The sequence below is a fragment of the Agrobacterium sp. a22-2 genome, from assembly GCF_012276985.1.
Classification (GTDB): domain Bacteria; phylum Pseudomonadota; class Alphaproteobacteria; order Rhizobiales; family Rhizobiaceae; genus Allorhizobium.
In genome coordinates this window covers 1-115343 of the sequence record NZ_JAAXMM010000008.1, presented here as the reverse complement: position 1 = coordinate 115343, position 115343 = coordinate 1, and the positions used below count along the sequence as shown (strand labels likewise).

The 115343-nt window shown below is 59.9% G+C and carries 99 protein-coding genes, 2 tRNA genes and 7 pseudogenes (1 of these 108 running past the window's edge); 47 read left to right on the top strand and 61 right to left on the bottom strand.

The features are described 5' to 3' along the window. The 4 genes from HFC70_RS14030 to HFC70_RS14015 all read right to left on the bottom strand — a co-directional run. On the bottom strand, positions 1–334 hold the 5' portion of the coding sequence (locus HFC70_RS14030) for a TetR/AcrR family transcriptional regulator (protein ID WP_168473884.1). Its footprint begins 290 nt before the window's first position; the window shows 334 of its 624 coding nt (coding positions 1–334); its start codon is at positions 332–334; its stop codon lies beyond the left edge, outside the window. Positions 335–386: 52 nt separating this feature from the next. Further along, complete coding sequence (locus tag HFC70_RS14025) at positions 387–956, bottom strand: sugar O-acetyltransferase (RefSeq protein WP_168473883.1); 570 nt, start codon at positions 954–956, stop codon at positions 387–389. A gap of 3 nt (positions 957–959) precedes the next feature. Further along, entirely contained in the window at positions 960–1658 is a 699-nt protein-coding gene (locus tag HFC70_RS14020) for a type 1 glutamine amidotransferase (protein WP_168473882.1), read from the bottom strand. A 128-nt stretch (positions 1659–1786) separates the two neighbouring features. Next, the gene (locus tag HFC70_RS14015) at positions 1787–2233 is read right to left on the bottom strand and encodes a DoxX family protein (RefSeq protein WP_168473881.1); all 447 of its coding nucleotides are present in this window, start codon (positions 2231–2233) and stop codon (positions 1787–1789) included. A gap of 132 nt (positions 2234–2365) precedes the next feature. Between HFC70_RS14015 and HFC70_RS14010 the strand changes: the two genes are divergently transcribed. After that, positions 2366–2671: a SelT/SelW/SelH family protein gene (locus tag HFC70_RS14010; RefSeq protein ID WP_168473880.1), complete on the top strand. Its 306-nt coding sequence runs from the start codon at positions 2366–2368 to the stop codon at positions 2669–2671. A 49-nt stretch (positions 2672–2720) separates the two neighbouring features. Here the strand turns inward: HFC70_RS14010 and HFC70_RS14005 are convergent, their stop codons facing one another. After that, positions 2721–3137: a BA14K family protein gene (locus HFC70_RS14005; RefSeq protein ID WP_168473879.1), complete on the bottom strand. Its 417-nt coding sequence runs from the start codon at positions 3135–3137 to the stop codon at positions 2721–2723. A gap of 461 nt (positions 3138–3598) precedes the next feature. Between HFC70_RS14005 and HFC70_RS14000 the strand changes: the two genes are divergently transcribed. Then, positions 3599–3685 (top strand) — tRNA-Leu (locus HFC70_RS14000). Positions 3686–3838: 153 nt separating this feature from the next. Here HFC70_RS14000 and HFC70_RS13995 read toward each other — a convergent pair. The 9 genes from HFC70_RS13995 to HFC70_RS13955 are packed head-to-tail and all read right to left on the bottom strand — an operon-like array spanning position 3839 to position 11580. Further along, complete coding sequence (locus tag HFC70_RS13995; protein WP_246735787.1) at positions 3839–4675, bottom strand: Pnap_2097 family protein; 837 nt, start codon at positions 4673–4675, stop codon at positions 3839–3841. Positions 4676–4719: 44 nt separating this feature from the next. After that, positions 4720–5994 (bottom strand): MSMEG_0569 family flavin-dependent oxidoreductase, encoded by a 1275-nt coding sequence (locus tag HFC70_RS13990; protein ID WP_168473878.1) that lies wholly within the window; start codon positions 5992–5994, stop codon positions 4720–4722. 10 nt (positions 5995–6004) lie between these two features. Further along, the gene (locus tag HFC70_RS13985) at positions 6005–6292 is read right to left on the bottom strand and encodes an MSMEG_0570 family nitrogen starvation response protein (RefSeq protein WP_168473877.1); all 288 of its coding nucleotides are present in this window, start codon (positions 6290–6292) and stop codon (positions 6005–6007) included. Further along, the gene (locus HFC70_RS13980; RefSeq protein ID WP_168473876.1) at positions 6285–7439 is read right to left on the bottom strand and encodes an MSMEG_0565 family glycosyltransferase; all 1155 of its coding nucleotides are present in this window, start codon (positions 7437–7439) and stop codon (positions 6285–6287) included. Before HFC70_RS13980 ends, HFC70_RS13985 begins: the two co-directional genes overlap by 8 nt. Next, positions 7436–8404 (bottom strand): sll0787 family AIR synthase-like protein, encoded by a 969-nt coding sequence (locus tag HFC70_RS13975; RefSeq protein ID WP_168473875.1) that lies wholly within the window; start codon positions 8402–8404, stop codon positions 7436–7438. Before HFC70_RS13975 ends, HFC70_RS13980 begins: the two co-directional genes overlap by 4 nt. A 2-nt stretch (positions 8405–8406) precedes the next feature. Beyond that, positions 8407–8949 carry an MSMEG_0567/Sll0786 family nitrogen starvation N-acetyltransferase gene (locus tag HFC70_RS13970; protein ID WP_168473874.1) on the bottom strand — a complete coding sequence of 181 codons (543 nt, stop codon included), beginning with the start codon at positions 8947–8949 and terminating at the stop codon, positions 8407–8409. Next, a complete protein-coding gene (locus tag HFC70_RS13965; RefSeq protein ID WP_210259269.1) occupies positions 8946–10064 on the bottom strand; it encodes an MSMEG_0568 family radical SAM protein in 1119 nt (372 codons plus the stop codon). Before HFC70_RS13965 ends, HFC70_RS13970 begins: the two co-directional genes overlap by 4 nt. Further along, positions 10000–11037 carry a Nit6803 family nitrilase gene (locus HFC70_RS13960; RefSeq protein ID WP_168473873.1) on the bottom strand — a complete coding sequence of 346 codons (1038 nt, stop codon included), beginning with the start codon at positions 11035–11037 and terminating at the stop codon, positions 10000–10002. The genes HFC70_RS13965 and HFC70_RS13960 overlap by 65 nt, the downstream gene beginning before the upstream one ends. A 60-nt stretch (positions 11038–11097) precedes the next feature. Continuing rightward, on the bottom strand, positions 11098–11580 hold the full coding sequence (locus HFC70_RS13955; protein ID WP_168473872.1) for an MSMEG_0572/Sll0783 family nitrogen starvation response protein: 483 nt from the start codon (positions 11578–11580) through the stop codon (positions 11098–11100). 411 nt (positions 11581–11991) lie between these two features. Here HFC70_RS13955 and HFC70_RS13950 point away from each other — a divergent pair, with 411 nt between their 5' ends. The 3 genes and pseudogenes from HFC70_RS13950 to HFC70_RS13940 all read left to right on the top strand — a co-directional run. After that, entirely contained in the window at positions 11992–13395 is a 1404-nt protein-coding gene (locus tag HFC70_RS13950) for a PLP-dependent aminotransferase family protein (protein WP_168473871.1), read from the top strand. Between the two features lie 97 nt (positions 13396–13492). After that, entirely contained in the window at positions 13493–13873 is a 381-nt protein-coding gene (locus HFC70_RS13945; RefSeq protein ID WP_168473870.1) for a DUF983 domain-containing protein, read from the top strand. Positions 13874–14186: 313 nt separating this feature from the next. Then, a pseudogene (locus HFC70_RS13940) lies at positions 14187–14423 on the top strand (IS6 family transposase); the annotation flags it as partial. Positions 14424–14760: 337 nt separating this feature from the next. Here HFC70_RS13940 and HFC70_RS13935 read toward each other — a convergent pair. Genes HFC70_RS13935 through HFC70_RS13910 form a run of 6 tightly spaced genes read right to left on the bottom strand, consistent with a single transcriptional unit; the run spans position 14761 to position 20930 of the window. Further along, the gene (locus tag HFC70_RS13935; RefSeq protein ID WP_168473869.1) at positions 14761–15927 is read right to left on the bottom strand and encodes a Gfo/Idh/MocA family protein; all 1167 of its coding nucleotides are present in this window, start codon (positions 15925–15927) and stop codon (positions 14761–14763) included. Then, complete coding sequence (locus HFC70_RS13930) at positions 15928–16782, bottom strand: sugar phosphate isomerase/epimerase (RefSeq protein WP_168473868.1); 855 nt, start codon at positions 16780–16782, stop codon at positions 15928–15930. Continuing rightward, positions 16727–17839, bottom strand: coding sequence for an ABC transporter ATP-binding protein (locus tag HFC70_RS13925; protein WP_168473867.1), 1113 nt, complete (start codon positions 17837–17839; stop codon positions 16727–16729). The genes HFC70_RS13930 and HFC70_RS13925 overlap by 56 nt, the downstream gene beginning before the upstream one ends. A 2-nt stretch (positions 17840–17841) precedes the next feature. Beyond that, entirely contained in the window at positions 17842–18732 is an 891-nt protein-coding gene (locus tag HFC70_RS13920; protein WP_210259276.1) for a carbohydrate ABC transporter permease, read from the bottom strand. A gap of 23 nt (positions 18733–18755) precedes the next feature. Beyond that, positions 18756–19673: a carbohydrate ABC transporter permease gene (locus HFC70_RS13915; RefSeq protein WP_168473866.1), complete on the bottom strand. Its 918-nt coding sequence runs from the start codon at positions 19671–19673 to the stop codon at positions 18756–18758. Positions 19674–19697: 24 nt separating this feature from the next. Continuing rightward, positions 19698–20930, bottom strand: coding sequence for an ABC transporter substrate-binding protein (locus tag HFC70_RS13910; protein WP_168473865.1), 1233 nt, complete (start codon positions 20928–20930; stop codon positions 19698–19700). Positions 20931–21130: 200 nt separating this feature from the next. Between HFC70_RS13910 and HFC70_RS13905 the strand changes: the two genes are divergently transcribed. The 3 genes and pseudogenes from HFC70_RS13905 to HFC70_RS27280 all read left to right on the top strand — a co-directional run. Further along, the gene (locus HFC70_RS13905) at positions 21131–22210 is read left to right on the top strand and encodes a LacI family DNA-binding transcriptional regulator (RefSeq protein WP_168473864.1); all 1080 of its coding nucleotides are present in this window, start codon (positions 21131–21133) and stop codon (positions 22208–22210) included. Between the two features lie 212 nt (positions 22211–22422). Further along, positions 22423–22635, top strand: a pseudogene (locus HFC70_RS26990) (IS6 family transposase); the annotation flags it as partial. A gap of 64 nt (positions 22636–22699) precedes the next feature. Further along, positions 22700–22846 (top strand): annotated as a pseudogene (locus tag HFC70_RS27280) (DUF6471 domain-containing protein); the annotation flags it as partial. 168 nt (positions 22847–23014) lie between these two features. Here the strand turns inward: HFC70_RS27280 and HFC70_RS13900 are convergent. The 6 genes from HFC70_RS13900 to HFC70_RS13875 form a co-directional block, all read right to left on the bottom strand. Further along, a complete protein-coding gene (locus HFC70_RS13900; protein WP_168473863.1) occupies positions 23015–23251 on the bottom strand; it encodes a hypothetical protein in 237 nt (78 codons plus the stop codon). Between the two features lie 116 nt (positions 23252–23367). Beyond that, entirely contained in the window at positions 23368–24072 is a 705-nt protein-coding gene (locus HFC70_RS13895; protein ID WP_168473862.1) for a TfuA-like protein, read from the bottom strand. Next, positions 24069–25271, bottom strand: coding sequence for a YcaO-like family protein (locus tag HFC70_RS13890; RefSeq protein ID WP_168473861.1), 1203 nt, complete (start codon positions 25269–25271; stop codon positions 24069–24071). The genes HFC70_RS13895 and HFC70_RS13890 overlap by 4 nt, the downstream gene beginning before the upstream one ends. Then, positions 25261–25479, bottom strand: a complete 219-nt coding sequence (locus tag HFC70_RS13885; RefSeq protein WP_168473860.1) for a hypothetical protein — start codon at positions 25477–25479, stop codon at positions 25261–25263. Before HFC70_RS13885 ends, HFC70_RS13890 begins: the two co-directional genes overlap by 11 nt. Before the next feature lie 13 nt (positions 25480–25492). Further along, on the bottom strand, positions 25493–27316 hold the full coding sequence (locus HFC70_RS13880) for a hypothetical protein (protein WP_168473859.1): 1824 nt from the start codon (positions 27314–27316) through the stop codon (positions 25493–25495). A gap of 6 nt (positions 27317–27322) precedes the next feature. Then, complete coding sequence (locus tag HFC70_RS13875; protein ID WP_168474021.1) at positions 27323–27751, bottom strand: helix-turn-helix domain-containing protein; 429 nt, start codon at positions 27749–27751, stop codon at positions 27323–27325. Between the two features lie 405 nt (positions 27752–28156). On the opposite strand from HFC70_RS13875, the pseudogene HFC70_RS13870 reads away from it, so the two are divergent. After that, positions 28157–28630: pseudogene (locus tag HFC70_RS13870) on the top strand (sugar phosphate isomerase/epimerase family protein); the annotation flags it as partial. Between the two features lie 301 nt (positions 28631–28931). Here HFC70_RS13870 and HFC70_RS13865 read toward each other — a convergent pair. From HFC70_RS13865 to HFC70_RS13855, 3 genes are read right to left on the bottom strand one after another with little or no spacing between them, the layout of a single operon-like run. Then, positions 28932–29609, bottom strand: a complete 678-nt coding sequence (locus tag HFC70_RS13865) for a DUF1028 domain-containing protein (protein WP_168473858.1) — start codon at positions 29607–29609, stop codon at positions 28932–28934. A gap of 31 nt (positions 29610–29640) precedes the next feature. After that, complete coding sequence (locus HFC70_RS13860) at positions 29641–30054, bottom strand: RidA family protein (RefSeq protein WP_168473857.1); 414 nt, start codon at positions 30052–30054, stop codon at positions 29641–29643. Between the two features lie 54 nt (positions 30055–30108). Further along, positions 30109–31359: an NAD(P)/FAD-dependent oxidoreductase gene (locus HFC70_RS13855; RefSeq protein ID WP_168474020.1), complete on the bottom strand. Its 1251-nt coding sequence runs from the start codon at positions 31357–31359 to the stop codon at positions 30109–30111. Between the two features lie 277 nt (positions 31360–31636). On the opposite strand from HFC70_RS13855, the gene HFC70_RS13850 reads away from it, so the two are divergent. The 7 genes and pseudogenes from HFC70_RS13850 (at position 31637) to HFC70_RS13825 (ending at position 38761) form a co-directional block, all read left to right on the top strand. Further along, positions 31637–32584 carry a LysR family transcriptional regulator gene (locus HFC70_RS13850; protein WP_168473856.1) on the top strand — a complete coding sequence of 316 codons (948 nt, stop codon included), beginning with the start codon at positions 31637–31639 and terminating at the stop codon, positions 32582–32584. 190 nt (positions 32585–32774) lie between these two features. Further along, positions 32775–33404 (top strand): annotated as a pseudogene (locus HFC70_RS26985) (glycoside hydrolase family 3 N-terminal domain-containing protein); the annotation flags it as partial. Beyond that, positions 33396–34454 (top strand): M20/M25/M40 family metallo-hydrolase, encoded by a 1059-nt coding sequence (locus HFC70_RS26980; RefSeq protein ID WP_368669659.1) that lies wholly within the window; start codon positions 33396–33398, stop codon positions 34452–34454. The pseudogene HFC70_RS26985 and the gene HFC70_RS26980, both read left to right, overlap by 9 nt. Positions 34455–34518: 64 nt before the next feature. Further along, positions 34519–35589, top strand: a complete 1071-nt coding sequence (locus HFC70_RS13840) for an ABC transporter substrate-binding protein (protein ID WP_168473854.1) — start codon at positions 34519–34521, stop codon at positions 35587–35589. Between the two features lie 111 nt (positions 35590–35700). Beyond that, positions 35701–37437, top strand: a complete 1737-nt coding sequence (locus HFC70_RS13835) for an iron ABC transporter permease (RefSeq protein WP_168473853.1) — start codon at positions 35701–35703, stop codon at positions 37435–37437. A 49-nt stretch (positions 37438–37486) separates the two neighbouring features. After that, positions 37487–38545 carry an ABC transporter ATP-binding protein gene (locus HFC70_RS13830; RefSeq protein WP_246735785.1) on the top strand — a complete coding sequence of 353 codons (1059 nt, stop codon included), beginning with the start codon at positions 37487–37489 and terminating at the stop codon, positions 38543–38545. Between the two features lie 3 nt (positions 38546–38548). Continuing rightward, positions 38549–38761 carry a hypothetical protein gene (locus HFC70_RS13825; protein ID WP_168473851.1) on the top strand — a complete coding sequence of 71 codons (213 nt, stop codon included), beginning with the start codon at positions 38549–38551 and terminating at the stop codon, positions 38759–38761. On the opposite strand, the pseudogene HFC70_RS26975 reads toward HFC70_RS13825, so the two are convergent. After that, positions 38695–38877 (bottom strand): annotated as a pseudogene (locus HFC70_RS26975) (IS6 family transposase); the annotation flags it as partial. The gene HFC70_RS13825 and the pseudogene HFC70_RS26975 sit on opposite strands and share 67 nt — an antisense overlap. Before the next feature lie 326 nt (positions 38878–39203). On the opposite strand from HFC70_RS26975, the gene HFC70_RS13820 reads away from it, so the two are divergent. The 8 genes from HFC70_RS13820 to HFC70_RS13785 all read left to right on the top strand — a co-directional run bounded on the left by HFC70_RS13820 (position 39204) and on the right by HFC70_RS13785 (position 48710). Further along, complete coding sequence (locus HFC70_RS13820) at positions 39204–40850, top strand: ABC transporter ATP-binding protein (protein WP_168473850.1); 1647 nt, start codon at positions 39204–39206, stop codon at positions 40848–40850. A 280-nt stretch (positions 40851–41130) separates the two neighbouring features. Next, entirely contained in the window at positions 41131–41616 is a 486-nt protein-coding gene (locus HFC70_RS13815; protein WP_168473849.1) for a MarR family transcriptional regulator, read from the top strand. 23 nt (positions 41617–41639) lie between these two features. Next, entirely contained in the window at positions 41640–42338 is a 699-nt protein-coding gene (locus HFC70_RS13810) for an SDR family NAD(P)-dependent oxidoreductase (RefSeq protein WP_168473848.1), read from the top strand. A gap of 2 nt (positions 42339–42340) precedes the next feature. Beyond that, positions 42341–43672 (top strand): FAD-binding oxidoreductase, encoded by a 1332-nt coding sequence (locus HFC70_RS13805; RefSeq protein ID WP_168473847.1) that lies wholly within the window; start codon positions 42341–42343, stop codon positions 43670–43672. A gap of 85 nt (positions 43673–43757) precedes the next feature. Further along, the gene (locus HFC70_RS13800) at positions 43758–45434 is read left to right on the top strand and encodes a peptide ABC transporter substrate-binding protein (protein ID WP_168473846.1); all 1677 of its coding nucleotides are present in this window, start codon (positions 43758–43760) and stop codon (positions 45432–45434) included. 85 nt (positions 45435–45519) lie between these two features. After that, the gene (locus HFC70_RS13795; protein WP_168473845.1) at positions 45520–46470 is read left to right on the top strand and encodes an ABC transporter permease; all 951 of its coding nucleotides are present in this window, start codon (positions 45520–45522) and stop codon (positions 46468–46470) included. A 16-nt stretch (positions 46471–46486) separates the two neighbouring features. Then, on the top strand, positions 46487–47371 hold the full coding sequence (locus HFC70_RS13790; protein ID WP_168473844.1) for an ABC transporter permease: 885 nt from the start codon (positions 46487–46489) through the stop codon (positions 47369–47371). A gap of 16 nt (positions 47372–47387) precedes the next feature. Next, a complete protein-coding gene (locus tag HFC70_RS13785; RefSeq protein WP_168473843.1) occupies positions 47388–48710 on the top strand; it encodes an FAD-binding oxidoreductase in 1323 nt (440 codons plus the stop codon). A 101-nt stretch (positions 48711–48811) separates the two neighbouring features. On the opposite strand, the gene HFC70_RS13780 is transcribed toward HFC70_RS13785, so the two are convergent. The 5 genes from HFC70_RS13780 to HFC70_RS13760 form a co-directional block, all read right to left on the bottom strand. Next, on the bottom strand, positions 48812–50473 hold the full coding sequence (locus HFC70_RS13780; RefSeq protein WP_168473842.1) for a recombinase family protein: 1662 nt from the start codon (positions 50471–50473) through the stop codon (positions 48812–48814). Positions 50474–50788: 315 nt separating this feature from the next. Beyond that, positions 50789–51025, bottom strand: a complete 237-nt coding sequence (locus HFC70_RS13775) for a hypothetical protein (RefSeq protein ID WP_168473841.1) — start codon at positions 51023–51025, stop codon at positions 50789–50791. A 360-nt stretch (positions 51026–51385) separates the two neighbouring features. Beyond that, a complete protein-coding gene (locus HFC70_RS13770; protein ID WP_168473840.1) occupies positions 51386–55618 on the bottom strand; it encodes a hypothetical protein in 4233 nt (1410 codons plus the stop codon). Further along, the gene (locus HFC70_RS13765) at positions 55618–56751 is read right to left on the bottom strand and encodes an ATP-binding protein (RefSeq protein ID WP_168473839.1); all 1134 of its coding nucleotides are present in this window, start codon (positions 56749–56751) and stop codon (positions 55618–55620) included. The genes HFC70_RS13770 and HFC70_RS13765 overlap by 1 nt, the downstream gene beginning before the upstream one ends. Before the next feature lie 89 nt (positions 56752–56840). Further along, positions 56841–57479: a hypothetical protein gene (locus tag HFC70_RS13760; protein WP_168473838.1), complete on the bottom strand. Its 639-nt coding sequence runs from the start codon at positions 57477–57479 to the stop codon at positions 56841–56843. 175 nt (positions 57480–57654) lie between these two features. On the opposite strand from HFC70_RS13760, the gene HFC70_RS26970 reads away from it, so the two are divergent. Continuing rightward, a complete protein-coding gene (locus HFC70_RS26970) occupies positions 57655–57930 on the top strand; it encodes a transcriptional regulator (RefSeq protein WP_246735784.1) in 276 nt (91 codons plus the stop codon). Positions 57931–57937: 7 nt separating this feature from the next. Here the strand turns inward: HFC70_RS26970 and HFC70_RS13755 are convergent, their stop codons facing one another. The 10 genes from HFC70_RS13755 to HFC70_RS13710 form a co-directional block, all read right to left on the bottom strand. Beyond that, positions 57938–58621, bottom strand: coding sequence for a DUF3363 domain-containing protein (locus tag HFC70_RS13755; protein ID WP_246735783.1), 684 nt, complete (start codon positions 58619–58621; stop codon positions 57938–57940). Positions 58622–58969: 348 nt separating this feature from the next. After that, positions 58970–59887, bottom strand: coding sequence for a nucleotidyl transferase AbiEii/AbiGii toxin family protein (locus HFC70_RS13750; RefSeq protein WP_168473836.1), 918 nt, complete (start codon positions 59885–59887; stop codon positions 58970–58972). Continuing rightward, positions 59874–60728 carry a type IV toxin-antitoxin system AbiEi family antitoxin domain-containing protein gene (locus HFC70_RS13745; protein ID WP_168474019.1) on the bottom strand — a complete coding sequence of 285 codons (855 nt, stop codon included), beginning with the start codon at positions 60726–60728 and terminating at the stop codon, positions 59874–59876. Before HFC70_RS13745 ends, HFC70_RS13750 begins: the two co-directional genes overlap by 14 nt. A gap of 158 nt (positions 60729–60886) precedes the next feature. Then, positions 60887–61789, bottom strand: a complete 903-nt coding sequence (locus HFC70_RS13740) for an ArdC family protein (RefSeq protein ID WP_168473835.1) — start codon at positions 61787–61789, stop codon at positions 60887–60889. Between the two features lie 558 nt (positions 61790–62347). Further along, on the bottom strand, positions 62348–63859 hold the full coding sequence (locus HFC70_RS13735; RefSeq protein ID WP_168473834.1) for a metallophosphoesterase: 1512 nt from the start codon (positions 63857–63859) through the stop codon (positions 62348–62350). Then, a complete protein-coding gene (gene ugpQ, locus HFC70_RS13730) occupies positions 63859–64581 on the bottom strand; it encodes a glycerophosphodiester phosphodiesterase (RefSeq protein ID WP_168473833.1) in 723 nt (240 codons plus the stop codon). Before ugpQ ends, HFC70_RS13735 begins: the two co-directional genes overlap by 1 nt. Positions 64582–64594: 13 nt before the next feature. After that, entirely contained in the window at positions 64595–65704 is a 1110-nt protein-coding gene (locus HFC70_RS13725; RefSeq protein ID WP_168473832.1) for an ABC transporter ATP-binding protein, read from the bottom strand. Between the two features lie 5 nt (positions 65705–65709). After that, on the bottom strand, positions 65710–66774 hold the full coding sequence (locus HFC70_RS13720) for a carbohydrate ABC transporter permease (protein WP_168473831.1): 1065 nt from the start codon (positions 66772–66774) through the stop codon (positions 65710–65712). After that, entirely contained in the window at positions 66774–67685 is a 912-nt protein-coding gene (locus HFC70_RS13715; protein ID WP_168473830.1) for a carbohydrate ABC transporter permease, read from the bottom strand. Before HFC70_RS13715 ends, HFC70_RS13720 begins: the two co-directional genes overlap by 1 nt. 68 nt (positions 67686–67753) lie before the next feature. Next, on the bottom strand, positions 67754–69127 hold the full coding sequence (locus HFC70_RS13710; protein ID WP_168473829.1) for an ABC transporter substrate-binding protein: 1374 nt from the start codon (positions 69125–69127) through the stop codon (positions 67754–67756). Positions 69128–69223: 96 nt separating this feature from the next. On the opposite strand from HFC70_RS13710, the gene HFC70_RS13705 reads away from it, so the two are divergent. Together HFC70_RS13705 and HFC70_RS13700 are read left to right on the top strand one after the other, a co-directional pair. Beyond that, positions 69224–70366 (top strand): ROK family transcriptional regulator, encoded by a 1143-nt coding sequence (locus HFC70_RS13705; protein WP_168473828.1) that lies wholly within the window; start codon positions 69224–69226, stop codon positions 70364–70366. 391 nt (positions 70367–70757) lie between these two features. Beyond that, a complete protein-coding gene (locus HFC70_RS13700) occupies positions 70758–71087 on the top strand; it encodes a hypothetical protein (protein WP_168473827.1) in 330 nt (109 codons plus the stop codon). Between the two features lie 131 nt (positions 71088–71218). On the opposite strand, the gene HFC70_RS13695 is transcribed toward HFC70_RS13700, so the two are convergent. Next, positions 71219–71935 carry an IS6 family transposase gene (locus HFC70_RS13695; protein ID WP_168473826.1) on the bottom strand — a complete coding sequence of 239 codons (717 nt, stop codon included), beginning with the start codon at positions 71933–71935 and terminating at the stop codon, positions 71219–71221. Positions 71936–71987: 52 nt separating this feature from the next. On the opposite strand from HFC70_RS13695, the pseudogene HFC70_RS27275 reads away from it, so the two are divergent. Beyond that, positions 71988–72398 (top strand): annotated as a pseudogene (locus HFC70_RS27275) (GGDEF domain-containing protein); the annotation flags it as partial. A gap of 212 nt (positions 72399–72610) precedes the next feature. Further along, positions 72611–73576, top strand: a complete 966-nt coding sequence (locus HFC70_RS13685) for a magnesium and cobalt transport protein CorA (protein ID WP_168474018.1) — start codon at positions 72611–72613, stop codon at positions 73574–73576. A 65-nt stretch (positions 73577–73641) separates the two neighbouring features. On the opposite strand, the gene HFC70_RS13680 is transcribed toward HFC70_RS13685, so the two are convergent. The 3 genes from HFC70_RS13680 to pstS form a co-directional block, all read right to left on the bottom strand. Continuing rightward, positions 73642–74664, bottom strand: coding sequence for a DUF808 domain-containing protein (locus HFC70_RS13680; protein WP_168473824.1), 1023 nt, complete (start codon positions 74662–74664; stop codon positions 73642–73644). 225 nt (positions 74665–74889) lie between these two features. Then, positions 74890–76623, bottom strand: coding sequence for a Na/Pi cotransporter family protein (locus HFC70_RS13675; RefSeq protein ID WP_168473823.1), 1734 nt, complete (start codon positions 76621–76623; stop codon positions 74890–74892). A gap of 101 nt (positions 76624–76724) precedes the next feature. Further along, positions 76725–77813 carry a phosphate ABC transporter substrate-binding protein PstS gene (gene pstS / locus HFC70_RS13670; protein WP_168473822.1) on the bottom strand — a complete coding sequence of 363 codons (1089 nt, stop codon included), beginning with the start codon at positions 77811–77813 and terminating at the stop codon, positions 76725–76727. A gap of 305 nt (positions 77814–78118) precedes the next feature. On the opposite strand from pstS, the gene HFC70_RS13665 reads away from it, so the two are divergent. The 4 genes from HFC70_RS13665 to ppk2 all read left to right on the top strand — a co-directional run bounded on the left by HFC70_RS13665 (position 78119) and on the right by ppk2 (position 81894). Further along, positions 78119–78925 (top strand): 3-hydroxybutyrate dehydrogenase, encoded by an 807-nt coding sequence (locus tag HFC70_RS13665; RefSeq protein ID WP_168473821.1) that lies wholly within the window; start codon positions 78119–78121, stop codon positions 78923–78925. Between the two features lie 44 nt (positions 78926–78969). Next, positions 78970–79713, top strand: coding sequence for an acetoacetate decarboxylase (locus tag HFC70_RS13660; protein ID WP_168473820.1), 744 nt, complete (start codon positions 78970–78972; stop codon positions 79711–79713). Between the two features lie 30 nt (positions 79714–79743). Further along, positions 79744–80907: a patatin-like phospholipase family protein gene (locus HFC70_RS13655; RefSeq protein ID WP_168473819.1), complete on the top strand. Its 1164-nt coding sequence runs from the start codon at positions 79744–79746 to the stop codon at positions 80905–80907. A 69-nt stretch (positions 80908–80976) separates the two neighbouring features. Then, complete coding sequence (gene ppk2, locus HFC70_RS13650) at positions 80977–81894, top strand: polyphosphate kinase 2 (RefSeq protein WP_168473818.1); 918 nt, start codon at positions 80977–80979, stop codon at positions 81892–81894. Between the two features lie 128 nt (positions 81895–82022). On the opposite strand, the gene HFC70_RS13645 is transcribed toward ppk2, so the two are convergent. The 10 genes from HFC70_RS13645 to tssH form a co-directional block, all read right to left on the bottom strand. Next, entirely contained in the window at positions 82023–82739 is a 717-nt protein-coding gene (locus tag HFC70_RS13645; RefSeq protein WP_168473817.1) for an IS6 family transposase, read from the bottom strand. Positions 82740–82982: 243 nt separating this feature from the next. Continuing rightward, positions 82983–83366, bottom strand: a complete 384-nt coding sequence (locus HFC70_RS13640; RefSeq protein WP_168473816.1) for a hypothetical protein — start codon at positions 83364–83366, stop codon at positions 82983–82985. A gap of 193 nt (positions 83367–83559) precedes the next feature. Continuing rightward, positions 83560–84312, bottom strand: coding sequence for a GAD-like domain-containing protein (locus tag HFC70_RS13635; RefSeq protein ID WP_168473815.1), 753 nt, complete (start codon positions 84310–84312; stop codon positions 83560–83562). A 12-nt stretch (positions 84313–84324) separates the two neighbouring features. Continuing rightward, on the bottom strand, positions 84325–85818 hold the full coding sequence (locus HFC70_RS13630) for a PAAR-like domain-containing protein (RefSeq protein ID WP_168473814.1): 1494 nt from the start codon (positions 85816–85818) through the stop codon (positions 84325–84327). A gap of 121 nt (positions 85819–85939) precedes the next feature. Further along, on the bottom strand, positions 85940–87043 hold the full coding sequence (locus HFC70_RS13625) for a DUF2169 domain-containing protein (RefSeq protein WP_168473813.1): 1104 nt from the start codon (positions 87041–87043) through the stop codon (positions 85940–85942). A 12-nt stretch (positions 87044–87055) separates the two neighbouring features. Next, positions 87056–89320, bottom strand: coding sequence for a type VI secretion system tip protein TssI/VgrG (gene tssI, locus HFC70_RS13620; protein ID WP_168473812.1), 2265 nt, complete (start codon positions 89318–89320; stop codon positions 87056–87058). Positions 89321–89352: 32 nt separating this feature from the next. After that, entirely contained in the window at positions 89353–90276 is a 924-nt protein-coding gene (locus tag HFC70_RS13615; RefSeq protein WP_246735781.1) for a hypothetical protein, read from the bottom strand. Positions 90277–90280: 4 nt separating this feature from the next. Then, entirely contained in the window at positions 90281–91363 is a 1083-nt protein-coding gene (locus HFC70_RS13610) for a hypothetical protein (protein ID WP_210259268.1), read from the bottom strand. Positions 91364–91499: 136 nt separating this feature from the next. Next, positions 91500–91976: a type VI secretion system tube protein Hcp gene (locus HFC70_RS13605; protein ID WP_168473810.1), complete on the bottom strand. Its 477-nt coding sequence runs from the start codon at positions 91974–91976 to the stop codon at positions 91500–91502. 37 nt (positions 91977–92013) lie between these two features. Beyond that, entirely contained in the window at positions 92014–94791 is a 2778-nt protein-coding gene (gene tssH / locus HFC70_RS13600; RefSeq protein ID WP_168473809.1) for a type VI secretion system ATPase TssH, read from the bottom strand. A gap of 231 nt (positions 94792–95022) precedes the next feature. Between tssH and tssA the strand changes: the two genes are divergently transcribed. The 14 genes from tssA (at position 95023) to HFC70_RS13530 (ending at position 113830) form a co-directional block, all read left to right on the top strand. Next, entirely contained in the window at positions 95023–96090 is a 1068-nt protein-coding gene (gene tssA / locus HFC70_RS13595) for a type VI secretion system protein TssA (RefSeq protein WP_168473808.1), read from the top strand. 87 nt (positions 96091–96177) lie between these two features. Next, complete coding sequence (gene tssB / locus HFC70_RS13590; protein ID WP_168473807.1) at positions 96178–96702, top strand: type VI secretion system contractile sheath small subunit; 525 nt, start codon at positions 96178–96180, stop codon at positions 96700–96702. A gap of 113 nt (positions 96703–96815) precedes the next feature. Next, on the top strand, positions 96816–98297 hold the full coding sequence (gene tssC / locus HFC70_RS13585; protein WP_168473806.1) for a type VI secretion system contractile sheath large subunit: 1482 nt from the start codon (positions 96816–96818) through the stop codon (positions 98295–98297). A gap of 110 nt (positions 98298–98407) precedes the next feature. Beyond that, a complete protein-coding gene (tssC, locus tag HFC70_RS13580; protein ID WP_168474016.1) occupies positions 98408–99793 on the top strand; it encodes a type VI secretion system contractile sheath large subunit in 1386 nt (461 codons plus the stop codon). Beyond that, complete coding sequence (locus tag HFC70_RS13575; RefSeq protein ID WP_168473805.1) at positions 99790–100620, top strand: type VI secretion system accessory protein TagJ; 831 nt, start codon at positions 99790–99792, stop codon at positions 100618–100620. The genes tssC (HFC70_RS13580) and HFC70_RS13575 overlap by 4 nt, the downstream gene beginning before the upstream one ends. Beyond that, the gene (tssE, locus tag HFC70_RS13570) at positions 100613–101122 is read left to right on the top strand and encodes a type VI secretion system baseplate subunit TssE (protein ID WP_168473804.1); all 510 of its coding nucleotides are present in this window, start codon (positions 100613–100615) and stop codon (positions 101120–101122) included. The genes HFC70_RS13575 and tssE overlap by 8 nt, the downstream gene beginning before the upstream one ends. After that, complete coding sequence (gene tssF / locus HFC70_RS13565) at positions 101115–102902, top strand: type VI secretion system baseplate subunit TssF (RefSeq protein WP_168473803.1); 1788 nt, start codon at positions 101115–101117, stop codon at positions 102900–102902. The genes tssE and tssF overlap by 8 nt, the downstream gene beginning before the upstream one ends. Positions 102903–102920: 18 nt before the next feature. Beyond that, positions 102921–103937 (top strand): type VI secretion system baseplate subunit TssG, encoded by a 1017-nt coding sequence (gene tssG, locus HFC70_RS13560; RefSeq protein ID WP_168473802.1) that lies wholly within the window; start codon positions 102921–102923, stop codon positions 103935–103937. Further along, a complete protein-coding gene (locus tag HFC70_RS13555) occupies positions 103927–105123 on the top strand; it encodes an FHA domain-containing protein (RefSeq protein WP_168473801.1) in 1197 nt (398 codons plus the stop codon). Before tssG ends, HFC70_RS13555 begins: the two co-directional genes overlap by 11 nt. Continuing rightward, positions 105113–106453 carry a type VI secretion system baseplate subunit TssK gene (tssK, locus tag HFC70_RS13550; RefSeq protein WP_168473800.1) on the top strand — a complete coding sequence of 447 codons (1341 nt, stop codon included), beginning with the start codon at positions 105113–105115 and terminating at the stop codon, positions 106451–106453. Before HFC70_RS13555 ends, tssK begins: the two co-directional genes overlap by 11 nt. Next, positions 106450–107997 (top strand): type VI secretion system protein TssL, long form, encoded by a 1548-nt coding sequence (gene tssL, locus HFC70_RS13545; RefSeq protein ID WP_168473799.1) that lies wholly within the window; start codon positions 106450–106452, stop codon positions 107995–107997. The genes tssK and tssL overlap by 4 nt, the downstream gene beginning before the upstream one ends. Beyond that, on the top strand, positions 107994–111479 hold the full coding sequence (gene tssM / locus HFC70_RS13540; protein ID WP_168473798.1) for a type VI secretion system membrane subunit TssM: 3486 nt from the start codon (positions 107994–107996) through the stop codon (positions 111477–111479). The genes tssL and tssM overlap by 4 nt, the downstream gene beginning before the upstream one ends. Positions 111480–111489: 10 nt before the next feature. Further along, the gene (gene tagF, locus HFC70_RS13535) at positions 111490–112911 is read left to right on the top strand and encodes a type VI secretion system-associated protein TagF (RefSeq protein WP_168473797.1); all 1422 of its coding nucleotides are present in this window, start codon (positions 111490–111492) and stop codon (positions 112909–112911) included. Between the two features lies 1 nt (position 112912). Beyond that, positions 112913–113830, top strand: a complete 918-nt coding sequence (locus HFC70_RS13530) for a serine/threonine-protein kinase (RefSeq protein ID WP_368669647.1) — start codon at positions 112913–112915, stop codon at positions 113828–113830. On the opposite strand, the gene HFC70_RS13525 is transcribed toward HFC70_RS13530, so the two are convergent. Together HFC70_RS13525 and HFC70_RS13520 are read right to left on the bottom strand one after the other, a co-directional pair. Continuing rightward, complete coding sequence (locus HFC70_RS13525; protein WP_168473795.1) at positions 113827–114963, bottom strand: polysaccharide biosynthesis/export family protein; 1137 nt, start codon at positions 114961–114963, stop codon at positions 113827–113829. The genes HFC70_RS13530 and HFC70_RS13525 overlap by 4 nt on opposite strands. 253 nt (positions 114964–115216) lie before the next feature. Next, positions 115217–115293: transfer RNA gene (locus HFC70_RS13520), tRNA-Met, on the bottom strand. Between the last annotated feature and the right edge of the window lie 50 nt (positions 115294–115343).

Here is a 115343-nt window from a genome sequence, read left to right as displayed (position 1 = left end):
CACCATGAGAGGCCTCGGCGTAGAAGGAGACCATGATGCGCAGCCTGTCGCGGCCACAGGCCCCGCTTTCGAGTTGTTGCGTCAGCAGCGCGTCGCGTACCGTCTTGTAGCGATCGAAGGCCGCCAGGAAGATGGCGCGCTTGTCCTTGAAGGCCTTGTAGAGACTGCCCGATGTGAGCTGCATCGCCGCCTTCAGTTCGGCGATGGAGGCGGCCTGATAGCCGCGCAACGCAAAAACCTCGATGGCCCTGTCGAGAGCCTCATCGATGTCGAATTCGCGGGGGCGGCCGGGTCCGCGAACGGACGGATCGGCATCAAGGTGGTGTATGGTCATGCGCACCATATAGAGAACGATCGTTCCCTAATCAAGCGAAAATTTGACGTCCTCAATTCGAACGCCCCACAATCCGTGCCGGATTGCCCACCACCGTGGCGCCCTCCGGCACGTCGCGCGTCACAACCGACCCGGCTCCGACAATGGCGCCATCACCGATCGTCACACCGGCCAGAATGATGGCAGAGCCGCCGATCCAGACCTCCTTGCCGATCGTCACCGGCTTGGCGATTTCCAGGCCCGCCCGGCGAAGGGCGCGATCCTTGTGATGTTCGGCGCAGTAGATCTGCACACCGGGACCGAGCATGCTGTGATCCCCGATCGTCACCGGGGCCGAATCGAGAATGATGCAGCCGGCGTTGACGTAGACGGAAGCGCCCAGCCTGATGTTGAAACCATAGCCGCAATGAAACGGTGCCTCGAGGAACACGCCCTCGGCGAACTGCGCAAACAGGGCACGCAGCAGAGGCGCCGCGGCACCGCGCTCATCCGGTGGCATGGTATTGTGCTGATGCACCGCGTTGCGCGCGGCGGTACGTAGACCGTCCAGTTCCGGATCGAGGCAGGTATACCATTGGCCGGCCGCCATCTTCTGCCGTTCGGTCGGCTCCCTCGTGGCCATATGCTAGATCTGCCGGACCCAGGCGCGGGCAATGGCCAAGCCCGCCGCATCGGCAAGCGGCCCTTGGATGGCGGCCAGTTCCGGATGTTTCTCCTGCCAGCCGGGATGCTTACGCTCGGCATGGGCGGCAAATTGCCGGTTCCACTGCTCGATCACGCCGCGATGGGCTTCGAAGTGGAATTGTGTGCCATAGGCGGCCCGCCCGACGCGAAAGGCCTGGTTGGCTGTCGTGGCATTGTGCGCCAGCCGCACGGCCCCATTGGGCAGGGTGAAGGTGTCGTCGTGCCACTGAAAGGACAGGAAACCATCCTCGACGGCGGAGAGGACCGGGTCGCCGGCGCCCTCCTGCGTCAGGCCGATCACTTGCCAGCCGAATTCCGGCGCCTTGCCGATCAGGTTTTCGGCGCCATAGCCGCGCGCCAGGATCTGGCTTCCAAGGCAAATGCCGAGCACCGCCTTGTCGGCATCGCCGAAAGCGCGCATCAGCGCCGCCAGTTGCGGCAGATAGGGATGCTTGTCGTCGTCCCGAGCATTCTGCTCGCCGCCAAACACCACCAGGGCGTCGTGATCGTCCACGGCTTTCGGCAGCGGTTCGCCGGCAAAGGCGCGGATCACCTCGATATCGGCACCCGCTTCCGCCAGTGCCACGCCGACCTGGCCGTGATGGGTCATGTCCATGTTCTCGACGATTGCCACGCGCATGCCTGTGCCCCTGCCCCTCGCTCAAATCCTGACATGCAAATGACCACGATGCGGCGCAGCATTCAAGATGGCGCATCGCAGGATAAAGGCGGCGGACAAATATATCCGCCGCCTCATGATCTTCGGGATCAGAAGACTTTCTTCAGTCTGGCGTCCACGGATTGCGCATTGCCACCCCGGAACGCGAAGAACAGGAAGATAGCCGCCCAGAGGATCGACTTTTCCGCGCCGGCAAGGCCCTGCGCCTGAACCACGCCATGGAAATAGACCGTGACCAGCAGCACGATGGTCGCGGCGACAGCCGCAGGCCGGGTGAAAAGCCCGATGGCGACGAGAATACCGCCGAAGAATTCGGTGGCGGCCAGCAACGGCGACCAGAAGACGCCGGGATAGAAGCCCAGGCCCTCGACCATGCCGACGGTCCCCATCGGATTGAGGATCTTGCCATAGCCATGGGTGACGAGCAGGACGCCGGCGACGACGCGCAGAATGGTTTCAACGGTGACATAGCCGCCGCTATAAACCGGCGCGAGGGCTGGAACGATCAGTCGGTTGCGGTCGGGAGGATTGGACATCTGGTTTTCCTTCTGGTGAATTGACATGTGTCCCTGTCTGCGGATTGCCTCGCACGAACTCAAGCTGGACGGCGGTCAAAATATGAGTAAATCAGTTGACATTATCGTGACCGGCCCCCGTGGAGACGAACAATGAACGACAAACCCCGCATCACCATTCTCTACTGCACCCAGTGCAACTGGCTTTTGCGCGCCGGCTGGATGGCGCAGGAACTGCTGCAGACCTTCGGCGGCGATCTTGGCGAAGTGGCGCTGATACCCGGCACCGGCGGCAATTTCGAAATCCGCCTGAATGACGCGCTGATCTGGGAGCGCAAGCGCGACGGCGGCTTTCCGGGGCCAAAGGAGTTGAAGCAGCGGGTGCGCGACATCATTGACCCCGAGCGCGACCTCGGACACACCGACAGGGCGCAGTCGGAGACGGAAAGCCCCTCATGAAAAAAGGCGGGAACTTTCGTCCCCGCCCCACCTGTTGAACGACAGCGCCTCAATAATAGGGCGACCGGCAAGCCTTGTAGTAGCCGTCATAGGCCAGATACCGGTTTGTCTCAGGATTGTAGGACCGATATCGATCCAGGCACCAGCGCACATGCAGCGACCAATTGCGGGCCGGCGGCCGATAGACCGGTGGCGGATAGTAGATCGGCGGCGGCGGCGGCCGATAGATCGGCGGCGGGTAATAGATCGGTGGCGGCCGATAGATCGGACGCGGCGGCGGCGGGCGATAAACCGGGCGATCGTAGCAGCCATTTCGGTCGCAGACGACCCGCACATCGACAATGTCGGATGCAACGGACGGCGCAGACACCGAAGGCGCCACCGGCATGGCAGCGAGCACCGACTGCGGCAAGGCGCCGGTCAGGCTCATCACCGCGCCGATGAGAGCATTGCGGATCATAGACATTCACACTCTCCTCAAGAGATCCCGAAGCGATGTCCGGGATCATTACGGCTCGTTGTTCGATCTCTCCACGAGCGCTGAAAGCCCGTGGAACGACCAGCATTTCAACAGATCGGCCAGCAAGTCTCGCCCCTTGCCGTCCCAAGCAAAGATCCTATGACCAAACCTGTGTCCAGCCAATCACTTTGTCGAATGGGATCGTGTCTTTTCGGAGACATAAAGGGCCGCTCTATTTGCGGAAACTACCGGCGCTCAAGTGCTGGAACCAATGCTACTTGTGGCATGGGAGAACGACATGGCTCTTGGTGGCAACGAGCGCCTGAGGACTCGTTTGATGGCATCCCGTCTCCGGATGCCATCGCGCCCTTAACTGCAGCCTGATACAAGGTTTTTTCACGTTCGACACGAAAACTTCAAAAAGCCAGTTGACAGGAAAGGGCCACCCCCTTACATGCCTGACCGTCGCCCAGATGGCGGAATTGGTAGACGCGCCAGCTTCAGGTGCTGGTACTCGAAAGGGTGTGGAGGTTCGAGTCCTCTTCTGGGCACCAAATTCCCGTTTCAGACCATCCTAGATGGTCCAGAAGCAAACAGAAAGCCCGGTTTTCCGGGCTTTTTTGTTGTCTGAGATTCTGTTGAATCCGGAAAATTTCTGATCTGACAGGGCACCAGGCGCATCGCTGTGTTGCCCCGCGACCATCTTCCTAGCCAAAGAAAGCGCGAACCAGAACAGAGCCATCCGGCCGCTGAATGGCGCAACGGCTCGCCTGTTTCAGATCATCTGATCGATAGAAGCCAATGCAAAGGTTCTCACCCTGATTGATATTGCCGTAGAAAAGCACCGACATCGGCCGATCCAGCCTCTCCACTGCCGCCAGCCCCTCCCATTGACAGAAGGCACGGCCCATCAGGCCAACATATTCGGCAAAGTAGAGCAGTCCGGCGCCGTTGAACTCTTCAAACGGACAGGGCTGGAAAGACATGTCCCGTTCCGGGGGGCCTTCCGGCCCGCTCCATAGGCGTAAGGCTGCGATGTCTTCCGTCAGCAGGCTCTGCGCAGCAGGACCCTCAGCCCGGAAATGGCGGACCAGGGAGCGCCGGATGGACCGGTTGTCCTGCCCGGTGCGGGCCACGAAGACCGATTGAAGCACGACCGTCCCGATCTCGCAGCCATCGACCTGCAATGCATGGACGCTTTCCGTACGCGTATCGGAGACGCGGTAGAGGCTGGAACGGATCGTCAGGACCGCATTGGGGCGGCCCTGCGACAACCGGGCGTCGATCTTCAGAGCCGAAAAAGCTGCATAGGCTTCGCCACCGTCCGGGGTGCGGAAATCGGCGTCATCGAGGCCCAGCCGACCGGCCAGGAGAAGCCAGTGCCGATGCCCGAGCTCCTTCAGCAACCATGTGCGCGACAGGCCGAAGGGCGTCAGATGCGGCATGCCGAGCAAGATCTGCGGGCAAAGCGCAGCCTCGACGAGCGCCCGGGACCGGGCGCTGGACCTGCAAAGGGTGGGAAGATCGCCCGGCATCATGTTCATGATGGGTTTCCTTATCGCAAGAGAACGGCAACTCGGCCGCGGTTTCACCCGGCCATAACCCGGTTTGGAGCTGGCTGGTTTTCGCCAACGAAATCCGTGAGGTGACGGACCACATGCTCGGCATCCTTGCCGACGCTGAGGAAACGGCCGGAGCCCCAGGTCCACAGCCAGGGCAGGCCGAGAACATAGACGCCGGGGATGCCGGTCACGCCGCGACGCTGCACCGGATAGCCCGTGCCGTCGAAGATCGGCAGGCCGACGAAGGACCAGTCCGGCCGAAACCCGGTCGCCCAGACGACCGACGTGATGCCCTCTGCGACGAGATCGAGTTCGGTGATCTCCTGGTCCGGGGACCAGAGCGGCTGATACACGGAGCCTTCCGGCGCCGCGATGCCCTTCTCCGCGATATGGCGGTCGATCAAGGCGTTGATGCCGTTATAGACCCGGTCGGCCTCGTCCAGATTGGCTTTCAGGTTCGCAGCGAAGATCATGCGGCCGCCACTGACCGTCTCCATGCGGCCATAGAGCGCCATGCCTTCCAGCGCGAATTTACGGAGATCGATGTCGCGGCCGCCGTCGCGGCCGGTCAGGTAGTGGTTGGTATCGTGCCTTTTCTTGCCCATGCCGTCATGGGCGATGGTGATGTCGTACTGGCCGATATCGGCGAGCCAATCGACCACGTCGCGGCCGCGGTAGAAGCGGGCGCAGCGCGGCGCGTTGCCGGTCACCATATGCACCTTGCGGCCGGCCAGATGCAGGTCCTCGGCGATCTGGCAACCGGACTGGCCGGAGCCGACAACCATGACAGCGCCCTCCGGCAATTGGTCCGCATTGCGATAATCGGCGGTATGGACCTGGGTGATCGTTTCCGGCAGCCGTTCTGCGGCGCGCGGAACGGCCGGTTCGCTATAAAGGCTGGTGGCGATGATCACGGCATCCGCCGTCACCGCGCCGGCGGAACTTTCGACGCGAAAACCATCGCCGAGCCGTTCGACCGATGTCACGACGGTGTTTTCGAGGATCGGCGCATCCACTTTCTCGATAAACCGTCCGACATAGTCGAGGATCTCGTCCTTCACCATGAAGCCATGGGGGTCCGGCCCATCATAGGCATGGCCGGGCAATTGGCATTGCCAGTTGGGCGTGACCAGGCAAAACGCGTCCCAGCGCTGGTCGCGCCATTTGTGGGCGGCGGTCTTCGCCTCGAACACGACATGGGTGATGCCCTGGATCTGGAGATAATGGCTGGCCGAGAGCCCGGCCTGGCCTCCGCCAATGACAACAGCCTGATAGTGGCTCTTCAAGGTAAACGGGGTCATGGTTCGCTCCTTAAGCGAGGAAAGTCTTCATGAGGACGGTGGCGGCTTGGCGGTCGCGAAAGCCTGACGCGGCGGTCTCGATGCGGGCAAGCTGGCCGCGGGCGAGCGAGCAGGGAAATCCGTATTTGGCCTCCACCCGATCGCTGGCGATGGTGAACGCCTGTCGGCTGCGGTCGAGGAAATCGGCAAGCGGATAGCTCTGCCCCTCGGCGAAGAAATCCTTGATGATCAGTGAGGGCGAATAACATTCCTCGTCCCGGCCACCGGGCCAGGTCACGACAAAACGCATTTCAGGCATCGGCGGGCTCCCTGAGTTCAAGATAACTGGCGATATGGGCCTCGGCGGTCTTCTGCCAGCCGTGACGGGCGGCAACGGCAAGCCCTGCAGGCAGCAGCCGGCGACGGATCGGCTCGGCAAGCGACAGCATCATGGCCTCGGCGATCGAGGCCGGATTGCGCGGATCGCACCAGATGGCATCATCGGGCGAGAGATATTCGGTAAACGGCGCGATGGAGGAGACGACGGCCGGCACGCCGCTTGCCATGGCCTCCAGCACGACAAGGCCGAACCCTTCCTTCACCGAAGGAAAGACCAGCGCATCGGCCAGTCGAAACAGCGCCGGCATGTCCTCGTCCGCGACCGCGCCGATCAGGTGCACGGCACCGCGAAGAGCGGGCAATCCTTTGAGCACAGCGTGGAATTCGCTCTGGTAGACACCATGATCCAGCAGCGACACACCGCCGGCAATCACCAGTTGCGCATCCGGCCTGACCGCCTTGAGCTGGGCGAAGGCCTGGAGAATACCAAGCGTGTTCTTGCGGGCCTCTACGCCGCCGATACCGAGAAAGACAGGACCTGACGGCAGGTTGAGCCGTGTGCGCAAGCCAACGTCCCTCTCGTCCTGCCGAGGCGAAAAACGGGTCGTGTCGACGCCGTTTCCAACATTGACCGATGCCTTGCCCTCGGCAGCGAGCAGCGCTTGCCACATCGAACTGACGGTGAAGAAGCGGTCGGCACGGTCGATCGAGCGGTGTTGTAGGTTCATCAGGCGCGGATCGGAAAACTGGTCGATATGGTGGACGGTCCGGGCAAATCCGCGGATCAGCCCGCGCTCCTTCAAGGTCGCCAGGGCATTGCCGGAAATGCCGTCATGGGCATGGTAGAGGTCGAAACCCCGCGCTGACGGTCGTTCGAAATAGTCCACATAGTCGGCCACGCGCTGCTCCACCATTTCAGTCATGGGTACTGGCGCGGGAGCGACAGGCAAGCATGCGGTGCCGCATCGCGGCCGGCGAAAGAACCCCTGGCCGCTGGCGTCGGGTGCGTGCAAGACCACGTCGTGACCAAGCGCCACCAGGGTTTCGCTCAAATGCATGGCATGCACCACGCCGCCGCGGGGATTGGTCGAATGGGTCAGCATGGCAATGCGCAAGGGGCGGGTCATTCAGCGGCCTCCCTGGCGAGGCGCATCAGCGGCGTGGCCTGGTGGTCGCGGATCAGTTCGCGCTTCCCATCCGCGGTCACCGCGATTTGCGAGCCCGGCGTCACCGCACCGATGACGGCGGCCACAATGTCTCTCGTGGCAAAACGCTCCAGCACGACAGCGGCGTTTTCCTCCGGAACCGCAAGCAGATACCCGAAGCTTGGAAAGGTCGACAGCCAGCGCTCCATGGCCACGCCGTCGGGCAACGGAATGGCCTTGAGGTCGATCTCAATGCCGACGCCGGAGCATTCCGCCAGCATGATCGCGGTGCCGATGATGCCGCCCTGGCTGATATCCTTGGCGGCAAAGGCCAATCCGGCCTCGGCGATCTCGGGCAAGATGTCGAGGTCGGCGCGCAGCCGTTCCGGCGGGGCCGACGTGGCGGCTTCCCAATTGTTGAAGGGTTCGCGGTAGCGGCCGCGGTGATCGATGGCGGCGATCAACCGGTCGCCCGGCCTGGCGTCGAAACTGGTCAACAGACGCCTGGCCCGGCCGAGAATCGCGACCGAGAGCTGGCCGCGGTCGGTCCGGATATTGGTATGGCCGCCAACAATGGGAACGCCGAAGGTCTCGGCCGCCGCCCGCATGCCCTCAAAGACAGAGGCTGCCCCGTCCTCGCCGTTGGCCCAGACGGCATCGACCACGGCGATGGGGCGTCCACCCATGGCGACGACGTCCGAGATATTGACCATGACCCCGCACCAGCCGGCAAACCATGGGTCGGCAGCGACGAATTCGTTGATGAAGCCTTCGATGGCCAACAGCAGGAAACCGTCGCCATCCGGGATTGCCGCGCAATCATCGCCGACCGCGACAGCCTGACTGGAGAGCCCGAGCCGGGCGGCTACGGCGCCGATATCGGCCTTGGCTGATATGCCGGCGCTGGCCCTGAGCCTGTCGGCGATGGCGGCAAGATCGAAGGACATCCTCAGGCCGCCTTTTTCGGGAGCGCGACGAAGCCGGCCTCGGGTGTGATGCAGGGCGGGTAATGCGCAAGATCAGCCTGCATCCTCAGATGCGGCTTGCCGTAGATCTCGAACTCCTCGATCACATCCCAATGCAGCCGCCGGAACAGCAGGCCGTTCTGCACCTGGACGTTGGCAAGGAAGCGGTGGCAGCCCATGGCATGGGCGGAAGAGACCGCAAGCCGGATCAGGGTGGCGCCGAGAGCGCCGATCTTGCGGAAATCCTCGTGCACCGCCAGCCGCGACCCCCACCACACCCCGGGCTCCGCCTCGTGGATGCGCACGGTGCCGACCAGCTGGTCAGAGACCACGCCCAGCATCGACAGCGCGACGATCGGAATGGCATGATCGTCGATCGCATCGCGATCGTCGCCATCGAAGATTTTCTGCTCCTCGCAGAACACGGCGCGGCGAAGGGCATGAGCCTCCCGTCGCTCCCAGGCTGATGTGGCGAACTTGACCTGGTATTCGGCTGTCTTGAACGGGATGATCGGTTCGAAGATCATGCGGTCAGTCTCCTCTCATAGGTGGACAGTGCCGAGCAGGCGCCGCATTTGCCGCAGCCGGCCTTGATATCGACGGACCTCAGGCCGCTCTCGACCAGCATGCGCGACAGCGGCTCGAGGATCGAATGCATGAAGGCTGGCGATGGGGTGGGATGACTTTCCAGCGGCGTGCCGGAGATCGGCACGAAGGGCACCACGAATGGATAGACGCCTGTCACGACAAGCTTTTCGCAGATATCCAGAATGGCTTCGCGCGTATCGCCGAGACCGGCGAGGATATAGGTCGAGACCTGGCCCCGACCAAAAACCTTTACCGCTGCCTCGAAGGACCGCATGTATTTCTCCACTGGCACCTGCGCCTTGCCGGGCATGATACGGGCGCGGACGTCGGGTGTGACGACCTCCAGATGCATGCCGAGCGTGTCGATGCCGGCCTCCTTCATGCGCTCGAACCAGATATCGTCTTCCGGCGGCTCGCACTGGCCCTGGATCGGCAGGTCGACGGCGGCCTTGATGGAGCGGGCGCTTTCCGCCAGCACGGCGGCACCCCGGTCGTCGCCCTTGGGGGTACCTGTCGTCATGACCATGTGCTTGACGCCATCCAGCTCGACCGCGGCCTTGGCGACCTCGGCCAGTTGCGCGGGCGTCTTGTGGGCGATGGTCCGACCCGCCGCCAATGACTGGCCGATGGCACAGAACTGACAGGTCTTGGTGCGGCTTTGGTAGCGGATGCAGGTCTGCAGCACCGTGGTCGCCAGCACGTCGCGACCGTGCAGCACGGCGATCTGCGAATAGGGAACGCCCTCCGCCGTGGAGCGCTCGTAAAACCGCGGTCGCAGCGGAAAGGAGACTTCGCCCAGCACAGTGCCGTCGCGGCTGATGCGGCTCCGGCCGGTTTCGTCAGGCTTCTCGACGACATAGGGGCTCTCGAAGGCCGGTGCCGTATGCACCGGCACCATGACGGTCATGCCGTCGATGGTCAGCGCCTTGTGATCGGATGGGCCGGCGCCGCCGCGGCGGCTTTCAAGGCCCGCCTTGGGATCGACCAGCCTAGCCCCGAAGGACTGCAACTCGTTGATCAGCGTTTCGGTCGAGGGAAGGGTTCTCGTGTCCATCGGTGTCGATCCTTGTCTGGGTCCGTTCGGGAAGAGGAAGGGCGGCTGGGGTGACCATCGGGGCGGTCGGCCTGTCGTTGAGGACGAGATGCAGCAGTTCGGGGCGGGCATAGTGGCCGACCGAATCCATCATGCGCTTGCGCTTGACGATCAGGCTCATGTCGAGATCGGCAATCAGGATGCCCTCGCCCTCGGTGATCGGCGGGGCAAGATGTTTGCCCTCGGGCGAGATGATCGCCGTCATGCAGCCGCCGGTCAGCGCCTTCTGCAGGCCCTGGTCCGGCGTGATCGACTGGATCTGTTCGGGCGTCAGCCAGCCTGTGGAATTGATCACGAAGCAGCCGCTTTCGAGCGCGTGATGGCGGATCGTCACCTCCATCTGGTCGGCAAAGATGGGGCCGACCAGCGAGCCCGGAAACTGCGCGAGATGGATTTCCTCATGCTGGGCCATCAGCGCATAGCGGGCCAGCGGATTGTAATGCTCCCAGCAGGCCAGCGCACCGATGCGGCCGACGGCACTGTCGACGACCTTGAGGCCGGAGCCATCTCCCTGCCCCCAGATCATGCGCTCGTGGAAGGTCGGCGTGATCTTGCGCCGCTTGAGGATCAGCGTGCCATCGGCATCGAACAGCAGCTGAGTATTATAGATCGTGCCGTGGTCGCGCTCGTTGATGCCCAGCAACACGACGATGCCGTGTTCGCGGGCGGCGGCGGCGACCGCATTGGTGGCGGGCGACGGAACGGTGACCGCCTCCTCGTAGAGCCTGATATGTTCGCGCCCCGACAGGACCGGCGGCAGCACGAAGGAGAAATAGGGATACCATGGCACGAAGGTCTCGGGAAAGACGATCAGCTCTGCACCTTGGGATGCCGCCTCGCGGATCGTTTCCAGCACGCGGGCGATGGTCTTCTCGCGCGAGGTCAGGTCCGGCGCGATCTGGGCGGCGGCGGCCCGCACGATTTTCTTGTCCATGACACGGTCCTTTGGCTGAGGTGAAAAGGCGGCGGGGCGACACGCGCCCCGCCTGATGGGTCAGAGCGTCCAGGTGTCGAGGATGAAGGCGCCGTCGCGACGGTGGATCAGGATCAAATCGAGCACATCGAGCGGGCTGATCGGCTTGATGCCGGGGATCAGCGACGGCTCGCCATGGCCATACAACGCCTGCAGCGCGAACCGGCAGGCATAGACCTTGCCGCCCTCTTCCATGAAACCGGCGATCTGGTTGTTGAAGTTGAGATGTCCGGGGAAGGCTTCGTCGCCGAGTTTGGGGAAGCCGCGCTGTACACCGAGCGTCACGCCCGGACCATACAGCAGGACGGAGGTCTCAAAGCCCTTGCGCTTCAGCCGCTTGGCCTGCAGCAGGTTGACCAGGCCGATCGAGCCTTCGAAGGCCACGGTGTGGAAAGTAATGAGGGCTTTGTCGCCCTCCGCGGCCTGGACGTCTTCGAACACCTTCTCCTCATAGTCGACGAAGAAGTCACCCTTTTCATGGGCCGGTTTGGTCACTGCGGGCATGGATCGCTCCTCTGGTTGAACGTGAGCCTCTCGTGGGGCGCAGTTCAAAGATTGCAAAGCCCGTGCCAAATTGATTTTTGGCAATATCCGATCAAATAATAAGCAGATACATTCAATTATGCATTCAATATAGGGGTAATTTAGAAAGGCCTGTCGAATCCGAAGGCAAATGCCTGCCGAAATCTGCAGCGCTATGGCGCGATTTTGATGCGTTCAATCTGCGATCAATTTATGGGCTTCCGGGGTCCGAGGTATCGAACCTCCGCTTGACTTGGGCTGCTTTGGGCGGTTTTCGTTGAAGAAACGCATCGATTAGCTCGCCGGAGCCGGTCGCACGTCTTTCCTGATGACAGCGCGCAGCTGCGACAATATACAGTCAATGGAACAGTACAGAATCGCGCAGGGCATGATATGAAAGAATGGCTACCAGACCTGACCCGCAGCACCAGCCCGCGCTATATGGCGATCGCCGACCTGATCGAGATGGATCTGCGCAGCGGCGTCCTGGTTGTCGGCGACCGCCTGCCGCCGCAGCGGGATCTGGCAAAGCGCCTTAATATCGACTTTACCACCGTGGCGCGCGGCTATGTCGAGGCGCACAAGCGCGGCCTCGTCAGTTCCCATGTCGGGCGCGGCACCTTTGTGACGGGGGGCGCGGAGCGAGAGCGGCGCGGTTTCCAGCTGGACGCGGCGCCGGACCCGCGCCGAACCCTGGCGATCGATTTTTCCATGAATATGCCGCCGGAGCCCGACGACCCGGCCTTGCTGGCCCGCATGCAGGAGGGGCTCACAGCTGTTGCCACCAATCTGGTGTCGCTATTGCGCTACCAGGGGTTTGGCGGCTCGCCGATGGACAAGGATGCCGCCGCCGCCTGGCTCAGTCGTCGCGGCCTGGTGCCGTCCCAGGAGCGGATATTCGTGACACCTGGCGCCCACCCCGCCCTGCTGGCGATCCTCTCCAACCTGGCAAAGCCTGGCCAGACGGTGCTGTGCGAAAATATCACCTATCCCGGTATTCGCTCGATTGCCGCACAACTGCGCCTCAGCCTCTGCGGCCTGGCCATGGACCAACATGGCGTCATCCCGGACGCGTTGGCAGAAGCCTGCAAAAGCCGCTCGCCCAAGGCGATCTATCTCAACCCCACCCTGCAGAACCCCACGACGCTGACCGTGCCGGAAAAGCGGCGGGAGGAAATCTGCGCCGTGGCCCGCAAATATCACGTACCGATCGTCGAGGACGACGCCTATGGTTTCATCCCGGTCCATGCACCGCCGCCGCTGGCCACCATGGCGCCCGATCTGACCTGGCATATCGGCGGACTGGCCAAATGTATCGGTGCGGGCCTAAGGCTTGCCTATGTCGTTGCGCCGGATACCAAATCCGCCTGGCCCTTCGTCAGCGCCATGCGTGCCAACAATGTCATGGCCTCGCCGCTCAATGTGGCGCTGGCGACGCGCTGGATCGAGGATGGCACGGCCGACACCATCCTGCGCTTCATCCGGACCGAGGCGGCGGCGCGCCAGCAGATTGTCGCCGCCCTGCTGCCGGCCGGCAGTTACCGGGCCGATCCGATCAGCTTCAACATCTGGCTGCCGCTGACCAATGGCTGGACCCGGTCCACCTTCGGCAGCCATATGCGCAATTCCGGCATTGGTGTCGTCGCCAGCGATGCGTTTACCGTCGAGGGTACGCCCGACGAGGCCGTCCGGGTCTGCCTGGGTGGCTCCATCACCCGGGAAAAGCTGAAAGGTGCCCTGGAATTCATGGGCCACGCTCTGGAAGGCTCGCCGGAGATGGCCGGCTCGTTCTTCTAATCCTGCCGTTTCATCGGCAGGCCACATTGTCGCATATTATCTGCATTCAATATCTGATATTGATGCAATCAATATGAAACAAAGTGAGTGACTCACCATGGAAGACCAATTCCCGCCCCTTGCGCCGATGGAAACAGGCATTCGCGGACGCTGCCCGCGTTGCGGCCAGGGCCATATGTTCAATGGCTTCCTGACCCTCAAGCCCCGTTGCGAGATCTGTGACCTGGATTACGGCTTTGCCGACCCGGCGGATGGTCCGGCCTTCTTCGTCATGTGCTTTGCCTGCGTGCCGAGCATGCTGCTGGGCGTGTGGTTCGAGATCGTCTATGAACCGGCCTGGTGGGCTCATCTGCTGGTCACCATACCGTTCATGGCGCTCACCTGCATATTGCCGCTGCGCCCGCTGAAGGGTTGGCTGGTCGCAAGCCAGTTTTTCTACAAGGCCGAAGAGGGACGGCTGGTCAAAGCGGACGAGTGAGGATGAGCGCATTTTCTACGGGTGGTCGGCGCCTGAAATGCACGGCTTGTCGAGATCTGGAAGACCTGTTCCCTAGTAGACCGAAGATCAGGAAATTGATCCGGGCGGATGGCTGAAGCGGAACTCTCTCCCGCCATCCGCAATGTCGATTTAGATGCTGAGCCTAGCCACCGTCTCTTCGGGGCTCCGTTGCGAAAGATCCGTTGATGCCGGAAAGAGCGCTGGTGATTTTCAGCGAGACTTTTGATGAGCGATTTCGCTGCGCGGACCTTCGGTTCAAGTGGCGGCATTTCCAGGCCGAGGTGATCTTGTGGTGAAACAGCTGATCAAGCCGGTCAGAGGGTTCAAGACGTTGAAAACGGCCTATGCGACGATCAAAGGAGTCGAGGTCATGCGCGCTTTACGCAAGGGGCAGGCTGCAATTTTCAATCTAACCGGCGACATTCGTGGAGAGGCTCGCATGGTAGAACGCGCTTTCGGCATTGGGCCGAGCGCGGTCACCGAGGTGGTGGCCCGGCTCGCGCAGAATCTCGATGCCAAAACCGCGTGATTGAGGTGTAGGAAGGCCTCTTCAAGGCCAAGCGAAATGTTTGCAATGGAGCCCATTCAGGCACTGCTCGGCAAGCCCTATGACGGCCACAGGCTGGCAACCGTCATTCCCGCTATCGAGGCGCAGGTTAGCGCGACGCCTCCCGCATCATCGCCGCCGCCGGAGACATGGGCCACAACGCCCCGAAAACCCACCGCTTCAAGGTCTATACCCCCAGGCCAGAACCGCGGCGTGACCGAAGCGGTCAAGCGCCAGATGCGCAGACAAAAGAAGTTCTCGATCAAGTGTCGCCATTTATAGATTTCCCTGTCGATTCCGATAGATATGTGAAACGCGATCAACCACACAATGCCGGAGTCTCGGAAGATGGGATCGCCATGCCGAGCTTCGACACGATATGGATGCGCCGTCCATGGGTGGCGGCCTCCATGATCGCGGTCAGAACTTCCAGCACATGGAACGCAACCTCGCCCGAAGCGCGGTGGGGTCTGTCCGCCGCGATCGAAGTGGCGAGGTCGGCGAGGCCCAGACCGCGATAGTTGGCGAACAAGGGCTTCACATCGTCGGGGAAACCGGCCATGCCGGGATAGGGATAATTGGGCTCACCGTACGGCAGTGCAGATGTATCGATCTCCTCCCAGGGATCGCGTCCTACGCCAATCTCGATTTTGCCCGCGAAGAAATTGGGATCCGGGATCCGCAGGGAGGCTTCGGTTCCGTGTAGTTCGAGTGGCGGTAGGCTGTGCTTCCAGATATCCCAGCTATAGGAAAAACTGACCTGAGCTCCACATTCGAAATAGAGCATCCCCTGCACCGTCGTAAAGGTCTCGACCCTAATGGTCTCTCCCTGACGGGCCGCTCCGGGCGTGGTAATTGTCCGCTCCGCAAAGCCGATAAGGCCGCTTGCTTCCACGGCGGTAACGCCGCCCAGAAGTGCCGTCATCAGCGCGACGTAGTACGGTCCCATGTCCAAAACCGGCCCCCCGCCCGGCTTGAAGAAGAAATCCGGGCTGGGATGACGCGCCTCCATGCCATGGTTCATCATTGCCGAGGTCCCGATCAATGGTCGACCGATACGCCCCGAGACGATCAGTTCGCGCGCCGTCGATACCCCTGGTCCCAGAACTGTATCCGGCGCTGAACCTATCCGCACACCCGCCTCTGCCGCGGCGTCCAGAATGGCGCGCGCATCGGCAAGCGACGTTGCCAGCGGCTTTTCAAGATAGACATGCTTGCCGGCTGCGATTGCTTGCAGGGCAATGGGGGCGTGCGCTTCCGGGATCGTCAGATTGAGGATGGCATCGATGTCATCGCGCGTCATCATCGCCTGCACAGTCATTGAGTTGATGCCGTATTGCGCCGCCTTTGCAGCGGAAGCCTCTGGCCGGATGTCGGCGACACCGGCAATCTTGAACGACGGAAACAGCGGGGCATTGCGAAGATAGATATCGGAGATGCTGCCGCAGCCGACCACGCCGACGCGCATTGGAGCCAGATGTATCATTTACGCGATCTCCCCTGCGAGAATCCTGAGCTGGGCCATGGCCTTACTTGCAAAGCGGACGTAGTCCTTCGGCATATCGTGTTCGGCCACGGAAATGCTTGCGCCGGCCTCGATCGCCGCAGCCCAGAGCGCATCCCAGGGCAGGATGCCTTCACCGGGATCGGCCCAGCCCATCTCATCCTCGTTTTCGCCCGGGCGGGCCATATCCTTGAAATGGATACTGCATATGCGTCCGTGGTATCGTCTCATCCATTCGAACGGGTCCTGGCCGGAGCGCGCCAGCCAGGCGACATCCATTTGCCACTGCATTTCCTCACCCAGGATATGTTGGATGGCCGTGCTGCCGTCCTCCAGCCGAGCCATGTCCCAGTTGTGGTTGTGCCAGGCAAAGCCGAAGCCTTCCACCTCCACGCGTCTGCGCATGTCTTCCAGACGCGCCCCGATCGCCTTCCAACCGGCGACGTCCGTCGCACGGTTGGCGGGAGGCAGGAAAGGCACTATCATCGTTTCGATGCCGAGAATGCGGGCTGCCTTCATATGGCGCTCAAGCTCTGATTCCAGCGCCGAAAGCGCGAAGTGGCCCGTCGGAGCGGAGAGATTGTATTGATCGAGCAGCTCTCGCATTTGTGCCGGGTTTTCATAGAGGTCGCGATAGGTCTCGATCGCCCGGAAGCCGATTTCGGCCACACGACGAAGCTGCTCGGAAATTGGTGGAAACTCCCGCGCCGAAAAAATCTGGAAACAGAAAGGTTGTAGCATGGTCATCTGGAGGACTTCTTCCGATATGTATTTTTGAAGATTAAAGACGCAGACCGCTGGCGGTGTCGAAGAGATTGACCTTCGCGGCGGCGACACTCAAATGCAGGACGTCCCCCCGACCTCCCTCGAATTCGCCCGGCACCCGCAGCGCCAAGGCGTCTTCTCCGGTTCGTCCATGAACGATCGTTTCCGGCCCCATGGCCTCAACCAGTGTGACGGACATTGCCGGTCCGCCAAGGTCTTCAGGCACAGGTTGGATATGTTCCGGCCGTATCCCCAGGACGGCCGGACCTTGGCGAAAAGGTCCAGCCGGCTCATATCCCGTGAGGGGCACATCCACGGCCGCAGATCGGAAACAGGCGCCATCAGGGCCTATCTCGACCTTTCCGTCGATGAAATTCATACCCGGTGTGCCGATGAAGGATGCGATGAAGCGATTGGCCGGACGATGGTAGATTTCATGCGGCGTGCCGAGCTGCTGGATGATCCCGTCCTTCATGACGGCAACCCTGTCACCAAGTGTCATGGCCTCGATCTGATCATGGGTGACATAGATCATCGTGGAATCGAGATCCTGATGCAGGCGTTTCAACTCGACCCTGAGTTCGGAACGCAGCTTCGCATCGAGATTCGACAGCGGTTCGTCAAAGAGGAAGACCCCGGCTTTCTTGACCAATGCCCGGCCGATGGCGACGCGCTGTCGCTGGCCTCCAGACAATTCCGCGGGGCGCCGCTTCAAAAGTGGCTCCAGCTGCAAAATCCGGGCCGCTTCGGCAACGCGAGCACCGATTTCGGCTTTCGGCGTCGATGTCATCCGAAGGCCGAACGACATGTTCTGCTCGACCGTCATCCTCGGATAGAGCGCATAGGACTGGAACACCATGCCGATGCCTCTCTTCGAGGGTTCCGCATAGGTCACATCAACGTCGCCGATGCAGATCTGGCCTGAACGGATGTCGTTCAGCCCCGCGATCGCGTTCAGCAGTGTAGACTTGCCGCATCCCGACGGTCCGAGCAGAACCAGAAACTCACCGGTTCGGACATCGAGGTTCATCTCTTTCAGGATTTCCAGATCGCCATAGGCAATGGTCAGGTCGCGAACCGAGACGCTGGAGCGGGCTCCCAGGGGAGCGGAGGGGGTTGCTTCTATCATGATCAGCCTTTCACAGCCCCGGCGGTTACTCCGCGAACCAGGAGCTTGCCCGAGAGAAAATAGACAAGAAGGGGAACGAGGGCGGTGATGATGGTCGCGGCCATGTCGATATTGTAGTTGCGCTCGCCCTCGACCGTATTGACGATGTTGTTGAGCTGCAGGGTCATCGGCGCATACGAACTGCCACCGAAAATGAGCCCGAGTAGATAGTCGTTCCAGATGCCTGTCACCTGCAGCACCAGGGCTACCACGAGGATCGGCATCGACATGGGGAGCATGACGTAGACAAACATCTTCCAGAACCCGGCGCCGTCGACACGCGCCGCCTTGAAGAGCTCGGGGGGCATCCCGGCATAGAAATTGCGAAAGAGCATCGTTGTCAGGGGCAGCCCAAAGATCACATGGATGCCGATCAGACCGCCCAGCGAACCGAACAGGCCGAAATTGGCGAGTATGCGGGTCATTGGATAGACGAAGACCTGGTAGGGAATGAAGGCGCCGAGCACGAGGCCGCCGAACAGAAGATCGGCCCCGCGCGGCTTCCATGTCGAAATCGCATAACCGTTGATCGCCCCGAACAGGACGGAAATGATGACCGCCGGAACGGTGATCAGGACCGAATTGACGAAGCCGCCGCGAATTCCGTCGCAGACAAGGCCCGTGCAGGCCGACGACCACGCCGCGATCCAGGGTTGGAACGTCAGGTTGTGGGGCCACGCCAGGAGATTGCCGAGCCGGATTTCATCCATAGGCTTCAGGGAAGTCACCAGCATGACCCAAAAGGGCAGAAGGAAAAACAGCATGCTCGCGAAGGCGAAGATGTAAAGTCCAATGCGGCCCGAAGAAAAGAGCCGAGGCCTGCTGCGGGGGATTGGCTTGCGGTCGACCTGCATAGCCGAGGCTTGACGATCCATATTCAGTGACCTCCCGAATTCTTCGCCTTGCGCGCTTCGCAATACATCCAGGGTCCGACGATGGCGACGACGCTTACAAGGATGAGCGTGATGGAAGCGGAGGCGAGGCCGATGTTCTGGCGGGCAAAGAGGTTGTCCATTGCGAACTTAGCCGGGAGTTCTGTTGACATTCCCGGGCCGCCATTGGTCAGCGCGACCACGAGGTCGTAGGCCTTGACCACGGAGATGGCGAGCATGATGACGGAGACGGCGACCATTGGCCTGATCATCGGCAGCACGATCCGCAAATAAACCTGCCAGGTCGGTATGCCATCGACCCTTGTCGCCTTCCAGACATCTGCGTCCACGCCGCGCAGACCGGCCAGCAGGATGACGGATATCAGGCCGGTCGATTGCCACGCTCCGGCAATGATCATGACATAGATCGCGAGATCCGGTCGGGTCAGCCAGTTCAGCGTGAACGTTTCCCAGCCCCAACCCCTGACGGTCGACTGGATACCCAATGCCGGATTGAACATCCATTGCCAGGCGAGCCCGGTGACCACGAACGACATGGAATGGGGGTAGAGGTAGACGGTCCTCAGGAATCCTTCGCCGCGGATGCGGCTGTCCATCACCACGGCCAGAAGAAAGCCGAACACGAGACACCAGACTATGAACCCTGTGCCGAAAATCAAAAGATTTTCCACTGACACCGACCAGCGCGGCGTCGCTATCAACCGTCGATACTGGGACAATCCCACAAAATCGAACTGTGGAAAGCCTCGAGAGCTTGTAAAGGACAAGACCACGGTGAATATCAGCGTCCCGAAATAGGCCATCAACAAGATGGCCCACGCCGGAACAACGGCAATTTGCTCCATACGGATGCGGAACGGAGGACGGCTTGATGCGCGCCGTCCGGGCGTGGTGCTCTCCATCGTGAATCTCGCTCTCAGCCGAATTTATCGAGCGAGTTCAATTGCGGAGATTAGTTGCTCCGATAGATCGCCCGCAGTTGAAGTGGGGTTCGACCAAGCCTGCACCAGGGCGTCGGTGACAGCTCCCCATACATCGGGCGAGACAAGCTGCGCCGGCGCTGGCACCTGATTTTCGGGCAAAAGCACAGCTGGGAACATCTTCTGCGCACAGGCGTCAAGCTGGCTGACGTCAAAATCCTTAGCGATCGGAAGTCCGCCCTTGGCCTTGGCGAAATCCAACTGCACCTTGGGCTCAAGCAATGTCTTGACGAGCAGAGCCTGCCCCTCCTGATGATTGGCGTCCTCCACGAGGGGGAAAACGAACACGTCACTGCCGATCTGGTAGATCCGCTCGCCCGGGCCTGAGAAACAACCGACATCAATGCCCGGCTTCATTCCGGCATTGGTAATTTCCCCCTTGGCAAAATCACCGATGATTTGAAAACCGGCCTCTCCCTTGATGACCATGTTCGTTGCGATATTCCAGGCGCGGTTCTCTGCTCCTTCGTCGGTATAGGTCCGCAACTTGAGGAAATACTCTGCCACCTTCAGGAACTTCGGCGATGCCAACGCCGCCTGATAGTTGTCGCCCAGAACGTTCGTGTAGAGGTCCCTGCCCCCCGCCTGCATCAGCACGACCGAAAAGAGATGCCTGAGAAGCGCGGGATCGACCCCGAACGCCAGCGGCACGTAGCCAGCAGCTTTGACCTTATCCAGCGCGTCGAAGAATGACGGCCAGTCAGTCAAGGCATCGACATCGACACCGGCTGCCTTCATCACCGGCAGGGAGTAGAAAAAGACGTTCTGGACCTGCATTGACACCGGCAGTCCGTAATAATGACCGTCGCGCAGGACGGCTCGGGCGAGTACCGGCGTTAGAACCTTGTCGTAGCCAAACTCGTTGATCAGCGGCGTCACGTCCCGTAGCAGGTTTTGCTGCACCATCGAGTTCATTTCATTGCCGGCGGTGAACTGGCTGGCTGTCGGTGGATTGCCGCCTATGATCCGGTTGTAGGCAACCGCACGGGCATTTGCGCCCCCTGCAACGGCGCTGTCGATCCACTCGCCGCCTTGGGCGCGATAGGCTCCGGCCAGCACGCCAACGGCTCGGGACTCGCCGGGAGACGTCCACCAATGGGTCACCTCTGCGGCAGGATCGGCGACAGCTTGGGAAAATGACATCGATGTCATCGCGAGCACTAAAAGAGTTTTACGCATGGTTGTTCCCCTGTTTTTTTGAAGTTCCAGGATTCATCTCCGCTTTTGTGCGGCTTGTTATGACATCGATTTCATGCTTGAAATTACACCGTTTGGAATTTATTTCAAGGTTAAAGTTTTTCACTCAAGGGAAGTCCATCCGAAGCAGTTTAGTGAGTGGAATGCCGATATAATGAGTTGCGATACATAAGGTGCCTGCCATGAGCCGTTTACCCCGAATTGTCGATGTGGCCAGGCGCGCGGGCGTTTCGCCTTCCACAGTAAGCCGAGCACTTTCCAATCCGGAAAAAGTGGCGCCCGAAACGCTGGAGATCGTGGCACATGCGGTGGAGGCGGTCGGCTACACCATCAATGTAGCGGCCAGAAATCTTCGCCAGCAGCGCACTCAGGCGGTTTTCGTCCTCGTGCCGGATCTTTCGAGCCCGCTCTTTTCAGAAATCCTCGCCGGGGTCGCCTCGGTACTGACGGCAGCCGGCTACAGCATGTTTGTCGGGGACCAATCCGCCCACAACAGCCCGGGCGGCAAGATAGACCTGCTGAGCTATATGAACCGTAGCAGATGCGATGGCGTCATAGTGCTGGGAGGTGACAACATAGCAGTGCGGTTGCTTGATCGAGCCGATGTGGTGAACGTACCGCTGGTATGCGCCTTCGATTGGCCGCAATCGCTCCCATTTCCGCATATCAGTACAGACAACGCACAGGGTGGGCGCCTTGCCGTCGATCATCTCCATGATCTCGGTCATCGGAAGATCGGGCACATCAGAGGCAATGCCGCGAACTTCGCGGCGCGGCGGCGAGAGGAGGGCATGCGCCAGCGCATGCGCGAACTCGAATTGCCCATACGGGAAGACTGGTTCCTCAATGGGGACTTCCGCTTCGACGCTGGCGTTGGCGCCGCAGCCGTTTGGCTGGCGATGCCGGCCAGCGATCGGCCGACGGCAGTGTTCTGCTGTTCAGATGAGATCGCGATTGGGTTCATTGGCAGCCTGCAACGGGCGAAAATCGAGGTCCCGAAGGATGTTTCCATCATCGGATTTGATGGCATCAAGTTCGGAGCCCACCTGTCGGTTCCCTTGACGACCGTTGCGATTCCATTGCTTGATGTGGGCGTGTTCTCCGCGGAGACGCTTGTCAAAGCGATCCGGACAGCTGCCGCACGACCGCCGGCGGTGGAGCAGCCCTCCCGGCTTATCCTGCCCGTCCAATTGGTAGAGAGAGACAGCGTTCGCGTCCTACCAGTCGTCGAGACTGAGCCTGATCGGAAGAATGACGCCTGATACCGCGCCGTCCCCTTAGCCTGAGAGCGGCGGTGCAAAATTAGTCCACGGTAGCGGCGGAATGGTCCGGGCGCGGGCGGAGTAAAATCCGGCCACCTATTTCCTTCTGCAAAGAACGCAGGAGGGACAGGGGATCTACACTGTGGAATTATATCTGAAGGTTCGCCTGGCGGTCTCGGAAGGGATGACGCAGCGTCAGGCCGCGAAGACCGGCGGAGAATTCCCATCAATCGGCCCGGCGGCGAGAACGGATCATGAAGGGCTTCACGTCAGCCCGACGTCTCCAGTGCTTCGTTTCAATCCGTGACCCTGTCGCCAACCTTTTCCACATTCCGCGCCACGAGATCTCGTCAGACCATCACCGCGAACTGACAACCGAAGCCATGCAGATGCGGAACGAAATCGCACGCCTGCAAACCGCATAAGCGAAAGCCGCCCGCAACATTTCTGACCGGTGGCGATTAACTTGACGGTGCCCTTACCTATGCACCTCTTGTGGAAGGACTCGCGGCTATAGGCACCGACGAGAAGGAGACAAACATCAGGAACAAACTTGCCAAGGGGAAGTTTTCCGCGGCGTATTTTCTCCAGTGCCTTGAAGCGGTCGGCTCCCAGCAGATCTACCTTGGCAATTAGCCGCTTCTGGCAACAATGCGCGATGCGGTTGCCTGTGACCGTGGACACCCTAGCGAGCCCGAACCACCCAGGCCATGATATCCCTGACAGCGAACTTGGTCGCCACGGTCAGCCACGGCTCATCCCGATGCCGTGGCCAGAGCTACCCGCAGTGTCAATGATGGACAGTCAGCAATTGCCGGGTCGCGCCGAAGCGAGCCTTTTGATGTTTTCCATTGACAGACCACTGGAAAATTCTTCCTGCAATTCCGATGCGAGAATTTGACGAGCGGCATTAAGATGCGCTGCGGCAGCGTTTACCCCCTGCGATTCAGCGATGCCAATAGCATAACCGATCATGTTTATCAGCGCCAAAAGCTCTTGTTGGCGTTCGCTCGTCTGTAGGTCGATAATCGTATTTGCCATGAGCGTTCCTCGTGAGCTGCGTTGTAAAGCCATAGTCTCACAGGCGCAGGAAGGCTGCGCGTTGCAAAATCGTTGCACACGCGTGGCGCGATTCAGGCTCAGGTCTACATTGCCGGTTAGTTTTGACCTGGTGGATACATTTTCCGCCAAAGCGGCGTTGCATTGAAATTCCAGGCATGGTTTCGAGGCGCTTTCGGCGTTGGATCGTTCAGCGCCTCAACCAGTTCAAGAGCGTCCAGCCGCTTTTGGTCAACCCATTCCGTCTCAATAATTGCAGACAGAGTGGTCCAGTCCATGCCCGCTGCCTGCACAATCCGCTTCCAGCTTCGATCCTTGAAATATAACGAACGTGCGGCTCGAGCGATCTGCAGACAGTCTGAAACGGATAAAAGCCGGTCGTCGCGCGCCCTGCTCAAGGTGGAATCGACACTCACGATGGGCACTGTCAAGGCGAGATAATTCAGCTCGGCGGGGCCATGTAACAGCGCCACATCGGCGTCATCGACCCGCCGACCCGACATATAGTCTTCAAATATCCGACCAAGACCGATCATTCCGAAGGATGCACATTCCGCAGCACGCAGGGCCCCCATACTGGCCGCCCCATACACCGGGATATGGCTTGATAGGGCAAAGAGCAGTTCTTTGTGCCAAACCGGCGCCACATATTCAAACAGCCCATCGATCAGTCCGATGGCCGTTGCGCCGTCGGCGACGGCGCGCATAACATCTCCCTGACATGCAGGTGGTCTGATTTCTACATCGAAGCCGGCAAACCGGCATGCGTCCGGCAGGCTTGGACCAACAAAGGCGACCTTCACTGAAACACCTTATTCAGCGCACGATTTCCATAGCGCTGGCGGCGCTCGCCTTCAGGATTTTCGAGCTGGGGAACCAAAAGCTTGGCGACAAACACAGGTAGCCACTGCGGAGTGATGTCAACCGCGTAAATTTCCGTGATACCCTGGGCCTGCAGGCGGCCAAGAATGGCGCGGATCGCCTCGGCCGTGGATGTAACGTGCAGCATCGGCATATCGCCAAGCCCTCGAGATGGGCGCGCATCGAAGGCGGCCACGGTTTCGGGATGAAGAACCCGGTTGAACGTTTCCGGCATCAAATCATCTCGTGCACCGGAGATAAATGTCATGCGTGACTGCACTGCCTCGGTGACGGCCCTTGCCGCGGCCAAGACAGGAGAGGTGGCTGATCCAGCGCCAAGTGTAACATCGACATATCGCAAGGGCGGAGCGCGACAAGGTTCCTTCGGTCCCAGCAGTGCTGCCACGCAGGGTATGCCGAGATCACTGGTGATGTCGAAAAGCGCCACGTCCTGCCCGGCGTTTCGAATTCTGCTCAGAATTTCCTGCAGCTCACCATTGGGAATGCTCTCTGGCTCTATTCTGGAGCCATACCGCCTTGCCGCTGAGGTTACCTGCCAAAGGGTGAGGGCGTCACGTTCAACGCGTTCGAGCAATCCATGCAAGATGGCTTCTTCCAGCGTATTGCCTGACGCCAGACCATCGGACGATTGCCAATATCGAGGGGAGGCTACAGTTCGGTCGAGATGAACCGCCTCGAACGGAACCCATACGTTGCCGCCCGTCAAGAGATCGGACGCGCGAGCCCAGTCAATGGGCTCATCAAGTTCGACCGGATTGGCGGTTTGGCCCAACAGACAATCCAGCGTGGTGGCGGATTGTCCGGCCGATCGAAGGGATCTCAGGCTTTGGGTCGTTACATCACAAACGGGATTGGTCGCGACAGATCGCTCGATGGCCTCCATAACCGCCGATGCCCTGGCCGCCTCGTCATCAAGGCCCTTGCCTTGAGAGATGACGATTGCCTTTGCATTAGGGGTATAGGCACACCACACAGGGATTCCGATCCGATCCAGGTCGGTCTGTCGTGCTATCCGGGTAATGCCCAGTCGGGAAAGATAGGGCGAGACCCTGGCGAGGGTCTCGCGGGGTGGACACGCTCGGTGGAAACCAATGGCCAAGCGGGTCCCGTCAACCTTCATGATGGCTGGAGGCCACCGCCGCTGCAGACGAAACGGCGACTGCGAAGTCGATCCCCTTGACGACAGTCAATCCTTGCTCCCGCAATGATGCCGCCGCTGCAAGCTCACCCGACAAGGGTTCACTCAAGAGCACGATCGTTCCGGCTGTAAAATCTGCGAGCCAGAGCCCGGGTTCACCTGTCACGCCAATAATTGCAGCATTTGCCATGGATCTCTCCTTCTTAAAAACCGGCCCTTACGAGGCCCTCGCGATAAAGTTCAGTTTGCCAGTATTCTTTGTGCGGTATCATTCTCAACCATAGGTCAAGATCGAAGTTGGGATTGTCTTTCAGTACTCTTAGTCGACATGCCCGTGCTTTCACTGCCTCGCCCAGCATGCCCCAGCAGGCGGCCGCCAGGCGGCTTGCGGGTCGGCTATCGCGCATACGATCAATGTAGCTGAGAGCTTGTCGATATTCGCCGAGGAAATAGCTGGCTCCGGCCGCAGTCCAGAAATACGTGTCGGGCGGCATCGGATTGAGCGCGATGGCCGATGTGATTTTGGCGAGCGCTGCTGCCGGATTGCTTGCGTGAACCAGGCTGTCGGCATGACTGTAAAGAGCGTCGGCGTAATGGGGACTGATCGCTTCCGCCTCGCTGAGCGCGTTCAAGCTGTCATCGATTTTACCCAAGTAGAGTTGGCTGACGCCCAGCTCCTTGAATGCGCTGGCGCTCGGACCGTGTTGCCGGATCGCAGCCTGGGCAAGCCTTTCCGCATGAAGAAGCAACTCGTTGTCACCCCTGGCGGTGAGAAGCCATTCTATGCTCAATGTTCGTGACATGCCGGCAAGTGCCGCTGGAAAGCCTCGTTCGTCCTCAAGCGCCTGCTTGAAACATCGGCGGGCCTTTCGTATCGACGGCAGCGTCAGCGTGGAAAGGCCCTTCAGGCCCTCAAGATAAGCAAAATAAGCTTTGGGTCGATGATGGAAGTCACCGGCAAATTCGGCGCTTGCAGTAATTCTTTCGATGATCGAACGCTGAATCGCCATTGAGATCGCGGCACGCTGTTCAGCAATCGTCTGGGCATCAAGTTTGAAGCGCGTGGCCCACACAACTTCGTCGGCAGGCATGAAGATCAGTTGGACAAACAAGCAGTCCTCTGTTCGTTTGGTGTCCAGCGCGTATATCACGTTATATTTTTGAAGGATCGCTGCTTTGTCCTTGGACGCTTGAATCCGTTCGGCCGTGTATGGCGCGACGATCGAAACTGCCCGGCTCGCACAAAGGCTAATCGTCAGATCTTCGATCAGTGCATTGGCAACCGATCCTTCACGTCGCGCACTTTGCACCGTTTCCGGCGGCAACAATGCCAAGCGTAGGGGAGAGGGCTCGACAAGGCTGCCATCCTGGCCCTTCATGGGCTGCGGTTGCAGGGGGACAACATGGGCGCCGACGCGTCCAGCGGGCTTCTGCGAGCGCTTGGCATCCAATCGTGCCGTCAGGAGCGCCCTGACTTCTTCATCGGCCGGGTCGTGTTCCAAAAGCAGAACTGCGGCTCGTCTCAACTCGGCTCTCAATGCGCTCGCATCAAAAGATGCATGGTGCCGAATGAATTCCGATCGCAGATGTCCGGCCAATCTGTTGCGAACATCGCGAATCCAGCCATCCAGTGGCGTTGTCCCGTTGCCCATTGATGGCAGAAATTGCATGGCGACAGCGTCATTTGCCGCCCGAAGCCGATCCATCGGATCTACCAGGTCCACAAGGCTCAAGTCACAACGCACGGATGTGCGATTGATCGAAAGGGCCTGCCCGTTGGCCTCGATAAGCGAAGGAAGCGTTTGAGGTATGGCAAGGGCCAGACGGTGCAATGTGGACCGAAGGTTTGTATGGGCCGTCTCCCGGCTACCTTGCCAAAACAGGCTTGCCAGCTCTCGCCGTGAAATTGGTTGGCCCTTATCATAGAGATAAGCCAACAGAACGAGCGCGACCAAAGGGACCCTTAGGACCTGTCCGATATCGTCTTCAAGTCGACAGGTGCCAAATGTGGTGAGGGTAAAACCCATCGATCATTAAGGTGCCGTTTGTTGGGATTCACTGTCATGCATCGAGTCCGACGCATCGATACCCAACGACCGGATAAGGCTCAGCACAGTTTGTCGAACACGCTTGTCCTCAATAGCGGAAAAGGCAGCCGCAAGAGCAATGCCCTCCCTGGAGTTCATGAACTCGGTCAGGATACCTGGGCCGATATCGGAATCATTTGATATCGTACCGGGTCCACCTTCAAAGAAGAAGGGAATCGGTACGTTTAGGAGCTCGGCAATGTGTTGAAGACGACTGGCACCAACCCGATTGATACCCTTCTCATATTTCTGGACCTGCTGAAACGTCAGCCCCAGGCCGTCGCCAAGCTTTTCCTGGCTCATACGCAGCATAGTGCGACGCAGTCGGATACGCGAACCTACGTGAACATCGATTGCATTAGGAGTTTTCTTCATAAACGCTCCACCATTTTGCATCAGGCCCATATCATTGCTTGAATTCATCTTGACATGCAACCGCACTTTTTAGCCTTCCCGGTGGAAAAAAGTTCGATTCATTGAAAGAGCGATGACGAATAAATCTCATCCAGCCGAGATTTCACGACCTCAATCATGAGTCGTAATCACATAGAGATACAACACAACAGGAGGTCATGACGCCATCGTTCCAGGCCCCTGCATCGGGCTTGCTGCATCCGCAAAGCCGGGATTGGATTTTTCTGTCAACCCTTTCAAGGAGCGAGTGCCTGTGTCAAACACATAGTGCAATTCGAGCATCGCAGTTGCTGAGCGGTTCGAGGCGACGCATGCGTGGGCGCATCTCTAGCCCCGATCAACGATCTCGACTTTCGTTCCCGTATCATCGCCTTCGAGAACATCTTCACCACCGAGCCGGGCCAGTACCGGCAGACGCCGGCGGAACTCGCCGAAACGGTCAAGGCGGTCAACCACCCCAATGTCGTCGCCCTGATCGACTTCAGCCACGCCTATATCGAATCGACCTTCCGCGGCCTCAATTTCCGCGAACAGATCGCCGCCATGGCACCGGTCACCGGCCATCTGCACCTGCATGACAGCTTTGGCCGTCCGCAGGGCTTCTACAAGGGCCACCACCTGCAGGAAAACACCGCCATGGGCATTGGCGACCTGCACATGCCTCTCGGCTGGGGCGATATCGACTGGGAGGACATCTTCTCCGAGCTCGCTTTCCTGCCCGGCACGATGGCGATGATGGAAGTCGGCGCCCGCTACCGCCGCGAGCAGCCGGAAAGCCTCGAACGCGCTCGCAAGCTGATGGCGCTCAACGACCGCAAACAGGCCTTCGCTGCAGAGTAGCGCCGAGTATGGGACCATTGCATTGATCACGCGGCACAAGATTGCGGTGGGTGATCGCCGGTGCGTGCATCTCCGACGGACATGGGTAGGCTCTACGCCGAAGCTTCGAGTTTCAGCGAACTCTAGAGGCTCTCACTCCAGTACGGTCTCGACTAAGGGATGCAGGAAGCTGGTTCGGACTTCAGGCTAGGCCGACAGCGCATGGACGCGGCGCAGCATAGAAAGACTCACTCACCGTGGCGACGAGTGATCATGCTCTGAGTGCCGCAAGGACGGTCCAAGGCAATGATCTGGGCGCTTGCTATTCGTCGCCAGGCACACCGTAGGACGGCGCCGCCAAAGGATTGAGCGCACGCATGACATAATCGGCCGCCTGAGGTTTGTAGACATCCCATGCTCGGGCGACTGCCAGAACCGGGCAGTCCTCATCCAACCAGTCTATCCGAAGCTCCGCATAAGGCCAACTCTCACGATCCACGATCAGCAGACCAGCCGAATGGACGGGGCCTGCCTCGCCGCCGGCCTCCATGGCGGCGTGAAGTGCAGCGACAAGTCTGTCCCCCAGTGGCCCCTTGCCGGCCTCAAATGCTTTGACCATGGCTTGTGGTACGCCGTCGTTCGCCAAGAGGTTGCCACCTGCCACGCAGCCCTTGCCGGAAGCCGATGTCCAGATGCCAAGCGCCTTGGCGCCGGAATGGATAGATGTCTTGCCATTCGCATCGACGGCAAGAACTTGCCGGTAGTCCGGATATGCGTCGTGCTCCCGCGCGGCCGCGACGGCTTCATCCGCATTCGCGCCGGTCGCAAGCCGGTCAAGCACGAACGGGCCGAGTGCCGGGTTCGTCACGTTCTGCGTCGAGACGGCGCCGACGCCGGCGCGCGCCCAGGCGCAGCGGGCTGCGACCGCCGGGGAGGAGGAGGAGATTGCCACGCCGAACTGGCCGGTTTCGGCGCAGCGCGCCACGATGGAAAAGGTCATGCGGAAATCTCCTGTCTTGCGCCGGTTGCGATCAGTCCGGAATGACGGCGGTGGCGTCGATCTCGACCAGCCAGTCAGGGCGGGCGAGCGCAACGACGACGAGGCCGGTGCAGACCGGGTGTACGCCCTTGATGTACTCGCCCATGGTGCGATAGACCGCCTCGCGGTGGCGCACGTCGGTCAGATAGACGACGAGCTTGGTGACGTGCTCCATCCTGCCACCGCATTCCTCGACCAACTGGCGGATGTTCTGCATGACCTTGTGGGTCTGTTCGACCGGATCATGGCTGTCGATATTTTTGGCGGTTTCGAGATCCTGTGGGCACTGCCCGCGCAGGAAAATGGTGGCGCCGCGCGCAACGACCGCCTGGCAGAGATCGTTGTCGAGGTTCTGCTCGGGATAGGTGTCCTTGGTGTTGAACTTGCGGATGCGGGTATGGGCCATTCTTTTCTCCATCGGATCAGGCGTGTGGTGTGACATGGTGGCCGCGCGGGCTGCTTAGCCTTGCCGCGCGTAGGCCAGGTAGTTGTCCTGGATAAGGATGTGGTCGGCCACATGCTTGGCATCGTGCCAGACGCCCCAGATGAAGCTCGAGCCGCGGCCGGACAGCCAGGGAAGGCCGAGGAAGTAGATGCCCTTTTCCGGCGACACGCCACGCTGGTGTTTCGGTCGGCCCACCTCGTCGAAGGCGTTGACCTTGAGCCAGCTGTAGTCGAGGCTAAAGCCCGTCGCCCAGATGACCGTGGTTACGCCAGCCGCAGCCAGATCCAATTCACGCAACGGGTTGGTGACGCAGTCGACCTGCGGTCCAAGCACCCGTGCTTGCGGCTCCTCCGGCAGGTCGAGGCCGTTGCGCGCGACGAAAGCGTCGGCTTCATCCAGTAGCGACAGATAGTTCTGGTCGCCGCGGTCAAGGTTGCGGACGAGGTCGTCGTGAAATGAGAGCTTGCCATCCTTGTAGGCGCCGGTCATGCCGGCCAGCACCATTCCCTCAGCGGCGAGGCGGCGGAAATCGATGGTTTTGCCGCCGCACGCTCCACTGACGGCGATCGTTACATGCTCTGTTCCCGCTGCCTGCGCCTGGGCATCCCACTTGCCGAGCACGCCGAGCCACCAGACGAAATCGCGGCCACGATAGGCGCGCGGCGGTCGGTCGTGCGGGCCGACGGAAAGATAGACCTTTCGGCCCGCACGCATCAGTTCTTCGGCGATCTGCACGCCGGACGAACCCGCACCGACCACGAGCACCGCCCCGTCGGGCAGTTTTTGCGGATTGCGGTAGTCGCTGGAATGGATCTGGTTGAAACCGACGTGCTTTGGAAGGAGTGGCGGAATGCTCGGCTTCTGGAACGGCCCCGTTGCCGCGACCACGTTGAGCGCCTCGATCACGCCGGTGGATGTCTCGACGCGGAAGCCGGGGCGGCCTGCCAGCCGCTCGACGCTGGTGACATCGACGCCGCAGCGGACAGGGGCATCATGTTGCTTGGCATAGGCTTCAAAGTAGTCGGCCACCTGCTCCTTGGGAACGAAGGCGTCGGGATCGCCGGGGAAATCCATGTTGGGAAAACGGTCGTGCCAGGCCGGGCCGTTGGCGACCAGCGAATCCCAGCGCGCGGAGCGCCACCGCTCGGCAATGCGGCCCCGCTCAAGGACGAGGTGCTCCATGCCGTTTTTGCTGAGATGCTCGCTCATGGCGACACCGGCCTGGCCTGCCCCAACCACGAGCGTGTGGATCTTCTCGACTGACATCCATTCGTCCTTCTTCATGCCGTCGGAATCTGTTGATGCCGACACGTCTTTGTCCTCTGGTCTAGCGAAGGGCTTGGGTTCGGAAAATTACGATTTACTGCAGCACTGATTAGGATCGCCGAAAGCAGCCACGTTGCATTAGGAGGACACCCTGCCATTCCCAGGCGTTTACACTTTAGAAAATGACGATTACTAACTTCGTGGTTCAGGCCGGAAGGCCAGGTCCTGTCCGGACCCCGCACGTCCTTCGGCGTAACCGACTGCATCAGGTTCCCACATGCGCTTTACGCTTCGCCAGCTCGAGTATTTCATAGCAACTGCGGAGGCCGGCTCGATCACTCTGGCGTCAGAGCACATCCACGTTTCGCAACCGTCGATTTCGACAGCGATCTCGCAGCTCGAGATAGAGCTGAACACGCAGCTTTTCCTAAGACGGCACGCACAGGGCCTGTCGCTCACGCCCGCGGGACAGAAGCTTCTGGCACAGGCCAAGGCCGTGATCGAGCAGGTGCAGAACCTCTACACGGCCGCATCCGAGGCGACGGAACAGGTCCGCGGCACGCTGTCCCTCGGCTGCCTCCTGCCGTTCGCGCCGATGGTGCTTCCCGAGGTCAGCTACAGCTTCAAGGCGGCCTATCCCGGCGCCAATGTGCGGCCCACGGTGGCCGACCATAGCGTGCTCCTGGCGAAACTGGAGCGCGCGGAACTGGACGTCGCGCTGTCTTATGATCTTCTGGTACCGGAAGATTTCGAATTCACAGCACTCGCCGAATTGCCACCCTATGTCCAGGTGGCGGAGACCGACCCGCTGGCCGCCCGTTCGGAAGTGACGCTCGCCGAGCTTGCCGAGCACGAGTACATCCTGCTCGACCTGCCGCTGTCGAGGGATTATTTCCTCGGCCTGTTCGCCGCAGCCGGCGTCACCCCCAACATCGCCGCCCAGATCCAGCACCAGGAGGTGATCCGCACCATGGTCGGGAACCGCTATGGCTACACTCTGGCCAATGTCCGCCCGAAGAACAAGGCGGCCCTGGACGGGCGCCGCCTCGTCTCGCTGCGCCTGGCCGGCGATCACAAGCCCATGCGGATTGGCCTGATCCGGGTCGGCCAGCAGGTCGCGACCCGGCTAGTGCGCAGCTTCGAGGAACATTGCCGCCATCTGATTTCCGACAATTACGTGCCGGGCATGGACGCACCGGTGCTCAACCTGCGCCGCACGTCCTAGCTGTGGCTGACAGGCTCGCTTTTTTCTAAGCACCAGTTCCGAATATCGTATTTTGCTTTTTTGCGGGGGAATGACAGTGTGTGCGCCCATTGCCCAGCATCATCGCTGTGCCCGTTCTCGTGCCCCGGAGGTTCCCTTGTCCGACCAGACCGCATCCGCCGATCGACAGATCGATTCCATCGTGAGTTCGATGTCAAACGAGGAGAAGGTCGATCTTCTATCCGGCTTTGGAATGTGGAAGACGGCAGGCATTCCCGCCCATGGCATCAAGCCTGTTGTCATGACCGACGGCACCTATGGGGTGCGCTATTCGATCCCGCAGATCGATGGCGACGAGCGCGGCGGCATGGATATCGATGCCTTCCTGTCGGTGGTCAACCAGCGGGCCAGCGATGTCGCTGTCGCCTGGGGCGAGATGAAGCCGGCCACCTGCTTTCCCAATGGCTCGGCCATGGGCAACAGCTGGGACGAGGCGCTGATGCACCGTCTGGGCACGCTGCTGGGAAAGGAATGCCGCGCCATGGGCGTGCACCTCCTGCTCGGCCCGGGCATCAACATCAGGCGCACGCCGCTGGCGGGGCGGTCCTATGAATATTATTCCGAGGATCCGGTCGTCACCGGCAAGCTTTCGGCCGCGGTGATCGACGGCATCCAGAGCCAGGGCGTCGGCACCTCGCTCAAGCATTTCGCCTGCAACAATTCCGAGGTCGAACGCACCACGATGGACAGTCTGGTGGAGGAGCGCGCGCTGCGGGAGATCTATCTGAAGGGCTTCGAGATCGCCATCAAACAGTCCAAACCCTGGACGATCATGTCCTCGCTGCTGGCGCGGCTGGGTCCGGATGGGCCGGGCGGATTGATGTTGTCGGGCCATGTCGACGTCGTGCCGGCTGCCGGGCAGCAATGGACGGTACCGCCGTTCCAGCTGACCCGTCGCGACGGGCGCCTCTATGGACGCGGTACGACCGACATGAAGAGTTTCGTGGCCTGCATGATGGCGCTGGTCGAAAGGCTGGATCCCGAAGGTCTGACCGCTCCCCTCTGGCTCGCCATTTCCTATGACGAGGAAATCGGCTGCGTCGGTGTCCGGCCGATGATCGAGGACATGGCCGACCGCGGCATCCGCCCCGACCTGATCGTGGTGGGTGAGCCGACCTCGATGCAGCTGGGACTGGGCCACAAGGGCAAGATGGCCTTTCGTGTCACGGCGACAGGTGTGCCCCGCCATTCCGCCGAGGCGCCGCTGGCGCTCAATGCGCTCCATCTCGCCACCGATTTCATCGCCGGCCTGCGCCGGCTGCAGGAAGAGATAGAGGCCCGCGGCCCGCGCGAGCAGGGCTATTCCGTTCCCTATGCCACGGTGCATGTGGGCAAGCTTGTCGGCGGAACGGCCGTCAACCTGGTTCCCGACAAGGCCGAACTGCTGCTGGAATGCCGCGTCATGGCGGCCGACGATCCGCTGGGCCTGGCCGCGCGCATTCGCAATGTGGCCGCCACCGCTCTTGCACCCCACAAGGTTCGATTTGCCGAGGCGACGCTCGAGGTCGAGGATACGGGAAGCTATCCGGGGCTTGCCACCGAGGCGGACGATCCCTCCGTACAGGCGTTTGCGGACTGCCTGCCGGATGGCACTACCGAATGCCGTCTTAGCTTTGGCACGGAAGGCGGGCTGTTTGCACAGGCGCTGGAAGTGCCGGTGGTGGTGTGCGGACCGGGCGACATGCAGCAGGGCCATCGGCCCGACGAATTCATCGACCAGGGCCAGCTCATGATCTGCGACCGGGTGCTCCTGGATGCCGTGGATCGGTTCTGCCGTGGCAACGAAGAACCTGCTTCGCATGTCCCAAAGCAGATGCACGGAAAATTGTAATTTACCGAAGCTGCACCGACGGGAAAAGTGGAATGATAAATATCAAACAAACCCGGAGGGTAGAATGAACAACAGTTTCTCGCGCCGCAGCTTCATGAAGGCGACCACGGGCCTTGCCGCGGTCGCGCTCGCGGCTCCGACCATTCTCAAAGGCACGCGCGCATTCGCGGGCGAAACGCTCGTTGTCCGCGACATGGGCGGTGCGTTCTACGAGGGCTTCAAGGTCGCCTTCTACGACACCTTCGCCGCGGAAACGGGCGTTACCATCCAGACCAATACCAATGAGCCCGACCCGATCCCGCAATACAAGATGGCGGTCGATACCGACACCAAGCTGTTCGACGTCGCACTGATGACGCCGGAACATGTGCTGCGCATCCGCCAGCTCGGCGACAAGTACATGTTGCCGCTCAACATCGAGGTTCCGAACAAGGGCGATTTCGCTCCGAACACATTCGAGCCGGAATTTGCCGGCGTGGCGATCTTCGCACTGGCGATGGGCTATCGCAAGGACACGTTGAAGACTGTTCCCACCAGCTGGGCGGACTTCTGGAACACCGAAGCCTTCCAGGGCCGCCGCGGCCTGTGGCGCAGCCCGGTCACGACGCTGGAAATGGCTCTGCTCGCCGATGGCGTGCCGCTCGACAAGCTCTACCCGCTGGATGTCGACCGCGCCTTCAAGAGCCTGGACAAGATCAAGTCGCATATCAACATCTGGTGGACCTCGGGCGCCCATGCGACGCAGCTCTTGAAGGATGGCGAACTGGACATGATGTCGACCTGGTCGACCCGCGCCCAGGCCGCCATCAACGCCGGCGCGCCTGCGGGCATCGTCTGGAACGGCGGCCTGTTCAACATCGACGGCTGGACCATCGCCGGCAACACCGAAAAGGCCGATCTTGCCCGCAAGTTCATCGAATGGTGCCTGGATGCCAAGCGCCAGGCGGCCTATACTGATATTCTGGCGTGCGGCCCGACCAACATGAAGGCCTATGAGCATCTGAGCGCCGAGAAAGCGCTGCTTTTGCCGACGGCTCCGAACAACATCAAGGGCCTGACCGTGCTCAACGCCGCCTATTGGGCCGAGAACCAGGATGCCCTGACCCAGCGCTTCGAACAGTGGATCCTGAGCTGATCTTCGGCCGCCCGAGCTTTAGGATTCGCCTTCCGGCGCAGCCCCCTATCTGACAAAGGTGGCCCGGTTTCGTGACATGCGGAACGGGCCATTTCAATAAACGGGACCACCATGGTTGCACTTTCCGACAAAGACACCGTAGCACGCCAGCGCTTCCGGCCTGACAGCCTGTGGCTTTCCGCGCCGGGTCTCGCCTACATGGTGCTGCTTCTGATCTTTCCGGCCGGTGCCCTCATCTGGCAATCCTTCGTCGATCCGAAATCCGGCGCGTTCGATCTCAGCGTCTATGAACAGATGTTCTCGGCCGGGGTCTATGTGAAGGTTCTCGTCAACACATTTTCAATCGCCGCACAGGTCACCATCGTCTGTCTTCTGGTTGGCTATCCGATCGCGGTCTGGCTTGCCGGCATGGAGGAACGCCGCCGGCGCATGGCCATGTGGCTGGTGCTGCTGCCGTTCTGGGTCAGTCCCCTCCTGAAGAATTTCGCCTGGATCGTGCTTCTGGCCCGCAAGGGCATCGTCGCGCAGCTCCTGACGGGCATGGGCTTCGATACGGAACTCAACCTGCTCTACGGGCGCGGCGCCGTGATCTTCGGCATGGCCCATGCCATGCTGCCGATCGCCATATTGACCATGCTGCCGACCATGCTTGCCATCGACAGCCGCCTGATGCCGGCCGCCATGACCATGGGCGCAAGCCGCGCCCAGGCCTTCTGGCGCATCTTCACGCCGCTCTCCATGCCGGGCGTGGCCGCTGCCGGCCTGCTGGTCTTCGTCATGGGGCTCGGCTTCTTCATCACGCCGGCGCTGCTGGGCTCGCCCAATGAGACTGTCATTGGCCAGATGATGATCACCCAGGTGCAGAAACTGTTCAACCTGCGGCTTGCAGGCGCCCTGGCGGCCCTTCTGCTCGCCGTAACGCTGATCACTATCGCCCTCTATGACCGTCTCTTCGGAATGTCGGCCGTCTCGGGAAATGGCGCCGTTGCAAGGCGCGCAGGCGTCATCGACGCGATCGGCGGAGTGATCATCGAGATCGGCGCAGGGGTCAGTGATTTCATTGCCCGGCTCATTCCGGCGCGTCTTGGGCGCGGCGCCTTCACCGTCTTCGTCTGGCTGGTCATCGCCATGCTGATCGTGCCGGTGCTGGCTTTCCCGCCGATGGCCTTCTCGGGATCGAGCTTCCTCGAATTCCCGCCGAAAAGCTTCTCGCTGCGCTGGTTCCAGGCCTATCTGGGCGACGACCAGTGGATGGGGGCGACGACGCGCTCGGCGATCATCGCCATCGTGACGGGCGTCATCGCGACAATCATTTCCGGCATGGCCGCCTATGGTCTCGCCCGCTCGCAGCGCAAGGCCGGCGGACTGATCTTCCTGTCCTTCATGCTGCCCATGGTCGTGCCCAACATCGTGATCGGCGTTTCACTGTTCTACGTGATGGCCAAGATCGGGCTGATCGCGACCGATACGGGTATCGTGCTCGGCCACACGCTGTCGGCCATGCCTGTCGTCTTCGTCATTCTGCTGACGACGTTCCGCAGCGTCGACTGGCGGCTGCTGCAGGCGGCGGCAACGCTTGGCGCCAACCGCTGGCAGCAGATCCGCCTCATCCTTCTCCCGCTGGTCAAGGGCGGCGCGGTCGCGGCCTTCCTGTTCGGCCTGCTGCATTCCTTCGAGGAGCTTACCATCGCGCTTTTCGTCGGGGCCGGCGTCAAGCAGACACTGCCCAAGCAGATGTGGGACGATATCATCCTCAGCATTTCCCCGACCCTGGCCGCGGCCTCGGTCTTCATCGTGGCGGTGGTGACCGTGCTCTTCGTCATCGCCGAAAAGGCAAGGCCTCGCTGACATGCGTATGGCCGCCTCTCCCATCACGACCAAAGGAACCCCTTTCGACATGTCAGCCGCATCTGTCAACACGCCGGACATCAAGCTTCAGGTTCGCGGGCTCGCCAAGCTCTACGGCCACACCATCGCCCTCGACCACGTCGATCTCGATGTGCGCAAGGGGGAGTTGCTCACGCTGCTCGGCCCGTCGGGTTCCGGCAAGACCACTCTTCTGCAGCTCATTTGCGGCCTGCAGGAGCCGACGTCGGGCACTGTCGTCGTCGATGGCAAGGACCAGACCCATGCCGCGGTCAACAAGCGCGACATCGGCGTGGTCTTCCAGAACTACGCGCTGTTTCCGCATATGAGCGTGGCCGAGAATGTCGGCTTCGCGCTGAAGATGCGCAACCTGCCGAAGGCGGAGATCGGTGCGAAAGTGGCCAGGGCGCTGGAAACCGTCGGGCTCTCCCACGCAGCAGACCGCTCGCCCTCGCAACTGTCCGGCGGCCAGCAGCAGCGCGTGGCGCTGGCGCGCTGCCTGGTCTACGATCCCGCCATCATTCTGATGGACGAGCCGCTTGGCGCACTCGATGCCAAACTGCGCGAGGTGATGCAGATCGAAATCAAGCGCATTCACCGCGAGACGGGGGCCACGATCATCTTCGTGACCCATGACCAGCAGGAGGCGCTGGCGCTTTCCGACCGCATCTGCCTGATGAACGACGGTAAGATTGCGCAGCTCGGCACGCCGCGGCAGATGTATGAGGAGCCGGAAAACCTGTTCGCCGCTGATTTCATCGGCTTGTCCTCGATCCTGCGCGGCACGGTCAGGGGCGGCGCACTCGAAACCGCGATCGGCACGCTGCCGCTTGCGGGCGCTGTTGCCGCCGATGGCACCAAGGGTGCCGTCGTCGTGCGGCCGGAGGCGATCACCCTTGGCAAAGGTGTCTGCGAAGGCCTGGTGCGCGAAACCGTCTATGGCGGCTCCGAACTGCGGGTCATCATCGATGCCGGCGAGCAGGAGATCATCGCCCGCGCCCCGGCCCAGGCCGGTGACGTGGCGGTGGGGGCGACGGTCCGTTTCGGTTGGGCGCCTGAAGCCGCTCGTTTTCTCGTCGACAAGGACTAAGCCTTGACCATCACACGCTTCCTCTACGATTGCGATCCCGGCGCGGATGCTGCCCTCGCCATGCTTTTTCCGCTTGGCGGGCGCGATGCACTGGAGAGGCACCGTAAAGTTAACCGCCACCGGTCAAAAATGTTGCGCGCGGCTTTCGCTTATGCGGTTTGCAGGCGCGCGATTTCATTCCACATCTGCATGGCTTCGGTTGTCAGTTCGCGGTGATGGTCTGACGAGATCTCGTGGCGCGGAATGTGGAAAAGGTTGGCGACAGGGTCACGGATTGAAACGAAGCACTGGAGACGTCGGGCTGACGTGAAGCCCTTCATGATCCGTTCTCGTTGAAACCGGGAGAACCGCCGCTTACGCGGCGGCTCCGTCCTTGGTTTTCATAGGGCTTTGCAAACCGTGCAAAACTGCTGGGAGGATTACACGATATCCTCTCGAAGTCGTCTGGTGTGCCGCTTTTCGCCCCGTGCGGCGTAATCAGGAGGTGAGCTCACTCCAGGAACCCCAGAGTGGTCGCCCCATTTTTCCAATTGTGCGCCACTCGGTGCGCAAGGCCGGCGGCAGTCCGAAGACGACGAACGTTCTCGGTTGCCAGAGAGCGTACTCGGCATCATTCTTGCTTAACCGATTGTGACAACCATACGGCAAGGGGATCAGCATGGTGCAGACTGAAACTGTAAAAACAAAAGCCGAAGACGGCATCGCGTTGTCGGTTAGGGAGTTGACCGTCAGCCTGCCGAAGAACATGGAGCGGGCCCATGCGGTGAGCGACATCTCCTTTGATCTGTTGTCGGGCGAAATTCTCTGCATCATCGGCGAGTCCGGTTCGGGCAAGTCGGTGACGGCCAATGCCATCATGGGATTGCTCTCCTCGGCCATCACCGTCACCCACGGCAGCATTCTGTTCAAAGGCATGGACCTGATCCGGACCGACGAGAAGACACTGCGGACTTTGCGCGGTCGAGCCGTCTCGATCATCTTCCAGGATCCGCTGTCGGCGCTCAATCCGCTGATGACGATCGGCGACCAGATAGCCGAGGTGATGGAGGCGGATGGCGTCGGAACGTCAGAAAGCCGTGCCGCCAAGATCCTCGATCTTCTGAGCGAGGTCGGCCTGCCCGACCCCGCACTGCTGCAGCATCAATATCCCTTCCGGCTGTCCGGCGGCCAGCGGCAGCGCGTCATGATCGCCATGGCGCTGGCGCTCGATCCGGACGTGCTGATCGCCGATGAGCCGACGACGGCGCTTGATGTCACCACACAGGCGCAGATTCTGGACCTGATCCGCAAGATCCAGCGCCGCAAGAACATGAGCGTCATGTTCATCACCCATGATTTCGGCGTGGTCGCTGAGATCGCGGACCGCGTCATCGTCATGGAAAAAGGCCATCTCGTCGAGCAGGGGCCGGCTGAGGTGGTGCTCAACACGCCACAGCATCCCTATACGAAGCGCCTGATCGCCGCTGTGCCACGCATGACCGCGAAGGATCGCGAGGGAGCGGCCGATACGCCGGTCGTGCTGGAAGTTTCGAACCTCAGCAAGACTTACCAAACGTCGGGCGGGTTCTTTTCCAAGGGACGGACGGTCAAGGCGGTCAACGACGTCAGCTTCTCGATCCGCAAGGGTCGAACCCTCGGCGTCGTCGGGGAATCCGGCTCCGGCAAGTCTTCGCTCGGTCGTGTTCTCCTCAAGCTGATGGAGTCGGATGGCGGCAAGATCCTGTTCGACGGTCGTGATATCGCTCCCATGTCGAACGACGCCTTTCGCTCGATGCGTCCCTATATCCAGATGATTTTCCAGGATCCTTTTGCCTCGCTCAACCCGCGCCACACGATCGGTAAGGTGCTGACCGTCGGGCCGATGGCGCACGGCGTGTCCGCGTCGGAGGCCAAGGCGAAAGCGCTTCGAACCTTGAAACTCGTGGGCCTGGATGAAGGCGCCTATGACCGCTTTCCGCACGAATTCTCCGGCGGTCAGCGGCAGCGCATCGGCATCGCGCGGGCGCTGATGTTCGACCCAGTGCTGCTGGTGGCCGACGAGGCCGTATCGGCGCTCGACGTTTCGATCCAGGCGCAGATCCTCGAACTGCTGACGGCGATCCAGAAGGAAACCAAGGTGGCGATGATGTTCATCACCCATGACCTGCGCGTCGCCAGTCAGATCTGCGACGAGGTGGCCGTGATGTACAAGGGCGAGATCGTCGAATACGGGCCGCCCTCGCAGATCTTTCGCGCCCCGCGCCATGACTATACGCGCAAGCTGGTGTCCGCCATTCCCGGCGCCGAATGGGAACCTGCCGCCTGACGACAGGCATCCGGGTATTCTGCAAAGCCGCCCTGCTGCGAAACGGGGCGGCTTTTGTCGTTTCTGCGGCATATGCACAGGTTGGCTGCACAACGGATAGGCACGGGAATGCTGTGAATAAAATACCGGCGGCGGCCTCAAAAAAATAATTGCATTTATCCACTATCTGGCAAATCATGGTCCTCGCAAGACAGCCTGACCCTGCCGCCTCCCGTTCTTCAAATCCTGTTCTCGTGTCGAGAAAAGGCGCGCTATCCCTATATCCCAAGGAGCCTTCGCCGTGCCTGATCGAAAGAAATCTCCGCCCGTCTCGATCAGCGACATCGATCTCGATGTGCTGGAAGATACGCTGAGTTTCTATATCCGCACCGTCAATCTGGCCGTGTCGCGCGATCTGGATGAGCGGCTGGAGGGCTATGACGTGGCGCGCGGCACCGGAAAGATCACCACCCTGCTGATGGTCGACAGCCATCCGGGAATTCGGCCCTCCGTTATTGCCCAGCTCATCCTGAAGGACCGGTCGGCAACCGGCCGGCTGGTCGATCAGATGGAAGCGCACGGGCTTCTGACCCGCGAGACATCGGTCGACGACAATCGGGCGCAGGAACTCTACATCACGGCAAAGGGTGCTGCATTGGCCGAGCAGGTGCGCGCCATCGTGACCCAGCAATCCAAGGACTTTTTCCATTTTATTCCTGAAGACGAACAGGCCCTGCTGATGGATATCCTGCGCCGGGCCTATCGGCGGATCGCCGGCCTATCCTGAACAGTGAAACTGGAGACCATGCCATGACGGCAGGACGTGTAGCGTTGATTTCAGGGGCCAATCGCGGCATCGGCGCGGAAGTGGCGCGATCGCTTTCGGACCAGGGATGGTGCCTTTCGCTTGGCATGCGCAAGCCCGAATTGCCGGACTGGGCGGATGCCGACCGGGTCAGGCTCTTTGCCTATGATGCGGACGATACAAAGGCAGAAGCGGCCTGGGTGGCAGACGCCATGGCCTCCTTCGGCCGTATCGACGCCATTGTCGCCAATGCCGGCATCATGATCCCGAAAACGGTCATCGAGGCGGACGAGGAGGATTTCGAGGCAACGATGGCGGTCAATGTCAGGGCACCGCGTCGGCTTGCCAAGGCCGCCTGGGAGCCCCTCTCGGCCGGTGGCCGCGGCCGTGTCATTATTCTCGGTTCGCTGTCGGGCAAGCGGGTGAAGAGTGCCAGCGCCGGGCTTTATTCGCTGTCCAAGTTTGCCGCCGTCGCCCTTGCCCACGGCATCCGGCATGCCGGCTGGGATGCCGGGATCCGAGCCACGGCTGTCTGCCCGGGTTTTGTGGCAACCGACATGGCCCGCGGCCTGACCAACCGCCCCGAAGACCAGATGACCGACCCGCGCGATCTCGCGCGCATCATTGCCATGCTGCTCGACCTGCCGAACGAGGCGAGCGTCGCGGAATTTGCCATCAATTGCCAGCTTGAGGAGTCCTACTGATCATGCCCGGACCTTATGTCGTTCCCGTCCACGGGGACAGTGATTTGCCGAAGGAAGTGGATGTCGTCGTCATCGGCGGCGGCATCATCGGCACGTCGACAGCGCTTGAACTTGCCGAACGCGGCTTGCGGGTCGCCTTGTGCGAAAAGGGCGGCATCGGGCATGAGCAATCGAGCCGCAACTGGGGTTGGGTCCGGATTTCGCGCCGCGACCCCCGTGAGGTTCCGCTAATGGCGGAGGCACTGCGCATCTGGAACACGCTCGACAAGAGAACCGGGCGGGATCTCGGCTACACGCGCGCCGGCATCATGTTTACCTGCGCAACCGACAAGGAATATGCCGAGCACGAGCGCTGGAACCGCAATCTCGAGGGCTACCAGTTCGACTCGCGCATGCTGAGCGGTGGTGAATTCAAGGCGATGTTTCCAAACGCCAATCTCGACGTGAAGGGGGCGCTGTTTACCAGTGCGGACGGGCGGGCCGAGCCGCAGAAAGCAGCGCCGGCCATCGCGGAAGCCGCCCGCGAAAAAGGTGCGACTATCCTGACGGAATGCGCCGTGCGTGGCATAGAAACCTCCGGTGGTCGGATTTCGGGTGTCGTGACGGAGCGCGGATCCATCGCCTGCAGTGCCGTGGTTCTGGCCGGTGGCGCCTGGTCCAGCCTGTTTTCGGGAAATTTCGGCATCGACCTGCCACAGTTGAAGGTGATGAATTCGGTGCTGCGCACCAAGCCGCTTGTGGGCGGGCCGGAACAGGCCATCTGGTCGAATGGCTTTGCGGTGCGCAAGCGCCAGGATGGCGGCTATACGATTGCCTCCGGCCACGAGAATATCGTCGACATCGTGCCGAAATCCTTCCGCTATGCCCGGCACTTCCTGCCGGCGCTCGGTAAGGAATGGCGCTCGCTGAAGTTCCGGCTCGGCAGCCGCTTCTTCGACGAGGCGCGCATCCCGAACCGCTGGGCCATGGATGAGGCGAGCCCGTTCGAATATAATCGCGTGCTCGATCCAAAGCCCTCGGCAAAGCTGTCCGACCTGGCACTTGCCAATCTGAAAAAGGCGTTTCCCGTCTTCGAGAAGGCCGAGATCGCCCAGCGTTGGGCCGGTTATATCGACGTGACGCCGGATGCCGTGCCGGTCATATCGGCCATAGACGCCATCCCCGGCTTTCACATCGCCACCGGTTTTTCCGGCCATGGCTTCGGCATCGGCCCGGCGGCGGGTTGCCTGATGGCCGATATCGTCACCGGCAGACCGCCGATCGTCGACCCGAAGGATTTCCGATTTTCCCGCTTTTCCGACGGCTCGAAGATCGAGCTGATCAGTGGGTTCTAGTCTGCCCGAAACGAAGGCAGAGCGCATAAACGATAAGAAAAACAAAGTGGAACAGTGACTGAGCAACAGCAAAGGGAATAGACTGATGTCTGACAAATCCAGGAATGCAATTCTCAATCCGACACGACGCCAAGCCCTGACCATGATGGCCCTCGCCAGCGCCTCCGGTCTGGTCATGCCCAATCTGCTCGGCCGGGACCGGGCCTTTGCCGCAACGCCGCCGGCCAAACCGACCGGCCAGATGATCGTCGGCTTCTCGCAGGAGCCAACCGTCTTCAACCCGCATCTGCTGCATATCGAGGTGGACGAAGGGATCCATTTCAGCCTGTTCGATCCGCTCTTCGCCATCGACCCGGAAGGCAAGTTCACGCCGGCGCTCGCCATCGAAGTACCGACCGTGGAGAACGGCGGCATCTCGGCCGATGGCCTTGCCTGGAAGGTCAAGCTGCGCGACGACGTGAAATGGCATGACGGCACACCGTTTACCGCCGAAGACGTCAAGTTCACGCTTGAACTGATGGTCGACCCGGAGTTCCGCAGCTGGCGCAAGACGGGCCACGAACTGGTTCGCGAACTGACCGTGGTCTCGCCGACCGAGATCACCTGGAAGATGGAAAAGCCGTTTGCTCCCTATCCGTCTATCCTCGCCTCCACCTTTATCGTACCCAAGCATGTGCTGGGCGCGGAAAAGGACAAGAACATCGCACCGTTCAACAATGCGCCGATCGGCACAGGCCCGTTCAAATGGGTGGAACGCATCGCCGGCGACCACATCACGCTCGAAGCCAATACCGACTATTTCGGCGATGGCCCCTATCTGGAGCGGCTGATCTATAAGTATATTCCCGACCTGACTGTACTCTACACCCAGTTCAAAACCGGCGATATCGACGTTGCCGGCCTTCAATGGATCACGCCTGACCACTACGAGGAAGCCAAGGCGCTGGAGGGCAAGACCGTGCTCGTCGTGCCGGGGTCGACAGTCGAATCCGTGACCTTCAACATGGAGAAACCGCAGTTCAAGGAGCTTGCCGTCCGTCAGGCGCTCTATCATGCGATCGACAAGGCAACGATCATCGACGCGCTCTATTACGGCCTGCCGACGCCGACCGAAAGCTACATGCCGCAACAGTCCTTCTACGCCAATCCGGATCTGCCGAAACACGAATACGACCCGGAAAAGTCCAAGAAGATCCTCGACGAGGCCGGCTGGGTGCCGGGAAGCGATGGCATTCGCGCCAAGGACGGCGTCAAACTTTCTTTCTCCAATTCGACGACGGCCGGCAACCATATCCGCGAGCAGGTGCAGCAGTTCATGCAGCAATCGTTCAAGGATATCGGCGTGGAAATGACCATTTCCAACCTGCCGCCGGCCGTCATGTGGGGCGAATATTGGATGATGTCGAAGTTCGACAGCGTCGTCGTCGGCATTGACTTCCTGACCGGCGCCGACCCCGATACGTCCGACTACTTTAAATCGACGTCGATCGGCGCCAAGGGCGGGGCGGGGCAGAACACCTGGCAATACGCCAACCCCGAGGTCGATAAGCTGCTGGTTGACGGTGGCCAGGTCTTCGTGCCGGAGGAGCGCAAGAAGATCTATCTCAGGGTACAGGAGATCATGCGCTCCGATTTGCCGTTCCTGCCGATGTTCCAGTATTCTACGGTCCGCGGCTACAAAACCGGCGCCGAGGGCATCGCCTACAACGTCAATGTCCGCATCGACAGCTGGAACCCGGGAAGTTGGTACTGGGCATCCTGACGCTCCTTGCTGCCAGTCCCTTTCGTCATCTTGGAGAGGGGCTGGCAGCCTCACCTGACATTTCTACGGTCTGGAGAAAACTGCGATGCTGCGCTATATTCTGAGCCGCCTCTGGCAAAGCCTGATCCTGCTGTTCCTCGTGTCGATGATCGGGTTCGCGGTGCTGAACCTCGCGCCCGGCGGTCCGCTGTCGCAATATGCGCTGACACCGGGCATGACCCAGGAGGCACTGGACCGTATCGCCAAGCAGATGGGCCTCGACCGCCCGCTGCCGATCCAGTATCTCGATTGGCTATGGCACCTGCTGCAGGGCGACTGGGGCCGCTCCTATCGCGACAGCCAGCCGGTTCTCGGCATCATCACCGGACACCTGTTCGCAACACTGCTCCTGATGGGCTCGTCGACCGTCCTGTCGATCGCCGTCGGCACATGGCTCGGCATCAAGGCCGCCACGAAGCGCTACTCGATCTTCGACTATACGGCAACGGTCGGTGCCATGGTGGCATTGTCCATCCCGACCTTCTGGTTCGGCCTGGTGGCGATCTATCTCTTTTCTCTCCGGCTGAAATGGCTACCCGCCGGCAACATGTACACGATCGGCGATGGCTCGATCGGCGATTACGCCATTCACCTGATCATGCCGACGGTGGTTCTGGCCCTGGTCAACGTCGCCGTCTGGAGCCGCTACATGCGGACCGCGACGCTCGACGTCATCAACCAGGATTTTGTACGAACTGCAAAGGCCAAGGGGCTATCGGCGCGACGGGTGCTGATGAAACATGTGATCGGTAATGCACTGCTGCCGATGATCACGCTCGCCGGCCTGCAATTGCCGACCATCCTCGGCGGTGCGCTGGTCACCGAGACGGTCTTCACCTGGCCGGGAATGGGCCGGCTGTTTCTCGATAGCCTTGGCTACAACGACTACCCCGTCGTGATGGGCCTGTTGATGTTTTCGGCCATCCTCGTCCTGATCGGCAGTCTGATGACCGATCTACTTGTCGCCTTCGTCGACCCCCGCATCAGGCTGGGCTAGGATCAGGAGAACGAACATGTCCGCAATCGTTTCCACTTCCGTTTCCCAGAAAACCCATTGGTGGCAGAGCCGGACGTTCCGCCGTTTTGCCCGCCACCGGCTTGCCATGCTGGGCGTCGTCATGATCACCGTTCTGGCACTCACCTGCATCATCGGGCCTTTCCTTCTGCCCTTCGACGAGCTGTTTATCGACCTTCGCGCCCGTTTCGCCCCGCCGCTGACCGGCTATCACATCTTCGGCACGGATCCGCTCGGCCGCGACCTTGCCGCCCGGCTGTTCATGGCCGGCCGCATTTCGCTGCTGGTTGGCTTCTTCGCCATGCTGCTGTCGACGGCGATCGGCACGGTTATCGGCGTTTGTGCCGGATATTACGGCGGCCGTATCGGCGTGGCCCTGATGCGGTTCGTCGATGCCTTCCTGTCCTTCCCCAGCATCTTTCTCCTGCTGGCACTGGCCGCCTTCATCAAACCCAGCCCGTTCATGATCACGGTCATCATCGCGATCACAAGCTGGATGGAAATTGCCCGTATCGTCGAAGCCGAAGTGCGCTCGCTGCGCGAGCGCGATTTCGTGCTGGCGGCGCGCATGCTCGGACTGTCCAACAGCTGGATCATGTTCCGCGAACTGCTGCCCAACGTCATCGGGCCGATCATCGTCGCTGCCACCCTGACCGTGGCGAGGGCGATCCTGCTGGAAGCCTATGTGAGCTTCCTTGGCTATGGCATCCAGCCGCCGCTGCCGAGTTGGGGCAATATGCTGAACGGTGCCCAGCAATATCTCGACCGCGCGCCATGGCTGGCGATCGTGCCCGGTGTGGCCATCACGCTGGCGGTCACCAGTTTCAACTTCATCGGCGACGGCCTGCGCGATGCGCTTGACGCCCGCAGCGACCACAGTTGAACGGAGAAGCGAGGCGATGACACGGTTTTCCCCATTCGAAACCACCCTATGGTACGCGACAGCAAGTCCCGCTCCGGCAACGGTCGAACTGCAAGGCACGATCCAAGCCGATGTCTGCATTGTCGGCGGCGGCTATACCGGGCTGACGACAGCATTGGAGCTTGCCCGCGACGGGGTCAGTGTCGCGCTACTGGAAAAGGAGGAGATCGGCTTCGGCGGATCGGGCCGCAATGCCGGACACTGCACGCCGACCTTCACCCATTACAGCCTGCCGGAATTGCGCGGCATGCTGGGCGAGCCGTGGGCCGAGAGGCTGATCGCGCGCCAGACCCGTGCCAATGACCGGGTTGCCGGCATGATCGAGCGCTACCAGATCCAGTGCGAGTGGCAGCAGAACGGCTATGTCATGGGCGCGCCCTATCCCGGCATGATGAAGACGATCGAGGAGAAGGTCCGCACCTACAACGCTGTCGGCGCCCGCACCCGCACTATTGACCGCGACGAGGTGGCCGCGATCACCGGCAGCCCGCGCTTTCACGGCGGCTGGCTGCACGAAGAGGCCGGACATCTCAATCCGCTCGGCTATTCCCGCGGCCTTGCCCGCGCCGTGCTGCAGGAAGGCGGCAAGGTCCACACCGGCTCGCCCGTGACCGGTTGCGAACGGGAAGGGACCGGCTGGGGGATCAGCACACCCAAAGGCAAGGTCATCGCCGACAAGGTGATCTTTGCCACCGGCGCCTACACGGTGGGAGGCTGGCCAAAGCTGGACCGGACCTTCAAGATCCAGAAGGTTTTCGTGGCCGCGACAGAGCCCCTGTCGGCAGATGAGCGTCAATCGATCCTGCCGCGCAACACCACCATCCATGACGGCCGGGGCGATATCTACGTCTACAAGTACAATGCCGAAGGCCGTATCGTCGCCTCGATGTTCCCGATGGGGCGTCGAGGCCGTGACATGGGCTATACGCGCACCGTGATGAGCGATCGGCTGAAATGGCTGCACCCGCAGATCAAGCAGGAGATCCGCTGGGAGTATTTCTGGTTCGGCGAACTGGACATGCAGTATCGAACCGTGCCGCGTCTCTATGATCTGGCCCCCGGTGTCGTCGCGCTGACCGGCCTATCAGGCCGGGGCGTGCCGACCGGCAGCATGCTTGGCGGCATTTTATCGGAATGGGCGAAGGGTGTGCCGGACAAGGATCTATCGCTGAAACTGGAACCTTTGACGGCAGCGCCGTTCTACATGAACTATGGTCCGCAACTGACCCTGCGCTACTATCGCGTCTCCGACTGGATCAAAACGAAACTCGCCGGCGCTGCCTTGCCACCGCACGCCTGATCCACTGTCTCCCGAAAACAGGAGGGCTTGAAGACCTCATGGGCCGCGCCGGTGTGACTGAGGGACAGAAACGCAAAAAGCCCCGTGATGGGGCTTTGTCGTTATCGCAGGAATGGTTGGTTGCGGGGGCTCGCTTCAACGAATGGCATAAAAGGGCTGTTCTGCGGCCCTCCAGCTTCCGCATTGGCAAGGCCGAGAATACCAAACAGCTCGCCGCGTAGCTCCGCATGAACCTCGCCGCGCTTGGTGCCGGGGGTCAGGACAATCTCGCCGATCAACGAGCGCAGCGCCTCCGCCGCCTGCCTGCCACCGTCTGGATCGTTTAGCGCTTCCGTCAAGCGTTCTACCCGTAGCCGGTAGAGGTTAGCAACGTTCGGGTGAATGTCGGGAATGTCGTCCGGGGCCTTTGACAGCCGGGCGGTGATATCGGCCTTCTGCCGTTCAAGATCATCCATGCGCGCCTTCATCGACGGCTGGTACATGCCGTCCTCAATGGCGGATATGATCCCGGCGATGGCCTTTTCGACCTTTGCTAGGTTCTTCCGGTCGATTGCCGCCTGGGCGCGTCGGTCATGGTTCAGCCGGTTCATTTCCTCGGCATAGGCTTTCACCGCTTCGGCCACTGCCTGCGACGATACCAGCTTGTCCTTGATGCCGGAGAGAACCCGCGCCTCGATCTTCTCGCGGGTGATGGACCGGCCATTGTCGCAGGTGCCGCGCCTGTGATGGTTGAGGCAGGCATAGCGCCCCGGCGTGATGATGCCGAACTTTCCGCCGCAGCATCCGCAGGTGAGAACACCGGTCAGGAGAGACACGGGCCTCACGGTCAGATGCAGCCGCTTCATCCGCCCTTCGAGCGTATTGGCAGGGTTCGGCCCGAAGATCGCCGATATCTGCTTCTGTCGGTTTCGGACTGCTTGCCAGAGATCGTCTTCGATCATTCTCAGATGCGGAACTTCCGTTCTGATCCATTTGCTTTCCGGATTGGGGCGAGAGACGCGCTTGCCGGTGGATGGGTCCTTGATGAAGCGCTGACGGTTCCAGACAAGAACGCCGGTATAAAGCTCGTTGTTGAGAATGCCGGTGCCGCGCGAGACATGGCCGCGAATGCTGGTGTCTCCCCATGCCCGTCCAAGCGGACCGGGAATGCCTTCACTGTTGAGATCCGTCGCAATCGCCTTCGGGCTTTTGCCACTGGCGAACTCCCGAAAGATGCGGCGGATGATGTCGGCTTCCTCGGCAATGATCTCACGGTCGCCCCGGACCGGTTCGCCGTTACCGTCGAACTGTTTGAGGACACGGTATCCGTAGCAAAGCCCGCCGCCCGCCTTGCCCTTCTCCACCCTGCCCCGCAGGCCGCGATGGGTCTTCATCGCGAGGTCTTTGAGGAACAGCGCGTTCATTGTCCCCTTGAGGCCGACATGCAACTCGGAAATCTCTCCCTCGGCCAGGGTGACGATGGTAACGCCTGCAAACTTCAGGTGCTTGTAGAGTGTGGCGACATCGGCCTGATCGCGGCTGATGCGATCCAGTGCCTCGGCAATGACCACCGTGAACAGACCGCGCTGTGCATCTCGGACCACCTGCTGGATGCCATGACGAAGAATGGTGCTGGAACCCGAGATCGCCGCATCCTGATAGCTACCTGCCACCTCCCAACCTTCGCGCCGTGCATGTTCGTCGCAAAGGCGGAACTGGTCGACAATCGAGGCTTCCCGCTGGTTGTCGGATGAGTATCGGGCATAAAGGGCAACACGGGTCATCTGCATGTTTCCTTCTCTCACATCAGTTTCATGCATACGGCGGCTGCGTGGTCCCTGGTGGACATTGCGGGTGCTGCCTTCAGCGCCCGCACCCCGCCTTTCCTGCTTCGCGGCCAACCGCCGGGTCGAAGACGCTCGGTCAAGGCTGGCGCGGTACGCGCCACCGCAAAGCGGCTCGGGCCTTGAGGGAGTGGCTTCGACCTGGCCCACTCCCCGCAGACAAGCAAAGGAGGTCTCGCCTCGATCGGAATCGTACGCTCAAGCAACGCCCTGGCGCAAGGCGCTTCAGGCGATTTACCGACAGTGAAAGCGAGACTATTCCGCCTCGGGTTCGTCCCCAACCACACGGCTGTCACCATTGTCGTTGGCCGCCACCCGCGCTGCATGATCTGCCCTCGCCATCTGTCGCCCGATCAGCCGGGCAATGTCGATGACAACCTGGTCGAGGTGTGCGCCTGTGGCGCGGTCCGGTTCTTCGGCACCGCCGTCCGCGCTGCCGGCAGGGCGTGTATTGTCGTTCGCCGCCCCCTGCCCTTTCTCGTCACCGTCCATGTTCGGCCTGCCTTTCCCGGATGGAAAGGCCATGTAAGAACCAGAGACACGGCGAGGAAAAGCAGGAAATCACGGGCGATCGTAGGGTATCGCAACGCGTCGAAGGAACGGCGAAAATCTTCGCCTGCTATGTCTTCGCCCTCGGTGAATCTGCCAGACCAAGAAAGACGAACCGCCTGATTGGATTTCACAATAAGGCCAGCGTCGGATGTTCAACCACCTCTTGTAACTAGCCGCGGACTACCGCCGCCCATGATAGAAATTTAGTCACCATGGGTCACTTGGACACAAATGAAGAAAATCCGAGCCTACAGAATGTAGCCCAAAGCGGCCAGAAATTGGCCCGAGGACCGGAGTAGCTCAGTTGCCCTTTCCTGACCCCGCAGTTTCAGTAGATTTCTCTCCGCGTTTTCTTCGCGTTGATCCTGACCCGGGGCCTATTTTCGCTTGTTGATACCTTTTCGTCGCTGACAACCGGCCATATATTTCTTGGGCTGGCAGTCTCACTTCAGGATTGACGTCAAGAAGCATTCGCTCTCCGCGAACATAGGCTTTAAAGGCGGCATATAGCGGGGCGAATCTGTCGGCGAAGCCTGACTGATCAAACCACTCTATCAAACGTTCACCATAGCTGTGTGCCTCAGCAAAGCGTAGCAAGCGCAATTGGTCGTCTTGGAAATCCCAAATGCCGGATTCCAGATCGCCGGTCAGAGCAGCTTCAACATGGGCCAAGGCATCCCCAATGTTCTCTGCCGACAAGGCTATCGCGGCGTCAATGAAAGCAAGACCGACCGAAGGAAGGTCAGCGATCTGGTTGCGTGTCTCGCTGATCTCTGATGTTTTCCCCAAGAAGAGCTTGACCCAGATTAGATTTGCGTTGCACAGCAGCGGCTTACTCGGAAGCGCTTCCAATAGGGCACTCTCGGCGCGCAGGAGATCACCTTGCCAATCGAGGCAATAGTTGCCTAGTGCGATCAAGACATCCGCCATCAGCTCTCTTTGGTCTCCGGTGTGGACGTTCCTTGCCAGGACAAGCGCCAGCTCATAGGTGTCGACTGCCGCGTCCGATTGCCCAAGTTTCGAAAGCGACGAGGCCTTCCTGATTGTCGCCAGTAAGACCTGCTCAAGCAGCTCGGGGGCAGTCGCTTCACCGAAACAGCCTATGACGGCGTCATAACCCGCAATCTCTGCCGCGCGATCTCCGCTCTGGCCGAACGCGTAGGCTTTCTTGACCATCGCCCAGGCGACCTGCTGTAGCAGTTCGGGGGCACCCGCTTCTCCGAAACGGCCGATGACGGCGTCATAGCCCGCGATCTCTGCCGCGAGGTCTCCGCTCTGGCCCAACGCGTCAGCTTTCTTGAGCATCGCCCAGGCGACCTGCTGTAGCAGTTCGAGGGCACTCGCTTCACCGAAACGGCCGATGACGGCGTCATAACCCGCGATCTCTGCCGCGCGATCTCCGCTCTGGCCGAACGCGTAGGCTTTGTTGAGCATTGCCCAGGCGACCTGCTGTAGCAGTTCGAGGGCACTCGCTTCACCGAAACGGCCGATGACGGCGTCATAACCCGCGATCTCTGCCGCGAGGTCTCCGCTCTGGCCGAACGCATAGGCTCTGTTGAGCATCGCCCGGGCGACCTGCTTTAGCAGTTCGGGGGCGCTCGCTTCACCGAAACGGCCGATGACGGCGTCATAGCCCGCGATCTCTGCCCCATGGTCTCCGCTCTGGCCGAACGCATAGGCTCTGTTGAACATTGCCCGGGCGACATGCTTCAGCAGTTCGGGAGCACTCGCTTCACCGAAACGGCCGATGACGGCGTCATAGCCCGCGATCTCTGCCGTGCGGTCTCCGCTCTGGACGAACGCATAGGCTTTGTTGACCATCGCCCGGGCGACATGCTCAAGCAGCTCGGGGGCAGTCGCTTCTCCGAAACGAACGATGACGGCGTCATAGCCTGCGATCTCTGTCGTGCGATCTCCACTCTGGCCGAACGCATAGGCTTTGTTGACCATCGCCCGGGCGACCTGCCCAAGCAACTCGGGGGCAGTCGCTTCTCCGAAACGACCGATGATGGCGTCGTAGCCCGCAATCTCTGCCGCGCGATCTCCACTCTGCCTGAACGCGTCAGCTTTGTTGACCATCGCCCAGGCGACCTGCTCAAGCAACTCGGGGGCACTCGCTTCTCCGAATCGGCCGATGACGGCGTCATAGCCCGCGATCTCTGTCGCGCGGTCTCCGCTCTGGCCGAACGCATAGGCTTTGTTGACCATCGCCCAGGCGACCTGCTCAAGCAGCTCGGGGGCACTCGCTTCTCCGAAACGACCGATGACGGCGTCATAGCCCGCGATCTCTGCCGCCCGATCTCCGCTCTGGCTGAACGCATAGGCTTTGTTGACCATCGCCCAGGCGACTTGCTTTAGCAGCTTGGGGGTAGTCGCTTCTCCGAAACGACCGATGACGGCGTCATAGCCCGCGATCTCTGCCGCGCGATCTCCACTCTGGCCGAACGCGTCGGCTTTGTTGACCATCGCCCGGGCGACCTGCTCAAGCAGCTCGGGGGCACTCGCTTCTCCGAAACGACCGATGACGGCGTCATAGCCCGCAATCTCTGCCGCGCGATCTCCACTCTGGCCGAACGCGTCAGCTTTATTGACCATCGCCCAGGCGACCTGCTCAAGCAGCTCGGGGGCAGTCGCTTCACCGAAACGGCCGATGACGGCGTCATAGCCCGCGATTTCTGCCGCATGGTCTCCGCTTTGACCCAACGCGGCAGCTTTGTTGACCATCGCCCAGGCGAGCAGTTGTAGCAGTTCGGAGGCATACACGTCACCGAAGCGGCCAATAATGGCGTCATAGCCCGCGATTTCTGCCGCTCGATCTCCGCTTCGGCCGAAGACGACGGCTTTGTTGAACATCGCCCGGGCGACCTGCTTTAGCAGCTCGGGGGCATTCGCTTCTCCGAAACGGCCGATGACGGCGTGATAGCCCGCGATCTCTGCCGCGTGGTCTCCGATCTGGCCGAACGTATAGGCTTTGTTGACCATCGCCATTGCCATTGCCATTGCCACTTCCGTCGATCCGTCATCGTCGACAAGCTCAAGGACGTTCTGATAAAAAGAGATCGCTTGGTACAGTTCTCCGGCTAAGGCGGCGGCTTTAGCCTTTTCAAAGAGATCACGCGTTAATTCCTGGGTTTCGCTGATCTCAAATGCCTGATCCAAGTCTGATGTGCTTGCGAGGGCGTGATCCACGACTTCACGATGCCCTTGCTGTACCGTCCGAGGAACCGATACGGTGCTAGTGTTCATGGCTTGATGGAATGCGAAAGCATAGTCCTTGTGCCAACGGTTGGCATCACCGCATTCGACCGCATGCTGATTGATTGCGTGAAGATCCTGCGGAGAATAGAAATTGGTCAGGAATGCAACTAGCCAACGCATCTTTTGTTTGGTTCTACGAGTTCCGTGCCGCATCAGGTACCAGATGTTCAGGAACCGCTCGACAATCTGATGGCCAGAATAGGCGCCCGAAGTCTCGACACTGTCGATTAGGCCGTTCTTGCGAAGTTTGATCAAAATTGGCGAGAGCGTGGTCGAGGGAATTGTGGTGATCTTGGACAACTCGCTCGTGGTTACTGGATCCCAATTCAGGGCAATGGCATCGATCGCTGCACGCTGTTGGGCTGATTGGTATTCCTCGATCCGCGCCTTGTAGTAGGGTGTGACTTGATCGAGCAAGGTTTCGAGGTCTGCCATAGTCGCATCCGACTCCGCAGCCTCAAGCAGCCGATAGATCAGCGTCAAAACTCGTGGGTTACCTCCAGTCAGGATGTGGAGCGTCTTCAGGCGGGTAGGCTGTGTGTCGAGAATTTGTAGCACGTGATTTCCATAAGCGCCCCGCCTACGTGCGAGCGCCCGCATGCAGGTCTCTGTTTCAACGATGTTCAGAGGTTCGAGGTAGTGGGGCTCAAAAAACTCGTAGAAAGCCGCATCACGATTTCCACTTTCGCGCAGCGTTTGGGTGGCAGTGCCGATCACGATCGGCCCACCTCGCACTTGTAGACTGCTGCGCAGAGCCCAGCGGTCATGGTCTTTCAAGGCTTCAATGATTAGGTCGAGGTTGTCGACCAGAAGGACCGCCCTGCTGCCAAGGGCGGCCATCTCTTCGCTGAATTGTTCAGCCGCCCCCTCGTCCGTGTCCCAGCCTTGCGAGGCAATGTTGATATCAAGTCTTTCAGCGAGACTTTGCATCCCGTGCGCATCCGCCCACTCGGCTAGGGACTCACCGCAGTTTCGCCAAAAATCGCGAAGTGTCAGCACATTGTATTGTTCTTCGCGAAAACCCAGCGGGATGAAACGGTCTGCAAGGTCGCTGTTCTGATCAATCTCGATGGCAATGCGGCGAAGCAACGACGTCTTCCCCATCCCGCGCGGCCCGATGATGATCTGATGCAGATTGTCCGAAGGCGTGCCAATGCTCTTAAGTCTGCGGCAGATCAGGTCCAGCACACCGTGCCTTGCGGTGAAGTTAGCGGTGAAATCTGCATCACCTAGCCGGTACTGGTTGTAAAGGGACGGTTGGGGAGGAAAAGTCATTACGCTTCGTATTCCTTCCAATACCGCCGCACCAAACCCGACCTGAAACGATAACGGTCGTCAACCTTGCTTACCAAGCCGTCATTTACCAGGATTGCAATAATGTCCCGAAGTTCGCCTCTGCTCTTAGGTTCGGCATTCGTAGCGAGGCTGGCCAACAAGGTGTCGAAGGTTTCTCCGTCACTGTCTTGAGAGATACGCGAAAGGATTTCCGATGCTAAGCGGCTGTCTGATGCGGGCAGATTTTTGTCGATATGCTCCCGCCAAATAGCGAATTCCGATCTTCTGTTCGGTTGCAACAGCGTGGTGAAAGCATCGTCAAAATCCTGGCGGCCGGCAATCGCGTTGCCATTCGTTTGCGCGTATCCTGAGGGGCGGACCGCGTTTGCAACCAGTTTCAGATAGAATGGCGCAAGCCAACCGAGCTCTTGGAACAGATAGTCAAAGTCTTCGTCGGAAGCATCGAACTTGTGGGTGAGTGCTTCTTGAATCGCCCCGTCGCGCAAGAACGACCGGGCTTCTGCCGCGGTGAATGGGTCGAGAATGAACGTTTCGAGATCCACAAACGCGCCCTGAAGGCCATAGCGCCTTGCCACAGGATCAAGACCTATGGAACCAGTCAGGAGCCAGCGAACGTTCTTGTAGCGTCCTTGCATCGCGCGCATTTGGTAGGCAAATGCGTTTGCGTCTTTGGCGTTTTGTTCGGCCAAGTGAAGGAAAAAATATGCGACTTCATCGATGATGATCGCTGCGGGTCTGCCATCATCATCGAGTGCAGCTACCAGAGTTTCCGCGAATTCGATTGGATCGATCTTTCCCAGCACGTCGAGCGGATTATCGCCCCAATGGCCGTCCGTCAGATTCTTCAGGCGTTGAAGGAGATGCGTCTTGAAACGTTCCTTCGATGGCATTTGTGCTTCGATCCGCTTGCATAGGATCCTCGCGAAGCTGTCGGTCGTTCTGATTCCTTGTACATCGACTTCTACAGCGATCCAGCCCGCCGCCGTGAGATCGCCAGCTAGCCTATTGATGGTCCAAGTTTTTCCTATGCGTCGCGGCGCAGGCATCTGAACGTTGATGCCCGCAGTCAGCTTTCGTAACAGGGCGTCGCGCTGGGCTTTACGGTGATGCACGAATGTTGCCTTTATTCGCTTTGAGATTAATTAACTTTCACATTAATTCATTCCAAAATAAATTATGCTTGTCAAGTCACGCCATACTTTCACGCGCTACCGAGACTGACCAAGTCCGCCATCACAGCCCGGATTTGCGGCCACGGGAATTCATCGCAAGGATCTTCCTCGCCCATCGCAACGATGGCATGGAGTTTTGCCGTAGCTCCGGCGACAGATCTGACGGGTAGCGCAAACAGATCATTCAATCGTTCCACCCGCATCACAAACGCTTCTTCCTCCGCCTGCTTGGCGCGGCTGTATCCCACCCGCTCGTCCAGGGCATCCCAAGCTGCCTGCCCCTCAGCAAGAACCGCTTTCGCCTGTACCTTTGCCGCCGCATGCTCCGGCGCATCGCCAAATACGCGGTCGATTTCCGCTATTGTGAACGCCGCGACCACGCAATCCTGACCGGGCGCAGCAATGTCAACATGAGGAAACCCGACAGTCGCAATCAGTGCCGTCTCCAGCCGCTGCTGCCTTCGGCAGAACTTCTCGACCTTATCATGAGCCGCCTTCCACTCCTGCCACAACAGCAGCGTTGGATCACCACCTTCAGGCCGGTCATTTTCGAAATGAACCGCCGCATTCACATTCCCAACCTGCACTGCCAGCCACGCCGCCGACGTGGAAAGCAATCTCCGTCGCGTGACGACAGGCAAACTTCTGCTATTGTCGGAATCAGCCATGATCCGAGTTCCCTATAACTTGGTTTGTGGTCAGGCTGTATAAGGTGTCACAACCACCTCATACAGCCGCAGCTCCATTTGGAAGCGAACGGCAACAATCGAAAAGTGCCACCCGCAGTCCTTGAAAGCCATATTACCAGACAAGCGAAGCACGATCAAATTGAAATCATACGATATGAAAGCTATCACTGGAGTGCAGATGAGAGCGGCACGCGCATTGATTAGATGGAGCGCCGAAGACCTCGCAAGCGCTGCCAGCGTAGGGGTGGCCACAGTTAGGCGCGCGGAAGTGGAAGATGCCGTTCCTTCGACCACAGTTGCAAACCTTAACGCGATCCGAATAGCGCTTGAATCGGCCGGCATCGAGTTCATAGACGAGAGCAATGGCAAGGGCGTCGGCGTCCGATTGGCAAAGGCTTCTGCCCCGCAAGAGACCCACGACGCAGAATAGCGACCCGTCACAACCCCAGCCCGCGCTTCCTCGCAAAGCTCCAATCAACCCCACCACCGTCTCTCACCACGCCGCTGATATGTTGACCGACGCGCTGGTCGAGCGCCTGTTGCCACGGTACAAGCTGGAAGCCGATGCCGTCATCGAGCATGGCGAACCGCCCGCTGGCAAGATTGACGCCGCCCTTGAGTAATCCGCTGACATATTCACCGGCCTGGCTCGGCGCGTAGGACAGCCCCCGCTCCGCCGCCATCTGACGGCCAACGCGGTCGATCTCGGCTCGCTCCAGTCGCTGCAGCAGATCCTTGGGCGCCCGGATGCTGCCATTGTCGAGACGCACGGCCTGCCCTTGATCGACAAGGCTTTGGCGGCGGCGACCCATGGCTTCGCTGACCACCCGCGCCTTGACGACGACACGCCGCGAACGGAACCGGGTGCCGCTGCCATCGCGCGTCCAGCCTCCACCGTCTTTCGGAAAGGACGGTGCGAGCTTCGCACCACGGCCTCGGGCATTGAAGCGCCCACTCCCCTGACTCGGCGGCCCACCGATCCGGTTGGGGTTTCCGCCGGCCTTGCGCACGGCGAGCTTCACCTGTGTGATGAACGGTTTCGAGTGCAGGCTGGCGCCAGAGCCCCGGCTCTTCGGTCGGCCCGGTTTGATGCGGAAATTGTTGTCGTCACGGTCTGCCATATGGGCAGGTTCGACGCCCGTCCCCGGCCTGGCAAGCGGCATTTGGCCGTCATCGCAGGCGGGCGGAAAAAGACTTGCAGCCGGGTAGATTGGCGTAGCGCACCTCGCGGAAGGTGCGGCGTATCCATTTCAGGAAAATGAAACATCAGCGAAACTTAAAGTTCCTCGCACCTCGCGCAAATCGCCCTTTTCCGTTTTCCGTACCGGAAAACAATGTGCAGGCAATCACTTGGAGCAACGCGAGCGCGAACCCCCGGTTCGCTTTATCTTGCGGTCCTTCCCCTACCCCTGTTTACGCTCCCAATATCGCTGCTTTCCGGTGTTTAAAGCCGAGAGCGAGGGGGGTTTCTATGCGCGCCGTTCAAGGGAAGTTCGCAGCAATTCGACCAGGGCTGAACGTTGGTCCGGCTTGAGTTTGTCGAGATTGTACTGCCGCCAGCGGATGGCCGGAAGCTCTGCCACGTGACCAATCTTCAGCAAGGACCAGTCCGGTTCCCCGCGCTCGAAGCCGATCAGAAATTCCCGGTGGTGATCCGGCATGCCGCCGATTAGCACCTCGATCATTTCATGCTGGGTTTTGACCAGATCATCGATTGCGACAGTCGTCTCGGTCATGCCTTCGAAGCCATTGTTGTATTCGTTTGCGAGGTCCTTGACACGGCCCGATAGCACCTCGCCCATAGGGCGGTTGTGACTGAGTAGGTAAACGATGAACGCTTCGCGCAGATCATCACTCAGCCCTTCATGGGCAAGCAGACCTCGCACGTCGAAGAGGTCACGCGGATGCTGCCGGTCCAGCGCGGCAACCAGTTTGCCCGCAAAAAGGTCTTCGAAGGAAACGACACTGGTTTCGGCAAAGCCGAACGCATCTTCAACCGCCTCGGTGACGGAAATCATGGATGGCTCATGGACCACGCCGCGTAATACGGGCGAGACTTCGATCTTGACCTGCGTCCCGTCCGCAATCACGAGCAGGCGCAGAACTGCACCATCATGAATGTTTTCGGTGACGCGCGCGCCGGGCAGCTCCGCAAGAGCTGCGGACTTGATGCGCTTCATCGCGGCATCGATCCCAGCCAAAGCCTCCGGCCTGTCATGGACCGGCAGATACATCAGATCGATATAAACCGAGAGGCGCGGCATGTTGCGCACAAAGAGGTTGATCGCCGTTCCGCCCTTGAGCGCAAAACAGGCTTCGCGCGCCACAATGGGAAGAAGGCGCATAAGGAGCCGAACCTGGGCCTGGTACTGGTCACGAAACGGCATCAAGGTCCTCCGGCACGGTTATCAGATAGACCGGATCGAGCCTGCCTCCGGGGACAAGCATGCGTTTGCCCTTGCCCAGATCGATCGCATCCTTGTCCAGACGCTTGAGCCACGCATGACGGTGACGATCCGCGAAGAGGAAGAACAGGCGTTTCACCTTGACGCTGTCACAGTCCACCAGCAGCTTTTGCAGCCGCCTCGGGCTGAAATTTGCGGCACTCTGCATGATCATATCGGCTTGATGGAAACTCTCATGGCGCGGCAGTTCATCGAGCATTTCCAGATAAGCACGCTCGGGCTGCGAAAGGGTCAATGGCCAATCCCACTGCCCCCATGCGAGCGAGGTCAGACTGCCACCCTGAAAGCGGGTGAGATCGCGGCCTGTTCCGTCCGCGATATTCCAGGCAAGACTGCCAAGCCCCTGCGTGATCGGATCATTCCGGAAGAGGGTCGCGCTGTTGTGATAGACAAAACGCTGAGGAAGGTTCAGCTTGTCCAACCATGTCGGCGGCTTGTCCGGCCCATAGAGATGAACGGTCTTGGTCTCGTGCGAGAGGTAATGGGCAAAACCCTGAAGCTCCAGCGCGGTGCGCCCGCCGACATAGAGCGGCGTTCGCAAGAGCAGGGTCTGAAGCGATATGACGACTTGCTGCCAGCTCAGCGTGCCACGCGGACGTCTATAGACACTGCGCACCGGCTGTTCCAGCCAGCCGGCCTTGACGTAGTAGGCGCGCAGATTGCTGGCTATGCCGCGCGCTTCCAGCCAAGCGGCATCCACGACCAGCCCCTCAGGGAGGTCTTTCTCAAGCCGGTTTAAATGTGATGCGGATTGCTCAGCCATACTGAGCATATTAAACGGTTCTCAAACTACTTTCAAGTTTGACATAACCTCAACATACTCAACAAGGTTGAGTATTCTCACCGATATTCAAACCCCGTATCTCCAGCGCCCGCCTCTGGCGGGCGCGATTTTCCCGCCGGAACAAGGGGAACCGCCGCTCACGCGGCGGCTCCTTCCTTGGTGTCCGCAACGCTTTGCAGACCGTGCAGGAAATCGGCGGCGCGCTGCGCATGGGCGGCGGCGCTGAAGATTGCGCGCTTGTCTTCCTTCAGCACTTTGAGCCAGCCCTGAATATAAGCTGCGTGGTCCGCACCAGGCTCCGGCGTCAATTCCAGATCGGCGCACAGAAATGCTGCGCCAAGCTCGGCAACCAGTTCCTCGCGGGCATAACCTTCATCGCCCCAATTTTTGCGACCAAGCTCCCGGTCAAGGCGGTTCTTGTGTTTTGTCCAGTGGGTCAGTTCGTGCGCTAGCGTCGCATAGTAGGCCTCGGGCACGTGAAAGCTCTCGAAACAGGGCATCTGCACATGATCGCTCGCGCCACTGTAATAGGCCTGATTGCCGCCGTGACGAATATCGGCACGGGTCGCGGCAAAGAACGCTTCGGCGTGTTCGATCCGCATGGCTGGATCAAGCACGGGTTCGGGCTTCGCATAATATTGCTCGGGCAGTCCTTCAATTTGCTCAACGTTGAAAACCGTATAAGCTCTCATGAACGGAATGTGCCGCTCTTCCTCTCCGCCGTCGTCCTGTTCCTCGGTCTTGGTGATGGTGTTCGCATAGACAACCATATTGCCACGCTCGCCCTTGCGCACATGCGCGCCAAGTTCATTGGCCTGCTTGAAAGTCATCCAATAGGGCGAGGAAAAACCTGCCTCGATGGCCGCGCCCCAAAGCATCAAAACGTTGATGCCGCTATAGGCCAGCCCGTTGTGCCGTAATGGTCTGGTGATCCTTCCCTCCATATTGCCAGCACTCCAAGGCTTCAGCCAAGTCAGCTCGCCATTTTCCAGATCGGCAATAATCTTGTCGGTCACCTGCTGATAAACATCGTTCTTCATGTCCCTTTTCCTTTGATCGGGTTGCGCATGCAACCGATCTGCCCCTCTGGCGAAGAGAGGGGGAAACCGTCCAGACCAAAAGCGTCCGGGGTGGTGCGGGCGCAGGCGAACGCCGAGCCACGGCCCGGATGCTTTTGCCCGAAGGGCTTGGTCTTGACGGAGGACGGGGCTGCAAGCCCCAAACAGACAGAAAAAGATCGCAGGGCTCCTAGAAGAGCCGTGCTCAGCAAACGGGCAGCAAAGCGGCCCGTCAAACGCAAGGGATGGAAGCCGGATGGCCGAGACCATGGGCTCGGTTCACGACAGCCCGGTCCGCAGGATGCGTCTCCTTACCAGACGCACACCATTTTGGGGAGCTTGTCCCACGTTATGGGAATGTTATGGCAGACCAGCGCAACTCGTCTCTGCATTTGAAGGGCAGGAGAACGCAGACCGTTTTTGCACGTCGCTGTGGGCCTCACAGCAAGGTGCGGTGACCGTTGGAGACCACTACGATATCTAACGCCTTGAACGGAATCGAACTGGAAATGTATGTAAATACATGCAGCCATCATGCTGTCAGTCAAGAACCGCGTTTGTACAGGCGGTAAATAACGCCAGAAATCCGGAATGATCCCCAAATCTTGCGCCTTCCAGCAATAGTGACGATCTGAAACGCAGATCGAGATCGCGATAGAACGCAACCCTTTCTGGCGACAATTGACCTAAAACCTGTCGTCCAGCAGCCCGTATGAGATAGTAATCCTCGACCATCCGCCCAAACGGCAAAGACGTAACGTGCGGCCATAGCACATTCAGGTCTGCCGCACTGGAACCCTCGCCCAGTACCTGCCCTATCGGTGTGTCGAGGGAGGCCAGAAGTTCCGGTGACCAATCATCGAGAACATGTTTCGTCTCGATCAGATTTTGCAGATGGACCCGCAGAAAGTCGGAATAGGTCGCACACGCAAGCACCTTGCCAAGAGGCGCACCATTGTCGTCGCCGGACTGCACCTCATAGGCCGGGAACGCCGCATCGAAACCGGCAACGTTTTCGAGCCGGACGGCCTCGACATCCACGCCATCGGCCTGCACGTTGACAACAACGTAGCCACCCGGATAGGCGACCGGCGATGGCACGGCGATGTTGACAAGGCCATCCAGCTCGATCCGCCCGGCAACATGCATATGTCCACTAAAATGCCAACCTATACCGGCGCGCGCGATACGTCGGCCAGTTTCAAGCGACGGCATACGCTTCGACCATTCCGGCGTGCAAGCCGACTGGATCTCGCTCCCTTCGCCCTTCAATGCAAGAGGCAAGGCCGGATAATGCGAAAAGGCCAGCAAGGTCTTGCCCAGCCGCTTCGCGCGATCAGCCACATCCTCCATCCATGCCAGCAGATAGGGGCGCTCTGCCAACACATGGTCCCAGGCTGCATCCGCTCTCACCCGCCAGGCGTCGCCAACCTTTTGGAAGACATTGGCGTCAAGCATCAGAAGCCAGAGTCCTTGCTGCGGCTCGACAAGATAGGACGCGTCAAGGCTCGCCCGATCATCATCCCCTGGAGTCTCCCAATGGAAAACATTGGGCGGACGCGTGACACCGTAGAGGGCCATGGCCTCCATCGCCTCGGCGGTCGACATGCCGCGCATCCCCGAACAGACGACGGCTGGCGCTGGGGCGCGATCATCGCTCGTCACCAGCCGAGGCTGAAGGCCATCAGCCTTTGTCAGTCGCTTGGCCAGATGACGCGATGCTGGACCGTAGGAATCATGATTGCCGAAGGTCGTGAAGAAGCGCAGGCCGTGTGTGTTTTCGTAGTCTGACAGAATGCGTTTCACGGCCGCAACCGCGCCCAGCTGACCGTCGTCGGAGTAATCCCCCAGAAGAACGACATCGCGGATGCCGCGCCGAACGATATCATCAAGCACGGCAAGGAAGGCTGAATGGCTCTCGTTGAACACCCGGGTCGACGCCATCGTGTCCGCCAGTGTTCGAAGGACAAGCCCGCCGCTCCCCTCTTCTACCATGCCATAGCCACCGTGCAAATCATGCAGATGAACGTCGGCGACCACTGCGATCTGCATCAGGCGGCGGCTTCCTGCCGTTCGCGGCGGGCAGCGTCGAACAGGTCCGGGCGGTCGAGATTGATATAGTCGACGCCGCTTTCGGCAATTTCGCGGTGAACGGCCATATCCTCTCCCCCATAGTAGATCATCACCTCAAGCCCGGCCCTCCGGCAGGCGCCGAGCAGACCCGCACGGCGCATCTGCTCGACAGTGATCTCAATGATTGTGGCGTGGTGAACGGCACCGACCAGGGACGGCGACTTGGCGATATTCAACGTCATCATCTTGCGAAATTCCGGGGCGATTAATTGCAGATCGCGGCGCATGTCCTCGGAAAACGAAAAATAGAACGTGTCGCGCACCATGCCCAGGTCTCGCACCAGCGCCACCACCTTTGCCGGATCGCAATATTTCAGTTCGATGTAGACGCCGGCGCGGCCACGCAAATGCCGGAGATAGGCATCGAGCCGCGGCACGCGGGCGCCACTGAAGGCGGCGTCGAACCAACTGCCGGCATCGAGGGCGTCAATTTCCTCTGACAGAGCATGGCCGATTGGGCCGGTGCCATTGGTGGTGCGGTCCAGCGTTTCGTCATGGAAGACATAGAGCACACCGTCGGCGCTCTCGCGCACATCGAGTTCGATGTAGTCGGCACCCTGCAGCAGCGCGAGGTCGGCGGCGGCAAAGGTGTTTTCCGGCGCAAACCGGTTGGCGCCGCGATGGGATACGATCCTGGTCATTGAAAAAGTCCTGTCAGTGTGCCGGCTCGAGCGTTTTCGCCCGGATGTCTTGATGAGAAACATGGGCGTGAAGATCGACAATGCGATTGCCCGATCTATCGAAGAGAAGCGGGAGATCCGATTTGCAGGTTATGCCGACGGACGCGCCGGGCGCATGCCGGACCGCTTCGCCATATTCCAGCGCATGGATGGGGCCGGCCAGCGTATCGATCGTGTAGAACACTTCCCGACCCATCGGCTCGACGGTAACGATCTCGCCCTTCAACGCCGCATCCGTATTCGAGACGAGGGTGATGTCTTCTGGCCGTAGACCGAATGTGACCTCTCCATCATGTTGGACGTTGAGGTCGAGTGACGTCTCACCCAGCCGCAGCCGGCGACCGGCGGCTCGCCCCTTCACGAGGTTCATCGGCGGTGTGCCGATGAAGCCTGCCACGAACAGGTTGCTGGGGCGGCGATAGAGGTCGTCCGGCGTGCCGACTTGGGCAATCTCGCCATTGTTCATGCAGATGATCCGATCGGCCATGGTGATCGCCTCGATCTGGTCGTGGGTAACGATCAGCGTGGTAAAACCGAGCCGCTTCTGGATGCTTTTCAACTCGGCACGCATGGTAATGCGCAGGGTGGCGTCGAGATTGGAAAGCGGCTCGTCGAGCAAAAGGATATTGGGTTCCTTCACCAGAGCGCGGGCAAGCGCCACACGCTGCTGCTGGCCCCCGGAGAGCTGCGAGGGACGGCGGTCAAGCAGTGCGCCGATCTGCACGAGGCTTGCCGCCTCCTCAACACGTCTGGCAATCTCGTCCTTGCCCATGGTTTTGAAGCGAAGCGGAAAAGCGATATTTTCCCGCACCGTCAGGTTCGGATAGAGCGCATAGGACTGGAAGACGACGCCCACATTGCGGTCGCGCGCATCGATGCGGTTGACGTTGTGACCGTCAAAGGCGATCTGTCCACCCGTGGGCGCATAGAGGCCCGCCAGAAGAAACAGCGTCGTGGATTTTCCGCAGCCGGATGGCCCGAGAATCGCAACGAACTCGCCGTCTTCGATGGTCAGGTTCATCGGTTTCAGAACCTGGGTCTCGCCCCAGCTCTTGGTGACGTTATCGAGAGTGATCTTGGCCATGGCAATTATCCCTTGATCCCGCCGAAGCTCATCTGGGTGATGTACTTCTGCGTGAAGGTGTAGAGGAGTAGCACAGGCAGCAGATAAATGATGCCGACAGCGGCGATCATGCCGTAGTCCGCGCCCATATTGTCCTGTGCCACGAAGAAGAGGTAGAGGCTCATCGTCATCTGGCTCTTGTCGATCAGCAGCGTCTGAACGAAGACGTACTCTTCCCACCCTCTTAAGAATGTGAAGGTGGCAACCGCGATCAATCCGCCGCGGATCTGCGGCAGCACGATCATGCGAAATGCCTGAGAGCGGGTGGCCCCATCGGTCACAGCGCTCATCTCAATGTCCCACGGGACATTGTCGAAAAAGCTCTTGAGCACGAAGATGGCGAAGGGCAGTTCCAGTGCGCTCATGACCAGCACCACGCCGGTCAGATTGTTGAGCAGGCCCATATAGTGAAGCTGGATGAAAATCGCGACGGTCAACGCCAATGCCGGAAAAGCGTGGAGCATAAGCAGGCCACGCAGAAAACTTTCGCGACCCGCAAAGGCGAAGCGTGACAGCGCATAGGCCGCAGGTGTCGCGACAAGCGTGACGATCACCGTCTGGCTGACTGCGAAGACAACCGAGCTTCCGAGTGCCACCCATATCGACGGCATCAGGTCCATGCGGGTGGTGGCGGTTCCGGCAATGTCGCGCTTCCACAGGAAGCGGTAGTTGTCGATCGTCATGTGGGGAAGAAGGAAAATCGCCACCAGAATGACGATCACGATGCCGAGCACGGCCCAGGAAAGGGCAGGTTTGCGCAGCCGGTCCGCCAGAAGCGCAAGAGCAATCGCGCCGAGATACGCAACGCCCGCAATGGCCGACGTCCGCCAAAGCACAAGCCGGCTGACGGCATCATCCGACAAGGTCAGCGACTTCACCAGCAGCCATAGGTAGGGCAGCAGCACCGGAACCGACACAATCGTCAGGAAGAGAATGATTGCCGACAGAAAGCCGGCTCTGTTGACGGTGCTCCGGCGTTCAAGGCGTCGCCAATCGGCGGAAGAAACGGTGTTGGTCTGGGCAAGTGTCATCACAGCACCTCGATCTTTGGGGCAGTGAAAGTGGAGCGCATGTTGGTGACGCGCCATTGCACGAGGGTGACAGCAACGCCGATGACCATCAAACCCAGCGCTAGCGCTGCACCATAAGCATAGGCACCGTTTTCGAATGCGCGGCGATAGATGTAGAGGGCATAGGGTGTGGAATCGTAGACCGGACCGCCGCCTGTGATGAGCAGGATGTATTCGTAGGTCGTCATCAGCGAAAGCGCCTGATAGATGGTAATGAAGCGGATGGGCTGCGAAAGCGCTGGCGCCACGATATGGCGCAACACACCCCATTCGCTGGCACCATCGACACGCGCCGCATTGGCAAGGTGCGAGGGAATAGAGCGGATCGATGAGGTCAGGATGACCATGGCGAAGGACGCACCGACGACACCATTTGCAAGAATGATGAGGAAGAGCGGAAAGTCGTTACGCAGGTTTATCGGCGGAAGACCGAACGTGCCGGTGACCTGATTGAGCAAACCGGACGGTGTCGGATCAGCAATCCATATCCACAAAATTCCATAGAGCACAGCCGGGCTCATACGCGGCAGCAGCCACAACCCGCGAAAGAAATTGCCGAGCCTGTCGGGTATCGCGGTCGATGTTATCGCCAGGAGTGCGCCAAGTCCGATATTGAAGATGAACAGGGTCGCGGTCACGTAGATCAGCGTTGTCAGCAGCACCATTGGCAACCGCGCATCGCGCTGGGTCATGCGTTCGAAGTTCTGCAGCGTAAATTGTCCGACGCGCAGGTTCGCCCCCATATCGGTGAAGGCGATGACCGTATTGACGACGATTGGCGCGAGAAAAAACACCGCAAGCAGCGCGATGGCAGGCGCAAGATAGAGCATCGGCCGTGCCGGACGGTGCGCTCGAAGCTGGAATTGGGACATTGTTGAGGACCAATGAAAACAGAGGTGCCGCCCGGCAGCAGGCCGGGCGGCACGGAGAGCACGACAACTCAGTTGCTGGCTGCGTCACGGATTTCGACGTCAGCACCGAACTGAAGTTCCAGTTCATCAGCGATGAATTCGACAGCCTCAGCTGCCGTCATCTTGCCTGTCTCGACAGCCTGCAAACCGCTGAACAAGACCTTGTTGTAACTGCTAAACTGGGTGTGGTTCGGCACGAACTGGGCATGCGCCATCATCGGCGACGCGGCCGACAGGACCCAGTTGTCCTTATATTTCGGCATAGCTGTCTGCGCGTTGCTGATCGCCGTGTGATAGGACGTCACGGCATGCTCGTTGTTGAAATACGGCAGGGTGGCGAGCGCTACGAGGTCGGCAGCAATAGCCGCATTCTTGCTCTTGGCGTTGACCGTATAGAGCAGCGGGTGGGAAAGGTTGGCGGGCTTGCCGCCCTTTTCTGCTGCCGGTGCAGGGATCCAGCCGATCTTGTGGAAATAGCCTTCCTTGTCGGTCGGCCACGTCGCACCATTCTTCTCACCGACCTGCCAGGCAACCGCCCAGACGCCCTGATGGAAGACGAAGGCTTTTTCCTGCTTGAAGGCACCCTGAATGGCCTCCCAGCTCATGGCGGTGTTATCGACCGGCGTAACACCTTCCTTGGCGTTGCGCTCGTACCAGCCGAGCGCCTTGGTCATTTCGGCTTTCGGGAAAATCAGTTTGCCAGTCTTTTCATCCATGAACTTGACGCCATAGGACTGGAAGACCATCAGGTAGTCGATACCGACATTGGGGCGATGCAGCATGCCGTATTGCGCAGCCTTGCCGTCTACCACTTCCTTGGAGAGTGCGGTCAAATCGTCGAGCGTGAACTCGCCTGCCTCGACCTTGGCGGGCAAACCTTCAATGAAGGCCTCATCCTTGCCGATCTTGCGCAGCATGTCCTTGTTGTAGAAGAACATGCGAATCTCGGCATCCTGCGGCACGCCGTAGATCTTGCCATCGGTGCCCTTTGCGGCATTCCACAGCACGGGCAGGATATCGCCATAAACCCAAGGAGCAGCTGCAATCCGCTCATCCATCGGCAATGCGTAGCCATCTTCTGCAAACTGGCCGATCCACTCGTGCGGCAGGACGTAGATATCCGGTCCCTGACCGACCGAAAATGCCTTCAGGGTTTCCAGCGCCAGATCGTCCCAGCCCTTTACGGAACTGTTGTTGGCTTCGATGACGATATGCTTGTCGACGCCGGCGACCTTGAACTGCTTGTTCATGATCTCTGCGGCGGCTTCGATGTTGGTGATACGTGCCGGCGCCGTTTTTTCAGCAAGCGTCGAAAGCTTGATCGTGATGTCTTCGGCATGCGCAAATCCGCCAGCAAGGGCAGAGATCGCCACGGTGGCGAGAAAGGCGATGGGTTTGGTCATGACTGTCGATCCAGTTGGCGATGTATATTTAATTAAGTTGCTTAAGTAACCGATTTATGACATCGCCAGATTATTAATTTGGAGGGACCGAATCCGGTGCTGAACAAACGAGGGCCCCTGGACGGCATCGGCAACACGCAAGCGGCGGTGCTCAAGCACTTACGTCGCAAAGGCATTGCGTCGCGCGCAGAAATCGCCGAACTTTGCGGCGTTACGCCAGCTGCCATCAGCATGATGACACGCGACCTGATCGAGCGGGGCATCGTCATCGAAGGTGCTAGGCGCCTCAGTCGGCGTGGCGCGCCTCACATCGACCTGATGCTCAACGGAAGCATTGGATATGCACTTGGGGTGCACGCAAATCGCTATTCTCTGACACTGACGCTGCTCGATTTCTGCGGCAAACAAATTGGTGAGCAACAGCTCGACGGGCCTTACGATACGTTTTCCGACATCCAAACCTCCCTGGCAGGTCTCAAAACGGACCTCCTGGCATCGAACGGCATCGATGAACGCCTGCTGATCGGTGCCGGCGTCGCCATGCCGACCCGCTTCCGCCGGGGTGCGGCGATCCTCGACCTTGCAGAGGAAGTCGTGTCTTGGGCCGGCCTGGATCTTGCCTCGACGCTGTATGAAACACTTGGCTGCCCGGTGATGATTGAAAACGATGCCAATGCCGCAGCCATGGGCGAGCTTGCTTTGGGCAACGCCACCGAACATGACAACTTTGCGTATCTGTACCTGTCGGAGGGCATCGGCAGCGGCATTATTATCGGCAAGGAACTCTATCGCGGCAATCTGGGAAATGCCGGCGAAGTGGGTGCTCTTCGCGCGCGCGGATTATCCCGCCCATCTTTTGACGATCTGGCTGCCTGGTGCAAAGAGCGTCACGGAAGCATACCGAAAGGCCGATCCTCGGATCAATGGACTGCATATCTGGAAGCAAACCCGACTGTCCTTGACGAATGGCTGAAAAGAGCCGGGCCGGAGCTCGCCAGGCTCGCCTTCATGGTGACAGCCGTTCTTGCACCATCGGCGATCTATATCGGTGGAACGCTGCCCCGGCTGGTTCGGGAAAAGCTTGCAACATGGCTTGAGTTCTCGACATCAAATCCGTTTGAGGGGGCAAGGGTCATTCAACCGGAAATACTCATTCCGCAAATCTCAGCGATCGACGCCGTCGCCTTCGGCGCTGCCGCGATGATCCTTCATAGCGGGCCAGGAACGAAGATCGTTTAGCAATGGTCATGTCTGCCGCCTTGCAAGGATTCGATCCTGCGACACACTGGCGGATTATTGTGACGCATCTGGCGGTTATGGAGGCGTAAGGAAAGTTGCGGGAATCGACTGAGCGCGGGTTAGGGCCTTTTTTTTGCGTCAAGCCCTGACGCGAAGAACACCAGTGACCTACGGACCGTCAGCCGCGCCGCTTCGACGGGTGATGGACTTATTGCGACAGCGGCCGCTGCCATGAGCACCAGTGACAGACCTATGAAAGCCGCGAGATGCCAACGCGTCCAAGTCCTCGTTCTGCAATTATTAATAGCGCTGCCTTCGGTTGTAGTCGATGATTGCCTTGATTGTGACAGTTAAATGACGTTCGGTGCGATGATCTAAAAAGGAGCGCCGGATGCCGGACAAGACCAAGAAAATCTATCACGCGCTCGTAGAAGGCGCTCAGGCTGGCCTGACCGACAAAGCGCTTTATCAACACGTCGTCGAAGAGTGTCACAAGGCGACAAGCAAGAAGATCGTGAAAGCATCGCTACTGGCGTTGAGCGATCCGGATCTGAACGATTCCAATATCCTTCACACCATCTACGCGCTCGCCATCAAGCATCGTCTCGATCCGTCGTCGATGGATGATGTCGATGAGCCGGAAACCGTGGCGATCGAAGCGCCAAAGAAGGGGAAGCGTTCCACCAAGAAGACCGTTGGCGACCAGGTCTCGGTTTCCTGACCGCGAACCTCTCTCGTCAGCGTTTACCGGGTGTATCCGGTGCGTTGGATTGAGCCAGATGGTAAAGAAGATCTCGGAGGCCAGCGTAAACTTAACACGACGAAGACAAGATGTTGGATTGGCTCTTTGCCTCAGGCTTCATGAAGGCACGCGATTTGGCACCACGCTTTCATGGCTGCTGCCCGCAGTTCGCGATGGTGGACGGATGGAATTTCGTTGCGGGGAATATGAAAGAGGTTGGCGATCGGGTCATGTATGGAAACGAAGCGTTGAAGATGGCTTGCTGACTTGAAGCGCTTCATGATCCTTTCCGGTCGTCGGATCGGCTGATGGGAGTTTTCTGCCCGATTGTTCAAGCCTTTGTGCGAGCGATGTTCGACGCCGGGCATGACCTGGCGCTTCACCGCACCGTAGGACCGGAGTTTGTCGGTGATCATCACACGTTGCGGGCGGCCTTGCCCTTTCAGAAGCTTTCGCATCAAACGCTTTGCAGCCTTGGTATTTCGGCGACTCTGCACCAGAACTTCGAGAACAAAACCGTTCTGGTCGACGGCGCGCCAGAGCCATTGTTTCTGGCCTGCGATCTTGATGACAACCTCATCGAGGTGCCATTTATCGCTGAGCCTGCCGGCTGAGCGCGTCCGAATATGATTGGCGAAATGCCTGCCGAATTTCTCAGCCCAGAGCCTCACGGTCTGGTGAGAGACGATGACCCCACGGGCCGCCAGCATATCCTCGACCATGCGCAGACTGAGCGGGAAACGGAAACAGAGCCAGACCGCATGGGCAATCACCTCTGCAGGAAATCGATGGCGACGGTAGAGCGGATCACGGGGAAATCTGGTCATGCCACCAGATCCCAAATTCTGACCAATGTTCGATTAACTTTACGCTGCCGCGCAGTGCCTTCAAGCCCATCTGATGCCAAACGCCGTTCTCGCACACTACGGCGGGCAGGAACTCGTCGTTTTGTTAGCCGGCGTTAACGAGTTGTATGCACGATCCTGCGCTGAAGTGCTGGGGGCAGCTGTCAGCCGTCTCGCATTGGAAGCGGACGGCGGGTCGCCGTTGGCTGTGACTGTCAGTATCGGAAACTCCGCCATGATCCCGACGTCAGCGGCGTCAAGTCGCAACTTGAGAACCCAAGCCGATCAAACGCTCTATTGCGCCAAGGCCAATAGTCGCAATCGGGTTGAACATGCGACGTCTCCGGGTCAAGGGAGCGGCGACATGTCAACCGCGGCTCCGTCGTCACCTCTCGATTGTCCAGTCTCGGGTGGTACGAATGAACAAAATATGAAGGCCTCGTAAAACGCTACTGGAACTGAGATCAGGGGCTGCGGCCACGGCTTGGATGCAAAGCGACGTCCGGTCGATATGCAGGCTTCGAGTTCCATACCTGCACGCGTCAGCCTTGCAGCAGGGCTGCCCGCTTGGACAAGGGCATAGTCACAAAAGGATCGCAACCTTACGGGTATCACATTGCAGCATTGACCTTCCGACGAGTGACCACAGGAGCCTGCATGACTGTCGCCGCATGTTACCGTTATCGCGATGGAAGACGGGTAGAGGCCGTCCAGTTCGAGACAGCCACTATTCCGGCGACGGACAACGAATTCGTGTGGATCGGGCTGCACAAACCGACCCGGGACGAGCTATTGATGCTGCAAAATCGTTTTGGCCTCCACGAACTTTCGATCGCCGATGCGCTGAGTTCCTTGCAGATGCCGAAGCTCAGCGTCTATGACAATCAGCTCTTCGTCATCGCCAAGACGGCACAACTTGCCGGTGACAGTATCACCTACGGCGAAACGTCAATTTTCATCGGTAAGCGCTACATTATCACTGTTCGCAACGGCTCGGAGCGCGGCCATGGCGAACTGCGCGACCGGCTTGAATCATCACCGCAGACGCTCTGCCATGGCACCGACTACATCCTGCATGCCATTCTCGACTTCATCATCGACGGCTACCTTCCCATTGTGCGCACGATTGAGGATGCCGTTCTCGACATGGAAAGAAAGATGCTCGATGCGTTTCTCGATCGCAACCAGATCAAACGCATTTTCAAGCTGCGCCGGGAAGTCATCCTATTTCAGCGGGTGCTGGACGCCATGCTCGACCTTTGCGGCAAGCTCTATCATCTCGACCTGCCGTCGCTTGACAGGGAAGCCAAGCCCTATTTTCGCGACGCGCTTCAGCACATGCACCGCGTCGAGACGATGGTCGCAAGCTTGCGTGACGTGATCACCTCGGTCTTCGAGGCAAGCAATCTGCTTGAGCAGCAAAGACAGGGCACGATCACACGGCAGTTGGCGGCCTGGGCCGCTATTCTTGCCGTTCCGACGGCTATCGCCGGCATTTACGGCATGAATTTCGACAACATGCCGGAATTGAAGACGAGCTACGGCTATTTTGTCGTTTTGGGCGTTATCTTGGTCATGTGCATCGCACTTTTCATCCGCTTCAAACGAGCCCGCTGGATATGACTCGCCGCGTGACGACGTGACTGTCGGGCCACACGGATCACGCTTCGCATCAATGGCAGCAGCGTTTATTTCTTTCCATCCGCCAATGCCTCTTTGTGCCGACGACGAGGTAGCAGCGATTTGACAGCGCGCCATAGCGGCGAAATGACATAGCCCGTGACCGGAATGGCGATCAAGCCGGCGACAATCCCGATGACACCTGCGCCAGCGGCCTCGACGCTCCATTTCAGCACCGATGCCAGCGCCGGAATGGCCTGTGCAACCGCCTCCCCGGCATCATGGATCACATGTGCAAGGCCACTGACACCGTAGCCTTCGAGGCCGTGAACGATGATGCCGCCACCGACCCAGATCATCGCGGCCGTTCCCACAATGCCGAGCGCTTTCAGAAAATAGGGCATGCCTGTGACAAGCGCCCGGCCGATCGCACGCAACACGGCGCCCGCCGGAGGCGCTATCTGCAGGCGCGCCAGCATCAGACCCAGATCATCGGCCTTCACAATCATCGCTACGCCGCCATAGACCACGACCGTTATGCCCAATCCCACGGCGGCAAGGATGAAGGCCTGCGTGAAGATGCTGCCTGGCGCCAGGGAGCCGAGCGTAATCGCCATGATTTCAGCCGACAGGATAAAATCCGTCTTGATCGCGCCGGCAACCTTCTCGTCTTCGAGCGACTGGGCGTCGAGGCTTGACGTTTCAAGGGCCTCTTCATGGGCATGGGCGGCGTGGGGCAGCACCAGCCCGTAGATTTTCTCCACACCCTCGTAGCAGAGATAGAGCCCCCCGATCATCAGCAGCGGCGTGATCGCCTGCGGCGCGACAAGGCTCAGGATGAGGGCAGCGGGAAGCAGGATCAGCAACTTGTTTTTCAGCGAACCGAGCGCGATCTTACCGATGATCGGCAATTCGCGGGCAGCCGAGAAACCGGTGACGTAGCGGGGCGTGACCGCCGCATCGTCGATGACAACGCCTGCCGCTTTCGCGCCTGCCTTGGCGGCCTGGCCGGCAATATCGTCGAGTGAGGCCGCAGCCACCTTTGCCAATGCAGCGACATCATCAAGAAGGGCGATCAGGCCAACGCTCATTCGAGCCTCCGTCGGTAAGAGTTACACAGCGGAAACGAAAATCTCGTCACCAAGATCCCCAAAGCATTTCCGCTTTTCTTCGAATCGCGAAAACACTCTATCTCTTTGTCTTTACGCAGTCTTGGACGCAAATTCGCGACGCACTTTTGCGGGAATTGCTCTAAGCGACACGTGGCATCCTCCAGCCGGGAAGATGCCACGTGCTCCATGCAACGGCAACAGGCGTTATTCAGCCGGCATCGGGCTCAGCCCACCCTCGTTGACGGGAGGACGGGACTGCTGTTGCCGCTTTGGCGATACCCGTGACAGTACACTTTGCCGGTTCACCGACTTGCGCTCTGCATCGATCCGGCGGATCAGGATTTCCGCGCGTTCGACAGAACCGAGAAGCGCGAGGATCGTACCGCGTTCAGCAGCACCCGCGTTGGGGCCGAGCGCCAGCGTGCGAGCACGCAGTTCCTCAACCTCGGGCAAGCTGACATGGCCGGCAGGCATATCGGGGCGGATGACGCCGTAATCAGGCATGATTTCCTGCAGAGCGGCGTCAAGCTTGTTCAGGGCGGCATCGACGATCGCCTGGGCCTGGCTGCCGAACTTTTCGCGCTTCACACGGCGTGCGACCTGGTGCATCGATTCCGTCAGGGCGGCGGTAAAGTCCGCCTCTTCGATCAGGCTTGCGACCAGATCGAGTTGTTCATAGGGCAGGTCTTCCTTCATCAGCGACGCAGTATAGTTGCGAATGTCGCGGCTGAGGATATCGGTTGCCAGGTAATGCTCGCCTGGATCCGACGGCGCCGACTTCGCGGAGCGGGCGATATCGAGGAACATGGCGCCGGCCTGCAAATGGCGGGCAGTTTCCTGCTGGACCGCCGGAACCGCACGGGCGAAGTCGCCGGCAATCTTCTGATCCAGGAACTTCGGGGTCGAGTAGTCTTCCGCATCCTCGGCCTCCGTGCGGCCGATGCGCGCCAGGACGCGCTCGAACACGCCGACGAATGGAAACAGCAGTGCCGTGTTGAAGACGTTGAAGAATGTCGAATAGAGACCGACTGCCACCGGAACCAGCGGGAAGGTTTCCTTGCCTTCAACCATGACCGGCACACCGGGGTCGCCGCCGAACCACTGCATGGCCCATGCCAGTACGTCGATCGAGACGAAGAACAACGGCACGGTGATGCAGACGCCGATGATATTGAAGGACATATGCGCGTATGCCGCGCGCTTGGCGTTTTTCGACAGGTTGAGCGAGGCAATCCAGGATGTGATCGTGGTTCCGAGATCGGCACCGAGCGAGAAGGCAACCGCAGTCGTCCAGTCGAGAACGCCGGCGGCACCCAGGCCCATGACGATACCGATGGTCGCGGACGACGAGTGGATCATCGCCGTGACGCCGGCGGCGATCAGCACGCACTTGATCAGGTTGTAGTAGGAGTCGGCCGTCAACGTCGACAGAACATCCATGACTTCCGGAATGTTGCGCAGCGGCCGAAGACCGCCGGTCATCAGGTTGAGACCGTAGAAGATCAGCGCGAAACCCATGCAGGCCAGCGCGATATTGCGCACCTTCTCGTTCTTGGCAAAGCAATAGACCAGTGAGAACATGCCGGCGAAGATCAGGCCCAGGGGACCGAGCGGCAGGGCGATCAGACCGTTGCCCAGCGTCGTGCCGATATTGGCACCCATGATCACGCTGATGGCCGGCCGCAAGCCGACGACGCCCGCATTGACGAGGCCGACAACCATGACCGTCATGGCCGTCGAGGATTGGATGACGCCGGTGATGAGCGTACCGGCAATCACGCCCTTGATCGGCGTGCCCGCTGCCTTGGCGAGGAATGCCCGCATCTTGTTGACCGAGAGCGCCTGGATGCCGTTCGACATGAATTCCAGGCCAAGCATGAAAATACCGAGGCCGCCGATGACCGGGACCAGGATATCCTTGAAGATATCAATGTTCATTACGCTTTACTCCCTTTGCGCCGTCGCGGCGCGATCCACCAAGGTCTTTCGCTGCAAGCCTGCGCCTGCGGAGCGAAAAACCTCATTCCGAAGGCCGCAGCTTATTGGCTGGCGGCAGTGTCACTTTTCAGCCAGTACTTGACGATCTGGCTGACCACTTGCGGCGGCACGGGCACGTAGCCGAGAGCTTCGGCATCCTTGCCGCCCTTTTCGAATGCCAGGCGGAAGAAATCCTGAACCCGCCCGATCCGGTTCGCTCCGATCCTCTTTGAAACCACTGCGAAGGTGGCGCCGCTGATCGGATAGGCGGCCTCGCCCGGCTGATCGGTCAAAGACACGGCGAAATCCTTGGCTTCATCCCAGGAGGTCGAGCTTGCAGCAGCTCGCACACCATCCGGTCCCGGCTTCACGAACTGGCCCGCTTTGTTGCCGATCGCCGCGTGAGGAAGATTGGCCCGTTCCACCTGGCCGAAATCGGCATAAGCTATGGCGCCCTTGGTCGCCTGCACGGCCCGAATAAGATCCTGGGTGCCCTCGACGGACGTCCCTGTGGGCCATTTGATCAGTGTGTCCGCCCCATGGGCCGCCTTCCATTCCGGGCTCGTCGACGACAGATACTCCGTAAACATGAAGGTGGTGCCGGAACCGTCTTTGCGGGTGACAGGGCTGATGGCCAGATCGGGAAGCGCCAAATCCGGGTTGACGGCCTTGATCGCAGGATCGGCCCAGGACTTTATTTTGCCGAGATAGATATCGGCGAGGATCGGCCCCGTCAGGTTGATCTGCCCCTTCTCGATGCCGTCGAGATTGACGGCAACGGCCACGCTGCCGAGGACGATCGGGAACTGCTGGCGACCGTGCTTGGCCAGTTCTTCATGCGAAACGGGCACATCGGAGGCCGCAAAGTCGAGTTCCGGCTGGTCGAGACGCATCAGGCCGGCCAGGGACCCCACCAGTTCGTAATCCACAGTCCAGTCCGGCGAGCTGAAATCACCGTCGTCCATGCGCGCGGTCGTGTAGATCTGCGCCCACTTTGCGATGATCGGTGCGGCAAAAGTGGAGCCCGCCCCCTGAATAGGGTCGGCCATGGCAACCGGCATCGAAAGCAACAGCCCTGCAACGAGTGCGCCGCCAAAGATGTGAGCTGTGGCTGTCGTCAACCCCTGCATCTGTCGAAAGAAGCGTTCCATCGGTCATTCCCCTTGTGGCCGTTATCTGCGCCCGATCAAATGGTTTGGACCGCGCGGACAAATTTATACTGCAGCGAGTTGCCCCGCTCCGTGCATCATCCGAAAAGAAATCCTGACGATTTAAGTATTTTCCTTTGTTAACACCTTGATGACGGCGCGCTTCTCGCCGGATCGGAAGTTTGGTCCCCGAGAATATTTCCAGGACTTGACCGAAGATAAAATTCGGAAACAAAACCGTCATTCGACTGACACATCGACGGGTTTTACATGAGGAAAATCAGGCCTCGTCAGACCGGAGTAAATCGATGTCCGAATTTTCAGCCAATCATCGCCTTGAAAACAAGGTCGCGATCGTGACCGGTTCGACCAGCGGGATCGGAATGGGCATTGCCCGCCGGCTGGCAGCCCAAGGCGCCCATGTGGTGATCAACGGACTGGGCGACGCCGCCATAATCGAGCAGGAACGCGCTGCGATCGCACAGGAATTTTCGATCCGCTGCCTCTATTCACCGGCCAACATGCTGTCTGGCACCGAAATCGCCGGGATGGTACAGCTCGCCATCGATGAACTCGGTGGCTGCGATATCCTTGTCAACAATGCCGGCATTCAGCATGTCGCCCCGATCGACGAATTCCCTGACGAAAAATGGCAGGCCATCATTGCTATCAACCTCACGGCCGCTTTCCACAGCATTAAGGCAGCGATTCCGTCGATGAAGGCGCGCGGCTGGGGCCGTATCGTCAACATCGCCTCCGCCCATGCGCTTGTCGCTTCGCCCTACAAGTCAGCCTATGTGGCAGCAAAGCATGGCATCGCCGGCCTCACGAAGACCGTTGCCCTCGAGGTCGCTGCCGAGGCGATCACGGTCAATGCCATTTGCCCGGGCTATGTGTGGACGCCGCTGGTTGAAAAACAGATCCCCGATACCATGGCCGCCCGCGGGCTGACCAAAGAACAGGTCATTCACGACGTCCTTCTCGAGGCGCAGCCGACCAAGCAATTCGTGACCGTCGACCAGACCGCTGCTTTCGTCGCTTTCTTGTGCTCCGACGAAGCGGCATCGATCACCGGCGCCATCATGCCGATCGATGGCGGCTGGACCGCTCACTGAGCCGAAACGTGTAGCAATCGACTTTCAGCAAACGAGGATACCAGATGAAGGCCGCAGACGTCCGCAAAGCCTATGCCATGCCGCTGACCAACCCGGCCTATCCACCGGGTCCCTATCGCTTCATCGACAGGGAATATGTGATCATCACGTATCGCACTGATATCGAAGCCCTGCGCGCCGTCGTGCCCGAGCCGCTGGAAATCACCGATCCAGTGGTGAAATACGAATTCATCAAGATGCCGGACTCGACCGGCTTCGGCGACTATGTCGAATCCGGCCAGGTCATCCCCGTGCGCTACAATGGCGAGGACGGGGTCTACGTCCATGCCATGTATCTCGATGACGATGCTCCGATAGCTGGCGGCCGCGAGATCTGGGGCTTCCCCAAGAAGCTGGCCTATCCAAAGCTCGTTCACGAGGGTGAAGTGATCGTTGGCAGGTTGCATTACGGTTCCGTGCTCTGCGCAACCGCCACGATGGGTTACAAGCACAGGGCTCTCGATACGGACGAAATCGCCCATTCGATGACCAAGCCAAATTTCCTCGTCAAGATCATTCCCCACGTCGATGCAACGCCGCGCATCTGCGAACTGGTGCAATATCACCTTGAGGACATCACGGTGAAAGGCGCCTGGACCGGTCCCGCAGATCTGGAACTGCATCGTCATGTCATTGCCGATGTCGCCCGCCTGCCCGTGCTGGAGGTTCTCTCGGCCGTCCATTTTATCGCCGATCTGACCCTTGGCATGGGCAAGGTCGTGCACGATTACATGAGCGAACCGGCCTGACGCCGACGCGTAGCAAGAAAGGTGTTCGACATGGATCAGACGGCAGGACCACGTAAAAGCCAGGCGCCCGATATCAAGGAACTGCTGGCGCCCTACCAGTCGGTGGCGCTGGTTTTCCAAGGCGGCGGCGCCTTGGGAGCCTATCAGGCCGGCGTCTTCCAGGCGCTCAGCGAAGCCGGAATCAGTGCCAACTGGCTCTCCGGTGTCTCGATCGGCGCCATCAACGCCGCCATCATTGCCGGCAACGAGCCTGGCAATCAGGTCGACAGGCTGCGCGACTTCTGGGAAACGATCTCCGGCCGTACGGTCTGGCACCATACCCCGGAGGGCGACATTTTCCGCAAGCTGCGCAATCAGGCGAGCGCCATGATGACCATGACGTCGGGTCTGCCGGGATTTTTCTCCCCCCGCGACATCAGTCCCTGGCAGCAATTCGCCGGCGCCAGCGGTGCCACGAGTTTCTACGATACGAGCGAACTGCAGCACACCCTCGACCGTCTGATAGACTGGAGGCTGCTGAACAATCAGGAGCGCCGGCTGAGTGTCGGCGCGGTCAATGTCACGACGGGCAATTTCCGCTATTTCGACAGCGCCATCGAGACGATCGACGCCAAGCATGTCATGGCCTCGGGCGCGCTTCCTCCGGCCTTTCCGGCTGTGCATATCGAAAACGAATATTACTGGGATGGCGGTATCGTCTCCAACACGCCTCTCCAATATCTGCTGGAGCAGGACGAAGTCCACGATACCCTGGTATTTCAGGTTGATCTGTTCAGCGCGCGCGGCGCACTGCCGCGCGAAATGCCGGATGTCCTGTCCCGTCACAAGGACATTATGTATTCGAGCCGGACACGAAACAATACCGACACATTCCGCCGCCTGCACAATATGAAGCTGAGGTTGCATCAGGCGCTGCTGCGCGTGCCGGGCGAGGCATTGACCCCAGAAGACGGGGCGTTTCTGTCATCGATGGAGGATGTCCCGCAAATCAACATTGTTCACCTGATCTATCAGCAGAAGCTCTACGAGGGGCATGCGAAGGATTACGAATTCTCGGGAACCTCGATGCGCGAACATTGGGACTCCGGCTATCAGGACACCCGCAAGACCCTGCGGCACCGTAAATGGCTGGAGAAGCCGCCGGAATCGATCGGCATGACCGTTCACGACGTCCATCGCGACGATCCGAGTTAGATAGTGGCCGGCCCGGGCCGCAACGGGCAGCAATTGCTTCCCCATTTCGACGTTAAGGAGAGACTATCCATGAACATCAACGACCCAAGCCAGCTCGACCGCATCAAGGCCGAAATCGCCGACAGTTTTGACGAGGAACTGGAACTGCAGATGGAGGAAGAGCGGCTTGACGATCTGGTCGCCGCAGCCATGCAGCCGACCACCGGCCCGCTGCTCGACCGCAAGATCTATTTCCAGGAGCTGTTTCGCCTGCAGCATGAATTGGTCAGGTTGCAGGATTGGGTGCAGCACCAGAAGCTGAAGGTCGTGGTGATTTTCGAAGGCCGGGACTCGGCCGGCAAGGGCGGCGCAATCAAGCGCGTGACCCAGAGGCTCAACCCGCGCGTCTGCCGCGTGGTCGCCCTGCCCGCCCCCTCCGAGCGTGAACGCCACCAATGGTATTTTCAACGTTATGTCCAGCATCTGCCGACGGCAGGCGAAATCGTGCTGTTCGACCGCAGCTGGTATAATCGCGCCGGCGTCGAGCGCGTCATGGGCTTCTGCAGCCAGGACGAACTGGAGGACTTCTTCCAGTCGGTTCCGCAGTTCGAAAACATGCTGGTGCGCTCCGGCATCATCCTGATCAAATACTGGTTCTCCATCACCGATGAAGAACAGGAGTTCCGCTTCAACATGCGCATCCAGGATCCGCTGAAGCAGTGGAAGCTGTCGCCCATGGATCTGGAAAGCCGCGTGCATTGGGAAACCTACACCAAGGCCAAGGAAGAAATGCTGGAGCGGACCCATAGACCCGAAACGCCCTGGTGGGTTGTCGATGCCGTCGATAAACGCAAGGCGCGCCTCAATTGCATTTCGCACCTGCTCAAGCAGATTCCGTATGGCGATGTTCCCAAGCCGTCCATCGAGCTGCCGGAACGTGCCCGCAACGCCGATTACAACCGCATTCCGGTTCCGCCGGAAATGTATGTGCCGGATATGTATCGGTGATCTTACGCGCCGGGTGGTCATACCCGACAATCCGTAAGCGTGATGCGGGGTCGTGATCGGCAGGAATTGCAGAGCGGGCACCGTAAAATTAAAGGGCACCGGTCACAAATGTTGGCCGTAGATTTCGCTTATGCGGCTTGTATGCGTGCGATTTCGTTCCACATCTGCATGGCTTCGGTTCTCAGTTCGCGTTGATGGTCGGACGAAATGTCGTGGCGGGGGATGTGAAAGAGATTGGCGACAGGGTCATGAATTGAAACGAAACGCTGGAGATGTCGGGCTGACTTGAAGCCCTTCATAATCCGCTCTCGTCGCCGGGTCGGTTGATGGGAATTCTCCGCCCCGTTGTTCAAGCCTTTGTGTGATCGATGTTCGACGCAGGGCATGATGTCGCGCTTTGCCGCGCCGTAGGATCGCAGCTTGTCGGTGATCATGACCCGAGGTGATCGCCCCTGTCCTTTGAGAAGTTTCCGCATCAGGCGTTTGGCGGCCTTGGTATTGCGGCGGCTCTGAACGAGTACGTCGAGAACGAAGCCATCCTGATCGACAGCGCGCCACAGCCAGTTTTTCTTGCCGCCAATGGAGATGACGACCTCGTCGAGGTGCCATTTGTCGCCAAGCCGACCGGCGGCCCGCCTACGGATTTCGTTGGCAAAGTGACGACCGAATTTCTCCACCCAGAGACGCACGGACTGGTGCGAAACGATGATCCCACGCGCTGCCATCAGATCTTCGACCATGCGCAGACTGAGCGGAAAACGGAGATAGCGCCAAACGGCTTGTGCAATCACTTCAGCTGGAAACCGATGGCGGCGATAAAGGCGATCACGAGCGACTTGGGTCATGCTGCAAGATCGCACAGGTCGATCGCCGACAGGTTAACTTTACGATGCCAGGCGCCCCATTGTCTCCTCCTCCTCTCTTAACTCCCGGTTTGTGCTCGATGGAGAAAGCGTGACCGCCATATAGAGATCTGTTTCCGACGAACCGTCGATAGCGCCGAAAATGAGATAGTCGTAGGTGGCTGGCGGTTGGAGCAAAGTCTCTTTCCAAAACCATTCGATGTTTTCCGAAGTGAGGCGGTAGAGCTAGGAATGATATCCGGACACAAAGAGGGCATCGCCGATCAAAACGATTGAATTGACATAGCCGAGGTCAGTTGCATCGTCGGAATAAACGCCGGCGCCTTCAATTTTCCGGTACGACGAAGGATCTCCCATAGGCAAGGTGTAGACATCGCCTTCGTCGCTCAACGCATAAATGATAGGCCTACCATTTGGTCCGATCCGGCCAGTCAGGCCGTCGATTTTGCACGGGACATCGGAGCGCGACCAAGGCTGCTCCAGTTCTCCCTCGGACACTAAAATATAGGAATACATGTCTTCGTAGTCTTTGCTACTGAACACGACGCAAAACCTATCTTTATTAAATGCTATAGCCCTGTCGAGACGAATTATTTCCGAGGCTTTCATGGATTTAATCCTAATATTTTCCTGCGCTTAGAACGTCGATTACCTCGGAAAAAAAGGATCCAACATCTAAAGCCTTTCCGGTGCTTAATGCTCGCCGCAGATCTTAAGTTCGACCTTCATCAGTTTTTCTGCCTGACCGCTGGCGCGCAAACGGTTTGCCTCTTGTTTCATTGACCGGCCAAAATTCGGCCGCCTACTGGGTTCCACCAACAACGATCGTTTGCTCCACGATGTGCTGCGCGCCAGAAACTTCGGTCGCAAACGAATAGAATATTTCGCGCGGCACCCGGGCAGAAGCTGCGTCGATCGTCAGCTTTTCGTAATGATCGACCAGATTGGCGATGGCATCCTTGTTGCGGAAATAGACTTCGTCTTCGCTCAGTTCGCCGAGGTTCCGCCGCAGCTGCGGCGTCAGCGCCCGACCGTTGTCATCGAAGATCATCCTGTAGGTATCAGCACTCGTGGCGTTCAGAAGAATCATCCAGATGTCTTCCGGCCTGGATCTGGACTCCAGGAACATTTCGACAGCGTTTTCCGGCACGTCCATGCCTGCCGAACGGTAGAGTTCATCGAGATCATGTGGAGGCGCCTCGGTTCGGGTCCGGCTTGTCAGATCCATCAGCAGGGCAACATCGAGCGAAAAGGCAAAATGCCGTCCTTCGCGATGCCAAAGGTCGATTGTTCCAAGGCTGGAATAACCGAAGGCGGCGAGATCCTCCGGGCGCAGTCCTGGCACATGGGCGAGACTATCTCGGAACAGACCGTCGAAGAGAGCCGGCGTGCACAGCCAGTAATTTTTGTTCGCGTAGTGACCGATGCCATTTGCCCGCCAGAAATCCAGCACGTCGCCTGGAAGTCGGCCTTCGGCGGCTTGCATTTCGGCCTCGGAAACCGGCCTGGCATTCCTCGGCTTGCCCCTCGCCTCCAAGAACTCCGCTGAACTCATGACGTCTGTCTCCTAGGTCGCGATCAATTGCGTCTGCATATTGGGGCAGCCCGCCTGGCATTGATTTATAGCATATGCGTCGAGCTGCGCAGCTTTTCCATTGCGCCAGTGTGATCCGATCGAACGGTTCTCGCTGCTTCCGCCGAGGCCGGAGAAGACGGTGGGCTGGCCGCCGGCCACCATGTCGAGCGTGTGGATGGCATCCTTGCCAGTGGCCCAAGTTTGCGCTTGCGCCAGTGCCTGGGTACTGTTCGTGCTTGGATTAAGCGCACGAATCTGCTGGGCTCTCGCATTGACGAGACGCCGGCGTTCGATCGGCCGTGCCGCCTCACCAAGCGGCTTGTTGACGGGATATCTGGCGATATCCGCCGCCGCTTGGCAGGGGTTTTTTGCGTTCAGCACAGCTTGCTGAAGACTCAGCTGGCGTTGCTGCTCCGCCCTGGTGCCGCGCGCCGGAGTACTGAAAAACAGCGGTAGAACATAGCAGCGGGCCGGATTGACACGGCCATTGGCTCCGGTGGCAAGCGGCGTCGCCTGAGGCTGAGCCTGGGTATTGGTTTGGGGCTGGGCCTGCGTCGTCAGCTGCTGTCGCCGCTGGTCGATTTGAGCGAGAGTTTCGCTTTTGATGGAAGTTCCGCTATCCCAAGGTGGAAGTCCCCCAATGCGCTGCTCCGCATCTTGAGCGAGCCGCGCCTCGTAATCGTCCTGCGGGATGAAGTCCGAAAAGTTCGTCTTGTTGGTCGGCCAGAGTACACCAACGGCAAAGACACCGATCCCGAGCAGCACGGTTCCGAGGCCAACCCCGGTCGCAGTTGCCGCTGCACCGCCCGCGGTGGCCGCCCCACCGCCAGTTGCAGCAGCCCCACCCGCGACGGCGCCTCCACCTACAGCGGTCCCACCGCCCGTTAACGCCCCTACGCCGCCCGCAGGCGCCAGAAAACCCAGGACGGGCGCAACGTCGCTCGCCCTGTTCGGAGTTTCTGCTTGCGCAAGCTGCGCATAACGCAACGAACCACGGATAGGATCGTCGTCCTTCGGCGCGGCAAAGGTTGTGCTGTCGCGTACGAAGATAGCCTCACCCTGAGTATTTCGGCTGTTCATCCAGAAGCGGTCGAGATGCCGGATGACATTCGATCCTTCGGCCCGAATCTGAGGCGCGTGACTGATGGGTTCACAGATGCTCTCGACCGTTCCAGATCTGACGCCCTTCCTGACGCCGGGCTTGTCGCCATGAACGTGGGTCGTGCAGGACCGCATGACCATCGCCTTGTATCCGGTGAACCGGACTGACTCCGTATAGCTGCGATCATGCCCGCAATAATCGACGATCGGATAAGGAATAGGCACGACCGAAGAGCCGACGGGCGTCAGGCAAACGTCGGGGGCAAGTGATACGATTCGCGCCGCGTCGGTATCGCGAAGCGCCTCCAGCGGTAGGCTGGTCGTCCAAGGGGCCGGATAATTGGGGTCGCCAATCCTGATATCGCTGGGTGAAGGAAGACTCATCCGCGCCTCCCGCTTCCGTGAGCCGTAAATCTAGTCCTGCCGTCCGCGACGTCCCAGCCGTGCGTCATGAAGCTGGCGGCCAGCAAAGACGATCGACAATAGGCTTGATCTCTGCGTCCGATCATGCAGCCGCCGCACCGGTTTGCGTTGGGGCGGACAGGCGCACCCGCGTCAGCGTCAGCCTAACGTCCGCTGCATTTTGCAACGGAAAGCGAATACGCCAAGTCAAGAGCACCCGTTCCTCGGTCCGCCAGTCGAAATGCACACCATCGAGATTGAGCATCTGCCATTCGCCCGTTTCGTGCTGCATGCAGTGAATGCCGAGCGTAATATCTGGCAGTGCGCCGCTTGCGACCGGGCGGGTGGGATGCAGGTTCTCAAGCCTGTAGCTCTCGTTGCCGGCAAGGTACGGGATTGCAACGAGATCTGGATGTGCACATTGCCAGAAGCGGGGGTCGAAATCCTTCGGCAGCAACGGATGCCGCTCGTTCAGCCAGTTTTCGTCATAGGTCCCGGCGTGTTGCTGGCGAAATCGCCACCATGGGGAGATCGGGCCGATGCCTTGCGGCTCAACACGCTCACGCCAGTCCAACGCTACGCCGGCGGCGGTCACCTGGGGCGCGGGAACCGGGACGGCATGCGGTCCCATGTTCAGGTTGACGATGCCGCGACCGAGAGGGTTATAGGCCTCCGCGTCGGGGGCCGTTTCGGTGTCCGGATCGCCGGTGCCCGGCACTGGCCCGCCATAGGATCTGCTCCAGGAGAGAGGTACGGCGGTCGCGGGCTTTGGATCCGACAGCCGCCAGTCCTTCAGGACACGTTTCGGTGCTCGAGCAGAAAAACCGTCCCAGGCACTGCGTATGACAGGCGTCCAATGACGCTCTCCGTGGACCGTCAGATCTTTTTGAAGCGGTCCCACCTGGAGCGAAACATCCCATGAGGAAAGTGTTTTTCCTGCCGGAGCATACGCATTGCCGAGAAACGTGACGTCGGTTCCGGGCTTCTCAGGCGTGAGATCGGTTTGCCGCAACATCACCCCGGAATGCGGATCTCCGTCATAGGCATCTTCCCATTGAAAGTCCTCTTGATGAGGTGCAACGGCAAGCGCGCCGCCTTCTTCGTGCAGGAAGGTGCCACGCACGGCGACGACGCAATCTAGATTGCCGTCAGTATCAAACTGCCGGAAGGCCATGGCAACAAAGGGAAGCCGATTGACGAGTTCCAAGGCTATATCTCCCTAGTTGAGATCGATCGGCTTGCCGCGCATCTGGAAATGCTCTGTTGCTACAAAGTTGAACTTCTTACCCAAAATGATCACTTCGCCATTTGATTTCATGATGAATTTTGAATCACCACATTCGATGACGAACTCTTCGCCAACCGCGATCTTCTTGAATTTCCCGACGCTTTCGAGAGACGTTTGACCGACATTCGTCACCTTGCTCACACCGATCTGCTCTGCCCGCGCGATCCCGATCGTGTCGGATTTGAAGGAGCCGACGATCGTGTTCATAATGCCCGGTAGCGGGAAAAGGCCTCCTGCATCCGTACCCATACCCGTTCCTGCGCCTGCGAGTGCCGTGCCCGCATCGGCACGCGGACTGGGGCCGGATACGACGCCGTCTCGGTTTCCAAGACCGCCGGCACTCAGAAATCCGAGTGAGGAAGAAGCCAAAGTGCTGGCGAATGCCGCAAGACCCGGTCCGCCGCTGCCGGCAATCTGCCCAGCTTGCGCGACCAGTCCGGCAGTCTGGCTAGCCATTCCCTGCACCGCCGCCATTAGCGCCAGGGCGCCTGGCCCGGTGCCGCCGACGACCGTGTTCACCGATCCGCCGATCTCGTGTTTCTGGTTGCCCGACACTTCCACCGCACGGTTGCCGCCGATCGAGGCGACCTCGTGCCGGTCGATGCGCTTGGTGCGATCGTTCAGCACCCGCGTCGTCTGATCCTTCTGGGCATGGAAAAACATGTTTTCGCGCCCGTTTTCGTCCTCGAACGACATCTCGTTGAAGCCGGTGCCTTTATGGGTGTTTGAGCGCATGACCATGCGGGTCTTGTTGGCCGGCAGGTCGTAGGGCACGCCATTGGCCGGGTTCGGTACCACGCCGGTCACAAGAGGCCGGTCCGGATCGCCATCGACGAAGGCGACCATCACTTCCATGCCGATACGCGGAATGATCTGCCCGCCCCAGGTCGAACCCGCCCAGCTCTGCGCCACGCGCACCCAGCAGGTATCGGAACCGTCCTTCTTGGCTTTGCGGTCCCAGGGAAACCACAGCTTGATGCGGCCATACTGGTCGGGATGGATTTCTTCGCCGGACGGTCCGGCCACGATCGCCACCTGCGCGCCTTCGATGCGCGGCCGCTTGGTCTGCCGGTGCGGCGTCATGGGCACACGAGCCGGCACCGCCTCGAATTCATTGCGGTATTCGGGCTCGTTGCTGTTGGTTTCATAGGAACGGTCCACCACCGTGTATGTCGCCTTGGTCACCACATGCTCTTCATACACATGATCCGGCTGAGCGACGTCATACGGCGTGAAGCGGCGGCCGGTTTCCAAGATGCGCGACGTGGTCGCGCCGGTAACGCGATCATGGTCGGCCTCGCTCGATTGCATGCGCAGCTTTTCGGCCCGCTCCGCTTCGGCGACCGACGAGATGCGGGCCGGATATTCATAGAGCTCGCGCTTTATCGCCTCGGGCATCTGCACTAGGGAGGGCGTCATTGTACCGGGCACCATGCGGGGTGTCTCGAAATTCCAATCGGCACCTGCCCGCTGGCCCGGCACATAGCTATAGCGTCTGTTCCATTCATTGATATGGTTGCGATCGGACGAGCCGTGCGCCAGGCGCACCCGGCCTTCGCCCTGCGCGGATGGCGAAGGCCCAAGCCACGAATTGGCGCCGTCGCCAACATGCAGCTTATGCTTACCGTCTTCATGGGAGAACCAGTAGAACAGCCCGTCCTCTTCGAAACGCCGGGTCAGATAGGCGAGATCCGTCTCATTCCATTGTACTGAATAATGCTGCGGCGGCGGGGGCGTGACGATGCCGGAAACATCGGGCGCCGGAATGCCATGCTCGGAAAACAGTGTCTCAACAATGTCGATCGACGTCTTGTCCATCCAGATGCGGCAATCCGAGCGACATGACAGCAGCCACATCTGCGGCCGCAGCACGATGGAATAGGATCGCAGCCCGCGGGTGACCGGTGGTCCCTCGTTGAGTTCGGTGACCAGGCCGTTGAAGGGCCGGCGCACGCCCCCCTCGCCTTCACCCTGCTCGACCTCGATGGACACGTCCATCAATCGGCCGATCAGTTCCTCGGGCTTGATCACCGGTTTTTTCGTTCGGGCTGAAAGCTTGACCTCGAAAAGCGAAGACACCCCCTCTTCGATCGTGACCCGCTCCGGCAGAAGCTGATCGTCTCCCAGCGGCGAAACGACCTTGAGGATCCGGCTCGCCTGGATAAAATTAGCTGCAGAGAATGACATATCGTCCATGGATCAGATCCTGTCGTAGATGCGTTCAACAATCACTGTTGCGGCCGAGGATGAGTTTCAAGATGCACCGCCAGCGCGGTCAGGTATTCCCTGAGCATCCTGATATTGGCTTGATCGGACACTCGCCGGTAACAGTCGACAAGCGCCTGCCGCTTGGCCTTACCGACAGCACTTTGATAAAAGTCCGATAGTGTCGAGAAATCTTCAGGTGTCATACTGGCCAGAATGAAGGTCAGTCGGGCCTTCTCTTCCATACGGGCCACATCCTTCGGAACCGGTTTTTCGTTCTCGGTTTTGATGCGCAGGGAGGCGACGACATCGGGCAGCTGTGCCTCCATCTGCTCTTTCGAGGTCGATGCCAGATCCTCGGCGCCAGCGGTCGAGAAGGAGTCGAGCGAAACATACATGGCCTGCGCGGTGACGGCGGCTTCGACGGCAAGCTCGGGAGCCGCCATCAGGTCGGCAAGCTGCGCGATCCCGGCGCCGTCCGCACCCGCCAACCGCTTTTCGATCGCTGTTGCCGCGGCTTGATCCTGCCTTACATATAATTGCGCGACTTTCTCCCGCGCGCCCTCGAACGCTGTCGCCGCCTTTGCAAAAGCGACTTCATCCACGACACCGGCATCGACGCTCGCGACACCCTCAGAAATCTCGGCGCCCATGGCATTCCCGTCAAATGCTGACTTCGCGGCCGTGGTCAGAATTGGCGCGACCTCGGCAGCCTCGGAGTGACCACGATCCACCGCAGCCTTTACAACGGCGGGAACGCTGCGCGGCATGCTGGATAGGCGTTGCTCCACCTGCTCGATATCGAGCAGGGATTGGTCGACGGATTTGCCGGCCAGAGCGGGAACGCTTCCCGCCAGGGCGCAGCCCAGCACGGCAAGTGCCAACCTGCGCAAGTGCCGGCTTGCGGCGCATGTCCTCAGGACTTTATCTGACATCTTCCCCAGCATCGGACTATATCATCCGCACTTCGGTGAACTGTCGTGGTCGGGCATCGGTGGAAAGTCGATTGATCACCTGCTCCGCCTTGGCCATCTGCGCGTTGCTGGTTGGATCGATCAGCATTCTTTCCAGAACGTTTTGCTCGGGATAGAACCGCCCATTTCCGGTCTGGCTGCTCAGCGTGTTGACACGCTCCCTGACCACCGATCCGATGCTCTCATATTCAATGCGCTGACCCGGTTCATAGGACGCGAAAGGCCGGCCAGTGAACCGGGGCGCGGTGGCTCGCGGATAATCCGTTGCCGACGGAAGCTGGGCAATCGGCCTGCTGGAAAACTCCAGTTCGCGCCCCATCGATCCCGGCGAACCGCTCGTATCCGGCGCATAGGTCACCAGTCGGTCGGAATCCAGCACAGCGTTCATGTAGAACAGCAATTCCATCTTCTGCGACAACCTGTTCTCGTCCACCCGCCGTCCTGAAGGCGGATTGCAGAACGGTGACCTCACGGCCAGATCCGCGACCTTTGCCTTATCGGCCTCGCCGATCGAACCGTCGTCGCGCACACCCTGAACCAGATTGTGGACGCAGATGTGATTGGTGTTTATGAAGTCCTCGAGCCGGGTCATGTAGTTGAGCGCCGTGCCCGACGTTGCAATCGGGGCGTTGCTGGTCAGCCCCTCGACAGCTGTCGTCACCTGTTTTCCAGCGACCTTTTTCGCTTCGTCCAGGATACCGCCGAGCGCGAACATGACGGCCTTGCTGTTGCTGGCGGCATGCATCATGTCAAAGGTGCGGTTGAGATTATTGTTGCAGATAACGCGCAGTGCCGCACGGCCTGCCAGCACACGCAGCGAACTCGTGGCAAAGACCGCCATCATGACGGAGCCGGTCAGTACGGACGCTGCGAATACGAAGAGTTCCGCCGTGGCGCGGTTTCGCGCCTCCTGTGCCTTCGTCGTGCGATTGAATGTTTCAAGGGCGAGATCGTAAGCCCGCACATAGGGATTGGCCACGTTCAGCTGCCACTGCGACTTGTGCCGGGGCAGTTCGAGAAGAATGTTGTTCAAACGATCAGTTGCGGACGACACGGTCATCTCCATTGTCCAGAGCCGAAAGATGCTTCTCAACTCATCTGCGAAAACTGCCGGTCACGGACGCTTTTTTGGCGGAGGCAACCGAACACACGAGCCGCGGTGCCAGCGCGAGGCTGACACCGCTTGTCGGAGGCTTTTAAGCAGCCTTGGTAGTCGCAAGATCGTAAGACGCGATCATCGGTGACTGCGGCGAATGCTGGTCGTCGTAAGGCGTGTACTTCACTTCCATCTTGGTGAAGTTGAGCTTGACCGTTTCCATCGGTCGATCCCCGTTGGAATCGATCGAGTAGCTGGCAATCAGCGTATTGGTCAGGGAATATTCGATATAGGTGTCGCCCGGATTGCCGGTGGTCACGAGATGGATGGTGGCGCGCTTGCCGGTACGACCGGAGCAGGCCTCCTGGAACAGTTTGGTCGACGAGGAATCGCTGACCTTCGTCAAAATGACTTCCGAAACAGTCGGCTCGGAAGCCTCGCGGTTGGCCGCTGAGCCGGCGGACGTGTTCATATTGCGTGACACATTCCAATGAATGGCCTCGATATCCATCCATTTGCGATGCTGCTCGTGCGTTGCATCACCCTGAATTCCGTCGATCTGAAGATAAATCGGCATGCTGTCAGCTCTCCTGTATTGATCTGCCTTGTTGCTGCTAAGGCGCGGTTGCCTTTCTTCCTGCTCCCCGGGGCCGTTTCCGGCCCCGGGCTACTTCATCCGCCTGCCGTCTCTCTTCTGGCTCAGCGAATTGCGGCTCGACGGGCGATCGCGCAGCATCGATGCTGAAGCGCTGACCGTCGAAACTGATTGTGATATGCCTGATCTTCCTGGCGTCCGAGATCGCATCGAGGAAGAAGGTTGAAAGCACGGGCAGAAGATCGCGGGCGATCATCATCTCTATGGCGCGGGCGCCTATCTCGCTGCTCTTGGCACGCGAGATGAGGACGTCGCGCGCCTCCGGCGTCAGTGTCAACGTGGTCCCATAGGCCGTACTGACACGATCTTGAATGCGGCCGATCTGAATGTCGACAATGCCCGAAAGGGTTTCCCGCCCGAGCGGCATGAAGGGCAGGACAATAGCGCGCCCGACAAAAGCCGGCTTGAACTGCTTCTGCAGTTCCGGCATCAGCAAGGCTTCCAGCGCTTCGCCCTCCGGCATAGTGTCCGGATCAGCAGCCAACGCCGCGATCAGTTCGGAGCCGGTGTTGGCCGTCATGAAGATCGTTGTGTTCTTGAAATCGATGTCCCGGCCTTCTCCGTCGCGCAGCGATCCCTTGTCGAATACCTGATAGAAGATTTCCTGCACACCCGGATGCGCCTTGTCGACCTCGTCAAGCAACAGCACGCCATAGGGGCGGCGACGCACTGCTTCGGTCAGGACCCCTCCTTCACCGAAGCCGACGTAGCCGGGCGGCGAACCGAGCAGCATCGAGATCTTATGCTCCTCCTTGAACTCGGACATGTTGATCGTCGTCAGATGCTGGCTACCGCCATATAGCATGTCAGCCAGCGCCAGCGCCGTCTCGGTTTTGCCGGTACCGGACATGCCGACCAGCAGAAATACGGCGGGCGGGCGTCGAGGGTCAGATAGCCCGGCCCTGGCGGCTCGCATGGCTGACGCCATCCGCTCAAGCGCGGCATCCTGGCCGAGTACCCGCTCCTTTAGCCGCGCTTCAAGGCTCTTGACTGTATCAACCTGGTCCGACAACAACTTGCCGACGGGAATACCGGTCCAGCGGGCGACGATCGCCGCCACCACGTCCTTGTCGACCACCCGCGGAACCAGCGGAGTCTCGCCGGCAATGTCAGCCAGACTGCTGACTGTCGAGGCCAGTGCCGTCCGTGCGCTTTCAGCGGTCATAGGCTGCGGCGGAAAGGGAGCAACATTGGTATCACCGTCAGACGAGAGAGGCACCATCGATAGGGGGATGGCAGCTTCGTGAGGGGCAATGCTGTCCTCCAATCGGTCGGCTTCCCGGGCCAGTCGCATCTCTTCGTCGTATTTTGCGGTCAGCGACGCGGTTTCCTGCTCGACCTCATGGCGTTCGGTGTCGATCTCGGCCAAGCGCGCTGCCGTCTCTGCCGTCTCAGGCTCGTTCACCAACCAAATCGCTTCGGTCTCGAGCAAATCGCGCTCATTGATCAGCAACTTCAACGCTTCGGGCGTTGTCTGGCGAGCAAGCGCCACCGCGGCTGAAGCCGTATCGATCAGGCTGATTGCCTTGTCGGGAAGCTGTCGGGCAGGCAAGTAACGAGCGGAAAGACGTACGGCCGCAATGATCGCCTCGTCGCGGATACGGACCCGGTGATGCTGCTTCAGATTCTGCGCCACGCCGCGCAGCATGCGGATCGCAGTTTCTTCATCCGGCTCCTGGATATGAACGGTCTGGAACCGGCGGGTCAGCGCCGAGTCCTTCTCGATGTATCGCTTATACTCACTCCAAGTCGTGGCCGCGATTGTCCTGAGCTCGCCACGCGCTAGGGCCGGCTTCAAAATATTGGCCGCATCGCCCTGACCAGCCTGTCCCCCCGCTCCGATCAGGGCATGGGCCTCGTCGATGAACAGGATAATAGGGACAGGCGAGGCCTTCACTGCGTCCACGACCCCATGGAGGCGACGTTCAAATTCACCCTTAACACCCGCCCCCGCCTGGAGGAGGCTTAGATCCAGCAGCAGTAGCGTCACATCCTTCAGCCGCTCGGGAACGTTACCGGCCGCGATCTCCAGCGCGAAAGCCTCGGCCACCGCCGTCTTGCCCACGCCGGCCTCGCCAACCAAAATAGGATTGTTCTGTCGCCGGCGCGTCAGAATGTCGATGACCTGTCGCAGTTCCCGGTCGCGTCCGATAACCGGGTCCAACCGCCCGGAACGGGCATCCGCGGTCATGTCGCGCGTATAAAGCCCCAGGATATCGCTATTGTGAGACGACGGAGATGAAAGGGGCAACAGCTGCTCTGCTTTGGCATTGCGATCAGACGTGGCTTTTTCCAAGAGGTCGTCGAGAAGCGCCCGATCAAGCCCGCGTAGCGACGGGGCGATCCCTCTCGCCATGACACGCAATGACGGGTCATTGTTCAAAGCAGCCAGAAGATCGGCCAGGACCACGGTGTTCCGACCGAATTGCAGGGAGGCGACAAGCCAAGCCTCCCGCGCCAGGGACAGAAGATTTTGGGACAGCACCAGCGTCGAGCCATCTCCCGGAGAGATGTCGGAAATTGCCTCGTCAAGCTCGTTGCGAAGCGTTGCAGACGAGACGTCGAGTGTTTCGAAAATGGCGGAAAACTCTGCAACGTCTAATATCGAGCGGAGCCAATGGGCGATCTCGATAGCCGGGTGGCGATGACGGGACGCGAGCGAAGCCGCTGTCTCAAGACCGACACGCAGATCCGGCTCAAGTGTTCTCACCAGACGGTTGAGATCCATGTTCGACATCTTGCAATTCCTGCCTCTGCGTCAAAGCTCAGTCATGTTTAGAGATGCCTAGCAACAACTAGGGCGGCTACCGAACCTTGTCCAGATCAAAAAATGCTCTATTTCAAAAAAACAATCATTTCCCCAATTGCCTCAATTTAGTCATCTTTATGGCAACGCTAACTAAGTCTTTAGATGACAAAATGATGACAGACCACGAACTTATGCTCTGACTTTGGAGGATTTTAAGACGTGAATGTTTTAAAAATCGCAGATCCATTAGAAAAAGACGGTCCGTGCGGAAAAAACGTGCGCATCAGTACTGTGTCACGTGAACTATACTATAGAATTAAGGATGCCAGAAGCACTGCGCGGACCTCAGAACGCGGTATAGTCCCAGGTGAAACTATTGGGCTTTCACCTGCCTGGCATGATGTAAACAATCTAGGATTGCAGATCCTATCTTCGGAAAGCAAAGACATCGAAGTATTGGCCTGGCTCGCCGAGGCCCAGTTGCGGCTGCGCGGTTTTGAGGGTTTACGGGACGTATACGGTGCAATCGTGTCGCTTTTAGACAATTACTTTGATCTGCTTCACTCGATCGGCGACGACGATCTCGAGGAACGTTTCGCACCGCTGTCCGGTCTAAACGGCATCGGGGGCGAAGGCGCGATTATCCAAGCCATCCGTTTGACATCCTTGATCCCCGGCGGCAAATTTGCCCAGTTGTCCCTATGGGATTTCCAACTCGGCCAGCGTTCGAACGAGACGGAACGGCTGGAGGAATTGCAGCAGGCCGCCGCCGAGGCCGGTGTCGCGCATATGTCAGCGCAGCTGAACGTTCTCATGGAGTGTATTGCAGCGTTCGACCGGATGGTCACTATACTTGACGAACGTTGCGGCAATCAGGCTCCGCCGAGTTCCAATACACGCAATGTGTTGCAGGAGGCAGCTTCTGCAATCCGCTTTCTTTCCGGCATTTGCGACACGCTGACGATTGAAGCGCCTAGCCAAGCCAAGACCGACCTGCATCCGGCCAATTCCAACGAGACGGTTGAAGAGGCAGCGCACGCGCGGCCCATCACTGCGGACACCATCCGGTCTCGCGAAGAGGCTTTTGAACTTTTAGCCACTGTCGCGCGTTATTTCCGCCGTAACGAACCGCATTCACCGCTTGCATTGTCGATTGAAACGCTAGTTCGCCGGGGACGTATGGATTTTTCAGAGCTTCTTGCTGAGCTTTTGCCCGAACAGCACACACGACATGCTGTGCTGACGGCAGCTGGCATCCAGCCCTCGCCCGAAAACAGGGGAGGCTGAGGGCACCCAAGCATGCGGGCCGCGCCCGTCAGCATTCTGCAAACAGTCTGAATTCGTAATCTGCCGATGGCACGAAGGAGAATCCCGATGGCAAGTGTGCATGAAAAACTGGAAAGGGTTCGCAAACCGCGGGTCCACATCAAATACGAGGTTGAAACCGAAGGTGCGATGGTGGTGAAGGAACTGCCATTCGTCGTCGGTGTCCTTGGCGATTTCTCCGGAAATCCGACCCAACCCTTGAGGCCGTTCGGCGAACGCAAGTTCGTGCAGATCGATCGTGACAATTTCGACGACGTCATGCGCCGCATGACACCGGGTTTGACACTTTCCGTCGAAAACACCCTGCAGAATGACGGAACGAGCCTTCCTGTTTCATTGAAGTTCGAGAGCATGGCCGATTTCGAACCCGGCGCCGTCGTCAACCAGATCCCTGCACTGAAAGCCCTTCTCGATGCCCGCAACGAGTTGCGGGATCTGATGAGCAAGGCTGACCGTTCGGAGGAGCTGGAACGGCTGCTCGAAGCCATCCTCCAGAACAAGGCGGATCTTTCGGAGTTGGTTGCCCAGCTCGGCGGCATGAAGCCTGGAGACAAGACAGACATCGTCAATTGAGTGCCGGCGCGCGCAAACGAGCGCGCCCTGAATTCCTGCCCCATCTGTTTGAGCATCGGTTTCTGGGATGGACGCCATCCCCAAATCGCCCGCTCTATGAAAAGGATTGAGACATGAGCGCTGACACGCAATTGCAAACCAATGAACAGACTGAATTCGTTGCGGATCAGGATCTCCTGTCGCGGGTCGTCGCAGCGACCCGGCAGACGGAACCCAATCGCGCCCAGGATCTGCTGCGCACCCTCACGGATCAGGCCCTCAAGGGCACGGTAACCTATGATCGCAACCTCACGGTAACGCTGAACAACGCGATCGACGAACTCGACAAGACGATCTCCCACCAACTGGCGGCGATCATGCAGGCGCCGGAATTCGTCAAGCTGGAGGGCAGCTGGCGCGGGCTGAACTATCTCGTGAAAAACTCCGAAACCAGCATCAACCTGAAGATCCGGGTTTTGAACGCTTCCAAGCGCGAGATTGCTAAGGACCTTGCTAAAGCCGTGGAGTTTGACCAATCCCGGCTGTTTAAATCCGTCTATGAAGACGAATTCGGAACGCCCGGCGGCGAGCCCATGGGTGCAATGGTCGGAGACTACGAATTCGACAATTCCTTTGACGACGTCCAATTGCTTCAAGGGGTGTCAATGATCGCGGCCGCCGCTTTTGCGCCCTTCATTTCCGCTGCCAGCCCGCGCATGTTCGGCTTTGAAGACTTCCGCGAGCTCGCCAAGCCACGCGATCTCGAAAAGATCTTCGAGACGGTCGAATATGCCAAGTGGCGCGGTTTGCGCGACAGTGACGATTCCCGCTTCGTCACGCTCGCCATGCCTCGTGTGCTTGCCCGCATGCCCTACGGTCCGAAAACGAGCCCGATCGATGAATTCAATTATGACGAAACGGGCGGTTCCAATACCGGTGAATTGTCCCATGACAGCTACTGCTGGATGAATGCGGCATATGTGATGGGTACGAGGCTCACCGAAGCCTTCGCCAAGAGCGGCTGGTGCACGGCAATCCGCGGCGCGGAAAACGGCGGCAAGGTGGAGGGCCTGCCGATGCATATCTTCTCCAGTGACGATGGCGACCTCGACCTGAAATGCCCGACGGAAGTCGGCATTACCGACCGTCGTGATGCGGAACTCGGCAAGCTCGGATTCCTGCCGCTGTGCCACTACAAGAACACGGACTATGCGGTGTTCTTCGGTGCTCAGACGGCCCACAAGCCGAAACTCTACGATCGGCCGGAAGCGACCGCCAATGCCGCTGTCTCGGCCCGCCTACCCTACATGATGGCGACGTCCCGCTTTGCGCACTATCTCAAGGTGATGGGCCGTGACAAGATCGGTTCCTTCATGGAAGCGGAGGATTGCGAGGTCTGGCTCAACCGCTGGATCTCCAACTACGTCAACGCCAATGACAATGCCGGCGAGGAATCGCGAGCGAAATATCCCCTGCGCGATGCCAGGGTTACCGTACAGGAAATCCCGGGTAGGCCCGGGGCCTACAACGCGGTGGCATGGATGCGCCCCTGGCTGCAGATGGAGGAGTTGACGACTTCCCTGCGGATGGTCGCTCGGATCCCCTCCAAATCCTGATGCGACTTCACGCACGGCGGTCCCTCGCCGTGCGTGATTTCTTGCTTGTGTTTCTTGCAGTTCCGGACGGAATTCTCCTGAATTGCCATGGATCGGAGACCAGGACGACGATGTGTTCTTGCACAGAGTGGAGACGCCGGGCCGACCAGTTGATCGCGCTGATCGATGAGTCGCTCAATCGGCAAGTGAACGCCATCCTGCACCATCCCGATTTCCAGGCGATGGAAGCGCGCTGGCGCGGCGTCGCCATGCTGGTCCGCGAAGCAGGCCGTGGCGGCGATGTGAAGGTGAAGATCCTCAGTCTTGAATGGCAAGAGCTTGCCCGCAGTTTGGAGCGAGCCTCGGATTTCGACCAGAGCCATCTCTTCGAACTCATTTACAACCGCGAATTTGGTATGCCGGGCGGTGAGCCTTACGGGCTCCTCGTCGGTGACTATCATTTCTCTCCCGACGAACCACGTGGCGGCGATGCGGTTAGTACTTTAACCCAGCTCGGCATGGTGTCAGCCGCCGCCTTTTGCCCTTTCGTTGCCGGGGCTTCAGCCCTGGCCCTCGGGCTAGAAAATTTCCATGAACTTGGCCGCGTCAAGGATTTCTCCTGGCTGTCGGGGGACCCCAAGCGCATCAGGTGGAACAGCCTTCGGTCTCGAGAAGATTCGCGGTTTCTTGGCCTAGTCGCCCCTCGCATCCTCATGCGTGGGTCGTTTGAACCCTATGCGCGCCACCGCGATGACGGGTTCCCGTTTCGCGAAGAGATCGCTGCCGATGGCAGATCCCTGTTGTGGGGCAACGGCGCCTTTGCTTTCGCCACCATCGTCATTCGGAATTTTATCGAGTCAGGCTGGTTCGCCGATATCCGCGGCGCTACCCAGGACGAAGTGGATGGCGGCTTGCTCAGCCCGGTGCAGCTCCAGCCTTATGATTTCGGCACTGAAAGCCAAGGTCTATCCGCTCAAGCGCCGGTGGAAATTCGCCTGACCAGCATTCAGGAACAGCAGTTCTGCGATCTCGGCCTGATCCCGGTCGGTGCCACCTATCTGTCGGCCTTCGCGATCTTCAATTCGAACCAGTCGCTTCACGCACCGCCGCATTATTCAAACGAGCATGCCCGGCAGAATGCGCAGCTCGCCGCCATGCTCCAATATGTGCTCTGCGCCTCACGCTTCTCACATTATCTCAAGGTCATCATGCGCGACGAGATTGGCCAATTGTCCGATGCCATCTCCATCCAGCGGAAACTGGAGGACTGGCTGACCGGCTACACCCTGGGCAATGACGATGCCGATCTGTCGCTGCGGACCCGCTTTCCCTTACGGTCTGCCGGCATCACCGTCATGGAGGTTCCGGGCAAGCCCGGCACCTTCTCCTGTACCGTGCGCCTGCAGCCGCATTTTCAGCTTGATGACGTATCCACCAGCTTCCACCTCATCGCAGAGACCGCGACTACGGGTCAGATCAATCGCCCTGTCGCCATGCCCGAAAGGATGTCCGCATGACGCTTTCCGAAAGCATCGCCCGCCTGATTAGCGAAAACACGCTCGAAGAAGCGCTCGGTGAGGCCAAGGCCCATTTGAAATCCAACCCTGCCGATCAGGAAGCGCGACATCTCTATATCGACCTTCTGGTGCTTCAAGGCGATTACGAACGCGCCGACAACCAGTGTAGCGTCGCCGTTACGTTCGCGCCGGATGCGACCATGGGCTTTGCATTGCTGCGCAACGAACTCCGCGGCATGGCTGCCCGCGACGCCTGGTTTGCCAGCGGCGCGGTGCCGGAATTTCCACAAGGGCCAAGCGATCTCGACAAACTGGCCATCGAGCTTGGCATTGCCCATCGCATGGGTGATGCCGAGAATTCCAAGGCGACCTTGACCTCGCTCGATGAGCGCCGCTGCGAGTGCACGCTGATCTGGAACGGCAAACAGGTTGCCGATTTTCGCGATCTTGACGACCGGATCCCCCATGCGCTCGAGGTGATCATGACCGGCGGCGCCTATCTTTGGGTCGATTTCACCAAGATCGCCGCACTGACCCTCGAACCGATCGCCCGACCCCGCGACCTTGCCTTCCGCCGTGGCGAGCTGTCGCTGAACGACGGCGCCGTGGCACCAGTCCTGCTGCCGGCGATCTATCACGGTATGGCAGGGGAAATGGCTCTGCGGCTCGGCCGCGAAACCGATTGGATCAACGAGCCTACCGGCATCACGACGGGTCGTGGTCAGCGTTGTTTCCTCGCCGGCGATGAGCTTGTTTCGTTCCATGACACCAAAACAGTGGAAGCGATTCCTGCAGCCACCGTCCGGAAGCAGGTTGCCCATGGCTGATCCCCTCGACCGTTACCGTCCCCGAGACCGCGTTCTCTCCCGCTCGATTCTCGACAGGCTGATCGACGAGGCGCCGGATAGGATGATCGACCCGCCCGCGAGCGTGGCCGACCAGATCCGCGAAGTGCGCGAATCGATCCGTCGCGATCTGGAGGCGCTTTTGAACACACGTCGCAGCCCGAACGAACCTCCAATAGGGCTTTCCGAGCTGAAGGATGCCTTGGTGAGCTACGGTGTCGATGGCATGATTTCGGCCAATCTCGTCACCGATGAGGCGAAACTCAAGCTCGCGCGGATGATCGAACGGCGCATCTCGCTGTTCGAGACACGGCTCTCCGACGTGCGGGTGACCATCCTGAAAAGCCGAACCATGACGGAACGAGCGCTCCGTATGCGCATCCAGGCGACCTTCCGTCTGCATGAAGGCATGCCACCGATCAGTTTCGAATCAACCATCGACCCTTCGACGCAACGCTTCCTGGTGGAGGCGACCAATGGCTGAAGGCTTTCTCAACCGCTACAATGACGAGTTGCTGGCGCTGCGCCGCCGTGCCGCTCGCTTTGCGGATGCCTTCCCGAAGATTGCGGGTCGCCTGCGTATGACCGGCGAAGTCGCCGACGACCCCCATGTCGAGCGCCTGATCCAGAGCTTTGCCTATTCGGCAGCCCGTGTGCGCCAGAAACTTGACGACGAGTTTCCCGAGCTGACAGACGGCCTGCTGGAGACCCTCTATCCCCACTATCTGGCGCCCCTGCCCTCGATGAGCATCGTGCGTTTCCAGCCCAGCGAAACGCTGGACTCGATGCAAATCGTGCCGCGGCATACGGAAATCCTGGCCGAGCCGGTTGCCGGAGAGGTTTGCCGTTTCAGGACCACTCAGGATGTGGAGATCGCACCGATCAAAATTGCCGCAGCGAATTTGTCCGGGCAGCCGATTAACGCTCCGCTGTCGCCCTATGCCGGCGCCGCCGGCTGCCTTCGGCTGTCAATCTGCTCGATTGATCCCCGCAAACCGATGGGAGAATTCGGCGTCGGCCGGCTGCGCCTGCATATTTCGTCGCCATGGCAACAAGCTGTGGTGCTCTACGAACTCCTTGCCAACAATACGCTCGGCATAGCCCTTGCACGGCATGCCGACGACCCGGCACCGGTTTTCCTGCCGGCAAGGAACATCAAACCGGTCGGTTTTGAGCCGGAACAGGCCATGCTGCCCTATCCAGCTCCAAGCTTCATCGGCTATCGGCTGTTGACCGAATTCTTTGCCCTGCCGCAGAAGTTCCTGTTTCTTGACATTGAAGGCCTTGACGCCTGGAGCGGAGAGGCGATGGAGATTTTCGTCTACCTCAAGGAGACGGACGCAAAGCTTGAACGCGTGGTCACCGCCCGCGACTTCGCGCTCAACGCCACACCGGTGGTCAACCTGTTTCGCCAGACATGCGAACCGATATCCGTTGATGGGACCCGAACCGAATACCGCCTACTGCCGGACGCCAGGCGCCAGAAGACCCGCGAAATCTACTCGATCGACCGCGTGCTGCTGACCGGTGCACGCGGTCAGGAAGAATTCTGCCAACCCTTTTTTGGCCGCTCGCAGCGGGCCGGCAACAGCACAATATTCTGGCAAGCCTATCGCCGCTTCGACGAGGACGACGGCACCAGCGACATTGAGATCGCTTTTGTTGACCGTGATCGCCGCGTGACCGGGTCAATCGACTCGGTTGCCAGTATCGATACCCTCTGCATCAACCGCGACCTGCCGGAACAGCTGCCCTTCGGCGGTGGCCATCCCCATCTGCAACTGGCCTCCGGCCACGAGGCGATCGCCAGAGTCGAAGCGCTGCTACCCCCGACAGCTGCGGTTCGTATGAACGACCAGGAGGGTCGGAACTGGCGGCTGATGTCGCATCTGCTGCTCAATCACCTCTCGCTGTTCGACAATGGCGGGGCGGCACTCAAGGACATCCTGTCGCTTTATGCCTTCCGCGACAACCCGGAGACCAAGCAGCTGGTCGATGCACTGATCCGCATCCGTGCCGAAAATTCTACCGCACGGCTCGGCAGCGGCAGCGGCGGTATGGTGCCGGGCACGGACATAGAACTGGAATTCGATCCCGTCGGGATAGATCGGCCCTCGGCCTTCCTGTTCGGCGCAATGCTCGACCGCTTCTTCAGCCTTTACACGTCGATAAACAGCTTCACACGGCTCAGCGTCTCGATGAAGGGTCAGTCGAAGCCGATCGCAACATGGCCGGCCCGCGCCGCCGAACGCCCATTGCTGTAAAGGGAAGGATCGTCGCCGATGGATCTCATGTCCCAAAAGCCCAACGCTCTTGTCGACCTGCTCGAACGCGATCCCGGCCGCTTCGACCCGGTGACGGCATTTCGCGTGGCGCAGGCAGCGAGTGACGGAGATCTTGATGTCGCCTCCCATATGGGGGTTTCACCGGCCCCCCTTGCCGTCAGCGGATTCAGGATTAGAGGCGGGCGCGCATCTTTGCGCAGCGCACTGGCAGGGCTGATCGGCCCGCTCGGCTCTATGCCCTCTTCTTATAATGAACTGATCATGCGCGAGGAGCGCAACAGGTCGAAGGCGCTTGCGAGCTTCTTCGATCTGTTCAGTGCCCGCATGGCGGAACTCTTTGCCGATGCTTGCGAAAAATATCGAATTGCCCGGCGACTGCGCTGGGGGGGCGAGCTCAAGGACAATACCTTCATCACCACGTTAAAGGCCCTGACCGGGTTTGGCACCCGAAGACTGACGCAGCAGAGCGGCATCGACGAAGACGTCGTGCTGCGTTTTGCCGGTTTCTTCGCGGCGCGAAATCGCAATTCGGTAAACCTTCGCGCCATGTTGGTGGAATTCAGCGGCCTGCCGGTCGAGATAGAGTTGTTTCGTGGCCGCTGGCTCACCATCCCGGAGAAGGACCGCAGTTGCATGGCCCAGCCGCAGGGTGTGCAGCTGGGCGTTAATGCGACGGCGGGGGCCGCCATCCGGGACTTCAGCGGCGGCTTCCGCGTCATCGTCGGGCCGCTTGGTTATAGGGATTATCTTTCCCTTGCGCCTGGCGGCCGCAACATTACCGAACTCTTTGCGCTGACCCGGCTCTATGTCGGCGCCGCACTCGATTTCGATATCCAAATTGTCCTGAGGAAGGAAGACATTCCTTTCTGCCAGCTTGAAACGGGTGCCGGCGATCCGCCGCGGCTCGGGTGGAACAGCTGGGCACGCATGGTGCCGGCGTCTCGAGACAGCGACGATGCCGTGATTGCGCAACGCCTGCCGGCATCATCGAGAGGAGGCGAGCATGCGGCTTGAATTGAGACCAATCGACAGCGGCAAGACGGCACCGGTCCAAGGGGTCAAGTGGTATTTCGAACGCGGCCGTCGGACGCTAGGCCGGGCAGCGGATTGCGACTGGCAACTGCCGGAGGTGCAACGCTCCATCTCCAAACACCATTGCACCATCGAGCGCGACCGCGACGGTTTCGTGCTGCTCGACCAGAGCGCCAACGGTTGCAAGGTCGACGGCACTATCGTCCATGAAGGCGAAACGGCAAGGCTTTCCGACCAGTCGCGTCTCGAGGTCGGAGAACTTGCTTTCTCTGTCCACATCTCGGGCGAGACGCACCATGATGTCGATGACCCGGATGGCCGACTGACACTCAGCGACGAGAACCTGACGATTTCGGCTATTCTGGCCGATGTCTCGCGGGGCGGCCGTATGGCCACGGGCGTTCTCGGCGAGCGGGCGTCCGAGGACTGGCTGGAGCCGCCGGTGGGCCGGACGGCAGGATCCGCCCCCTCCCGCAATGTCGAAATTGGCTGGAGCGGCCCGCCGGAGCTCCAGACCGCCAGCAAGCTGCTGCCCGACGACTGGAATGCTGAGGACAATTCGGACTATGGCAGCTATCTCGAACATGGCTCGGCTACTCATGTTGCGGTTCCGATCGCGCGCGCGCGCACAGTCGAGGCCCTGGAGACTGTCAATGACAACGCACCGTCAGCAGGAACTGAGCCGGAAGAATACCTGCCGTTAACGATCGGGCGCTCCTTAGAGCTTAGCCAGCGCCTCGAGCCCCTGCTGGACAGGTTGGAGGAAGTAATCGACAGCACTTTCGGGATCTTCGACATGGAAGCGCCCCCGCCGAAGGCCAATCCGGAGAGCCATGATGGTAGCCGCGACAAGCCCCTTATCGCGCGGGTCGAAACTTTGCTGCAGCGTCAGAATGCCCTTAACGCTGCACTGGATAACCTGCTGCAGCATGCCAGCCATGCCATGGAACCGCGTATTCTCGAAGCGCGCGTCGATGCCGGCGGACGGCTGCTGAGCTTTGGTCGCAACAGGGACTATTGGCGGGCCTACCGAGCCCAGTTTGAACGAAACGGCGGCGCGCTGTCTGTCCGTGACGTTTTTCGCGAAGCGATGATGCGAGGGACCAACGGTACCACAGTGCCCATCGCCCACGCAGCACCGCAGGAAGGTCGAAATCATGAGGAATGAGAACCGGGTGGCCTGGAGCGAGGGCATGTTCCTTCGCGTGCAGCATTTCCAACAGGCGGACCGCTGGACGGAGCGTTTGGTGCGAACCACCACCCGCGGACTTACACCCTATCCGTGGGGAGTGGGCGAAATCGGGATCGATCGCAGCGCTCTTGCCATCGGCCAGTTTGCGCTTTCGAACCTGCGCGGCATCATGCCCGACGGCACGCCCTTCGAGGCGCCCATCGACGCCGACTTGCCGCCGGCCCTCGATCTCGACGAGAACATCAAGAATGCCGTGATCTATCTGGCCCTGCCCGCCCGCCAGCCTGGCAAGGCCGATGTCGCGCTAAACGGCGGCGCCAAATTCAACAGCGTGCGTCTGGTGGCCTCCAACTACGAGGCTCCCGACGCCAATGTCGAAACTGATTTCATGGCGCCGATCGATGTCAGCCGGCTCAGCCTGCGTTATCTAAAGACCGGCGACGAATTGGCCGGCTACGAGTTGATCGGACTCGCCCGCATCATCGAGGTCCGCTCCGATCGGGCCGTGATCCTCGATCCCGAATTCATTGCGCCCAGCCTCAATTGCGCAGCCGCCTCGCGGCTAACCGAGCTGATGACCGAACTGCTCGGCATCGTACGGCATCGCGCCGAGGCGATCGCCGAACGGATCGGTGATCCGACCATCCGCGGAACGGCCGAGGTCGGCGACTATTTCCTGCTGCAGATCTTGAACCGCGCCGATCCAATGCTGAAGCATATATCGGTCAATGCGTCCCGCATGCATCCGATCGAGTTCTACGAGACCTGCATTCAGCTTGCCGGCGAACTCGCCACCTTCACCACGGATCGCAAGCGGGCGACTGATTTTCCGCCTTATCGACATGAGGACCTGAAGGCCAGCTTTGCCGCCGTGTTTGACGATCTGCGCGCTTCGCTCTCAGCTGTTCTCGAACAGGCGGCTGTACCGATCGAGCTGGCGGAGCGCCGCCATGGCGTGCGCGTGGGCACAATCAACGACCGATCCCTGCTCATCGATGCGGGCTTCGTGCTGGCCGTCCGGGCGGAAATGCCGGCAGAAGACGTACGGCGCAAGCTGCCGGCCCAGATCAAGGTCGGTCCGGTGGAGCGCATTGCCGACCTCGTCAACGTGGCGCTGCCGGGCATTCCGGTCCATCCGCTGCCGGTGCTGCCACGCCAGCTGCCTTATCGCTCCGGCACAATCTATTTCGAACTCGACACGAAGAACCCGCTCTGGAAGCAACTTGAGACCTCAGGGGCTATCGCCCTGCATTTGGCAGGCGATTACCCGGGGCTCGAAATGGAATTGTGGGCCCTGAGAGAATGAAGAACGAATCGGCATCCTCCTGGCAAAACCTGCCTACCACCGTCGAACTCACCGAGGCCGGCGCGCAGAAGAAGCAGTCCGCTGCCAAGATGGCGGAAATGCTTGACGACGTTCTCGACATTCCCGACGGCGAAACCGCAGGCACGTCTGAGAAACCCCTCGCCACCGGTGGCTGGTCGGTTGAGACGTTGGTCAGGAATTTCCGTTTCGGCGGCGATGAAGTGCCGACACTGGTGCGCTCCGCAGCGCCTCTGCTGAACTTGGCTCATACACTGCGCCACACAGAGGAACAGCCCGATATTGACCAGTTGAGGCGGGTGGCCGTCGAAGCCGTTGGCCGATATGAACGCGATCTCGCCAGCGGCCGGATCAGCCCGGAGCGCGCCCGCGCCGCCCATTATGTGATCTGCGCGACCGTCGACGATGTCGTACTGAGCAAGCCATGGGGCGTGCGCGCCGGGTGGGCTAGATCCGGCCTGGTCTCGACCTTCCACATGGATGTCACAGGTGGCGACCGGGTGTTTGACCTGCTTGACCACTTCCACCAGAGCCCGGGCGCCAACAAGGACCTGCTGCTGCTGATCTATCTTTGCCTGTCGCTGGCCTTTGAGGGGCGTACGCGCGTATCGCCGCGCGGCAATCTGGAACTCGGTCGCATCCGCGACAGCCTCTACAAGACACTGCTTGGCCAATATGGCGTCTTCGAACGGGAGCTCTCCCCCCATTGGCGGGGCGTCTCGGCCCGCCACAAGCCGCTGCGCACCGCCGTGGCGCTCTGGACCCTGCTGTCAGTTCTCGCTCTGGTGTTCGCGCTCGGCTATCTGTTCTTCACACTGTCTCTCAACCGGGCATCCGACGGTACCTTCGAGCGGCTTGCCAATCTGGGTCCCCGCGAGACGCCGAGCGTGTTAATCAAGGCTCCCGAACCGCCGATGGAACCGGAACTGCCGGTCGTCGATGTCAAGCCCGAACCTCCGGCGCCCCCTCCGCCGAGACAGGAACCGCCACCGCCGAGCCGCCTTGACAACCTGCTCGCCTTCCTTCAGCCGGAAGTCGAAAAGAACCTCGTCAACCTGTCTGATTCGAACGGCCGACTGCTGGTCCGCATCAACAATTCCGGCCTGTTCGATGTCGGCAGCGCCGAGGTCAGCACGGATTTCCGTGACCTGATCCAGCGGATCGGCGGAGCCCTGGCGGAGGAGAAGTTCCGCGCCGTCGTCATCGGCTACACCGATAACGTTCCGATCCGCACCGTGCAATTTCCCTCCAACTGGCATCTCTCCGAAGCCCGAGCCAAAGCTGTCGGCGAGATCCTCGGCTCCTTCACCGGGCAGGCCGCGATCCTCACCGAGGGCCGCGCCGATAGCGATCCGATCGCCGACAATGCAACGCCCGAAGGCCGCGAGATGAACCGTCGCACGGAAATCCTGGTGCTGACCGATCCGGCCGAACGGTTGAACAACGCCGGATTGAAAAGCCCGCCCCTGCAGGCCGGACAACAACCCACGCCCGAAACCCAGACCACTGGAGGAGCTTCGCGATGAACCCGTTAAGCGCCTTTTATACGCTGCGTTCGTACGTCGAGGCCTATGCTGGGCTGCTGGGCCGGCGCTTTATATCGATTATGTGGGTGGCGGCGATCTGCGTCGTCATCTGGTTCTACGGCTATCTGGCGGCTTATGGATCTTTCAGGCCGCTGGAATCGACCAGTTCCCGGCTGATGCTGATCGGCGCCATCATTGCTGTCTGGTTCACTTATCTCGTCTACACCGTCATCCGCGACCGCCGCCGCGACAAGCAGTTGGTGGAGGGTATCGAGCAGAATGCCGAGGCGGAAATGCTCGCCACCCAGCGGGCCGAGGTCGGAGAGATCCACAACCGGTTGAAGGAAGCCCTGCAGATCCTGCGCCGCATCACCAAGAAGCGGTTCGGTTATATCTACGAACTCCCATGGTACGTCATCTTCGGCTCCCCCGGCTCAGGCAAGACGACGGCGCTTACCAATTCCGGCCTGAAATTCCCGCTCGGCGATGCCTTGGGCAGCAATTCGGTGCAGGGCATTGGCGGCACGCGCAACTGCAATTGGTGGTTCACCGACGAGGCGATCCTGATCGACACCGCCGGAAGATATACGACCCAAGACGACCTGAACGGCACGGCCAAGGCCGGCTGGGAAGGCTTCCTTGGCCTGCTGCGCAAATACCGCCGCGCCCAGCCGATCAATGGTGCGCTCGTCACCCTGTCGATCGGCGACCTGCTGACCCGCGACGCCGAGGCACAACGCGAGGAAATCCGCGCCATTCGCCAGCGGCTGTCCGAACTGGACGAACACCTTCAGGCTCGCGTGCCGGTCTATCTGGTTCTGACCAAGACCGACCTGCTGACCGGTTTCGTCGAATTCTTCGACGGGTTCAACAAAACCGATCGCGAGCAGGTCTGGGGCACCACCTTTGGGCTTGAGGAAAGCTACGACGCCGCCAAGCTGCCGGAACGCTTCACGGAAGAATTCGGCTTGCTGCAGCAACGGGTGGGCGCAATGCTCATCGAGCGATTGCAGCAGGAGCCCGATCCAGAGCTGCGGGGCAGGATCTTCCGGTTTCCGGCTGAACTCAGTGCACTCGGTGAGCGACTGAACGATGTCGTCAACGAGCTTTGCTCGGGCTCAAAGCTCGTTGAGCCGCCTTTGTTGCGCGGCATTTATTTCGCTTCCGGCACCCAGGTGGAAAGCGAAAACCCCGAGAGGACATCCGCGTCCCGTGTGCGGCGCAGTTACTTCCTGTCCCGCCTGTTCAAGGACGTCATCTTCGACGAGGCTTCGCTCGTGTCGCGCGACAAGCGCCTCTCCGGTCGTCAGCTTTTCCTGCGCCGCACCGCCTATGCCGGCGCCATGGTGGTGCTGGCAGTCGTGCTCACCAGCTGGACACTTGCCTATTTCGACAACACGTCGGCGCTCGCCAGAGCCGAACGGCGCATCGATGCCTATGAACAGTTGGTGCGTGGGGTACCGGTGCGTGATGTCAACGATACCGACTTCCTGCGTATTCTTCCCGCCCTTGATAATCTGGCGGCGGTCAACACCGAATTTTCGAACAAGCGCGTTTGGCCAGTCAGTTTCGGTCTAGATCAGGGAAGCAAGGTCGCGGGCCGCCAACGGGAGGCCTATCAACGCGCGCTGAACACGCTTTTTCTGCCACGCATGCTGGTGCAGCTGCAGAAGGATATGACCGACGGAACCGACCTGGCCAAGACATTCAACGCCTTGAAGCTCTATGGCATGCTCGGCGGACTGGGGCCGATCAACCCCGACTTCGTGTCTCTGGAAGCCGAAGACATGTTCACTGCGCTTTACCCGGACGAAGGGAGCGCGGCGGCCCGCGCCGCATTGGTTGACCATGCCGAAGCGATGACCGCAGGTGTTCTGCCCCCCATCGAGCTCGATGCGAACCTGATCGCCGAAGCACGCGAGACCATTGCCTCCCAGGGCATTGCCGGCCGGGCTTATGACATCCTGGCCGATTATCGCGCGGTGCGCTCGTTGCCAGCTTGGAGCGCAGCCGGCGCCCTTGGTCCGCTTGGTGAACAGGCTTTCGAGAGGGTCTCTAAAAAGCCGCTCGGCGACAGTCTTCCGGGCTTTTTCTCCAGCACGGGTTATCGCACGGTGGTACTGCCGAAAATTTCCGAGGCAACCCGTGAAGCCTTGAATGAACAATGGGTACGAGGTGTAGAGAATCCGGCCGGCGCAACGCTTGAAGCTACGGAAAGAGCCGCTTTGCAACTCTATTTCAACAATTTCGAGCAGCAGTGGACCGCCAACCTGCAGGATATCAGGGTGAAGCCGTCCCAGACAGTAGCCGATGCGGCAGAGACGACCCGCATCCTTGCCAGTGAACCGAGCCCAATTGGAGCTATCGCCCAATCCATCGTCGCGACTGCCGATCTGCGAGCTCAAACCGCCGAGGTTGCTTCTGTCGGTGGCAGTGCGGAAGCCGCGGCCTCGGCATTGGAATCTGCCGCAAATGCGCCGGATCTCTTTGGCAACCTTAGGAAAGCTCTGGATCGACCAGCAAACCAGACCCAGGCGGCGGTTCCGGGTCAGGACCCGCCCAAATCGCAGATCGAGCAGCTGGCACCTTTGCTGCAAAACCTGCACGAGCAACTGTCGCGCGCTGCCACCTCGACAGCCGAAGTTGCGAAGGTGTTTGATGTCGACAGCCGGCTGACCGACGCCAACCAGACCCTGCTACAGCAGGCACGTCAGCTGCCGCCGCCGCTCGATACCTGGCTCGCCAGCACCGCCGCCGATGTCGGGGCATTGGCGGTGAAGTCCGCCCGTAGTCGCATCAGTAATGCCTGGGACGCAGATGGCGCGGACTTTTGTTCCAATGTGGTCAACGGCCGATACCCCTTCGACCGGCAATCGCCTCGCGACGTTGCCATGAGCGACTTCGTCCGGCTGTTCGGGCCGCAGGGTTTGTTCAAAACTTTCTTCAATGAGAAGCTTGCAGCTTTTGTCGATACAGTGTCCTCGCCATGGGGCTGGAAAGGCACATTCGGTGCCGACAGCATTCCAAGCGAAGCGATTGCCCAGTTTGAGAATGCCGACAAGATCAACCGCGCCTTCTTTCCCGCCGGCAGCGAAAGTCCGTCGATCGCCATTAACGTTAAGCCCGTCTCGCTGACCGACAGTTCAAGTGCGGTCATGCTGGAAATTGAAGGGGTGAGGCTGGTGTATTTTCACGGCCGCATACAGGCAAAGTCTATCGCCTGGCCCACCACAGAAGCCAGCAAGGCGTCGTCCATCGCCTTCCAGCCCGGCGGGCTGCAACAGGCAATGACGGAGAATGGCGACTGGTCGCCTTTCCGCCTGTTCGACGGTGCCGACATCGATATCAAAGGGGACGATCTATTCCGGGCAAAATTCCAGCAAAACGGCCAGACAGCAGAATTCGACGTACAGTTCGGCTCCGTGCTCAATCCGTTCAGGCTGGAGGCGCTCGACGCCTTCTCCTGCCCGACCCAGTTTTGAGCAGACGGCCATGAGCGAGCGCGCGCCCCTTGAACAGAATACTCCGGATGCCGATCGGATCGGCTTTTTCGGGAAGCTGCCGAGCCATGGCGATTTCGTCGCAACCGGTCTCAGCCGCCATGTCCAGGCCGCCATCGATTCTTGGCTGCAAGCCGGCCTGCAACTCATGCAGGAACCGGGCACCAATTGGGAAAAGCGGTTCCGGGCGATGCCGGCCTGGCGTTTCGTGATTGACCGGGGCTTATGGGCCCCAGCCGTGATCGCCGGCGTGATCGTGGCGAGCCGCGACCGTGTCGAACGGAGCTTTCCGTTGGTCATCGCGGCGCAGATCCATGATTTTTCCGGCGACATCCGGCGCCTTTGCCGAGACGATACGTGGTTCGTCGCCATCGAAGGGATCGCCGAAACATCCGGCCTGAGTTCATTCGACGTCGGCACCTTCACCGCCAGCCTGAAACGGCTAAGGAGCCTGCGACCGGCGGATATGGACGTCCACTTAAGCTATAACTCCGCCAAACCGGGCACACGTTGGTGGCGGATCGACCCGCAAGACCGCATGGTCAGAGAGTTCCAAACCGCCGGCCCCCCTGAGCCCAAGGATTTCTTGAGGCTTGTTGGGCCGGAGACCTCTTCCCCGTCGGTGGCGCCAGCCGTCCGCCCTGTGACCTCGAAAGGGGCTACGCCGGTGCTACGATCTGTCGTGCATCCTGAGCCGGTGGTTCGGCAGGAACGCTTAACTTTGGGTCAGCCGCCGCGATGGACGCTGCGCCACAGCGTAACCAGTCACCCCGGAACGCGCCTATTGCTGAACGGGGATGCCTTGACTGCCCAGGAAAACCCGACCCTGTTTGCCATTGCAGACGGCGTGGGCGATAACAGCGCAGCGGTCGAGGCTGGTCGGGTCGTTGCAACCGTGCTCGGAGAAACCACGGCCCAAGAGTCGATCGAAGCGCTCGCACAAACCATCAAAGGCAAGTTTGGCCGAGCCCATGGCCTGCTGCAATCAGCCTACTATTCATCCGATCCCGATGTTCCCCGTGCCGCAGCGGTCGCTCTTGCAAGTGTTGACCAGCACTTCGCCGTCCTTTGGGCCGGTGACGCCCGTTGCTATATCGTGCGGGACGGCTTGATGCGTTGCCTGACCCGAGATCATGTGAAAATCGGACTGCGGCGCCGATTGTCGCGCGGCATCGGGCTGCAAGGCCAGCTCATGCCTGAAATGCTTGTGGACCGGCTCCAGAAAGGCGATCGGTTCCTGTTGTGCAGCAATCCTCTCACCAGGGTATTGCCGGAACGCGGTATTGCCGAAATCCTGTTATCGACCGACCTCGACCACGCCGCTGCCATTCTGTGCCAGGAGGCGCTGATCGCCAATTGCCGAGAAAACCTCAGTGCCATGGTAATCGACGTGATGACCGTCAATGTCGGATGACGTGGAAAGCGGACTGGACGAAATTTCCGAGAGATTTTCCGCGCTTTGGAAGGCCCTCCTTCATGATGGCTCGCACCTGCGACAGATCGAGACCAGGGCAATTCTGCTGGACCGAGTCCGCGACGCGCTCGACCGTGGCGAAAGTCGGCTGACGACGCGATCCACCGAAATTATCGCAAATACCTTCACGCTTGAAGAACTCGTCCATGACGGCGCCGTGACGCAAGTGTTTCGCGCCCGTCATCGGGATCTCGGCACGCAGCATGCGATCAAGGTGCTGCGTGCCGATCAGGCTCATGATCCCATTGCGCGACGGCTTCTTCTGCGGGAGGCGGAGGTCGGGGTATTGCTGCGGCATCCGCAGATTCTGGCGACCCAGACGCTTCTGCGGCTTGCCGACGGACGACCGGCCCTTGTGCTGGAATGGTTCGGCTGCACTCTTTCAGATTGTGTTGCTCAAAGGCAGTTATCGGTTGGCGACATTACCGGCATCATGATCTCGGTGCTCTCCGGACTGGCGGCGATCCACGAGCGACACCTGGTCCACTGCGATCTGTCACCATCCAATCTACTATGCGACGGCAGTGATTTCCTCAGCTTGAAAATTGCTGATTTCGGCATTGCCATGGAAGCTGGACGGCGGCATGGCGAGCTCGATCTTGCCTTCGCCGGCCAGCCGGCATTTGCGGCCCCGGAACAGATCGCGGGTCGGCCGGTGGATGGTCGTACAGACCTGCATGCCGCCGGACGGCTTCTGCTGCTGTTGCTGAACCACTGCGACGGCCCCGTCGGCGCGGCGCCGCGGCTTAGCGCATTCGGCCATGAACTTTCGGCCCGAAATCCGGACGAGCGTCCCAAGAATGCAAAAGCCGCGTTGCTTGCGCTCCGCGGCCTTCCGCTGGAAAGCAAACCCGCCTAGTTCGTGCCCGGCAGGGGGGCAGCAGCGGTCGGGGCGCTTTTCTGGTAGATCGTGAAGAGCTTGGCGAAATCCACCGTGCTGGCATTGGTGGCATAGAGGATATCGCCATCCATGATCTTGAACTGCTGCATCAAAGCCAGATTGGTGACATCCTTCATGTCGACCCGATAGATAGCCGGCTTGCTCGACACATAGGTCGTACCAGGATTTTTCGCAGCATTGGCGCTGTCGACGGCACTGGGGATCGTCTGGTTGCGCACCACGTAAAAGTTGCGCGCATCAGCCCGATCGTCAAGCAGACCGCCGGCGCGGCTGAATGCTTGCATCAGGGTCAGCTGACCCGGTTCGAACTCGAATTCGCCGACGCTTTTGAACGCACCGAAAGCCGTGAAGGTCGGGGAATCCTTGCCGATATAGAGCTGGTCGTCGGGCAGGAGATAAACATTCTGGCTGCTGTCGTTCAGCACCCGCTCGATCGGTGCGGTAGCGCGCTTGCTGCCGCGGATCAAGGTGACGGTTGCAGCGCCGGGCGCTGCGGAGGCACCACCTGCAAGCGCGATCGCGTCGAGTACCTTCTCCTTGCGCGCCGACAAGGGGAAACGACCCGCTGACCGCACGTCGCCATTCACAGTGAAACCGCTCGAGGGCCGGTCGACAACGGTGACGACCGCCTGGGGATTGACTGCCGAACCTTTGAGGCCGTTGACGATGGTGCCCTGCAGCGCCTCCGGCGACGAATCCACCACGCGCTGTTTACCGACGAAGGGCAGCGTGACGCTGCCCGACGAATCGACGGTGAAACGGCCCAGATTGAGCGTCCTGCTGTCGGTCGACGAAAACAACCCGTCTTCGCCAGTGTCGAGAATAGTAACCTCGATCACGTCGCCGCGCCGCATTCGCACATCCGAATAGCCCGACGACCTCATTACGGCCAGACCACGATCCGTCGCCGAATAAGAAAGTGGGGTGACTGTTACGGGTGTCATCGGCGCATCCGCGAGCCGGACCACCGGGATACGCTCCTTGGTACGGGGATCGGTCGCGCTATAAAAGCCGCCCGCCGTTGGCCCATCCGACGGACTGCTACATCCGCTGAGGAATGCAAGAAAAATGAAGGGCGCAAGCTTTCGCATCACGTATCCTTTGGCAAGATTCTGTTCATGGCCAAGGTACCCACGTTGGGAGACTGGGCAATAACAAAGGCCCAGAAAAATCCACCTGCGACAACTTCAAGGCGGCAACTGTGGCTTATCGGCAACCTAAGCACCGAAGAGACATTTCCATCGACGAAAGATCTGGCTCTGGAAATCTGAACAGCGGTCCCCAGGCCCGAAACGCAAAAACCGCCCCCATCAGATGGGAGCGGAGATACTTTTATGCGTGAACTGGTTGCGGGGGCAGGATTTGAACCTGCGGCCTTCAGGTTATGAGCCTGACGAGCTACCGGGCTGCTCCACCCCGCGTTAACTGTTATGGGCTTCGTTGTTTTAGCAACGCAAAAGGACCGCTTTAG

What these genes read in the sequence shown, in the direction of transcription:
- tssI (WP_168473812.1), bottom strand. Translation starts at nt 89,320, where the DNA reads ATGGACGATATGTCATTCTCTGCAGCTAATTTTATCCAGGCGAGCCGG.
- HFC70_RS13745 (WP_168474019.1), bottom strand. Translation starts at nt 60,728, where the DNA reads ATGGCTGAGCAATCCGCATCACATTTAAACCGGCTTGAGAAAGACCTC.
- tssM (WP_168473798.1), top strand. Translation starts at nt 107,994, where the DNA reads ATGAACCCGTTAAGCGCCTTTTATACGCTGCGTTCGTACGTCGAGGCC.
- HFC70_RS13740 (WP_168473835.1), bottom strand. Translation starts at nt 61,789, where the DNA reads ATGAAGAACGATGTTTATCAGCAGGTGACCGACAAGATTATTGCCGAT.
- tssC (WP_168473806.1), top strand. Translation starts at nt 96,816, where the DNA reads ATGAGCGCTGACACGCAATTGCAAACCAATGAACAGACTGAATTCGTT.
- HFC70_RS13785 (WP_168473843.1), top strand. Translation starts at nt 47,388, where the DNA reads ATGACACGGTTTTCCCCATTCGAAACCACCCTATGGTACGCGACAGCA.
- HFC70_RS13655 (WP_168473819.1), top strand. Translation starts at nt 79,744, where the DNA reads ATGGATCAGACGGCAGGACCACGTAAAAGCCAGGCGCCCGATATCAAG.
- HFC70_RS13790 (WP_168473844.1), top strand. Translation starts at nt 46,487, where the DNA reads ATGTCCGCAATCGTTTCCACTTCCGTTTCCCAGAAAACCCATTGGTGG.
- HFC70_RS13615 (WP_246735781.1), bottom strand. Translation starts at nt 90,276, where the DNA reads ATGCTGGGGAAGATGTCAGATAAAGTCCTGAGGACATGCGCCGCAAGC.
- HFC70_RS13950 (WP_168473871.1), top strand. Translation starts at nt 11,992, where the DNA reads ATGAAAGAATGGCTACCAGACCTGACCCGCAGCACCAGCCCGCGCTAT.
- HFC70_RS13720 (WP_168473831.1), bottom strand. Translation starts at nt 66,774, where the DNA reads ATGACACTTGCCCAGACCAACACCGTTTCTTCCGCCGATTGGCGACGC.
- HFC70_RS13810 (WP_168473848.1), top strand. Translation starts at nt 41,640, where the DNA reads ATGACGGCAGGACGTGTAGCGTTGATTTCAGGGGCCAATCGCGGCATC.
- HFC70_RS13835 (WP_168473853.1), top strand. Translation starts at nt 35,701, where the DNA reads ATGGTTGCACTTTCCGACAAAGACACCGTAGCACGCCAGCGCTTCCGG.
- pstS (WP_168473822.1), bottom strand. Translation starts at nt 77,813, where the DNA reads ATGGAACGCTTCTTTCGACAGATGCAGGGGTTGACGACAGCCACAGCT.
- tssB (WP_168473807.1), top strand. Translation starts at nt 96,178, where the DNA reads ATGGCAAGTGTGCATGAAAAACTGGAAAGGGTTCGCAAACCGCGGGTC.
- HFC70_RS13680 (WP_168473824.1), bottom strand. Translation starts at nt 74,664, where the DNA reads ATGAGCGTTGGCCTGATCGCCCTTCTTGATGATGTCGCTGCATTGGCA.
- HFC70_RS13960 (WP_168473873.1), bottom strand. Translation starts at nt 11,037, where the DNA reads ATGGACAAGAAAATCGTGCGGGCCGCCGCCGCCCAGATCGCGCCGGAC.
- tssH (WP_168473809.1), bottom strand. Translation starts at nt 94,791, where the DNA reads ATGTCGAACATGGATCTCAACCGTCTGGTGAGAACACTTGAGCCGGAT.
- HFC70_RS13920 (WP_210259276.1), bottom strand. Translation starts at nt 18,732, where the DNA reads ATGCAGGTCGACCGCAAGCCAATCCCCCGCAGCAGGCCTCGGCTCTTT.
- HFC70_RS13795 (WP_168473845.1), top strand. Translation starts at nt 45,520, where the DNA reads ATGCTGCGCTATATTCTGAGCCGCCTCTGGCAAAGCCTGATCCTGCTG.
- HFC70_RS14015 (WP_168473881.1), bottom strand. Translation starts at nt 2,233, where the DNA reads ATGTCCAATCCTCCCGACCGCAACCGACTGATCGTTCCAGCCCTCGCG.
- HFC70_RS13885 (WP_168473860.1), bottom strand. Translation starts at nt 25,479, where the DNA reads ATGGCAAATGCTGCAATTATTGGCGTGACAGGTGAACCCGGGCTCTGG.
- HFC70_RS13675 (WP_168473823.1), bottom strand. Translation starts at nt 76,623, where the DNA reads ATGAACATTGATATCTTCAAGGATATCCTGGTCCCGGTCATCGGCGGC.
- HFC70_RS13575 (WP_168473805.1), top strand. Translation starts at nt 99,790, where the DNA reads ATGACGCTTTCCGAAAGCATCGCCCGCCTGATTAGCGAAAACACGCTC.
- tssF (WP_168473803.1), top strand. Translation starts at nt 101,115, where the DNA reads ATGGCTGAAGGCTTTCTCAACCGCTACAATGACGAGTTGCTGGCGCTG.
- HFC70_RS13805 (WP_168473847.1), top strand. Translation starts at nt 42,341, where the DNA reads ATGCCCGGACCTTATGTCGTTCCCGTCCACGGGGACAGTGATTTGCCG.
- HFC70_RS13685 (WP_168474018.1), top strand. Translation starts at nt 72,611, where the DNA reads ATGACTGTCGCCGCATGTTACCGTTATCGCGATGGAAGACGGGTAGAG.
- HFC70_RS13770 (WP_168473840.1), bottom strand. Translation starts at nt 55,618, where the DNA reads ATGACTTTTCCTCCCCAACCGTCCCTTTACAACCAGTACCGGCTAGGT.
- HFC70_RS13995 (WP_246735787.1), bottom strand. Translation starts at nt 4,675, where the DNA reads ATGAACATGATGCCGGGCGATCTTCCCACCCTTTGCAGGTCCAGCGCC.
- tssE (WP_168473804.1), top strand. Translation starts at nt 100,613, where the DNA reads ATGGCTGATCCCCTCGACCGTTACCGTCCCCGAGACCGCGTTCTCTCC.
- HFC70_RS13860 (WP_168473857.1), bottom strand. Translation starts at nt 30,054, where the DNA reads ATGGCCCATACCCGCATCCGCAAGTTCAACACCAAGGACACCTATCCC.
- ppk2 (WP_168473818.1), top strand. Translation starts at nt 80,977, where the DNA reads ATGAACATCAACGACCCAAGCCAGCTCGACCGCATCAAGGCCGAAATC.
- HFC70_RS13910 (WP_168473865.1), bottom strand. Translation starts at nt 20,930, where the DNA reads ATGCGTAAAACTCTTTTAGTGCTCGCGATGACATCGATGTCATTTTCC.
- HFC70_RS13865 (WP_168473858.1), bottom strand. Translation starts at nt 29,609, where the DNA reads ATGACCTTTTCCATCGTGGCGCGCTGCGCCGAAACCGGCCAGTTCGGC.
- HFC70_RS26980 (WP_368669659.1), top strand. Translation starts at nt 33,396, where the DNA reads ATGTCCTCGCTGCTGGCGCGGCTGGGTCCGGATGGGCCGGGCGGATTG.
- HFC70_RS13955 (WP_168473872.1), bottom strand. Translation starts at nt 11,580, where the DNA reads ATGCCCGCAGTGACCAAACCGGCCCATGAAAAGGGTGACTTCTTCGTC.
- HFC70_RS13630 (WP_168473814.1), bottom strand. Translation starts at nt 85,818, where the DNA reads ATGAGTCTTCCTTCACCCAGCGATATCAGGATTGGCGACCCCAATTAT.
- HFC70_RS13890 (WP_168473861.1), bottom strand. Translation starts at nt 25,271, where the DNA reads ATGAAGGTTGACGGGACCCGCTTGGCCATTGGTTTCCACCGAGCGTGT.
- HFC70_RS13820 (WP_168473850.1), top strand. Translation starts at nt 39,204, where the DNA reads ATGGTGCAGACTGAAACTGTAAAAACAAAAGCCGAAGACGGCATCGCG.
- HFC70_RS13695 (WP_168473826.1), bottom strand. Translation starts at nt 71,935, where the DNA reads ATGACCAGATTTCCCCGTGATCCGCTCTACCGTCGCCATCGATTTCCT.
- tssK (WP_168473800.1), top strand. Translation starts at nt 105,113, where the DNA reads ATGAGGAATGAGAACCGGGTGGCCTGGAGCGAGGGCATGTTCCTTCGC.
- HFC70_RS13645 (WP_168473817.1), bottom strand. Translation starts at nt 82,739, where the DNA reads ATGACCCAAGTCGCTCGTGATCGCCTTTATCGCCGCCATCGGTTTCCA.
- HFC70_RS13925 (WP_168473867.1), bottom strand. Translation starts at nt 17,839, where the DNA reads ATGATAGAAGCAACCCCCTCCGCTCCCCTGGGAGCCCGCTCCAGCGTC.
- tssL (WP_168473799.1), top strand. Translation starts at nt 106,450, where the DNA reads ATGAAGAACGAATCGGCATCCTCCTGGCAAAACCTGCCTACCACCGTC.
- HFC70_RS13760 (WP_168473838.1), bottom strand. Translation starts at nt 57,479, where the DNA reads ATGGCTGATTCCGACAATAGCAGAAGTTTGCCTGTCGTCACGCGACGG.
- tagF (WP_168473797.1), top strand. Translation starts at nt 111,490, where the DNA reads ATGAGCGAGCGCGCGCCCCTTGAACAGAATACTCCGGATGCCGATCGG.
- HFC70_RS13965 (WP_210259269.1), bottom strand. Translation starts at nt 10,064, where the DNA reads ATGGACACGAGAACCCTTCCCTCGACCGAAACGCTGATCAACGAGTTG.
- HFC70_RS13970 (WP_168473874.1), bottom strand. Translation starts at nt 8,949, where the DNA reads ATGATCTTCGAACCGATCATCCCGTTCAAGACAGCCGAATACCAGGTC.
- HFC70_RS13635 (WP_168473815.1), bottom strand. Translation starts at nt 84,312, where the DNA reads ATGAGTTCAGCGGAGTTCTTGGAGGCGAGGGGCAAGCCGAGGAATGCC.
- HFC70_RS13665 (WP_168473821.1), top strand. Translation starts at nt 78,119, where the DNA reads ATGTCCGAATTTTCAGCCAATCATCGCCTTGAAAACAAGGTCGCGATC.
- HFC70_RS13725 (WP_168473832.1), bottom strand. Translation starts at nt 65,704, where the DNA reads ATGGCCAAGATCACTCTCGATAACGTCACCAAGAGCTGGGGCGAGACC.
- HFC70_RS14005 (WP_168473879.1), bottom strand. Translation starts at nt 3,137, where the DNA reads ATGTCTATGATCCGCAATGCTCTCATCGGCGCGGTGATGAGCCTGACC.
- HFC70_RS13915 (WP_168473866.1), bottom strand. Translation starts at nt 19,673, where the DNA reads ATGGAGAGCACCACGCCCGGACGGCGCGCATCAAGCCGTCCTCCGTTC.
- HFC70_RS13905 (WP_168473864.1), top strand. Translation starts at nt 21,131, where the DNA reads ATGAGCCGTTTACCCCGAATTGTCGATGTGGCCAGGCGCGCGGGCGTT.
- HFC70_RS13715 (WP_168473830.1), bottom strand. Translation starts at nt 67,685, where the DNA reads ATGTCCCAATTCCAGCTTCGAGCGCACCGTCCGGCACGGCCGATGCTC.
- tssG (WP_168473802.1), top strand. Translation starts at nt 102,921, where the DNA reads ATGGATCTCATGTCCCAAAAGCCCAACGCTCTTGTCGACCTGCTCGAA.
- HFC70_RS13610 (WP_210259268.1), bottom strand. Translation starts at nt 91,363, where the DNA reads ATGACCGTGTCGTCCGCAACTGATCGTTTGAACAACATTCTTCTCGAA.
- ugpQ (WP_168473833.1), bottom strand. Translation starts at nt 64,581, where the DNA reads ATGACCAGGATCGTATCCCATCGCGGCGCCAACCGGTTTGCGCCGGAA.
- HFC70_RS13830 (WP_246735785.1), top strand. Translation starts at nt 37,487, where the DNA reads ATGTCAGCCGCATCTGTCAACACGCCGGACATCAAGCTTCAGGTTCGC.
- HFC70_RS13735 (WP_168473834.1), bottom strand. Translation starts at nt 63,859, where the DNA reads ATGCAGATCGCAGTGGTCGCCGACGTTCATCTGCATGATTTGCACGGT.
- HFC70_RS13755 (WP_246735783.1), bottom strand. Translation starts at nt 58,621, where the DNA reads ATGGCAGACCGTGACGACAACAATTTCCGCATCAAACCGGGCCGACCG.
- HFC70_RS13750 (WP_168473836.1), bottom strand. Translation starts at nt 59,887, where the DNA reads ATGCCGTTTCGTGACCAGTACCAGGCCCAGGTTCGGCTCCTTATGCGC.
- HFC70_RS13980 (WP_168473876.1), bottom strand. Translation starts at nt 7,439, where the DNA reads ATGACCCGCCCCTTGCGCATTGCCATGCTGACCCATTCGACCAATCCC.
- HFC70_RS13935 (WP_168473869.1), bottom strand. Translation starts at nt 15,927, where the DNA reads ATGATACATCTGGCTCCAATGCGCGTCGGCGTGGTCGGCTGCGGCAGC.
- HFC70_RS13900 (WP_168473863.1), bottom strand. Translation starts at nt 23,251, where the DNA reads ATGGCAAATACGATTATCGACCTACAGACGAGCGAACGCCAACAAGAG.
- HFC70_RS13985 (WP_168473877.1), bottom strand. Translation starts at nt 6,292, where the DNA reads ATGCCTGAAATGCGTTTTGTCGTGACCTGGCCCGGTGGCCGGGACGAG.
- HFC70_RS13700 (WP_168473827.1), top strand. Translation starts at nt 70,758, where the DNA reads ATGCCGGACAAGACCAAGAAAATCTATCACGCGCTCGTAGAAGGCGCT.
- HFC70_RS13855 (WP_168474020.1), bottom strand. Translation starts at nt 31,359, where the DNA reads ATGTCAGTCGAGAAGATCCACACGCTCGTGGTTGGGGCAGGCCAGGCC.
- HFC70_RS26970 (WP_246735784.1), top strand. Translation starts at nt 57,655, where the DNA reads ATGAAAGCTATCACTGGAGTGCAGATGAGAGCGGCACGCGCATTGATT.
- HFC70_RS13525 (WP_168473795.1), bottom strand. Translation starts at nt 114,963, where the DNA reads ATGCGAAAGCTTGCGCCCTTCATTTTTCTTGCATTCCTCAGCGGATGT.
- HFC70_RS13975 (WP_168473875.1), bottom strand. Translation starts at nt 8,404, where the DNA reads ATGTCCTTCGATCTTGCCGCCATCGCCGACAGGCTCAGGGCCAGCGCC.
- HFC70_RS13605 (WP_168473810.1), bottom strand. Translation starts at nt 91,976, where the DNA reads ATGCCGATTTATCTTCAGATCGACGGAATTCAGGGTGATGCAACGCAC.
- HFC70_RS14025 (WP_168473883.1), bottom strand. Translation starts at nt 956, where the DNA reads ATGGCCACGAGGGAGCCGACCGAACGGCAGAAGATGGCGGCCGGCCAA.
- HFC70_RS13710 (WP_168473829.1), bottom strand. Translation starts at nt 69,127, where the DNA reads ATGACCAAACCCATCGCCTTTCTCGCCACCGTGGCGATCTCTGCCCTT.
- HFC70_RS13875 (WP_168474021.1), bottom strand. Translation starts at nt 27,751, where the DNA reads ATGAAGAAAACTCCTAATGCAATCGATGTTCACGTAGGTTCGCGTATC.
- HFC70_RS13990 (WP_168473878.1), bottom strand. Translation starts at nt 5,994, where the DNA reads ATGACCCCGTTTACCTTGAAGAGCCACTATCAGGCTGTTGTCATTGGC.
- HFC70_RS13850 (WP_168473856.1), top strand. Translation starts at nt 31,637, where the DNA reads ATGCGCTTTACGCTTCGCCAGCTCGAGTATTTCATAGCAACTGCGGAG.
- HFC70_RS13775 (WP_168473841.1), bottom strand. Translation starts at nt 51,025, where the DNA reads ATGGACGGTGACGAGAAAGGGCAGGGGGCGGCGAACGACAATACACGC.
- HFC70_RS13640 (WP_168473816.1), bottom strand. Translation starts at nt 83,366, where the DNA reads ATGAAAGCCTCGGAAATAATTCGTCTCGACAGGGCTATAGCATTTAAT.
- HFC70_RS13780 (WP_168473842.1), bottom strand. Translation starts at nt 50,473, where the DNA reads ATGACCCGTGTTGCCCTTTATGCCCGATACTCATCCGACAACCAGCGG.
- HFC70_RS13800 (WP_168473846.1), top strand. Translation starts at nt 43,758, where the DNA reads ATGTCTGACAAATCCAGGAATGCAATTCTCAATCCGACACGACGCCAA.
- tssC (WP_168474016.1), top strand. Translation starts at nt 98,408, where the DNA reads ATGTGTTCTTGCACAGAGTGGAGACGCCGGGCCGACCAGTTGATCGCG.
- HFC70_RS14020 (WP_168473882.1), bottom strand. Translation starts at nt 1,658, where the DNA reads ATGCGCGTGGCAATCGTCGAGAACATGGACATGACCCATCACGGCCAG.
- HFC70_RS13660 (WP_168473820.1), top strand. Translation starts at nt 78,970, where the DNA reads ATGAAGGCCGCAGACGTCCGCAAAGCCTATGCCATGCCGCTGACCAAC.
- HFC70_RS13840 (WP_168473854.1), top strand. Translation starts at nt 34,519, where the DNA reads ATGAACAACAGTTTCTCGCGCCGCAGCTTCATGAAGGCGACCACGGGC.
- HFC70_RS13945 (WP_168473870.1), top strand. Translation starts at nt 13,493, where the DNA reads ATGGAAGACCAATTCCCGCCCCTTGCGCCGATGGAAACAGGCATTCGC.
- HFC70_RS13880 (WP_168473859.1), bottom strand. Translation starts at nt 27,316, where the DNA reads ATGGGTTTTACCCTCACCACATTTGGCACCTGTCGACTTGAAGACGAT.
- HFC70_RS13555 (WP_168473801.1), top strand. Translation starts at nt 103,927, where the DNA reads ATGCGGCTTGAATTGAGACCAATCGACAGCGGCAAGACGGCACCGGTC.
- HFC70_RS14010 (WP_168473880.1), top strand. Translation starts at nt 2,366, where the DNA reads ATGAACGACAAACCCCGCATCACCATTCTCTACTGCACCCAGTGCAAC.